Annotated in this window: 116 protein-coding genes, 3 tRNA genes, 1 other RNA gene and 1 pseudogene (1 of these 121 only partly in view); 36 read left to right on the forward strand and 85 right to left on the reverse strand. The window is 58.1% G+C overall.

What is annotated here, in order from left to right; genetic code table 11:
- Positions 1-97 precede the first annotated feature (97 nt).
- The 3 genes from QMX93_RS03620 to ptsP are packed head-to-tail and all read right to left on the reverse strand — an operon-like array spanning position 98 to position 5,645.
- Complete coding sequence (locus QMX93_RS03620; protein WP_282352765.1) at positions 98-1,831, reverse strand: PTS fructose-like transporter subunit IIB; 1,734 nt, start codon at positions 1,829-1,831, stop codon at positions 98-100.
- 11 nt (positions 1,832-1,842) lie between these two features.
- Positions 1,843-2,784, reverse strand: coding sequence for a 1-phosphofructokinase (gene pfkB, locus QMX93_RS03625; protein ID WP_282352766.1), 942 nt, complete (start codon positions 2,782-2,784; stop codon positions 1,843-1,845).
- Positions 2,784-5,645 carry a phosphoenolpyruvate--protein phosphotransferase gene (ptsP, locus tag QMX93_RS03630; protein WP_282352767.1) on the reverse strand — a complete coding sequence of 954 codons (2,862 nt, stop codon included), beginning with the start codon at positions 5,643-5,645 and terminating at the stop codon, positions 2,784-2,786. The genes pfkB and ptsP overlap by 1 nt, the downstream gene beginning before the upstream one ends.
- A 306-nt stretch (positions 5,646-5,951) precedes the next feature.
- Between ptsP and cra the strand changes: the two genes are divergently transcribed.
- Both cra and QMX93_RS03640 read left to right on the forward strand, forming a co-directional pair.
- Complete coding sequence (gene cra / locus QMX93_RS03635; protein ID WP_212544096.1) at positions 5,952-6,947, forward strand: catabolite repressor/activator; 996 nt, start codon at positions 5,952-5,954, stop codon at positions 6,945-6,947.
- Between the two features lie 3 nt (positions 6,948-6,950).
- A complete protein-coding gene (locus tag QMX93_RS03640) occupies positions 6,951-7,727 on the forward strand; it encodes a TatD family hydrolase (protein ID WP_212544097.1) in 777 nt (258 codons plus the stop codon).
- Between the two features lie 187 nt (positions 7,728-7,914).
- Here QMX93_RS03640 and QMX93_RS03645 read toward each other — a convergent pair whose 3' ends face one another.
- The 4 genes from QMX93_RS03645 to QMX93_RS03660 form a co-directional block, all read right to left on the reverse strand.
- Positions 7,915-9,945 (reverse strand): methyl-accepting chemotaxis protein, encoded by a 2,031-nt coding sequence (locus tag QMX93_RS03645; protein WP_282352768.1) that lies wholly within the window; start codon positions 9,943-9,945, stop codon positions 7,915-7,917.
- 214 nt (positions 9,946-10,159) lie between these two features.
- Positions 10,160-10,999 carry a regulatory signaling modulator protein AmpE gene (gene ampE, locus QMX93_RS03650; protein WP_282352769.1) on the reverse strand — a complete coding sequence of 280 codons (840 nt, stop codon included), beginning with the start codon at positions 10,997-10,999 and terminating at the stop codon, positions 10,160-10,162.
- Positions 10,996-11,556 carry a 1,6-anhydro-N-acetylmuramyl-L-alanine amidase AmpD gene (gene ampD, locus QMX93_RS03655; RefSeq protein WP_053117041.1) on the reverse strand — a complete coding sequence of 187 codons (561 nt, stop codon included), beginning with the start codon at positions 11,554-11,556 and terminating at the stop codon, positions 10,996-10,998. The genes ampE and ampD overlap by 4 nt, the downstream gene beginning before the upstream one ends.
- Before the next feature lie 64 nt (positions 11,557-11,620).
- Positions 11,621-13,792 carry a DUF1631 domain-containing protein gene (locus QMX93_RS03660; RefSeq protein ID WP_282352770.1) on the reverse strand — a complete coding sequence of 724 codons (2,172 nt, stop codon included), beginning with the start codon at positions 13,790-13,792 and terminating at the stop codon, positions 11,621-11,623.
- 385 nt (positions 13,793-14,177) lie between these two features.
- Between QMX93_RS03660 and nadC the strand changes: the two genes are divergently transcribed.
- Positions 14,178-15,026, forward strand: coding sequence for a carboxylating nicotinate-nucleotide diphosphorylase (gene nadC, locus QMX93_RS03665; RefSeq protein WP_159812898.1), 849 nt, complete (start codon positions 14,178-14,180; stop codon positions 15,024-15,026).
- A gap of 49 nt (positions 15,027-15,075) precedes the next feature.
- Here nadC and QMX93_RS03670 read toward each other — a convergent pair whose 3' ends face one another.
- The 17 genes from QMX93_RS03670 to rlmE all read right to left on the reverse strand — a co-directional run bounded on the left by QMX93_RS03670 (position 15,076) and on the right by rlmE (position 31,204).
- Complete coding sequence (locus tag QMX93_RS03670) at positions 15,076-15,375, reverse strand: DUF6388 family protein (protein WP_159812909.1); 300 nt, start codon at positions 15,373-15,375, stop codon at positions 15,076-15,078.
- A 229-nt stretch (positions 15,376-15,604) separates the two neighbouring features.
- Positions 15,605-15,680, reverse strand: a tRNA-Thr gene (locus tag QMX93_RS03675).
- A 194-nt stretch (positions 15,681-15,874) separates the two neighbouring features.
- Entirely contained in the window at positions 15,875-17,980 is a 2,106-nt protein-coding gene (pnp, locus tag QMX93_RS03680; RefSeq protein WP_282352773.1) for a polyribonucleotide nucleotidyltransferase, read from the reverse strand.
- Positions 17,981-18,173: 193 nt separating this feature from the next.
- Positions 18,174-18,443 (reverse strand): 30S ribosomal protein S15, encoded by a 270-nt coding sequence (gene rpsO / locus QMX93_RS03685; RefSeq protein WP_003177875.1) that lies wholly within the window; start codon positions 18,441-18,443, stop codon positions 18,174-18,176.
- A gap of 142 nt (positions 18,444-18,585) precedes the next feature.
- A complete protein-coding gene (gene truB / locus QMX93_RS03690; protein WP_053117035.1) occupies positions 18,586-19,503 on the reverse strand; it encodes a tRNA pseudouridine(55) synthase TruB in 918 nt (305 codons plus the stop codon).
- Positions 19,504-19,507: 4 nt separating this feature from the next.
- Positions 19,508-19,909 carry a 30S ribosome-binding factor RbfA gene (gene rbfA / locus QMX93_RS03695; protein ID WP_007915259.1) on the reverse strand — a complete coding sequence of 134 codons (402 nt, stop codon included), beginning with the start codon at positions 19,907-19,909 and terminating at the stop codon, positions 19,508-19,510.
- A gap of 160 nt (positions 19,910-20,069) precedes the next feature.
- Positions 20,070-22,601, reverse strand: a complete 2,532-nt coding sequence (gene infB / locus QMX93_RS03700; protein ID WP_159812897.1) for a translation initiation factor IF-2 — start codon at positions 22,599-22,601, stop codon at positions 20,070-20,072.
- Between the two features lie 27 nt (positions 22,602-22,628).
- Entirely contained in the window at positions 22,629-24,110 is a 1,482-nt protein-coding gene (nusA, locus tag QMX93_RS03705; protein ID WP_282352776.1) for a transcription termination factor NusA, read from the reverse strand.
- Between the two features lie 47 nt (positions 24,111-24,157).
- Positions 24,158-24,616 (reverse strand): ribosome maturation factor RimP, encoded by a 459-nt coding sequence (gene rimP / locus QMX93_RS03710; protein ID WP_008088338.1) that lies wholly within the window; start codon positions 24,614-24,616, stop codon positions 24,158-24,160.
- A 139-nt stretch (positions 24,617-24,755) separates the two neighbouring features.
- Positions 24,756-24,832 (reverse strand) — tRNA-Met (locus tag QMX93_RS03715).
- A 97-nt stretch (positions 24,833-24,929) separates the two neighbouring features.
- Positions 24,930-25,015 (reverse strand) — tRNA-Leu (locus tag QMX93_RS03720).
- Between the two features lie 22 nt (positions 25,016-25,037).
- On the reverse strand, positions 25,038-25,424 hold the full coding sequence (gene secG, locus QMX93_RS03725; RefSeq protein ID WP_016986497.1) for a preprotein translocase subunit SecG: 387 nt from the start codon (positions 25,422-25,424) through the stop codon (positions 25,038-25,040).
- A gap of 4 nt (positions 25,425-25,428) precedes the next feature.
- The gene (gene tpiA, locus QMX93_RS03730) at positions 25,429-26,184 is read right to left on the reverse strand and encodes a triose-phosphate isomerase (RefSeq protein ID WP_053117032.1); all 756 of its coding nucleotides are present in this window, start codon (positions 26,182-26,184) and stop codon (positions 25,429-25,431) included.
- Between the two features lie 65 nt (positions 26,185-26,249).
- Positions 26,250-27,587 carry a phosphoglucosamine mutase gene (gene glmM, locus QMX93_RS03735; RefSeq protein ID WP_282352780.1) on the reverse strand — a complete coding sequence of 446 codons (1,338 nt, stop codon included), beginning with the start codon at positions 27,585-27,587 and terminating at the stop codon, positions 26,250-26,252.
- A gap of 16 nt (positions 27,588-27,603) precedes the next feature.
- Entirely contained in the window at positions 27,604-28,455 is an 852-nt protein-coding gene (gene folP / locus QMX93_RS03740; RefSeq protein WP_282352782.1) for a dihydropteroate synthase, read from the reverse strand.
- Between the two features lie 8 nt (positions 28,456-28,463).
- Positions 28,464-30,371: an ATP-dependent zinc metalloprotease FtsH gene (gene ftsH / locus QMX93_RS03745; protein WP_127925787.1), complete on the reverse strand. Its 1,908-nt coding sequence runs from the start codon at positions 30,369-30,371 to the stop codon at positions 28,464-28,466.
- 203 nt (positions 30,372-30,574) lie between these two features.
- Positions 30,575-31,204, reverse strand: a complete 630-nt coding sequence (gene rlmE, locus QMX93_RS03750) for a 23S rRNA (uridine(2552)-2'-O)-methyltransferase RlmE (protein ID WP_053117028.1) — start codon at positions 31,202-31,204, stop codon at positions 30,575-30,577.
- Positions 31,205-31,305: 101 nt separating this feature from the next.
- On the opposite strand from rlmE, the gene QMX93_RS03755 reads away from it, so the two are divergent.
- Positions 31,306-31,614 carry a YhbY family RNA-binding protein gene (locus QMX93_RS03755; RefSeq protein WP_053117027.1) on the forward strand — a complete coding sequence of 103 codons (309 nt, stop codon included), beginning with the start codon at positions 31,306-31,308 and terminating at the stop codon, positions 31,612-31,614.
- Between the two features lie 9 nt (positions 31,615-31,623).
- On the opposite strand, the gene QMX93_RS03760 is transcribed toward QMX93_RS03755, so the two are convergent.
- The 4 genes from QMX93_RS03760 to carA all read right to left on the reverse strand — a co-directional run bounded on the left by QMX93_RS03760 (position 31,624) and on the right by carA (position 37,020).
- The gene (locus QMX93_RS03760) at positions 31,624-32,028 is read right to left on the reverse strand and encodes a hypothetical protein (RefSeq protein ID WP_053117026.1); all 405 of its coding nucleotides are present in this window, start codon (positions 32,026-32,028) and stop codon (positions 31,624-31,626) included.
- Between the two features lie 28 nt (positions 32,029-32,056).
- Complete coding sequence (greA, locus tag QMX93_RS03765; protein ID WP_053117947.1) at positions 32,057-32,533, reverse strand: transcription elongation factor GreA; 477 nt, start codon at positions 32,531-32,533, stop codon at positions 32,057-32,059.
- Positions 32,534-32,535: 2 nt separating this feature from the next.
- Complete coding sequence (carB, locus tag QMX93_RS03770) at positions 32,536-35,757, reverse strand: carbamoyl-phosphate synthase large subunit (RefSeq protein ID WP_053117025.1); 3,222 nt, start codon at positions 35,755-35,757, stop codon at positions 32,536-32,538.
- 126 nt (positions 35,758-35,883) lie between these two features.
- Complete coding sequence (gene carA, locus QMX93_RS03775) at positions 35,884-37,020, reverse strand: glutamine-hydrolyzing carbamoyl-phosphate synthase small subunit (protein ID WP_282352791.1); 1,137 nt, start codon at positions 37,018-37,020, stop codon at positions 35,884-35,886.
- Positions 37,021-37,308: 288 nt separating this feature from the next.
- Between carA and QMX93_RS03780 the strand changes: the two genes are divergently transcribed.
- Positions 37,309-38,724, forward strand: coding sequence for a DNA cytosine methyltransferase (locus tag QMX93_RS03780; protein WP_282352793.1), 1,416 nt, complete (start codon positions 37,309-37,311; stop codon positions 38,722-38,724).
- Positions 38,725-38,765: 41 nt separating this feature from the next.
- Here the strand turns inward: QMX93_RS03780 and QMX93_RS03785 are convergent, their stop codons facing one another.
- The 5 genes from QMX93_RS03785 to grpE form a co-directional block, all read right to left on the reverse strand.
- Complete coding sequence (locus tag QMX93_RS03785) at positions 38,766-39,503, reverse strand: PmeII family type II restriction endonuclease (protein WP_053117022.1); 738 nt, start codon at positions 39,501-39,503, stop codon at positions 38,766-38,768.
- Between the two features lie 79 nt (positions 39,504-39,582).
- Entirely contained in the window at positions 39,583-40,389 is an 807-nt protein-coding gene (gene dapB, locus QMX93_RS03790; RefSeq protein ID WP_053117021.1) for a 4-hydroxy-tetrahydrodipicolinate reductase, read from the reverse strand.
- A gap of 9 nt (positions 40,390-40,398) precedes the next feature.
- Positions 40,399-41,523: a molecular chaperone DnaJ gene (gene dnaJ / locus QMX93_RS03795; RefSeq protein ID WP_053117020.1), complete on the reverse strand. Its 1,125-nt coding sequence runs from the start codon at positions 41,521-41,523 to the stop codon at positions 40,399-40,401.
- 296 nt (positions 41,524-41,819) lie between these two features.
- Positions 41,820-43,736, reverse strand: a complete 1,917-nt coding sequence (gene dnaK, locus QMX93_RS03800; protein ID WP_158830202.1) for a molecular chaperone DnaK — start codon at positions 43,734-43,736, stop codon at positions 41,820-41,822.
- 102 nt (positions 43,737-43,838) lie between these two features.
- The gene (gene grpE / locus QMX93_RS03805; RefSeq protein ID WP_053117018.1) at positions 43,839-44,405 is read right to left on the reverse strand and encodes a nucleotide exchange factor GrpE; all 567 of its coding nucleotides are present in this window, start codon (positions 44,403-44,405) and stop codon (positions 43,839-43,841) included.
- A 240-nt stretch (positions 44,406-44,645) separates the two neighbouring features.
- Between grpE and recN the strand changes: the two genes are divergently transcribed.
- Positions 44,646-46,319, forward strand: a complete 1,674-nt coding sequence (recN, locus tag QMX93_RS03810; protein WP_282352806.1) for a DNA repair protein RecN — start codon at positions 44,646-44,648, stop codon at positions 46,317-46,319.
- Positions 46,320-46,400: 81 nt separating this feature from the next.
- Here recN and fur read toward each other — a convergent pair whose 3' ends face one another.
- The gene (fur, locus tag QMX93_RS03815) at positions 46,401-46,805 is read right to left on the reverse strand and encodes a ferric iron uptake transcriptional regulator (RefSeq protein WP_008088309.1); all 405 of its coding nucleotides are present in this window, start codon (positions 46,803-46,805) and stop codon (positions 46,401-46,403) included.
- 97 nt (positions 46,806-46,902) lie between these two features.
- Here fur and QMX93_RS03820 point away from each other — a divergent pair, with 97 nt between their 5' ends.
- Positions 46,903-47,430, forward strand: a complete 528-nt coding sequence (locus tag QMX93_RS03820; protein WP_053117016.1) for an outer membrane protein assembly factor BamE — start codon at positions 46,903-46,905, stop codon at positions 47,428-47,430.
- Positions 47,431-47,490: 60 nt separating this feature from the next.
- Here QMX93_RS03820 and QMX93_RS03825 read toward each other — a convergent pair whose 3' ends face one another.
- From QMX93_RS03825 to QMX93_RS03835, 3 genes are read right to left on the reverse strand one after another with little or no spacing between them, the layout of a single operon-like run.
- The gene (locus QMX93_RS03825; protein WP_282352811.1) at positions 47,491-47,805 is read right to left on the reverse strand and encodes an RnfH family protein; all 315 of its coding nucleotides are present in this window, start codon (positions 47,803-47,805) and stop codon (positions 47,491-47,493) included.
- Positions 47,798-48,232 carry a type II toxin-antitoxin system RatA family toxin gene (locus tag QMX93_RS03830; protein ID WP_282352813.1) on the reverse strand — a complete coding sequence of 145 codons (435 nt, stop codon included), beginning with the start codon at positions 48,230-48,232 and terminating at the stop codon, positions 47,798-47,800. Before QMX93_RS03830 ends, QMX93_RS03825 begins: the two co-directional genes overlap by 8 nt.
- A 7-nt stretch (positions 48,233-48,239) precedes the next feature.
- Positions 48,240-49,643 carry a sodium-dependent transporter gene (locus tag QMX93_RS03835; RefSeq protein ID WP_053117013.1) on the reverse strand — a complete coding sequence of 468 codons (1,404 nt, stop codon included), beginning with the start codon at positions 49,641-49,643 and terminating at the stop codon, positions 48,240-48,242.
- 119 nt (positions 49,644-49,762) lie between these two features.
- On the opposite strand from QMX93_RS03835, the gene smpB reads away from it, so the two are divergent.
- The gene (gene smpB / locus QMX93_RS03840; protein ID WP_008088297.1) at positions 49,763-50,245 is read left to right on the forward strand and encodes an SsrA-binding protein SmpB; all 483 of its coding nucleotides are present in this window, start codon (positions 49,763-49,765) and stop codon (positions 50,243-50,245) included.
- Positions 50,246-50,364: 119 nt separating this feature from the next.
- On the opposite strand, the gene QMX93_RS03845 is transcribed toward smpB, so the two are convergent.
- Complete coding sequence (locus QMX93_RS03845; protein WP_212544105.1) at positions 50,365-51,132, reverse strand: FCD domain-containing protein; 768 nt, start codon at positions 51,130-51,132, stop codon at positions 50,365-50,367.
- A 262-nt stretch (positions 51,133-51,394) separates the two neighbouring features.
- Here QMX93_RS03845 and QMX93_RS03850 point away from each other — a divergent pair, with 262 nt between their 5' ends.
- From QMX93_RS03850 to QMX93_RS03900, 11 genes are all read left to right on the forward strand, one after another.
- On the forward strand, positions 51,395-53,089 hold the full coding sequence (locus QMX93_RS03850; RefSeq protein ID WP_159812888.1) for a lactate permease LctP family transporter: 1,695 nt from the start codon (positions 51,395-51,397) through the stop codon (positions 53,087-53,089).
- A gap of 150 nt (positions 53,090-53,239) precedes the next feature.
- The gene (locus QMX93_RS03855; RefSeq protein ID WP_282352821.1) at positions 53,240-54,064 is read left to right on the forward strand and encodes a (Fe-S)-binding protein; all 825 of its coding nucleotides are present in this window, start codon (positions 53,240-53,242) and stop codon (positions 54,062-54,064) included.
- The gene (locus tag QMX93_RS03860) at positions 54,061-55,515 is read left to right on the forward strand and encodes a LutB/LldF family L-lactate oxidation iron-sulfur protein (RefSeq protein WP_282352823.1); all 1,455 of its coding nucleotides are present in this window, start codon (positions 54,061-54,063) and stop codon (positions 55,513-55,515) included. Before QMX93_RS03855 ends, QMX93_RS03860 begins: the two co-directional genes overlap by 4 nt.
- Positions 55,515-56,186, forward strand: coding sequence for a lactate utilization protein (locus QMX93_RS03865; RefSeq protein ID WP_282352825.1), 672 nt, complete (start codon positions 55,515-55,517; stop codon positions 56,184-56,186). Before QMX93_RS03860 ends, QMX93_RS03865 begins: the two co-directional genes overlap by 1 nt.
- A complete protein-coding gene (locus QMX93_RS03870) occupies positions 56,183-58,993 on the forward strand; it encodes an FAD-binding and (Fe-S)-binding domain-containing protein (RefSeq protein ID WP_282352827.1) in 2,811 nt (936 codons plus the stop codon). The genes QMX93_RS03865 and QMX93_RS03870 overlap by 4 nt, the downstream gene beginning before the upstream one ends.
- 130 nt (positions 58,994-59,123) lie before the next feature.
- Positions 59,124-59,402, forward strand: coding sequence for a hypothetical protein (locus QMX93_RS03875; RefSeq protein ID WP_053117007.1), 279 nt, complete (start codon positions 59,124-59,126; stop codon positions 59,400-59,402).
- 160 nt (positions 59,403-59,562) lie between these two features.
- Positions 59,563-59,838 carry a hypothetical protein gene (locus QMX93_RS03880; protein WP_159812883.1) on the forward strand — a complete coding sequence of 92 codons (276 nt, stop codon included), beginning with the start codon at positions 59,563-59,565 and terminating at the stop codon, positions 59,836-59,838.
- A 96-nt stretch (positions 59,839-59,934) separates the two neighbouring features.
- Positions 59,935-60,331, forward strand: a transfer-messenger RNA (tmRNA) gene (gene ssrA / locus QMX93_RS03885).
- Between the two features lie 125 nt (positions 60,332-60,456).
- Positions 60,457-60,807 carry a hypothetical protein gene (locus tag QMX93_RS03890; protein WP_282352830.1) on the forward strand — a complete coding sequence of 117 codons (351 nt, stop codon included), beginning with the start codon at positions 60,457-60,459 and terminating at the stop codon, positions 60,805-60,807.
- A gap of 86 nt (positions 60,808-60,893) precedes the next feature.
- Positions 60,894-62,045, forward strand: coding sequence for an ATP-binding protein (locus QMX93_RS03895; RefSeq protein ID WP_282352832.1), 1,152 nt, complete (start codon positions 60,894-60,896; stop codon positions 62,043-62,045).
- A 91-nt stretch (positions 62,046-62,136) separates the two neighbouring features.
- Positions 62,137-62,451 (forward strand): STAS-like domain-containing protein, encoded by a 315-nt coding sequence (locus tag QMX93_RS03900; protein ID WP_282352834.1) that lies wholly within the window; start codon positions 62,137-62,139, stop codon positions 62,449-62,451.
- Positions 62,452-62,538: 87 nt separating this feature from the next.
- Here QMX93_RS03900 and QMX93_RS03905 read toward each other — a convergent pair whose 3' ends face one another.
- The 44 genes from QMX93_RS03905 to QMX93_RS31035 all read right to left on the reverse strand — a co-directional run bounded on the left by QMX93_RS03905 (position 62,539) and on the right by QMX93_RS31035 (position 94,636).
- Positions 62,539-63,045, reverse strand: coding sequence for a lysis system i-spanin subunit Rz (locus QMX93_RS03905; protein ID WP_282352969.1), 507 nt, complete (start codon positions 63,043-63,045; stop codon positions 62,539-62,541).
- Complete coding sequence (locus tag QMX93_RS03910; RefSeq protein ID WP_282352836.1) at positions 63,045-63,467, reverse strand: cell wall hydrolase; 423 nt, start codon at positions 63,465-63,467, stop codon at positions 63,045-63,047. The genes QMX93_RS03905 and QMX93_RS03910 overlap by 1 nt, the downstream gene beginning before the upstream one ends.
- Positions 63,468-63,510: 43 nt before the next feature.
- Positions 63,511-64,836, reverse strand: a complete 1,326-nt coding sequence (locus tag QMX93_RS03915; protein WP_282352837.1) for a hypothetical protein — start codon at positions 64,834-64,836, stop codon at positions 63,511-63,513.
- Between the two features lie 21 nt (positions 64,837-64,857).
- Positions 64,858-65,538, reverse strand: coding sequence for a hypothetical protein (locus tag QMX93_RS03920; RefSeq protein ID WP_282352839.1), 681 nt, complete (start codon positions 65,536-65,538; stop codon positions 64,858-64,860).
- Positions 65,538-65,849, reverse strand: coding sequence for a hypothetical protein (locus QMX93_RS03925; RefSeq protein ID WP_282352971.1), 312 nt, complete (start codon positions 65,847-65,849; stop codon positions 65,538-65,540). The genes QMX93_RS03920 and QMX93_RS03925 overlap by 1 nt, the downstream gene beginning before the upstream one ends.
- Positions 65,850-65,864: 15 nt before the next feature.
- Positions 65,865-68,927 carry a DUF1983 domain-containing protein gene (locus tag QMX93_RS03930; protein ID WP_282352841.1) on the reverse strand — a complete coding sequence of 1,021 codons (3,063 nt, stop codon included), beginning with the start codon at positions 68,925-68,927 and terminating at the stop codon, positions 65,865-65,867.
- A complete protein-coding gene (locus tag QMX93_RS03935; protein WP_282352843.1) occupies positions 68,924-69,322 on the reverse strand; it encodes a hypothetical protein in 399 nt (132 codons plus the stop codon). Before QMX93_RS03935 ends, QMX93_RS03930 begins: the two co-directional genes overlap by 4 nt.
- A 2-nt stretch (positions 69,323-69,324) precedes the next feature.
- Positions 69,325-69,927 (reverse strand): hypothetical protein, encoded by a 603-nt coding sequence (locus QMX93_RS03940; RefSeq protein WP_282352845.1) that lies wholly within the window; start codon positions 69,925-69,927, stop codon positions 69,325-69,327.
- Positions 69,927-70,511, reverse strand: a complete 585-nt coding sequence (locus QMX93_RS03945; RefSeq protein ID WP_282352847.1) for a hypothetical protein — start codon at positions 70,509-70,511, stop codon at positions 69,927-69,929. Before QMX93_RS03945 ends, QMX93_RS03940 begins: the two co-directional genes overlap by 1 nt.
- 15 nt (positions 70,512-70,526) lie before the next feature.
- Positions 70,527-74,108 carry a phage tail tape measure protein gene (locus QMX93_RS03950; protein WP_282352849.1) on the reverse strand — a complete coding sequence of 1,194 codons (3,582 nt, stop codon included), beginning with the start codon at positions 74,106-74,108 and terminating at the stop codon, positions 70,527-70,529.
- Positions 74,109-74,168: 60 nt separating this feature from the next.
- Positions 74,169-74,609, reverse strand: a complete 441-nt coding sequence (locus QMX93_RS03955; RefSeq protein WP_282352851.1) for a hypothetical protein — start codon at positions 74,607-74,609, stop codon at positions 74,169-74,171.
- 54 nt (positions 74,610-74,663) lie between these two features.
- Positions 74,664-74,870 carry a hypothetical protein gene (locus QMX93_RS03960; protein ID WP_282352973.1) on the reverse strand — a complete coding sequence of 69 codons (207 nt, stop codon included), beginning with the start codon at positions 74,868-74,870 and terminating at the stop codon, positions 74,664-74,666.
- 77 nt (positions 74,871-74,947) lie between these two features.
- A complete protein-coding gene (locus QMX93_RS03965; RefSeq protein ID WP_282352854.1) occupies positions 74,948-75,280 on the reverse strand; it encodes a phage tail assembly chaperone family protein, TAC in 333 nt (110 codons plus the stop codon).
- A 9-nt stretch (positions 75,281-75,289) separates the two neighbouring features.
- The gene (locus tag QMX93_RS03970) at positions 75,290-75,781 is read right to left on the reverse strand and encodes a phage tail tube protein (protein WP_282352856.1); all 492 of its coding nucleotides are present in this window, start codon (positions 75,779-75,781) and stop codon (positions 75,290-75,292) included.
- A gap of 64 nt (positions 75,782-75,845) precedes the next feature.
- The gene (locus tag QMX93_RS03975; RefSeq protein ID WP_282352858.1) at positions 75,846-76,214 is read right to left on the reverse strand and encodes a DUF3168 domain-containing protein; all 369 of its coding nucleotides are present in this window, start codon (positions 76,212-76,214) and stop codon (positions 75,846-75,848) included.
- Positions 76,214-76,678 carry an HK97-gp10 family putative phage morphogenesis protein gene (locus tag QMX93_RS03980; RefSeq protein WP_282352860.1) on the reverse strand — a complete coding sequence of 155 codons (465 nt, stop codon included), beginning with the start codon at positions 76,676-76,678 and terminating at the stop codon, positions 76,214-76,216. Before QMX93_RS03980 ends, QMX93_RS03975 begins: the two co-directional genes overlap by 1 nt.
- The gene (locus tag QMX93_RS03985; protein ID WP_215502546.1) at positions 76,671-77,012 is read right to left on the reverse strand and encodes a phage head closure protein; all 342 of its coding nucleotides are present in this window, start codon (positions 77,010-77,012) and stop codon (positions 76,671-76,673) included. Before QMX93_RS03985 ends, QMX93_RS03980 begins: the two co-directional genes overlap by 8 nt.
- Positions 77,012-77,488: a head-tail connector protein gene (locus tag QMX93_RS03990; RefSeq protein WP_282352869.1), complete on the reverse strand. Its 477-nt coding sequence runs from the start codon at positions 77,486-77,488 to the stop codon at positions 77,012-77,014. The genes QMX93_RS03985 and QMX93_RS03990 overlap by 1 nt, the downstream gene beginning before the upstream one ends.
- A gap of 2 nt (positions 77,489-77,490) precedes the next feature.
- Positions 77,491-77,847 carry a hypothetical protein gene (locus QMX93_RS03995; RefSeq protein ID WP_282352871.1) on the reverse strand — a complete coding sequence of 119 codons (357 nt, stop codon included), beginning with the start codon at positions 77,845-77,847 and terminating at the stop codon, positions 77,491-77,493.
- A 43-nt stretch (positions 77,848-77,890) separates the two neighbouring features.
- A complete protein-coding gene (locus QMX93_RS04000; RefSeq protein WP_282352873.1) occupies positions 77,891-79,105 on the reverse strand; it encodes a phage major capsid protein in 1,215 nt (404 codons plus the stop codon).
- Entirely contained in the window at positions 79,102-79,989 is an 888-nt protein-coding gene (locus QMX93_RS04005) for a head maturation protease, ClpP-related (protein WP_282352875.1), read from the reverse strand. The genes QMX93_RS04000 and QMX93_RS04005 overlap by 4 nt, the downstream gene beginning before the upstream one ends.
- A 14-nt stretch (positions 79,990-80,003) precedes the next feature.
- Positions 80,004-81,401 carry a phage portal protein gene (locus tag QMX93_RS04010; RefSeq protein ID WP_282352877.1) on the reverse strand — a complete coding sequence of 466 codons (1,398 nt, stop codon included), beginning with the start codon at positions 81,399-81,401 and terminating at the stop codon, positions 80,004-80,006.
- Entirely contained in the window at positions 81,401-83,098 is a 1,698-nt protein-coding gene (locus tag QMX93_RS04015) for a terminase large subunit (RefSeq protein ID WP_282352879.1), read from the reverse strand. The genes QMX93_RS04010 and QMX93_RS04015 overlap by 1 nt, the downstream gene beginning before the upstream one ends.
- Positions 83,095-83,568: a terminase small subunit gene (locus QMX93_RS04020; RefSeq protein WP_282352880.1), complete on the reverse strand. Its 474-nt coding sequence runs from the start codon at positions 83,566-83,568 to the stop codon at positions 83,095-83,097. Before QMX93_RS04020 ends, QMX93_RS04015 begins: the two co-directional genes overlap by 4 nt.
- Positions 83,569-83,706: 138 nt before the next feature.
- Complete coding sequence (locus QMX93_RS04025) at positions 83,707-84,054, reverse strand: HNH endonuclease signature motif containing protein (protein WP_282352882.1); 348 nt, start codon at positions 84,052-84,054, stop codon at positions 83,707-83,709.
- On the reverse strand, positions 84,054-84,302 hold the full coding sequence (locus QMX93_RS04030; protein ID WP_282352884.1) for a hypothetical protein: 249 nt from the start codon (positions 84,300-84,302) through the stop codon (positions 84,054-84,056). Before QMX93_RS04030 ends, QMX93_RS04025 begins: the two co-directional genes overlap by 1 nt.
- Positions 84,303-84,359: 57 nt before the next feature.
- Positions 84,360-84,599 carry a hypothetical protein gene (locus QMX93_RS04035; RefSeq protein ID WP_282352886.1) on the reverse strand — a complete coding sequence of 80 codons (240 nt, stop codon included), beginning with the start codon at positions 84,597-84,599 and terminating at the stop codon, positions 84,360-84,362.
- Between the two features lie 184 nt (positions 84,600-84,783).
- Positions 84,784-85,014, reverse strand: coding sequence for a hypothetical protein (locus QMX93_RS04040; RefSeq protein ID WP_004573849.1), 231 nt, complete (start codon positions 85,012-85,014; stop codon positions 84,784-84,786).
- Positions 85,015-85,073: 59 nt separating this feature from the next.
- On the reverse strand, positions 85,074-85,358 hold the full coding sequence (locus QMX93_RS04045) for a phage holin family protein (protein ID WP_282352888.1): 285 nt from the start codon (positions 85,356-85,358) through the stop codon (positions 85,074-85,076).
- Positions 85,351-85,725, reverse strand: coding sequence for a putative holin (locus tag QMX93_RS04050; protein WP_115146270.1), 375 nt, complete (start codon positions 85,723-85,725; stop codon positions 85,351-85,353). The genes QMX93_RS04045 and QMX93_RS04050 overlap by 8 nt, the downstream gene beginning before the upstream one ends.
- Before the next feature lie 38 nt (positions 85,726-85,763).
- Entirely contained in the window at positions 85,764-86,741 is a 978-nt protein-coding gene (locus tag QMX93_RS04055; protein WP_282352896.1) for a DUF1983 domain-containing protein, read from the reverse strand.
- 329 nt (positions 86,742-87,070) lie between these two features.
- Entirely contained in the window at positions 87,071-87,616 is a 546-nt protein-coding gene (locus QMX93_RS04060; RefSeq protein WP_282352897.1) for a hypothetical protein, read from the reverse strand.
- Positions 87,616-87,915: a hypothetical protein gene (locus QMX93_RS04065; protein ID WP_282352899.1), complete on the reverse strand. Its 300-nt coding sequence runs from the start codon at positions 87,913-87,915 to the stop codon at positions 87,616-87,618. The genes QMX93_RS04060 and QMX93_RS04065 overlap by 1 nt, the downstream gene beginning before the upstream one ends.
- On the reverse strand, positions 87,912-88,547 hold the full coding sequence (locus tag QMX93_RS04070) for a hypothetical protein (RefSeq protein WP_282352901.1): 636 nt from the start codon (positions 88,545-88,547) through the stop codon (positions 87,912-87,914). The genes QMX93_RS04065 and QMX93_RS04070 overlap by 4 nt, the downstream gene beginning before the upstream one ends.
- Positions 88,544-89,917 carry a DnaB-like helicase C-terminal domain-containing protein gene (locus QMX93_RS04075; protein WP_282352903.1) on the reverse strand — a complete coding sequence of 458 codons (1,374 nt, stop codon included), beginning with the start codon at positions 89,915-89,917 and terminating at the stop codon, positions 88,544-88,546. The genes QMX93_RS04070 and QMX93_RS04075 overlap by 4 nt, the downstream gene beginning before the upstream one ends.
- On the reverse strand, positions 89,914-90,717 hold the full coding sequence (locus tag QMX93_RS04080) for an ATP-binding protein (RefSeq protein ID WP_282352905.1): 804 nt from the start codon (positions 90,715-90,717) through the stop codon (positions 89,914-89,916). The genes QMX93_RS04075 and QMX93_RS04080 overlap by 4 nt, the downstream gene beginning before the upstream one ends.
- The gene (locus QMX93_RS04085) at positions 90,698-91,432 is read right to left on the reverse strand and encodes a helix-turn-helix domain-containing protein (protein WP_282352907.1); all 735 of its coding nucleotides are present in this window, start codon (positions 91,430-91,432) and stop codon (positions 90,698-90,700) included. The genes QMX93_RS04080 and QMX93_RS04085 overlap by 20 nt, the downstream gene beginning before the upstream one ends.
- Before the next feature lie 2 nt (positions 91,433-91,434).
- Entirely contained in the window at positions 91,435-91,659 is a 225-nt protein-coding gene (locus tag QMX93_RS04090) for a hypothetical protein (RefSeq protein ID WP_282352909.1), read from the reverse strand.
- A complete protein-coding gene (locus QMX93_RS04095) occupies positions 91,656-91,988 on the reverse strand; it encodes a hypothetical protein (RefSeq protein WP_282352911.1) in 333 nt (110 codons plus the stop codon). Before QMX93_RS04095 ends, QMX93_RS04090 begins: the two co-directional genes overlap by 4 nt.
- Positions 91,985-92,719: a Rha family transcriptional regulator gene (locus QMX93_RS04100; RefSeq protein ID WP_282352913.1), complete on the reverse strand. Its 735-nt coding sequence runs from the start codon at positions 92,717-92,719 to the stop codon at positions 91,985-91,987. Before QMX93_RS04100 ends, QMX93_RS04095 begins: the two co-directional genes overlap by 4 nt.
- A complete protein-coding gene (locus tag QMX93_RS04105) occupies positions 92,716-93,006 on the reverse strand; it encodes a hypothetical protein (RefSeq protein WP_282352915.1) in 291 nt (96 codons plus the stop codon). Before QMX93_RS04105 ends, QMX93_RS04100 begins: the two co-directional genes overlap by 4 nt.
- Entirely contained in the window at positions 93,003-93,296 is a 294-nt protein-coding gene (locus QMX93_RS04110) for a hypothetical protein (protein ID WP_282352917.1), read from the reverse strand. The genes QMX93_RS04105 and QMX93_RS04110 overlap by 4 nt, the downstream gene beginning before the upstream one ends.
- On the reverse strand, positions 93,293-93,619 hold the full coding sequence (locus QMX93_RS04115) for a hypothetical protein (RefSeq protein WP_282352919.1): 327 nt from the start codon (positions 93,617-93,619) through the stop codon (positions 93,293-93,295). Before QMX93_RS04115 ends, QMX93_RS04110 begins: the two co-directional genes overlap by 4 nt.
- 714 nt (positions 93,620-94,333) lie before the next feature.
- Positions 94,334-94,636: a Cro/CI family transcriptional regulator gene (locus QMX93_RS31035; protein WP_349016308.1), complete on the reverse strand. Its 303-nt coding sequence runs from the start codon at positions 94,634-94,636 to the stop codon at positions 94,334-94,336.
- A gap of 107 nt (positions 94,637-94,743) precedes the next feature.
- Here QMX93_RS31035 and QMX93_RS04125 point away from each other — a divergent pair, with 107 nt between their 5' ends.
- The 12 genes and pseudogenes from QMX93_RS04125 (at position 94,744) to QMX93_RS04180 (ending at position 101,747) form a co-directional block, all read left to right on the forward strand.
- Entirely contained in the window at positions 94,744-95,514 is a 771-nt protein-coding gene (locus QMX93_RS04125) for a LexA family transcriptional regulator (protein WP_282352921.1), read from the forward strand.
- 132 nt (positions 95,515-95,646) lie between these two features.
- Positions 95,647-95,961 (forward strand): helix-turn-helix transcriptional regulator, encoded by a 315-nt coding sequence (locus QMX93_RS04130; protein WP_282352922.1) that lies wholly within the window; start codon positions 95,647-95,649, stop codon positions 95,959-95,961.
- Positions 95,962-96,109: 148 nt separating this feature from the next.
- Positions 96,110-96,544: a TerB family tellurite resistance protein gene (locus tag QMX93_RS04135; protein WP_282352924.1), complete on the forward strand. Its 435-nt coding sequence runs from the start codon at positions 96,110-96,112 to the stop codon at positions 96,542-96,544.
- Positions 96,545-96,546: 2 nt separating this feature from the next.
- On the forward strand, positions 96,547-96,711 hold the full coding sequence (locus tag QMX93_RS04140) for a hypothetical protein (protein ID WP_282352926.1): 165 nt from the start codon (positions 96,547-96,549) through the stop codon (positions 96,709-96,711).
- A gap of 46 nt (positions 96,712-96,757) precedes the next feature.
- Positions 96,758-96,922 (forward strand): annotated as a pseudogene (csrA, locus tag QMX93_RS04145) (carbon storage regulator CsrA); the annotation flags it as partial.
- A gap of 508 nt (positions 96,923-97,430) precedes the next feature.
- Entirely contained in the window at positions 97,431-97,643 is a 213-nt protein-coding gene (locus QMX93_RS04150; RefSeq protein ID WP_282352928.1) for a hypothetical protein, read from the forward strand.
- Positions 97,636-98,112: a hypothetical protein gene (locus QMX93_RS31040; protein WP_349016311.1), complete on the forward strand. Its 477-nt coding sequence runs from the start codon at positions 97,636-97,638 to the stop codon at positions 98,110-98,112. Before QMX93_RS04150 ends, QMX93_RS31040 begins: the two co-directional genes overlap by 8 nt.
- Positions 98,105-98,620 (forward strand): HNH endonuclease signature motif containing protein, encoded by a 516-nt coding sequence (locus tag QMX93_RS04160; protein ID WP_282352932.1) that lies wholly within the window; start codon positions 98,105-98,107, stop codon positions 98,618-98,620. The genes QMX93_RS31040 and QMX93_RS04160 overlap by 8 nt, the downstream gene beginning before the upstream one ends.
- Positions 98,617-98,868, forward strand: coding sequence for a hypothetical protein (locus QMX93_RS04165; protein WP_282352934.1), 252 nt, complete (start codon positions 98,617-98,619; stop codon positions 98,866-98,868). The genes QMX93_RS04160 and QMX93_RS04165 overlap by 4 nt, the downstream gene beginning before the upstream one ends.
- Positions 98,861-99,238: a hypothetical protein gene (locus tag QMX93_RS04170; RefSeq protein ID WP_282352935.1), complete on the forward strand. Its 378-nt coding sequence runs from the start codon at positions 98,861-98,863 to the stop codon at positions 99,236-99,238. Before QMX93_RS04165 ends, QMX93_RS04170 begins: the two co-directional genes overlap by 8 nt.
- Before the next feature lie 159 nt (positions 99,239-99,397).
- Positions 99,398-100,603 carry a DUF3596 domain-containing protein gene (locus QMX93_RS04175; RefSeq protein WP_282352937.1) on the forward strand — a complete coding sequence of 402 codons (1,206 nt, stop codon included), beginning with the start codon at positions 99,398-99,400 and terminating at the stop codon, positions 100,601-100,603.
- A 25-nt stretch (positions 100,604-100,628) separates the two neighbouring features.
- The gene (locus QMX93_RS04180) at positions 100,629-101,747 is read left to right on the forward strand and encodes a RelA/SpoT domain-containing protein (protein WP_282352939.1); all 1,119 of its coding nucleotides are present in this window, start codon (positions 100,629-100,631) and stop codon (positions 101,745-101,747) included.
- A gap of 151 nt (positions 101,748-101,898) precedes the next feature.
- Here the strand turns inward: QMX93_RS04180 and QMX93_RS04185 are convergent, their stop codons facing one another.
- Positions 101,899-102,939, reverse strand: a complete 1,041-nt coding sequence (locus QMX93_RS04185) for a DMT family transporter (RefSeq protein WP_282352941.1) — start codon at positions 102,937-102,939, stop codon at positions 101,899-101,901.
- Between the two features lie 371 nt (positions 102,940-103,310).
- On the opposite strand from QMX93_RS04185, the gene QMX93_RS04190 reads away from it, so the two are divergent.
- From QMX93_RS04190 to QMX93_RS04200, 3 genes are all read left to right on the forward strand, one after another.
- A complete protein-coding gene (locus QMX93_RS04190) occupies positions 103,311-104,717 on the forward strand; it encodes a DUF2252 domain-containing protein (RefSeq protein ID WP_282352942.1) in 1,407 nt (468 codons plus the stop codon).
- 310 nt (positions 104,718-105,027) lie between these two features.
- Entirely contained in the window at positions 105,028-105,615 is a 588-nt protein-coding gene (gene rimJ, locus QMX93_RS04195; RefSeq protein WP_282352944.1) for a ribosomal protein S5-alanine N-acetyltransferase, read from the forward strand.
- A gap of 69 nt (positions 105,616-105,684) precedes the next feature.
- A complete protein-coding gene (locus tag QMX93_RS04200; RefSeq protein ID WP_282352946.1) occupies positions 105,685-107,124 on the forward strand; it encodes a glycosyltransferase family 39 protein in 1,440 nt (479 codons plus the stop codon).
- A gap of 131 nt (positions 107,125-107,255) precedes the next feature.
- Here the strand turns inward: QMX93_RS04200 and QMX93_RS04205 are convergent, their stop codons facing one another.
- The gene (locus QMX93_RS04205; protein ID WP_282352948.1) at positions 107,256-108,089 is read right to left on the reverse strand and encodes a phosphatase PAP2 family protein; all 834 of its coding nucleotides are present in this window, start codon (positions 108,087-108,089) and stop codon (positions 107,256-107,258) included.
- A complete protein-coding gene (locus tag QMX93_RS04210) occupies positions 108,086-108,757 on the reverse strand; it encodes a histidine phosphatase family protein (RefSeq protein WP_053116997.1) in 672 nt (223 codons plus the stop codon). Before QMX93_RS04210 ends, QMX93_RS04205 begins: the two co-directional genes overlap by 4 nt.
- A 254-nt stretch (positions 108,758-109,011) precedes the next feature.
- On the opposite strand from QMX93_RS04210, the gene QMX93_RS04215 reads away from it, so the two are divergent.
- Together QMX93_RS04215 and QMX93_RS04220 are read left to right on the forward strand one after the other, a co-directional pair.
- Entirely contained in the window at positions 109,012-110,931 is a 1,920-nt protein-coding gene (locus QMX93_RS04215) for a methyl-accepting chemotaxis protein (RefSeq protein WP_282352951.1), read from the forward strand.
- 226 nt (positions 110,932-111,157) lie between these two features.
- Positions 111,158-113,547: the 5' portion of a Tc toxin subunit A gene (locus QMX93_RS04220; RefSeq protein WP_282352952.1), read on the forward strand. Its footprint extends 940 nt past the window's final position; 2,390 of the gene's 3,330 nt are visible here — the first part of the coding sequence; it begins with the start codon at positions 111,158-111,160; its stop codon lies off the right edge, out of view.

A 113,547-nucleotide genomic window follows, 5' to 3' on the forward strand; every position in this document is an offset into this window, starting at 1 on the left:
AGCCTGCTCGCTATATCGGTATATCTGCCAACATTCATGTCACTGACAGACCGCTATCGCGAGCAGGCTCACTCCTACAGGAGATTTGCGGTGTCGGTTAAGCCTTGGCAGGTTCGAGGGCCAGTTCGACGGCTTCGGGGCGTTTGACTGTGGCGTAGACGACGGCGGTCAACAAACTTCCGGCGACAATCGCCAGCAGATACAACAGCGCATGGTTGATCGCATTCGGAATCGCCAACACAAACAAGCCACCGTGCGGCGCCATCAGTTTGCAGCCGAAATACATCGACAACGCACCGGTCAACGCACCACCGGCAATGCTCGCCGGAATCACCCGCAACGGGTCTTTCGCGGCAAACGGAATCGCCCCTTCAGAGATAAAGCACAGCCCCAATACCAACGCGGCTTTACCCGCCTCGCGTTCGGTCTGCGCGAACTTGCGCCGCGCAATAAACGTGGCAATGCCCAGACCAATCGGCGGCACCATCCCCGCTGCCATCGTCGCCGCCATCGGTGCATAACTCTGCGACGCCAGCAGCCCCACCGAGAACGCGTACGCGGCTTTGTTGATCGGCCCGCCGAGGTCGACGCACATCATGCCGCCAAGCACCACGCCGAGCAGGATCGCGTTGGTGGTGCCCATGCTGTCGAGAAAACTCGTCAGCGCCAACAGCATCCCGGCGACCGGTTTGCCGACCACGTAAATCATCACCAGCCCGGTAAACAAACTAGCGAACAACGGGATGATCAGAATCGGTTTCAGCGCTTCAAGACTCTGCGGCAACGCGACATAACGGCTGATCGCCTTCGCCGCATAACCGGCGATAAAACCGGCGACGATGCCACCGATAAACCCGGCGCCCAACGTACTCGCCAGCAACCCACCGATCATCCCCGGCGCCAGGCCCGGACGGTCAGCAATCGAATAAGCGATGTAACCCGCCAGCAGCGGCACCATCAGTTTGAACGCAGTCTCGCCACCGATCTGCATCAGCGCAGCCGCCAGCGTGCCCTCTTCCTTGAACGCGGTGATGCCGAAGACGAACGACAACGCAATCATCAAACCGCCGGCCACGACCATCGGCAGCATGAACGACACGCCGGTCAGCAGGTGTTTATAGACGCCGGTTTTCTCCTGCCTGGCCGGTGCTTTGCCGTCACTCGCCGCGCTTTCCACAGCCCCTTCGGCCAAGGCTTTTTTCAGCGTCGCTTCGGACTGCTTCAATGCGATGCCAGTGCCGCAACGATAGATTTTCTTACCGGCGAAACGCTCGGTGGCGACTTCGATATCCGCCGCCAGCAACACCACGTCTGCCTCGGCAATCGCCGTTGCGCTCAACGGGGTTTTTGCGCCCACTGAGCCTTGGGTTTCGACTTGCAGCTCATAGCCCAAACGCTTGGCAGTTTGCTGCAACGCTTCGGCGGCCATGAAGGTGTGGGCGACACCAGTCGGGCACGCGGTGATGGCGACAATGCGCGGCACACGCGACGCATCAGCAACCGGTTCAGCCACGCTGGCAACGTAGACTGATGCCTCTTCAGCACCACGACGCAGCGCCGCTTCGACATCCTGTAGCGCCTGTGCCGGAGCAATCTGGAAAACCCGCTTGCCGACAAAACGCGTCATGTCGACCGCCCCCGTGGCGACCAACAAAACCCACTCCGCCGCTGCAATCGTCGCCGCCGACAATTCGCGTTCCGGGTGCGCAGCATCGACCACTTCAACGCTGGTGCTCCAGCCCTGACGCTGCGCCGCCGCATCAAGCAAACGCGCACACAGCACACTGGTGACCATGCCGTTCGGGCAAGCCGTAACAATGGCTAATTTCATGACAAACCCTCTTATTGTTCTGTCAGGGGGCGCACGCGCACGCCCTGTTCGAGCTGCGCCAGTTGCGCACGGTCGTGGATGCCGAAACCGATCTGGGTCACCGCCATCGCCGCAATCGCAGTGGCCGTGCGCAGGGTTTGTTCAGGCGTGTCGGCGCTGAGCAAACCGTGGAGCATGCCGGCCAGCAATGAATCACCGGCACCGACCGTGCTGGCAACGCTGACCTTGGGCGGCGTGGCGTGCAGCGCCGAACCGACGCTGAACCAGTTCACGCCATCAGCACCGTGGGAGATCACCACGTGCTCGATGCCTTGCGCGTGCAATTGCGCCGCTGCTTGCGCTTCGGCGGCGTGAGAAACCACCTCGCAACCGAGCGCGTCAGCGAGTTCTTCAGTGTTCGGTTTGATCAGCCATGGACTGGCTTTCAACGCTTCGCGCAACGCTTCGCCGCTGGAGTCGAGGGCGACTTTCAAGCCGAGCTGATTGAGCCGTTCGATCAGTTCACGCAACCACTGCGCGGTCACGCCACGCGGCAAACTGCCGGCGACAACAACCGCGTCATGACCCGGTGCGATCTGCACCAAACGATCGAGCAACGCCTGCTGCGCGACGGCATCGACCACCGGCCCCGGGCCGTTGATGTCGGTGATCCGTCCATCCTGTTCAGCGACTTTGATGTTGCTGCGCGTCTCACCCGGCACGCGGATAAATGCGTCGACAAAACCGCGCTTGGCGAACAGGGTTTCGAACGCTTGCAGATTGTCTTCGCCGAGAAAGCCACTGACCGTCAGTTGATGACCGAGGTCGGCGAGCACCTGCGCGACGTTCACGCCTTTGCCGGCAGCGTGGGTGTGCATCTCGTCGCTGCGGTTGACCTGACCGGCGTCCAGCCGGGGCAACTCAACGGTTAAGTCGAGCGCCGGGTTGAGGGTCAGGGTAAGAATCTTGGCCATTACAGAGCCTCCACTAATGCGCGCACTTCGTTGGCGCTGCCCACGGCCAGGGCGTGTTGCGCAAGGGTTTGCGCCTGGGTCAGGCTGAGTTCACGGATGCGTGCCTTCACTTCGGCAATGCTGCGCCCGGACACGCTGAGTTCATCGACACCGAGGCCAACCAGCACTGGCACTGCCAGCGGATCCGCCGCCAACTCACCGCAAACACCGACCCACTTGCCATGGGCATGGGCCGCGCGCACGGTGATGTCGATCAGTTGCAGTACCGCCGGGTGCAAGCCGTCCGCCTGCGCCGACAAGGTCGGGTGACCACGGTCGATGGCCAGGGTGTATTGCGTGAGGTCGTTGGTGCCGACGCTGAAGAAGTCGACTTCCTTGGCCAGCACCGGCGCGAGCAACGCGGCGGACGGCACTTCGATCATGATCCCCAGTTGCAGATCGGCGACCGGGATTTCCAGGCGCAGACGTTCGGTCATGTCGCGGGCCTGACGCCATTCTTCAACGCTGCCGACCATCGGGAACATGATGCGCAACGGACGGTTATCCGCCGACCGCAGCAGGGCGCGCAGTTGCGCTTCCATGATCTGCGGACGCTGCAAGGTCAGGCGAATGCCGCGCACGCCGAGGAACGGATTTTCTTCTTTGGCGATCGGCCAATACGGCAGCGGTTTGTCGCCGCCGACGTCCAGCGTGCGCACCACCAGCGGCCGCCCGGCGAGACCATCGAGAACACGGCGGTATTCAGCTTCTTGCGTGGCCTCGTCCGGTGCTTGCGGGTGGGCCATGAAAATCAGTTCGGTGCGCAGCAAACCGATGCCTTCGGCGCCCTGCTCCACCGCGCTGATCACGCCGGCGCTTTCGCCGATGTTGGCGAACACTTCGACGGCGTGGCCGTCGGTGGTGTGTGCCGGTTGGTGGCGTTGTTCGGCGGCAATCTTCAGGCGTTGCTCGCGGGTGTCGCGTTCTTCGGTGGCGCGTTGCAGGGTCGCCGCATCGGCGTCGACGTGCAGGCGACCGCGTTGACCGTCGAGCAGCAACGGTGTGCCCGGCGCCAGCAACAACACCGCTGCGCCAGCGCCGACCAGCGCCGGAATCCCGAGGGCTCGCGCTACGATGGCACTGTGCGCGGTGGCGCCGCCGCGTGCGGTGAGAATCCCCGCCACGCGCGCCGGGTCCAGCCGCGCGACGTCGGACGGGCCGACCTCATCCATCACCAGAATGTAAGGTTGCTCGGGTTCGCTCGCGGTCTGCACGCCACACAGTTGCGCCAGCACGCGGCGACCAATGTCACGCAAGTCCGCCGCACGCTCGGCGAGCAAAGCGTCCTGCAGCGATTCCTGTTGTTTCGCCGCCGCTTCGATCACTGCCATCCACGCCCCTTCGGCGCTCTCGCCTTGCTTGAGGCGGGTGTCGACTTCGTCGGTGAGTTCCGGGTCGTCGAGCATCTCCTGATGGGTGATGAAGATCTCGCGGATGGCTTTGGCCTTGCTGCGTTCGATCAGGCCTTGAATGTCGTTGCGCACGTCACTGAGCGCTTGTTTGAGGCGCTCGCGTTCGATCGCGGCGGACTCGCCACGCATCGGGTAATCGATGGTTTGCTGCACTTGAATGTGCGCCGGGCCGATGGCGATGCCGGGCGCGGCGGGGATGGCTTGCAACTGAGTGCCGGACGCCGGGGCAATCACCACTTCGGCGATGTCGGCAAAGACTTCGCGTTGTTCGCTGATGGCGGGCAGCGGCTCGACTTCTTCGCCAAGGCCTTCTTCGATAGCAGCGAGCAACGCCGGCAAGGCGTCGGCAGCGATGCTCGGCTCGGCGATCAGCTCCAGCACCTGACCGCGACGGGCGCCGAGGCTGAGCAGTTTGCTCAAACTCTTCACCGACACAGCACTGTCCTGACCGTCGACGATGCGCACGCGAATCTCACCATCAAAACTCTTCGCCAGCTGCGCGAGGATTTTCGCCGGGCGCGCATGCAAACCGTGGGCGTTGGCCAGCGCAATGCGTGCGCTCGGCCAGTCGGCAGGCAGTTCACCGCCGAGCACTTCGAGGACTTTACGGCTGCTGGTGGCGCGACCCAATTCATGACCGCGACCTTCGATCAGCAAAGCACACAGACGTTCGAGCAGCGCTTGGTGCGCTTCGCCAAGGCTGGCCAGACAGAACAAACCACTGAGCGGCTGGCCGAGGTAGCGCATCGGTTTGTCCGGGGTAACGAACGCCAGCCCCGGGCGCTTCACGGTTTGTTCGCTGTGCAGCCACCACAAGCCATCGCCCAGCGGCAGCGCTTCAACTTGTTGCAGCACCGCCGAGAAACCGTTGCTCACACAATCGGCTTGGCGCAGCAAACGCGCACCACGCCAGACCAGTTCTTCGAAATCGTCGGCCGACACGCCGAGGCCGATCATCTGTGCATCCAGCGCCAGCTCTTGCGGCGCGCCTTGCAGCAGCTTCAGCAGCGCTTCCGGAGAACTGGCGCGACGCAGAGCCTGGCCCAGATCGGTCTCGCCGAGGGCGCGGGTCAGCAGTTGCAGCAGGCGCAGGTGTTCGTCGGATTTGGCGGCGATGCCGATCGCCAGATAAACGATCTGGCCATCGCCCCAGTCCACGCCCTCGGGGAACTGCATCAGGCGCACGCCGGTGGCGAACACCTGATCGCGGGTTTCCGGGGTGCCGTGAGGGATGGCAATACCTTGACCGAGAAAGGTCGAGCCCTGGGCTTCCCGGGCCTGCAAGCCGGCGAGGTAGCCGTCAGCGACCAGACCATCGGCCACCAGGTGATTGGCCAGCAATTGCAGGGCGGCGGGTTTATCCACGGCCGATTGGCCCATGGATATCTGCTCTATAGTGAGCTCGAGCATGCGATCTCCTTTTTGGCATCGGATGACGCCAGGTATTGTTTTGAATGGTTGCAGCTTAGGCGCTCTGCCGCTTTGCTTTTCAGCGGCAGTTTTGGCGGTTTCACGGCAGCACCGGCCAAAGGCGTCTAAAACGTAGAAAATACGCTTGCTGAAACGTTTAATCTAGATTGATCGGCACGTTACTCGATAATGTCCCATCCTTGAAGTCCAACTTGTCGGATGCGTTGCGACAATAGTCGCCTGCCCTAATCGGGTAGGATTGGCGAAAATGTTGCGGCAAGCTCGCAAAAACAAGGAAATCCCGGGTTGAAACTCAGTGATATCGCGCGGTTGGCCGGAGTGTCCGTGACCACCGCCAGCTACGTCATCAACGGCAAGGCCGAACAGCAACGCATCAGCACTGCGACCGTCGAGCGGGTGCGGGCGGTGGTCGACCTGCACGGCTTCACGCCAAACCCTCAAGCGGCCGGGCTGCGCAGCCGCCACACGCGCACGCTGGGCTTTATTCTGCCGGATCTGGAAAACCCCAGTTACGCGCGGATCGCCAAACTGCTGGAGCAAGGTGCGCGGGCACGCGGCTATCAGTTGTTGATCGCCAGTTCCGACGATGCGCCGGACAGCGAGCGTCAGTTGCTGCAACTGTTCCGCGCGCGTCGTTGCGATGCGCTGATCGTCGCCAGTTGCCTGCCGGCCGGTGATGACAGTTATCGGCAGTTGCAGGCCAAGGGCACGCCGATCATCGCCATCGACCGGGTCATGGAGCCGGAGCATTTCTGCTCGGTGATCAGCGACGACCGTGAGGCCAGTCAGCACCTGACGCAAAGCCTGCTCGAACCACAGCTCAAGCAAATCGTGCTGCTCGGTGCGCGCCCTGAGCTGAGTATCAGCCAGGAACGTGCCGCCGGTTTCAAACAAGCCTTGGCCGATTTCAAAGGCGAAGTGCTGGTCGAGCACGCCGAAGCCTTCAGCCGCGAATGTGGCAAGCAATTGATGGAAGAACTCCTGCAACGTCTGGGGCATTTGCCCGATGCGTTGGTGACAACTTCCTACGTGCTGTTGCAGGGCGTGTTCGATGCGCTGCATGACTTCCCGTTGAAATCGCGGCCGCTGCGCCTCGGCACCTTTGGCGACACGCAGTTGCTCGATTTCCTGCCGTTGCCGGTCAACGCCATGGCCCAGCAGCACCAGTTGATCGCCGACAAGGCGCTGGAACTGGCGCTCGCTGCCGTCGAGCAGTCGGAATACAAGCCTGGCGTGCAGGCCATTGCGCGTACCTTTAAGCAGCGTATTCACCGGGACTGAGCCGTGGAGCTGATCGACAGCCACACCCACCTCGACTTCCCCGACTTCGACGCCGATCGCCCGGCCTTGCTCGCCGAAAGCCGCGCCCTCGGGGTGCGGCGGATGGTGGTGTTGGGCGTGTACGAGGGCAACTGGCAACGGGTGTGGGATCTGGTGCAGAGCGATGCTGATTTGCACGCGGCGTTCGGCTTGCACCCGGTGTATCTCGATCAACATCGTCCTGAAGATTTGACGGCACTCGGTGATTGGCTGACCCGATTAAAGGGTCATCGACAGTTGTGCGCGGTCGGCGAGATCGGTCTGGATTACTTCATCGAAACGCTGGATCGCGAGCGCCAACAGTCGCTGTTCGAAGCACAGCTGCAACTGGCGGCGGATTTTCAATTGCCGGCGCTGATCCATGTGCGCCGCAGCCACGCGGCGGTGATCGCTACGCTCAAGCGCTTCAAGCTCAAACGCGCGGGGATCATCCACGCCTTTGCCGGTAGCCGTGAAGAGGCGCGGGAGTACATCAAACTCGGTTTCAAACTGGGTCTGGGCGGCGCGCCGACGTGGCCGCAGGCGTTGCGTATGCATCGGGTATTGGCGGACTTGCCGCTGGACTCGATCGTGCTGGAAACCGATTCTCCGGACATGGCGCCGGCGATGTTCCCAGGTGTCCGCAATACACCGGCGCACTTGCCGGCGATTTGCGCGGCATTGGCTGAATTGATGAAGATCACCCCACAACAACTCGCCGCCGCGAGCACCGCCAACAGCTGCGAAGTGTTCGGCTGGTAACACACCTCCCTGTTGAAACAAAACCTTGTGGCGAGGGGATTTATCCCCGTTCGGCTGCGCAGCAGTCGCAAATCCTTTCACCCGGTGTATCAGATAGATACTCGATCACAGGTTTTTGGGCTGCTTCGCAGCCCATCGGGGATAAATCCCCTCGCCACAAAGGTTCGCACAAGTTTTAAGATACGGCTCAGACGCGGAAGGCGCTGATCAGTTGTTTTAGCTCGACGACCTGGGCAGACAGCGCGCGACTGGCGTCTTCGGTCTGGTGCGCGCCTTGCGCCGTGCGTTCGCCGGCGCGATTGATCTCGACGATGTTCTGGTCAATGTCATGGGCCACCGCCGTTTGCTGCTCCACCGCCGCCGCAATCTGCTGGTTCTGATCGACGATCATGCCCACAGCGCCGAGGATGTTTTCCAGCGCCTGCTGTACTTTTTCCGACTGCCCGACCGTGCCATTGGCCATCTGATGGCTGACGCCCATGGCCTTCACCGCCGCGCCGACACCGCCATGCAACTTGGCGATCATCTGCTCGATTTCTTCGGTCGATTGCTGTGTGCGTTTAGCCAAGGTGCGTACTTCGTCCGCCACTACCGCAAAACCGCGGCCCTGCTCGCCAGCCCGCGCGGCTTCGATTGCGGCGTTGAGCGCCAGCAAATTGGTCTGCTCGGCGATGCTTTTGATCACTTCCAACACGCGACTGATCGACTGGCTATCGCTCGCCAACTGATTGATCACCAGCACCGACTGATCGATCTCGCTGGCCAGCGCAGCAATGCTGCCCTGCTGCGACTCGACCAGACCGCGACCACTGAGAGTCTCGTTGTTGACGCTGTGGGCGCTGCTCACGGCCGCTGCGGCACTGCGCGCGACTTCCAGCGAGGTAGCCGACATCTGGTTCATCGCCGTCGCCACTTGCTCGATCTGCGTGCGTTGCCCGGCGACTGCCTGATTACTCTGCGCTGAAACGTTTTCAACCTGCCCCGCTTGGCGCTCGACCTCACCGACGGTCTGGCCAACGCGCTCAATCAAGTCGTGAATCTTCTTCACCGTACCGTTAAACACTTCGCCCAACTCACCCAACTCATCGCGGCTATTGGCTTTGAAGTTGACCGTCATGTCACCCGCCGCAACCTTGTCCATCATCGCGCCGAGACGTTTGAGCGTGGTGCGGGTCGAAGCGTAGAAACCGCCATAGAGATAAAAAATCAGCACAAACACCACCGACAGCGCCACAGCCTGCAAGATCATGTGCGTGCGGTTATGCGCCAGACGTTGCTGCAGTTGGCTGTCGAGAAATTTCAGCGAAGCTTCGTTGAGCGCGTAGGTTTTATCCATCAACGCGGTGACCTGGTCGTAAAACGCCTGCCACGGCGCATCGAGGGTGTCGGCCATCACCACCTGTTCTTCGAACAATTCGCTGGCTTGTTTCAGCGATGCCTTGCTGTTGTCGGCCTCGGCGCTGAGGTCGTCCCGCGCGGCTTTGCTGGAAGCGAGGGCGTCCTGCAGTTTCAAGCCGTATTCGCCCTGGAGTTTTTCGATCTTCACCAGCAGTTCGTCGAAACGCGTGCTGGAGGCACTGTTGAGAAAGCCCTGCGCCAGCGAGTACGAACCGATCGCCCGGCCTTCGCCGAGGGTCTGGGTGACGCCGGGGGTGATCAGGGTGACCAGCTCGCTGAGCTGACGAATATCGCCCTGATTGTCGCGGCTCAAACCGGCCTGACTGGTGATGATCTGACTGAAAATCTGCGCACTGGCGAGTAGTTTGCCGATCAGCGCACTTTTGCTTTGCAGGGAGCTTTCCACTTGCTGGGCTTTGAATGCGGCGATCATTTCATCGCGCTTGCCATCGAAAGCCTTGATCTGCTCGGGATCGTCGGTCATCGCCGTCAGCCCTTGCAGGCGCGTCAGCACGGCTTGTTCGAGGCTGGTGATTTTCGATTCGATGTTGCCCGCCTTGCCGGACTGGCCAAGGGTGACGTTGATCTGCACCAGATTGTTGAGGGTTTCCAGATCCCGGCGCAGGGTCAGGCTGCTGCCCAGCAGATCGAGGCTTTGCAACTCGACGCGGGTGCCCTGGAATTCGCGATAGGAATCGCGCACCAGATAGAAATTGGTCACCAGCATCGGCACCAGGAACAGCACGCTGATCAAGCTGAACTTCATGCCGAAGCTCAGACGGTTCATCAGCGAGACGGCGGGATAGAGCAAGCTCTTCACTGGAAGTCTCCCTTGGTTTTTCTTGTTTTTATTGGCAGGCGCGAGACGACAGCAGATAGCCACTATCCGGCGCCATCACTGTATAGCTCAAATCGGCGGGAGGTTTTGTAACTTAAGGTTAACGAAAAAAAAGATCGCAGCCTGCGGCAGCTCCTACAAAAACCAATCCCTGTAGGAGCTGCCGCAGGCTGCGATCTTTTGATCTTTCTTCAAATCAGTGGATCAAAACTGTCCACAGCGCAAACCCGGCATACCACAACACCGCCGCACGCAGCAGCAGTTCCCACAGACTATCGAGGGTAGTAATGCCTTCCGGCCCGACCGCAGCAGGCGGGATCTCCCCCGCTGCCAAGCCAACCTTGTTGATCAGTTGCGCAGCGCTGATGTTCCAGTTCAGCAACTCATGCAACATCACCCGGCCAACCGCAACGAAATTGCCGACCAAGGCAAAACTCGCCGCCAGCAGTCGCACCGGTACCCAATCAAAGGCATGGCGCAATTGCGCGGCGCGTTCGACCAGCGCCGGGTTCGTGCCGTGTTCTTCAGCCAGCGCCAGCAAGCGATACGCCAACGCCGCCACCGGGCCGAGCACGAAGTACCAGAAGATCACCGCGAAGAAGCTCTGATAGGCCTCCCACAGCAAATGCCCTTGCACGCGATCGAGCAGCTCTTCGCCACTGTCGGCGCAGATATTCAGATCGCGCTTGGCGACATGCGCCGCCGCTTGCAGATCTTCACGGCGCCAGGCATCGCGGAACGGCCCGAGCCCGCCGAGTAAATCGCCGCGCCCGAGGCTGTAAATCACCACCAGCAAATGCACCGGCAACGCCAGCAGACCGTAAGCCACCGGTTCCAGCACCACCAGCAACAGCGCCAGCAGCGCGACCGGAAACAGCACCAGAATGGTCAGCACCAGCCACGGTTTACCCGCCAGTCGCTCGCTGCTTTCGAGTTTGTTCAGTTCGCGGATCCATCCGCCATCGCATTGAACCCGATGGCGCAGGGCCGAGAACTTCTCGATCCAGACGGCCAGCAGTAACACCAGAAAACTCATTGTCCTTCCTCTTGTGCCAGGGCTGCGCGGTAACGCGCCCAGTCGAATGCCGGGCCAGGATCGGTCTTACGCCCGGGTGCGATGTCGCTGTGCCCGCAAATACGGGCGCCGGTGATGGCCGGAAATGCTCTTTGCAACTGACGGGTGAGCACGGTCAACGCTTGATACTGCGCATCGGTGAAGGGCAGATCATCGGTGCCTTCGAGCTCGATGCCCACGGAAAAATCGTTACAGGTTTCGCGACCGTCAAAAATCGACACACCCGCATGCCACGCCCGTTCAAGACAGGAGACAAACTGGGTGACCTTGCCGTCACGTTCAATCAGAAAATGCGCCGAGACGCGTAGGTCGGCGATCCCTGCAAAGTAGGGATGTTCGGTGACATCCAGACGGTTCTGGAAAAATTCCTGCACCTTGCCGGTGGCGAATTGCGCCGGTGGCAGGCTGATGTTGTGGATGACCAACAGGGAAACTTCGCCCGCCGGGCGTTCATTGAAATTGGGCGATGGGCACACCTGCACCCCGTGACACCACCCGCTTGCGGGATCCAGCTGCATAACGATTCCTTCAGCGCCGACTGTGTTGGCGCCCAGTATGCCGTGATCGGCACCCGGCGCGCGATCACTTGGAACGATTGAGTCGCCGCAGGTTGCCCAGCACCGACTCCAGTGCCCGGTCGAACAGCAAGGTGTCGTCCAGTGTTCGCGCGGCGCCACGCTGGAATTCCACCGCCAGTGCTGCGCGACTGCGCTCGAGGACTTTCATGCCGGTGCGGTCGACGAATACATATTTGTCGGTGGCGTCGATGATCGCCGCGAGTTTGCAGCGCAAGCTGTGTTCTTCGTCTTCCTGAAACGCCACCCAACTGCCCAGACGCAATTGATCGACCTGACGCAAACCAGCGGCATCGTCAGGCAGATGCGTAGAGTTTTTCGCCATTGCGCCCTCATCGGCGGAAGGCAAGACAATCTGCTGCGAGACTTCGATCATCGGATCGGCCTCGCTGGAGGGTTCGAGCACCCTCACGTGCAGGGTTTCGAGCTCGCTGAAAAATTCGCTGGTGGCAAATGGATCGAATGCCGCACGAGTCAGGCCATCTCGCAGCGATTTGAGCAGGCCGGGCACCAAAGCCAACAGACGCAGACCGGATTCCGCGTCGTTGTGACGCTGCACGCTCCAGACCAGTTGCTCCATGGTCTGCACGTCGTCACGCCACTGGGCGGAAGCCTCGCCATGCTTGAGACAGGTCAGCAGCAGCACTTTGCTCCAGGCATCCTCAACAAACGTCACCACTGCCGGCGGCAACACCTTGCCCAATAGCGCTTGATTCAACGCCCGTTCGACCCGACGCCGGGCCAGCTCGGTTTTCGCCCGGCCCTCTTCGGCATCGCGCAAACGCTGTTCAAGCAGTTCGCTGCGGCGGCGTTCGTCGCTGGTGAACGCGAGGAAGTCCGCCAACAGCTCGGAAAAAATTGCCGGATCGTCGACAAAATCCGTGAGCAGGCGCTGCACCACTTGTTCGATACGCACATAAAGGTTGTCGCGAGTTTCGCTGTCGCTATCGCCCCAGCCCATTGCGGCAGCGGCGATTTCATTGAGCAGGCGCCGTGCCGGGTGGCTGCTGCGGCTGAAGAAACTCTTGTCGAGCACCGCCACTTTGAGCATCGGAATCTGCAATCGCGCGATCAATGCCTTGAGCGAATCCGGCACATTACGGTCATCCAGAATGCACTCGAAGACCATGGCGATCAGGTTGATCACGTCTTCGTCCGCGCCCTCGACAATCCGCGATTTGCCACTTCTGAGGCTGACCCGCGTCAACAACTGTTCAAGCTGGTTGCGCAGATCGAAATCGTCCTGCGCCGCGAGTGCCGGCACGTATTGTTGCAAGTGCGAGAGCAGACGCAGCAGGTCGCGGGTGCTGATCGGCTGTGTAGCAGCGCTGGGCTCGAGTGTCGGCGCGACGCTGCCGCGCACTTGCAGTAACAGTTCCTGCAACGCGGCGAAGACTTCTTGCACACCCTCGTCGGCCGGTAGCGGTTCGTCGCTGTCTTCGCTGTGCACGTTGGCCATCGCGCGATCAAGCGCACGTCGCGCCGGCGCCGGTTTCAGCTCGGGCAGTACGCCGGTGACGCTGAGCAGTTGGTTGGCTTCGGCATACAACTGCTCGGTGTCGGCGAGGACATAGCGCTCGAACAGTTTGAGCAGGATCAGCTTGACCTTGATCTCTACGCCGAGGTTGCGCCCGGCCTGCAAGAAGTACTCACAGAGCATCGCCGGGGCGAGCGGGTTGTGCTGTGCGTCGAGAGGTTTGCCGAGCAAAACGCTCAGCCGCGCACTCAATTGATCCAGCGCAAAGCCATCGCGCTTGAGCACCCGGCCAACCATGGTCTCAATCGCCACGCTGCGCTCCATGTCATCGGTGCGTGGCGCCGACTCGTCGAACATCAGTGCGGGCGGCAAGGCGTTGGGTGAGGCGTCGTATTGAGTGAGGCCGACGAAAGCCTCGAAAAACAGTTCGAGAAAACCACGCTCGATGTTTTTGCGCTTCAGGCGCAGGTCGCGCATGGCTTCGAAAAAGATGTTCTGTTCGACGTCATTGCGTGCGCGATCCGCCATTTCGAACAGCGTGTCGTCGGCGTTATCGAACAGCTCCTGCAAGCCGTGGCGCAGTTGCTGCGCAGCCTTGTCGCGAACCTGAAGCAGAATCACAGGCAGGCGGGCGGGCGGCGAATGGTTCGCCTGATCCGTAGTCCCCTTGTGAAAAGGCACTACTTTCCCGTCGTTGTGCATCCAAGCCTCCTGAAACGGTGATTCAATCGGTCACTTGCTGCGCAAGCCCTTTGTAGGAGCGAGCCTGCTCGCGAAAGCGGTGGGTCAGAAAAAGAAATGTCGCTGACACGCCCTCTTCGCGAGCAAGCCCGCTCCCAGTTTTGATGCGGCGCGCTCAAAATCGTCAAAGCCATGACGTCAAATGCAAGGCGGATTATCTTGCAAAAGGTGTCACCGCCGCTATAGCCGTCAGGGTTTCCCCTATACCTCGCCCCTTGCATTGACCACGTCGGCCGGCCTTTGCTCAAAGAAATTCGACCGGATGCAGTCAACCACGCACGTTCACGCCTTGGGTTGGCTCGCGCCATGCCCCTATAATCGAATCACTTTGTTTGTGGAGCCCGTTATGCCGAATCTACGTCTCGCCGATTTGACCGCCGAAATCGAAGCCAACGTGCGCCGTGCGTTGCTCGAAGACGTCGGCAGCGGCGACATCACCGCGCAACTGATCCCGGCCGAACGTCTGGCCAAAGCCACCATCATCACCCGTGACGAAGCGGTCATCTGCGGCACAGCGTGGGTTGATACCGTGTTTCGTCAGCTCGACCCGCGCGTCGCGGTGCATTGGCAAGTGGTCGATGGCCAGCGGGTAAAGCCCAACCAGCCCCTGTTTCACCTGGAAGGCCCGGCCCGTTCGCTGCTGACCGGCGAGCGCAGTGCGCTGAACTTCCTGCAACTGCTGTCCGGCGTGGCGACGCGGGCGCAGTACCTGGCGGATTTTGTCGGCGAGACTCAGGTCAAACTGCTCGACACCCGCAAAACCCTGCCGGGTCTGCGTCTGGCGCAGAAATACGCAGTGACCTGCGGCGGCTGCCACAACCATCGCATCGGCCTCTACGACGCGTTCCTGATCAAGGAAAACCACATCGCTGCCAGCGGCGGCATTGCGCAGGCCATCGCCGCCGCGCACAAGATCGCGCCGGGCAAACCGGTGGAAATCGAAGTGGAAAGTCTGGAGGAGCTGAAAGAAGCGCTGGAAGCCGGCGCCGACATCATCATGCTCGATGAGCTGAGCCTGGACGACATGCGCGAAGCCGTGCGCCTGAACGGCGGCAAGGCGAAACTGGAAGCCAGCGGTGGCATCAACGAAAGCACGCTGCTGCCAATCGCCGAAACCGGAGTGGATTACATCTCGATCGGCGCGATGACCAAGGATGTCAAAGCGGTCGACCTGTCGATGCGCTTGAGTCTCTAAGACCCACGCAACAAAAAACGCCAGCCCGGTTGAGGCTGGCGTTTTTGTTTCAGACCACCAGATTATTCATCTCGCAGTACTCTTCCCAATCGACACCCAGCACTTCAGCCGCCTCTTTGTGCAGCACGAGGCGCTGCGCCTCGAACTCCTCCGGCGTGCTCGTGTACTTGAGCGTCAGCTCCCACGGCTGCAGGCCCTGGGCCTCGGCTTCGTCTTCGAATGCCCACTGAATCTGGTCTTTCTGATCATCAGGACTCAAGTCCTTGATCTCTTCCAACAGCTGGGGCGCGTCGAGTTTGTATTTCTCCAGCGCTTGTTCGTGACGTTGCTCTTGAGTTAATTCGGTCATGGCGTTCTCGCTGATCGTAAGAATGGAGGATGGATCTGGATCATCAAGGATCTCTCTGACGCGGTTTTTTCCGGCCTTCGGAACCATTCGGGATCATCTGAAAACTGCTAAGCGATGCTCATGCAGGCACCGAATATAGGACGTTTGCATGACGAATTACACGGGTCTTTACATCTCTCTCACAAAAACTTTGACCTGAGGGACATAAATCGAGGGGGCATGAGGGAAATGGTGCCCGAGACAGGAATCGAACCTGCGACCTTCGCGTTACGAGTGCGCTGCTCTACCGGCTGAGCTACACGGGCGGTGGGCTAAACCTAGCACCGGTTTTCACAAAAGCAAAGATCGCAGCCTGCGGCAGCTCCTACATGATCGGGTTATCACACCACTTGTGTAGGAGCTGCCGCAGGCTGCGATCTTTTGATCTTTATGCCAGACAAAAAAATGCCCCGCCGTTTTCACGGCGGGGCATTTTTATTGCGCTAACGCTTTGGGCTGATTAAACGCCCGAAGCCTTGGCTGCTGCCACGTCTTTGATGGACAGCTTGATACGGCCGCGGTTGTCCACGTCCAGTACCAGCACTTCCACTTCCTGGCCTTCTTTCAGGATGTCGGTCACTTTCTCTACGCGAGCGTCGCTCAGCATCGAGATGTGTACCAGACCATCCTTGCCCGGCAGGATGTTGACGAATGCGCCGAAGTCGACGATGCGCTCAACCTTGCCCACGTAGATCTTGCCGATCTCGGCTTCAGCGGTGATGCCCAGAACGCGCTGACGTGCAGCTTCAGCAGCTTCCTTGGTTTCGCCGAAGATCTTGATCGAACCGTCGTCTTCGATGTCGATCGAAGCCTTGGTTTCTTCGCAGATCGCACGGATGGTCGCGCCACCTTTACCGATAACGTCACGGATTTTGTCGGTGTCGATTTTCATCGCGATCATGGTCGGAGCGTTGGCCGACAGTTCGGTACGCGACTGGCCAATGATCTGGTTCATCTGACCGAGGATGTTCAGGCGCGCTTCCAGGGCTTGGCCCAGAGCGATTTCCATGATTTCTTCGGTGATGCCTTTGATCTTGATGTCCATCTGCAGCGCGGTAACACCTTTGGCGGTACCCGCTACTTTGAAGTCCATGTCGCCCAGGTGGTCTTCGTCGCCGAGGATGTCGGTCAGGACGGCGAATTTCTCGCCTTCTTTAACCAGACCCATGGCGATACCGGCAACCGGCGCCTTCATCGGCACACCAGCGTCCATCAAGGCCAGGGAAGCGCCGCAAACGGAAGCCATCGAGCTCGAACCGTTGGATTCGGTGATTTCCGAAACCACGCGGATGGTGTACGGGAACACGTCAGCGGCTGGCAGCATGGCCGAAACCGAGCGACGGGCCAGACGGCCGTGACCGATTTCACGACGACCAGCACCACCCATGCGACCACACTCGCCCACCGAGAACGGAGGGAAGTTGTAGTGCAGCATGAACGGGTCTTTTTTCTCGCCTTCCAGGGTGTCCAGCAGCTGTGCGTCACGGGCAGTACCCAGAGTCGCGACTACCAGAGCCTGGGTTTCACCACGGGTGAACAGCGCCGAACCGTGAGTCTTCGGCAGAACGCCGACTTCGATGTTCAGCGGACGTACGGTTTTGGTGTCGCGACCGTCGATACGTGGCTTGCCGTTTACGATGTTTTCGCGAACGGTGCGGTATTCGATTTCGCCGAAAGCGGCTTTGACTTCGCTGGACGAAGGCTGGCCTTCTACACCGGACAGCTTGGCAACCACCTGATCCTTCAGCTCACCCAGGCGAGCGTAGCGGTCGGCCTTGATGGTGATGGTGTAAGCCTGGGAGATCGCTTCGCCGAACTCGGCACGGATAGCGCCCAGCAGTTCGGTGGCTTCTGGCGCAGGAGCCCAGTTCCAGGTCGGCTTGGCAGCTTCAGCGGCCAGCTCTTTAACCGCGTTGATCACCACCTGGAATTCGTCGTGAGCAAACAGTACCGCGCCCAGCATCTGGTCTTCGGTCAGCTCTTTGGCTTCCGATTCAACCATCAGTACGGCGTCGGAAGTACCGGCAACGACCATGTCCAGGCTCGAAGCAGCTTGCTGCTCGTAAGTCGGGTTCAGCAGGTAGCCGGTGCTTTCGTGGAAAGCTACACGAGCGGCGCCGATCGGGCCGTCGAACGGGATGCCCGAGATGGCCAGGGCAGCCGAGGTACCGATCATCGCAGCGATGTCCGGATCGGTCTTCTTGCTGGTGGAAACGACGGTGCAGACAACCTGCACTTCGTTCATGAAGCCTTCTGGGAACAGCGGACGGATCGGACGGTCGATCAGTCGGGAAGTCAGGGTTTCTTTTTCGGAAGGACGGCCTTCACGCTTGAAGAAACCGCCAGGGATCTTACCGGCAGCGTAAGTCTTTTCCTGGTAGTGAACCGACAGAGGGAAGAAGCCCTTGCCTGGATCGGCTTGTTTTGCACCGACTACAGTCACCAATACGCTGACGTCGTCGTCAACGGTGACCAATACTGCGCCGGAGGCCTGACGGGCGATACGGCCAGTCTCGAGGGTAACGGTCGATTGACCGAACTGGAATTTTTTGATTACCGGGTTCACGGTGTCCTACCTTCTTTGTGGCTCTTGGGGGAACTGGTTTCTTGCGAATTCTTGGGCAATGTCGGGAATCGGCCCAACGCCTGTCCAGGGTAAAACGTGTATCCAGATAAAACTTGAGGCTGGGAGCCTGCAAGCCGCCGGCGGTAAACCGCAGACGTCCGACAGACAACCAACCTCATAGCGCAATCGCTGATTAGCGACGCAGACCCAGGCGACCGATCAGAGTCTGATAACGACCCAGATCCTTGCCTTTCAGGTAGTCCAGCAGCTTGCGACGCTGGTTTACCATGCGGATCAGACCACGACGGGAGTGGTGATCTTTACCGTTGGCCTTGAAGTGACCTTGCAGCTTGTTGATGTTGTGGGTCAGCAGTGCAACTTGCACTTCTGGCGAACCAGTGTCACCAACAGCTTGCTGGTAGTCAGCAACGATTTGAGCTTTTTCTTGAACGTCGAGAGCCATGAGGCAATCCTTTTATCAGGAAACTGTTTCAAAGAAACAGCTTCAACAGGCCAGGGACAAATCCCTGTATCTATAAATGAGTAGTGACCGTGCCTGTTAACAGCCACCCTCGCCAGCCTGCTTTGACACAGACCGGTTTCGGTCATTCCGACCGAATCAGTCGACGTGGCGCAATGCGCCCGTCTTCGCTCACTTCACCGATACCGATGAAGCGACCATTGTGATCCTGTACCCGCACCATGCCGAACTTCGGAGCATCCGGGGCACGTACCGGCTGGCCGTTGAGCCAGTAGAACGCGCTCGCTTCCGAGAAGTGCAGCAGCGGCCAATCCTGCAAGCCGCTGTCCGATGGCATCAGGAAGCGATCAACCGCTTCGTTGCCGCCTTCGGCATGTACCGCTTCCAGCTCTTCGAGGGTCACGGTCTGCGCCAGGGTGAAAGGCCCGGCCTGGGTACGGCGCAATTCAGCAACGTACGCACCACAACCGAGTTGCTCACCGATATCCTCCACCAGGGTGCGGATATAGGTGCCCTTGCTGCAATCCACCGCAAGACGCGCAGTATCGCCTTCGAAGGCCAGTAATTCCAAGCGCGCAATAGTAACAGAACGCGGTTCACGCTCCACTACTTCGCCTGCACGCGCCAGCTTGTACAGCGGCTGGCCATCACGCTTGAGTGCCGAGTACATCGGCGGTATCTGACTGATTTGCCCACGAAATTTCGGCAATGCCGCTTCGACATCGGTGCGACCAACGGTCACCGGACGCTCCTGCAAAACCTCACCCTCGGCATCGGCCGTGGTGGTGGTCTTGCCCAGCTGCGCCAGGGTTTCATAGGCCTTGTCGGAATCGAGCAGGTACTGCGAGAACTTGGTCGCCTCGCCAAAGCACAACGGCAAGACGCCGGTGGCCAGCGGATCGAGGCTGCCGGTGTGACCGGCCTTCTCGGCGTTGAGCAACCAGCGAACCTTCTGCAACGCGGCGTTGGAGGTGAACCCCAACGGCTTGTCGAGCAGGATAATGCCGCTGACGTTACGACGGATACGTTTGACCTGAGCCACCGAATTACTCCTTGGTGTCTTCAGGTTCAGCAGCGACCGGGTGCTGATTGTCTTCAGCAACGGCACGCTCGATCAGCGCTGACAAATGCGCGCCACGCACGACGGATTCGTCGTAGTGGAAGTGCAGTTGCGGCACGCTGCGCAGCTTCATTTCACGGGCCAGTTGCATGCGCAGGAAACCTGCGGCGGCATTCAGCACCTTGATGCTTTGCGCGATGTCTTCAGCGTTGTCCTGCCCCATTACGGTGATGAAAATCTTCGCGTGACCGACGTCACGGCTGACTTCAACAGCGGTAATGGTGACCAGACCCACACGTGGATCTTTGACTTCACGACGGATCAGCTGGGCCAGCTCGCGCTGCATCTGATCGCCGATACGTTGGGTACGGCTGTATTCTTTTGCCATGATTTTGTTACCTGTTACTGCCCTGCGGTGAAACCCGCAAGGTCTGAAAGCGGCAAACGCCCGGCCTGACAAATGCCAGACCGGGCGTTGCGTTTAGAGTCCTTGTGATGCGCCACACCCTTGAGTGCGGCCGGCCATCACGGCTCCTGAAGTGCGCGAGTTAGAGGCTGCGAGCAACCTGAACCTTCTCGAAGACTTCGATCTTGTCGCCGACTTTAACGTCGTTGTAGCTCTTAACGCCGATACCGCATTCCATGCCGGCACGTACTTCGGAAGCGTCATCCTTGAAGCGGCGCAGAGATTCCAGCTCGCCTTCGAAGATAACGATGTCTTCACGCAGTACGCGGATTGGACGGTTACGGTGCACAACACCTTCGATCACCATGCAACCAGCGATCGCGCCAAACTTCGGCGAACGGAACACGTCACGCACTTCGGCGATACCCAGGATGTTCTCGCGAACATCGCTGCCGAGCATACCGGTCAGGGCTTTCTTGACGTCTTCGATGATGTCGTAGATCACGTTGTAGTAACGCATATCCAGACCTTCCTGCTCGACGATCTTCCGTGCGCCAGCATCGGCACGCACGTTGAAGCCGAACAGTACAGCGTTCGAAGCCAGTGCCAGGTTAGCGTCGGATTCGGTGATACCACCCACGCCGCCGCCTACTACGCGCACTTGTACTTCGTCGTTGCCCAGGCCATTCAAGGCACCGTTCAACGCTTCCAGCGAACCACGGACGTCGGATTTGAGGACGATGTTGAGCGTCTTCTTCTCTGCCTGACCCATGTTTTCGAAGATGTTTTCCAGCTTGCCGGCGTGAGCGCGAGCCAGTTTGACCTCGCGGAACTTGCCTTGACGGAACAGAGCCACTTCACGGGCTTTCTTCTCGTCAGCAACAACACTCATCTCGTCGCCAGCGTCCGGGGTACCGTCCAGGCCGAGGATCTCGACAGGGATGGAAGGACCGGCTTCTTTGATTGGCTTGCCGTTCTCGTCGAGCATGGCGCGCACGCGGCCATAGTTCGAACCGACCAGCACCATGTCGCCTTGACGCAGGGTACCGTCTTGAACCAGAACGGTTGCAACCGGGCCACGACCTTTGTCGAGACGCGATTCAACCACAACGCCACGGCCAGGAGCCGATGGAGTTGCTTTCAGTTCGAGTACTTCAGCTTGCAGCAGAACGGCTTCCAGAAGCTCGTCCACGCCAGTACCGACTTTCGCCGAAACCGGAACGAACGGCGTATCACCGCCCCACTCCTCGGAGGTCACGCCGTGAACCGACAGTTCGCTACGGATGCGATCGAGATCGGCGCCCGGCTTGTCGATTTTGTTCACCGCTACAACCAGTGGAACGCCAGCCGCTACCGCGTGCTGAACAGCTTCAATGGTCTGCGGCATCACGCCGTCGTCCGCTGCAACCACCAGGATCACGATGTCAGTCGCCTTGGCACCACGAGCACGCATCGCGGTAAACGCAGCGTGACCCGGGGTGTCGAGGAAGGTGACCATGCCGCGTTCGGTTTCAACGTGGTATGCACCGATGTGCTGGGTGATACCACCGGCTTCGCCAGCAGCTACCTTGGCACGACGGATGTAGTCGAGCAGGGACGTTTTACCGTGGTCAACGTGGCCCATTACGGTCACGACTGGTGCACGGGAGAACGACTCACCTTCAAACTTCAGGGACTCGGCCAGGGAATCTTCCAGGGCGGTGTCGCTGACCAGGGTCACTTTGTGGCCCAGTTCTTCGGCTACCAGTTGAGCAGTTTCCTGATCAAGCACCTGGTTGATGGTCGCTGGAGTACCCAGTTTGAACATGAACTTGATGATTTCAGCAGCCTTGACCGACATCTGATTGGCGAGATCGCCAACAGTGATGGTCTCGCCGATCTGCACATCACGCACGACAGGGCCGGTTGGGCTCTGGAAACCGTGAGCGTTGCGCTTCTTCAGCTTGGCCTTGCCGCGACCACCACGACGGAAGCCATCGCTTTCTTCGTCGGTAGTGCGTGGCGCCACACGTGGAGCCGGCGCTTTTTCTTTAACCGAGGCGCGATGCGGAGCGTTTTTGCGCTCGCCATCACCGCCACCGCTGCGACGATTGTTATCGTCAGCACGTGGCTTGTCCGGACGGCGCTGTTCGTTCTGCTTGTTGCGAACTTCGGCAGACGGCGCTGGAGCAGCGGCAGCGACCGGTGCGCTTTCGCGTACAGGTTCGGCAGCGGCAACCGGCGCAGCAGCAGGGGCGCTATTAGCGTTCTGCGCAGCAGCAGGCTGGTTACGCGCTTCTACTTCGGCGCGTTGCTTGGCTTCTTCTTCAGCCTTCTGACGGGCAGCATTTTCTACTGCGCGACGCTCATCCAGTTCACGCTTGCGCTCGGCTTCGATTTCTTCCGGGCTGCGCTGTACGAAAACTTTCTTTTTGCGGACTTCAACGCTGATGCTTTTGCTGCCAGCAACACGCAGGGTGCTGGTGGTTTTACGCTGCAGCGTGATCTTGCGTGGTTCTTCCACTTTCGCCTTGTGGCTGCTTTTCAAGTGAGTCAGCAGGGACTGCTTCTCACTGTCAGTCACATTTTCTTCGGCGGCGGTGTGCGGCAGACCTGCCTCACGCATCTGCTGCAACAGGCGCTCTACCGGTGTTTTGACCTCATCGGCCAGTTGTTTCACCGTGACTTGCGTCATGCACTTCTCTCCTCAGGCCGCGCCTAATTACTCGAACCAGTGGGCTCGGGCGGCCATGATCAACTTGCCGGCACGATCATCGTCAATGCCGTCGATGTCGAGCAGGTCGTCAATAGACTGCTCGGCCAGGTCTTCGCGGGTAATTACGCCGCGCACCGCCAGTTCCATCGCCAAATCCTTGTCCATACCCTCAAGCGAGAGCAGGTCTTCGGCCGGATGGGCGTCTGCCAGCTTTTCCTCAGTAGCGATGGCTTTGGTCAACAAACGATCCTTGGCACGAGCGCGAAGCTCGTTGACGGTATCTTCGTCAAAGCCGTCGATGTTGAGCATTTCTTCCACCGGTACGTAGGCAATCTCTTCCAGGCTGGTGAAGCCTTCATCTACCAGCACCTGTGCCAGGTCTTCGTCGACTTCCAGCTCGTCGATAAAGTTGCGCAGGATGTCGCCGGTTTCTGCTTGCTGCTTAGCCTGGATGTCCGATTCGGTCATCACGTTCAGGGTCCAGCCAGTCAACTGGCTAGCCAGACGCACGTTCTGACCACCGCGACCGATGGCCTGAGCCAGATTGTCTGCGCCAACGGCGATGTCCATTGCGTGGGCATCTTCGTCAACGATAATTGCCGCAACCTCAGCCGGGGACATGGCGTTGATCACGAACTGAGCCGGGTTGTCGTCCCAAAGAACGATATCAACACGCTCACCGCCCAACTCACCCGACACTGCCTGGACGCGCGAACCGCGCATACCGATGCAAGCACCTTGTGGGTCAATGCGTTTGTCCTTGGAGCGGACGGCGATCTTGGCGCGCGAACCCGGATCACGGGACGCTGCCATCACTTCGATCAGGCCTTCAGCAATTTCCGGCACTTCGATGCGGAACAACTCGATCAGCATTTCCGGCGCGGTACGCGACAGGATCAGCTGCGGGCCGCGGTTCTCGGTGCGGATTTCCTTGAGCAGCGCACGCAGACGCACGCCGACACGGAAGGTTTCGCGAGAAATGATGTCATCACGGGCCAGCAACGCTTCAGCGTTGTTACCCAGATCGACGATCACGTTGTCGCGGGTGACTTTCTTCACGGTGCCGGAGATGATTTCTCCCAGGCGCTCGCGATAAGCGTCGACCACTTGAGCGCGCTCGGCTTCACGCACTTTCTGCACGATGACTTGCTTGGCAGTCTGTGCAGCAATGCGGCCGAACTCGATGGATTCGATCTTTTCTTCGACGACGTCGCCAACGTTGGCACCCGGATGCGTTTCAGCAACCTTGCTCGGCCAGGTTTCGATGGCCGGATCGTCGAGATCATTCTCTTCGACGACCGTCCAGCGACGGAAAGTTTCGTATGCCCCGGTGTGGCGGTTAATTTCCACACGCAGGTCAACTTCGTCTTCAAAACGCTTTTTGGTAGCAGTGGCCAAAGCCAGCTCCAGCGCTTCAAAAATTACGCTTGCCGGTACGCCCTTTTCATTGGATACCGACTCAACAACCAGCAGTACTTCTTTGCTCATCGTACGCCTCGCCTTTCGCAAGCCATTGGATCCGCGGGATCCGCGTCTCAGTCAAAACTGGGAATAATGTTGGCCTTGTCGATCATATCGATCGGCAACAGGAATTCATGGTCGTCTACCTGCACCACGACATCCTGTTCTTCTACACCGCGCAGAAGGCCCTGAAAGTTGCGTCGACCTTCAAAAGGCGAGCGCAGCTTGATCTTCACTTGTTCACCGACAAACTGGGCGAACTGCTCAATAGTGAACAGTGGGCGCTCCATGCCAGGCGAGGAAACTTCAAGGGTGTATTCAACGGTGATTGGATCTTCAACATCCAGCACACCACTGATCTGACGGCTGACAATGGCGCAATCGTCCACCAGCACGCCACCCTCTTTATCGATATAAACGCGCAACATCGAGTGACGACCCTGAGCCGAAAACTCGATACCCCAGCATTCATAGCCCAGGGCCACGACCACCGGGGCCAGCAAGGCCTGCAACTCTTCTAGCTTGCTCGACACCTGAACCCCCTAGTGCATGATATGTGCATGCTTTGCAAAATAAAAAAATGGGCGAAACGCCCATCCTTGAAACGCCGTCGAACAGCGGCGTTGAAAGTGTCCAGCTAACAAAAAGCCCCTGAAAAGGGGCTCCTTAAACTGGTTGCGGGGGCCGGATTTGAACCGACGACCTTCGGGTTATGAGCCCGACGAGCTACCAGACTGCTCCACCCCGCGACAAAGCTGGGGCGGAAGTATACGACCGATCCCTTATAGGGTCAATGTAACCTTCCACCTGCAAGAAAGCCCGCAACAGCGGGCTCTCCTGACTAATTGGTACCGAGAAGGGGACTCGAACCCCTACACCCTATGGGCACAACCACCTCAAGGTTGCGTGTCTACCAATTCCACCACCTCGGCAAAACTACGTTTGAAACCCTTCTTACTTCTGCTCTTGAGCTGGAGGTACGTCAGTCGCTGGAGTAGCCGACTTTTGCTCTTGAAGCACCGGGACATCATCAGAAGCCGGTTGTTGTTGCTTAGGTACTTCCAACACTGCCGGGTTTGGGAGACCTGCCTGAGTCAGCTGATGAGCCTTCTCTTTAGCAAAGTAACCTAACCCCAAGCTGGTTATGAAGAAACCGGCGGCAAGTATAGCAGTAAACTTACTAAGAAAGGTAGAGGAACCTTGGCTTCCGAACACAGTATTTGAAGCACCTGCTCCGAAAGACGCGCCAGCGTCCGCACCCTTACCCTGCTGCAGCAAAACCAGAGCAACTACGCCCAATGCACCCAGCAGATGAAAAACGACTACGACTGTTTCCAGCATTTTTTCAGTTTCCCGCGGCGCGACAGATCGCACCGAACTCATCTGCATTCAGGGAAGCTCCACCAATGAGCCCCCCATCGATATCCGGCATGCCGAACAGTTCGACCGCATTGGCCGCCTTCACGCTGCCGCCGTATAGAAGCCGCACACCTCGTGCGACTTCAGAATTCTCTGCCGCCAACTGCTCGCGAATGGCTTTATGCACATCCTGCGCCTGTTGCGGCGTTGCAGTCAGTCCGGTGCCAATGGCCCAGACAGGCTCGTAAGCAATGACTGCTTTTGCAAAAGCACCAACACCCAGCTCCTCGATGATGCTGCCCAGCTGACGCCCGACAACCTCAAGAGTTTTCCCGGCTTCGCGCTGCTCGAGGGTTTCCCCTACACACAACACCGGAATCAAGCCACATGCCTGTGCCGCTGCGAACTTGCGATTCAGCATCCCGTCTCGCTCACCCATGATCTGGCGGCGTTCGGAGTGCCCGACAAGCACAAGGGAACAACCTGCATCCACCAACTGACTCGGTGCAATTTCACCGGTCAATGCACCTTGCATGGATTCCACCGCAGAATTCTGCGCACCGACCGAAATCGATTTACCTTTCAAGCCATCAACCACTTGGTTGATATACAAGCAAGGCGGGAATACCGCGACATCAACACCGCTCGGCAAGGCCAGATGACGAAGGCCGTTGATCAGCTCAGCGACGCTGGCGCGGGTACCGTGCATCTTCCAGTTACCAGCTACCATAGGGCGACGCATGCTGTACCTCGTCGGTCAAAGTGGGCGCAGATGTTACCCAACACAATCATGCCTTGCAAGCCGAATCAGGCAGAAACTTCAGTTACCAGTTTTGCCAGTTCTTCGGCATAGCTGCGAACCTGCGTTTCGTCCTCACCTTCGACCATGACGCGCACCAGAGGCTCTGTCCCGGACTTGCGCAAAAGCACACGACCACGACCCGCCATTGCCTGGGTTACACGCGCACTGGCTTCCTTGACAGCAGGATGTTCCAGCGGATTGTCGCCGCCGCCAAAACGCACGTTGATCAGCACTTGAGGGCACTTGCGCAGCGCCTGACGGCTTTGCGCCAGACCTTCGTTACGGGTCTTGAGCGCCATCAGCACTTGCAACGCCGCGATGATCGCATCACCGGTCGTGGTGTGATTGAAGCAAACGATGTGCCCCGAATTTTCACCACCAACCAGCCAGTTGCGTTCGAGCAATTCAGCAATCACATAGCGGTCACCGACATTGGCACGGATAAACGGAATTGAAAGCTCCGCCAGCGCCAACTCAAGACCCAGGTTGCTCATCAGTGTACCGACTACGCCGCCCTGCAGCTTGCCGCGCTCATGCAGGTCACGGGCGATGATGAACAACAGCTCGTCACCATCAACGATGGCACCGGTGTGATCGACCATCAACACGCGATCACCATCGCCATCGAAGGCAATACCCAGATCAGCATGCTCAGCCAGCACCGCCGCCTGCAACTGGCCCATATGGGTCGAGCCGCAGTTGTCGTTGATGTTCAGGCCATTAGGTTGCGCCGACAGCACCACCACTTCCGCACCCAGCTCACGGAACACGCTAGGCGCTACCTTGTAGGTCGCACCGTGGGCGCAGTCGATAACAATTTTCAGCCCGGAGAAGCTGCTACCGGTCGGCACACTGCTTTTGCAGAATTCGATGTAACGACCGGATGCGTCGTTGATACGCGACACCTTGCCGATCTTGCTCGACTCAACCACCGTCATCGGTGTGTCGAGCAACTCTTCAATCATCAGCTCCAGCTCATCTGGCAGCTTGGTGCCTTTGCCGGAGAAAAACTTGATACCGTTATCGTCGTGCGGATTGTGCGAGGCACTGATCACAATGCCGGCTTCAGCCTGGAACGTACGCGACAGGTAAGCGATCGCGGGCGTCGGCATCGGGCCCAGCAGCATCACATCGGCACCCGCCGAAGTCAGACCAGCCTCAAGCGCCGATTCGAACATATAACCGGAAATCCGCGTGTCCTTGCCGACCAGCACCTTGCAGGCACCCATCTTGCGGAACGCCATGCCGGCAGCCCAACCGAGCTTGAGCATGAACTCAGGAGTGATCGGATAAACACCGACACGACCACGAATGCCGTCGGTACCAAAGTATTTTTTGCTCATATGCGCTCCATCATTCTTATTCAGCTGATTCCACGGCCGCGATCATCCGAACCACGTCTACCGTCTCCGCCACATCATGGACGCGCAATATACGCGCACCTTTGACAGAAGCCAGCGCTGCCAGCGCCAGGCCACCAAAAAGTCGTTCACCTACAGGACGATTCAAGGCATGACCAATCATGCTTTTACGAGAAACGCCCACCAGCAGCGGCCGGCCCAACGCATGCAGGGCTTCCATGTGCTTGAACAAGCTTAGATTGTGCTGCAGGGTTTTGGCGAAGCCAAACCCCGGGTCGAGGATGATTCGCTCGGCAGGAATACCGGCAGCCGCACATTGCGTCATGCGCTCAGCGAGAAACTCACCGACTTCCCGAGTGACATCCTGATAATGCGGATTGTCCTGCATATCGCCAGGCTCACCCAGCATATGCATCAGGCACACCGGCAAACCAGTTGCCGCTGCTGCATCCAGTGCACCATCACGCTGCAATGAACGGACATCGTTAATCAGACCAGCACCGAGCCGCGCCGTTTCGCGCATCACGGCAGGCGTCGAGGTATCAACCGAAATAACTACATCAAGTTCGCGATTGATCAGCTCGACGATTGGCGCGACGCGTTCAAGCTCTTCGAGAGGGGAAACCGCACGCGCGCCGGGGCGAGTCGACTCGCCACCAACATCGATCAACGTCGCACCAGCGGCGACCATAGCTTCGGCGTGGCGCAGGGCCGCGTCGAGCTGGCTGTATCGGCCGCCATCGGAAAAGGAATCGGGAGTGACATTGAGAATGCCCATGACATGCGTATGGGCCAAATCAAGAACCCGGTTGCCGCAAGGCAACCGGGTCAGGGACTGTGCAAAAGTCATTTCAAACCTTAAACGTCAGCAGCCGGACCGCCAATCGGTGTTTCCGGACGCTCATCCTGAACAACCGGAGGCGGCGGTGTACCCGTGCCACCCGACCAGTCGCGAGGTTCGCGAGGTGTGCGACCGGCCATGATGTCGTCGATCTGTTCAGCATCGATCGTTTCGTACTTCATCAAAGCGTCAGCCATGGCGTCGAGCTTGTCACGGTTGTCCGTGAGGATCTGCTTGGCCGTGCCGTAGCATTGATCAATGATGCTGCGCACTTCGGAGTCAATCAGCTTGGCAGTCTCACCGGAGAAGCTGGCAGCCTGACCACCACCGCCGCGACCGAGGAACACTTCGCCCTCTTCTTCGGCGTACATCAGCGGACCGAGTTTTTCCGACAGGCCCCATTTCGTCACCATGTTCCGTGCAATCTGGCTGGCACGCATGATGTCGTTGGAAGCACCGGTGGTAACACCGTCGAAGCCCAGGGTCATTTCTTCAGCAATACGGCCGCCGTACAGCGAGCAGATCTGACTGATCAGTGCGCGCTTGGACAGGCTGTAGCGATCTTCTTCCGGCAGGAACATGGTCACACCCAGCGCACGACCGCGCGGGATGATCGACACCTTGTAGACCGGATCATGCTCAGGCACGACGCGACCCACAATGGCGTGGCCAGCTTCGTGATAAGCAGTGTTCTGCTTTTCTTTCTCGGACATGACCATCGATTTGCGCTCGGCGCCCATCATGATCTTGTCTTTGGCCAGTTCGAATTCTTTCATCTCGACGATGCGCTTGCCGCTACGTGCAGCGAACAGCGACGCTTCGTTGACCAGGTTAGCCAGGTCAGCACCGGAGAAGCCCGGAGTACCACGTGCGATCACGGCCGGAGCGACGTCGTCACCCATTGGCACTTTGCGCATGTGTACTTTGAGGATTTGCTCGCGACCACGGATATCCGGCAGACCGACCACAACCTGACGGTCGAAACGGCCCGGACGCAGCAGCGCAGGGTCGAGTACGTCAGGACGGTTGGTTGCAGCGATAACAATAATGCCGTCGTTCATTTCGAAGCCGTCCATCTCAACCAGCAACTGGTTGAGAGTCTGCTCACGCTCATCGTGACCGCCACCCATGCCGGCGCCACGATGGCGGCCGACGGCGTCGATTTCGTCGATAAAGATGATGCAAGGCGCGTGTTTCTTCGCCTGCTCGAACATGTCACGCACACGGCTGGCACCGACACCGACGAACATCTCGACGAAGTCAGAACCGGAAATGGTGAAGAACGGCACTTTGGCTTCGCCGGCAATCGCCTTGGCCAGCAAGGTTTTACCGGTACCCGGAGGACCGACCATCAGCACACCGCGAGGAATACGACCGCCCAGGCGCTGGAACTTGCCCGGATCACGGAGGAATTCAACCAGCTCGCCCACTTCTTCCTTGGCTTCGTCGCAACCGGCAACGTCAGCCAACGTGGTTTTTACCTGATCTTCGGAGAGCAGGCGCGCCTTGCTCTTGCCGAAGCTCATCGGCCCGCCCTTGCCGCCGGCACCGCCCTGCATCTGGCGCATGAAGAACATGAACACCGCGATGATCACCAGGATCGGGAAGCTGGCCACCAGAAGCTGGGTCCAGATGCTTTGCTGTTCAGGCTGCTTGCCTTCAACCACAACGTGGTTGTCGACCAGATCGCCGATCAGGCCATTGTCCTGAATCGCCGGACGAATGGTCTTGAAGCTGTCGCCATCGTTGCGTTTGCCGGTAATCACATAGCCATCAACCGCTACGCGTTCGACCTTGCCATCCTTGACCTGCTGGATGAAGTCGGAATAGTTGAGGGTCTGCGGCTCGTTAGGGCTGGAGAAGTTGTTCATCACTGTCACCAGGACAGCCGCGATGATCAACCAAAGGATCAGATTCTTTGCCATATCGTTCAATTAACTACCCTCTGAAGCAAGCTCCGCTACTGGCGCGCGCTTCGCATGATATTCACCGGCCTAACTTACTACATTACCTACGGCTCTGGCAGGCGCCGTCTGTAACCCTTTGTGAAACACTTTCTACACAATATTCGCTAATGCGCTCGGGGCGAAATACGAAAAACCTATCACCCCGCCAAAAAAACTCCGTTTTACTCACTACGTCCGCGGTAGCCCCAAGCCAGCATGTATTGCTCGCGGGAGGTGCCTCGAGAAGAGTCCGGCTTGATCATCTGGATCTTGTCGAACTTCTTGCGAGCATCCTTCAGGTAGGTATCGAACCCCTCACCCTGAAAAATCTTGATTACAAAATTACCGCCCGGCTTGAGGATTCGCTCCGCCAAGTCTAGCGCCAGTTCACAAAGAAACATGGCTTTGGGCATGTCCACTTCGGGCGTACCACTCATATTGGGGGCCATATCGGAAATCACAAGGTCCACCTGCGAATTACCTACCGCCTCAAGGATCTGTGCGAGCACTGCATCCTCGGTGAAGTCACCTTGAATGAAAGTCACGTCCGGAATGCTGTCCATTTCCAGAATGTCCGAGGCGATCAGACGCCCCTGACCGCCGATCAACCGGCTGGTGACCTGCGACCAGCCGCCGGGCGCTGCGCCCAGGTCGACAACGCTCATGCCGGGACGGATCAGCTTGTACTTCTCCTGGACTTCCAGAAGCTTGTAACTCGCACGCGAGCGGTAGCCATCCTTCTGGGCCTGCTTCACATACGGGTCATTAACATGTCTTTTCAGCCAACCAAGGCTTGTCTTGGAACGCGCCATTGGGCACCTCGATAATTAGGGTCGTGATTAATTGGGCGGATCCACGAGCCCTCGGGTAAAATGGCCGCCATTTTACAGAATCCAGACGAAAGGGTCAGATTATGCCGCTCACTCAAGAGCAGAAGAAACAGTACAAATCCATTGGCCACCATCTGAAACCCGTTTTGACGGTAGCCGACAATGGTTTGACCGAAGGTGTGTTAGCCGAATTTGAACGTGCATTGGCGGATCACGAGCTGATCAAGATCAAGCTCACCATCCTTGATCGCGAAGCGCGCCTGGCGCAAATCGCAGAGCTGTGCAAGGTCGGCAAAGCGGATCTGGTACAGGTCATCGGCAAGATGGCACTGGTGTATCGCAAGAACTTCAGCGCCAACAAGCAGCTGTCGAACGTTCATCGCTTCAAGTGATGACAGGGGTCAAGGGTGTGCTTCGCGCACCCTGACACTCCACCCCGGCACCGGTTGCATTACCAGTATCAAACCGGAAAAGCCCAGAATCAGAAAACTGAATTCCTGCCAGCGCTGCGCCTCTGGCCAGCCGACACGCACCGCGACAAACATCGCGCACGCGTACAACGCCATCAGCAGCACCTGCCCGCGAAAATCCCGCCATAGACTGGCAAGGCCTTCGGCCTGAACCAGCACCAAAGCCTGAAATATCACGCAAGCGGCAGCGAATCCCACCACCAGCACTTCAAATGCAGCGGCTACTTCATCGATCAGCAGCGGCGCCAGGCCAATTTTGCCCAGTGCCGGCTGCAAACCGAGATGAATAAGCCATAGACCGCCGACCCATAACATCTGAGTCAGCTGCCAAAGCATGGCGCCCGCGTGCAGCGGGCGCCCTTTTTCAGATGTGACGGACTTCGACAATCTCGTACTCGATCACGCCACCAGGCGTTTTAACCGCCACCACATCACCCTCTTCCTTAGCAATCAAGGCTCGGGCCAGTGGCGAACCGACGGAAATCTTGCCGAGTTTGAAGTCAGCCTCGTCCTCACCCACGATGTGGTAAGTAACGCGCTCATCCGTCTCGACGTTGGCAATTTCCACGGTCGTGCCGAAAATCACTTTGCCAGTGTGCGGGATCGACGTGACATCAATGATGACCTGATTCTGAATCCGGCCTTCGATGTCACGAATCCGCGCCTCGACCATGCCTTGCTGTTCGCGCGCGGCATGGTATTCAGCGTTTTCCTTCAAGTCACCCAGCTCGCGAGCCGTGCCGATGTCCTGGCTGAGCTTCGGACGGACGACCTTGGTCAGGTGAGTGTGTTCTTCTTCCAGGGCTTTGGCGCCCTGAACAGTCATTGGGTATTTGGTTATGCTCATGCCTTCAATCCTGCGTGTAGATCTTGCAAGCGGCGCACGGTCTTTTCCGGACCGAACTTCAGCGCTTCACAGATAGCTTCGCCAGCAGCAATGGTAGTGGTGCAGTAGATCTTGTGCTGCAAGGCATTACGACGAATGGAGTACGAATCAGCGATCGACTGACGACCTTCGGTAGTGTTGATGATCAGCGTGACTTCGTCATTCTTGATCATGTCGACCACGTGCGGACGACCCTCGGTCACCTTGTTCACACGGCGCACTTTCAGACCTGCGGCTTCGATCAGCTTGGCAGTACCGGCAGTGGCAACCACTTCGAAGCCCAAGTTGATCAGATCACGGGCCACGCCTGCAACCAATGGCTTGTCGTCGTCACGTACGCTGATGAACGCAGTACCGCCGGTCGGCAGCACTTCGCTCGCGCCCATCTGGGCTTTGGCGAATGCTTCACCGAAGGTGTCACCAACGCCCATCACTTCACCGGTCGACTTCATTTCTGGGCCGAGGATCGGGTCAACGCCAGGGAATTTGGCGAACGGGAAGACCGCCTCTTTCACGCTGTAGAAGTTCGGGATGATTTCTTTGGTGAAGCCGATTTCTTTCAGGGTCTTACCAGCCATCACGCGGGCAGCGATCATCGCCAGGGAGACACCGATGCACTTCGATACGAACGGTACGGTACGGGAAGCACGCGGGTTGACTTCGATGACGTAGATGTCTTCGCCTTGCAGCGCCAACTGTACGTTCATCAGGCCGACAACGCCCAGCTCCAGGGCCATTTTCTTGACCTGTTCGCGCATCTCGTCCTGGATGTGCGCAGGCAACGAGTACGGCGGCAGCGAGCACGCGGAGTCACCGGAGTGAACGCCAGCCTGTTCGATGTGCTGCATGATTGCGCCGATGACAACGTCTTTGCCGTCGCAGACCGCGTCCACGTCCATTTCGATGGCGCAGTTGAGGAAGTGGTCGAGCAGCACCGGGCTGTCGTTGGACACTTTCACCGCATCACGCAGGTAGCGCTTGAGCTCTTCTTCTTCGTAAACGATTTCCATCGCGCGGCCACCCAGTACATAGGATGGGCGTACGACCAACGGATAACCGATCTTGCTGGCGGCACGAATTGCTTCGTCTTCGCTGCGCACAGTGGCGTTTGGCGGCTGACGCAGGTTCAGGCGCTCAACCATTTGCTGGAAACGCTCACGGTCTTCGGCACGGTCGATCGCGTCCGGGCTGGTGCCGATAATTGGCACGCCGGCGGCTTCCAGAGCGCGAGCCAGTTTCAGCGGAGTCTGGCCGCCGTACTGGACGATCACGCCTTTCGGCTTCTCGACGCGGCAGATTTCCAGCACGTCTTCGAGGGTTACCGATTCGAAGTACAGACGGTCGGAGGTGTCGTAGTCAGTGGAAACAGTTTCCGGGTTGCAGTTGACCATGATGGTTTCGTAGCCGTCTTCGCGCAGTGCGAGGGCAGCGTGAACGCAGCAGTAGTCGAACTCGATACCTTGGCCGATTCGGTTCGGGCCACCGCCCAGAATCATGATCTTGTCGCGACCCGACGGCGCGGCTTCGCACTCTTCTTCGTAAGTCGAATAGAGATAAGCGGTGTCGGTGGCGAACTCGGCGGCGCAGGTGTCAACGCGCTTGTAGACCGGGAACACTTCCAGCTTGTGACGGTGAGTCCGCAGGTTCTTCTCGGTCACACCCAGCAGCTTGGCCAGACGCTGATCGGAGAAGCCTTTGCGCTTGAGCTTGTACATCACGTCGCGGTCGATCGCGGACAGACCGAGAGTCTTGACCTTTTCTTCGTCCTTGATCAGATCTTCGATCTGTACCAGGAACCAAGGGTCGATCATGTTCATCGCGAAGATTTCTTCGACGGTCATGCCGGCGCGGAAAGCGTCTGCCACGTACCAGATGCGCTCGGCGCCCGGCACGGTCAGTTCACGCTTGAGCACGCTCATGCTTTCCGGGTTGCTCAGGTCGAGCTTCTCGTCCAGACCGCAAACGCCTACTTCCAGACCGCGCAGAGCTTTCTGCAGGGATTCCTGGAAGGTACGGCCGATGGCCATGACTTCGCCAACCGACTTCATTTGCGTGGTCAGACGCGCGTCAGCCTTGGCGAATTTTTCGAAGGCGAAGCGCGGCAGCTTGGTGACGACGTAGTCGATCGACGGCTCGAAGGACGCCGGGGTTTTGCCGCCGGTGATGTCGTTCGACAGTTCGTCGAGGGTGTAGCCCACAGCCAGTTTGGCCGCGACTTTGGCGATCGGGAAACCGGTGGCTTTCGAAGCCAGCGCCGAGGAACGCGATACGCGCGGGTTCATTTCGATCACGACCATACGGCCAGTGTCCGGGCAGATACCGAATTGCACGTTGGAACCGCCGGTCTCGACGCCGATCTCGCGCAGTACCGCCAGGGAGGCGTTACGCAGGATCTGGTATTCCTTGTCGGTCAGGGTTTGTGCTGGAGCCACGGTGATCGAGTCACCGGTGTGCACGCCCATCGGGTCAAAGTTTTCGATCGAGCAGACGATGATGCAGTTGTCCTTTTTGTCGCGGACAACTTCCATTTCATATTCTTTCCAGCCGATCAGCGATTCGTCGATCAGCAGCTCTTTGGTCGGCGACAGGTCGAGACCGCGGGCGCAGATTTCTTCGAACTCTTCACGGTTGTACGCGATGCCACCACCGGTGCCGCCCATGGTGAAGGACGGACGGATGATGCACGGGAAGCCGAGGGTTTCGAGAACCGCGTTGGCTTCTTCCATGCTGTGGGCGATACCGGAGCGCGGGCACGCCAGGCCGATGGATTTCATCGCCTTGTCGAAACGCGAACGGTCTTCAGCCTTGTCGATGGTGTCGGCGTTGGCGCCGATCATTTCTACGCCGAACTTCTCCAGAATGCCTTCGCGTTCCAGGTCCAGGGCGCAGTTCAGAGCAGTCTGGCCGCCCATGGTTGGCAACACGGCGTCCGGACGCTCTTTCTCGATGATCTTGGCAACGGTCTGCCACTTGATCGGCTCGATGTAAGTCGCGTCGGCCATGTCCGGGTCGGTCATGATGGTGGCCGGGTTGGAGTTCACCAGGATGACGCGGTAGCCCTCTTCGCGCAGGGCTTTACAGGCCTGGGCGCCGGAGTAGTCGAATTCGCAGGCCTGGCCGATAACGATCGGGCCAGCGCCGAGAATCAGGATGCTTTTAATGTCTGTACGTTTTGGCATGGGTTTGTCACTCAAATCCGCAGGTCAGTCGGCAAGCCGTCTTGATCGATTTCTGAAGTCCCGAGGGGGCCGCCGGTGCCGGGGCCGCCCTCGAGAGGCTTCTCTCTACAGTCTCAAGGCGAACGCTTAGCGTCGCTTGGCCATCTCGTTGATGAAGCGGTCGAACAGTGGCGCGACGTCGTTCGGGCCCGGGCTCGCTTCAGGGTGACCCTGGAAGCTGAACGCGCTCTTGTCGGTGCGCTCGATGCCTTGCAGGGTGCCGTCGAACAGCGATTTGTGGATCGCACGCACGTTGGCTGGCAGGGTTTCTTCGTCCACCGCAAAACCGTGGTTCTGGCTGGTGATCATTACAACGCCAGTGTCCAGATCCTGTACCGGGTGGTTGGCACCGTGGTGGCCATGGCCCATTTTCAGGGTCTTGGCGCCGGAGGCCAGAGCCAGCAGTTGGTGACCGAGGCAGATGCCGAATACCGGAATTTCGGTTTCCAGGACTTCCTTGATCGCCTTGATCGCGTAGTCGCATGGCTCCGGATCACCCGGGCCGTTGGACAGGAACACGCCGTCCGGCTTCAGCGCCAGCACATCGGCCGCTGGGGTCTGGGCAGGTACGACGGTGACGCGGCAGCCGCGTTCGACCAGCATGCGCAGGATGTTGACCTTGACGCCGTAGTCGTAGGCAACCACGTGGTAAGGCAGCTCGGAGGCTTCGATGGTCGCGTGGCTGTCGGTTTTCAGATCCCAGACAGTCGAGCGCCATTCGTATTGCTTCTTGGTGCTGACGACTTTCGCCAGATCCATGCCCTTCAGGCCCGGGAAGCCTTGCGCAGCAGCGATTGCCGCTTCTTCGGAGATGTTGTCGCCGGCCATGATGCAGCCGTTCTGTGCGCCTTTTTTACGCAGGATGCGGGTCAGGCGGCGGGTGTCGATACCGGCGATTGCCACAACGTTGTTGGCTTTCAGGTAATCGGACAGGGACATCGTGTTACGCCAGTTGCTCGCTACCAGCGGCAGGTCACGAATGACCAGGCCAGCGGACCAGACGCGGTCGGACTCGGCGTCTTCCGGCGTGGTGCCGGTGTTGCCGATGTGCGGGTAAGTCAGGGTAACGATTTGTTGGGCGTAGGAAGGATCGGTAAGGATTTCCTGATAGCCGGTCATTGCGGTGTTGAACACCACCTCACCAACGGTCTGACCGTCGGCTCCAATGGCTTCGCCGCGAAAAATGCTGCCATCAGCAAGGGCGAGTATGGCTGGCTTAGTCAAGAAGACCTCCCGTAAATAAAGCATGAAGGGGCAATCGCAGGTTGTAAAAAAGCGGAGTGACGTATGGACACGTCACCCCGCTTCTTCACTGAATTATTCTGCGCGCTTTTAGTGGACACACTAAAGCTGTAGCTTACAGGAAAGACCTCGATTTCGGAAGGGCGAAACACACACAAACTCGCCTTATAAAGGCATGGCGACGCGCGACCACGGTGATGGCACGGTTGACACCCCTTCACCCCTCTCTAGAATAGGTACCCATCTCAAGTTTCGAGCAAGAAACCCTGAATGAGTACCCACATCAGCATCGCTGACGCCGCCACGCTGCTGAATGTCAGTACGCAACGGGTCAGAACCCTTTGCCGCAACGGCGATCTCCAGTCCGAAAAGATCGGTAATACCTGGATCATCGACCACGCCAGCTTAAAAAATTACGGGCTCCGAACCGCACATATGATTGCACAAGATCACCCTGCTTACGCCGTGCAGACGTCGTCGAGCGAGCGCAAACCTATCGCTCTGAGTTTTTTCTCCGGCGCCATGGGCCTCGATCTCGGCCTGGAAAAGGCCGGTTTCGATATCCGCCTGGCCTGCGAATCGAACAAGCATTGCCGCCAGACCATCACCCTGAATCGCCCCAACACCGCGCTGCTCGGTGACATCAATGACTGCACCGCCGAGCAAGTGCTGGAAGCCGCACAGGTGCGCGCCGAAGACGTCGACCTGATCGTCGGCGGCCCGCCCTGCCAGGCCTTCAGCACTGCCGGCAAACGCAAGGCGTTCAATGATGATCGCGGCAACGCCTTTCTCAAGTACATCGATCTGGCACTGGAAATTCGCCCACGCTTCATCGTGATCGAGAACGTGCGCGGGCTGTTGTCGTGCCCGATGGATCATCGCCCGCACAATCAGCGCGGCAGCGAATTCCCCGATCTGTCCCTCGACGAAATGAAGGGCGGCGCGCTCAACTTCGTCATCAGCGTGCTGCGACGTGCCGGCTACACCTGCACGTTCAACCTGTACAACTCGGCAAACTTCGGCACGCCGCAAATTCGCGAGCGGGTCATCATTGTCTGCTCCCGCGATGGCAAAGAAGCGCCATTCCTGACGCCAACCCACTCCGAAGACGGCTCCCACGGTCTGCCGGTGTGGAACAAGCTGCGCAGCGCACTGGTCGGTCTGGATCAGCACACGCACCTGAACTTCCCGGAAAAACGCCTCAAGTACTACCGCATGCTCACCGCCGGACAGAACTGGCGCAGCCTGACTCCGGAATTGCAGCAAGAAGCCCTCGGCAAGTCGTATTTCTCCGGCGGCGGCAAAACCGGTTTCCTGCGCCGCCTGCACTGGGAAAAACCCTCGCCGACGCTGGTCACTCACCCGGCCATGCCGGCCACCGACCTCGCGCACCCGGAAGAGGATCGCCCGCTGTCGATTCAGGAATACAAGCGCATCCAGGAGTTCCCGGACGATTGGCAACTGGCCGGCCCGCTGATCGAGCAATACAAACAGGTCGGCAACGCCGTACCGGTCAGCCTCGGCCATGCGGTCGGCAAGTTGATTCGCGACCTGCTCAGCGGCACCGATCAGGCGCCGCCGCAGGATTTTCGCTTTTCGCGCTACCAGGCCACGTCGCACAACGACTGGCTGCAAGTGTTCGAGCAGCAGAAGAAGAAGCTCCAATTCGACCTGGAACTGGCCTGATTCACCGCCGAGGGAGCGTCTACCCCCTCAAGCCTCACGCCTCACTCATCGCTTGAAGAGTTGAGGCGTACCAGACGATCCCACTGGATCGCACCCTCAGCGTTGCAAAACTCACTGGTGAATTCTTCCGTGAACTGGTTGACCAGTTGCGTGTACGAGTCCTGGAATTGGGCATTACGCTCGTGCGCCTTAAAGCCCAGCGGCCCGATCAGCTCGACAAACAGATCCGGGTCGCCCGAGATGAACTCCCAGAAACGCTGCCCGCAGAGTTTGCTGTAGTCGCCCTTGTCCGGATTGTTATCACGCCCGTAGCAGCAACCGTTGACGGCAACGATGTTCAGGCCGGACTGGCTGGTACGCAAAGTACGCTGCGCCGTTTTGAAGTTGGTACGCATTTGGGTGATCTGCGAGCTGTTGCCCCAGTTCGGCCCGGACTTGATCGCGACCAGATGACGGCGCCCGTCCTTGTCGAACTCAAGATCGACACCAGCGACCGCTGACTTCCAGCCTCCGTACGTCTTGCCATTGATAAAGATCGCCAGCCCTTCCAGCCAATCGCCGAACAGGGTTTCCTCGTTAGAAGACACGTGCGCATCAACAATCCCGCGAACGATCTGCTCCGCCGTCTGCATGTCCTTGGCTTTGAACATGTAGGGATTCTTGCGCTTGAGCACACTCTTGAGCTTCAACCGCGACAGGCTGTCGAGACGCTTCTGATGAAACGTGCCGATATTGTCTTCGACGTACTTGGCCACATCAGCCAGATCCAATGGTTGCATCCGTTGCATTCCTTTCAAAAATTGAAACTTCAGACAAAACAAAGGCGCTTTACGCGCCTTGTTTTTTTTCACGATCGAATTACTTCAGATCGAGCACATCCTGCATGTCATACAGGCCCGGCTCACGACCGTCGAGCCACAGCGCAGCACGCACCGCGCCCTTGGCGAAGGTCATGCGGCTGGAAGCCTTGTGGGTAATTTCCAGACGCTCGCCCTCACAGGCAAACAGCACGGTGTGATCGCCGACCACATCACCGCCGCGAACCGTGGCAAAACCAATGGTTTCACGCTCACGAGCGCCGGTGTGACCTTCACGCCCATAGACAGCGACCTTCTGCAGATCACGATCCAGCGCATCGGCAATCACTTCGCCCATGCGCAGCGCGGTACCCGAAGGCGCGTCGATCTTGTGCCGGTGATGAGCTTCGATGATCTCGATGTCAGCCTCATCGCCCAGCACCCGCGCGGTCATCTCGAGCAATTTCAGCGACAGGTTGACCCCGACGCTGAAGTTGGCAGCAAACACGATCGGGATATCTTTCCCGGCATCGGCCAGCAATTGCTTCTGCGCCGCGTCCAGCCCGGTGGTACCGATAACCATGGCTTTGCCTGCCTTGCGGCAGAACGCCAGGTTTTTCAGCATCACTTCGGGCAGGGTAAAGTCGATCAGTACGTCGAACTCTTCAGCCACGGCTTCGATGTGAGCGGACAACGGCACGCCAATACGACCCAGCGAAGCCAGCTCACCGGCATCGACGCCGATCAACGTGCTGCCCGGACGCACCACGGCAGCGGTCAAACCGGTCAGCGGCGCGCGCTGCTGCACGGCTTCGACCAGAATCTTACCCATGCGCCCAGCAGCGCCCATCACAGCTATACGTCGCATGCCGACTCCTTACAGATCGCCGAAGAAGCGCTTCACACCGTCAAACCAACCGGTGGTTTTCGGTGAATGGCTGTTGTCGTCGGCCAGGGAGCTGCGGAATTCTTCCAGCAGTTCGCGCTGACGACGGTTCAGATTCACCGGCGTTTCGACCGCAACGCGGCACATCAGATCGCCTGCACCGCCGCCACGCACCGGCGCTACACCTTTGCCACGCACACGGAACTGCTTGCCGGTCTGGGTGCCTTCAGGGATTTTCAGTTTGACGCGACCGTCGAGGGTCGGGATTTCCAGCTCGCCGCCCAATGCTGCGTCGACGAAGCTGATCGGCACTTCGCAGAACAGATGCTTGCCGTCACGCTGGAAGATGTCGTGCTCGCGCACGTTGATGACCACGTACAGGTCGCCCGTCGGGCCGCCCTGCGTACCCGCTTCGCCTTCGCCGGACAGACGAATGCGGTCGCCGGTGTCGACGCCGGCCGGTACCTTGACCGAGAGGGTTTTGTACTCTTCAACGCGACCGTCACCGTGGCAGGAATCGCACGGATCGGAAATGATCTTGCCTTGGCCATGGCAGCGCGGGCAGGTTTGCTGCACCGAGAAGAAGCCTTGCTGCATGCGCACCTGACCGATGCCGCCGCAGGTCGGGCACGTCGATGGCGAGGAGCCTTTCTTGGCACCCGAACCGTCGCACGGCTTGCAGTTGACCAGTGTCGGAACGCGGATATTCACCGACGTGCCGCGCACCGCTTCTTCCAGATTCAGCTCCAGGGTGTAGCGCAGATCACTGCCACGCTGAGCGCCGCCACGACCACCGCCGCGACCGCCACCGAAGAAATCACTGAAGACATCGCCAAAGATGTCAGAGAAGTTCTGACCGCCAAAACCGGCCCCGCCGCCACCCATGCTTGGGTCGACGCCGGCATGACCGTACTGGTCGTAAGCCGCACGCTTGCTGGAATCGGACAGCACTTCGTAGGCCTCGTTGGCCTCTTTGAACAGTTCTTCCGACGCTTTGTCATCGGGATTACGGTCCGGGTGATGCTTCATCGCCAGACGACGATAGGCCTTCTTCAGGTCTGCATCGCTTGAGCCACGCTCAACACCCAACACTTCGTAATAGTCACGCTTTGCCATAAGTCTTCTGCACTCTTGAGGACGTCCGGCAAACCCCTCCTGAGGATCGCCAAACTCGTTGAGCCCCAATACAGGCCCGGACCCAACTCACGTCAATTCAACGATCCTGGTCTTTGATTCTGCGGTACTTGCGGCGCGAAAAGCAGGAGCATTCCCGGCCATACCGCCAGCATCCGAACGTTGTCGCATGCTGTAAAAATTCGCGTATTCCAGATACGCCAACGCGGGAGCTAGCTCCCGCGCGGCGACATCCTACCAGTCACTGCCCGAAGGCAGTCAACCGGCCGACCAACAACTTACTTGTGGTCTTTGACTTCTTCGAACTCTGCATCGACAACGTCGTCAGCCTTCTCAGCCGATTCGCCTTGCGGGGCTGCGCCATCAGCTGGCTGAGCCTGTTCGGCGTACATCTTCTGAGCAACCGGAGCGGAGACTTTCGACAACTCTTCAACCTTCGCTTCGATAGCAGCCTTGTCGTCGCCTTTGACAGCGGCTTCCAGAGCAACCACAGCCGCTTCGATCGCAGTCTTCTCTTCGGCGGTGACTTTGTCGCCCGCGTCAGCAACCATTTTGCGAGTCGAGTGAACCAGTGCATCACCCTGGTTACGGGCAGCGGCCAGTTCTTCGAACTTGCGGTCTTCTTCAGCGTTGACTTCAGCATCACGAATCATTTGCTGAATTTCGTCATCGGACAGACCGGAGTTGGCCTTGATCACGATCGACTGAGTCTTGCCGGTAGCCTTGTCTTTCGCGCCGACGTGCAGGATGCCGTTGGCGTCGATGTCGAAGGTTACTTCGATCTGTGGCACGCCACGTGGTGCAGGTGGAATGTCGGCCAGGTCGAACTTGCCCAAGGACTTGTTCTGAGTGGCTTGCTTGCGCTCACCCTGCAGCACGTGAATGGTCACAGCGCCCTGGTTGTCGTCGGCAGTCGAGAACACTTGCGATTTCTTGGTAGGAATCGTGGTGTTTTTCTCGATCAGCGCGGTCATCACGCCACCCATGGTTTCGATACCCAGGGTCAGCGGGCTGACGTCGAGCAGCAGAACGTCTTTCACGTCACCGGCCAGAACAGCGCCCTGAATCGCAGCACCCATGGCAACAGCTTCGTCCGGGTTCACGTCTTTACGTGCTTCTTTACCGAAGAAATCGGTTACCAGCTTCTGTACCAGCGGCATACGGGTCTGACCACCGACCAGAATCACGTCGTTGATCGCGCCAACGTCCAGACCAGCATCTTTCATGGCGATGCGGCAAGGTTCGATGGTGCGCTGAACCAGGTCTTCAACCAGTGCTTCAAGCTTGGCACGCGAGATTTTCACGTTCAGGTGCTTAGGACCGGTCGCATCTGCAGTGATGTACGGCAGGTTAACGTCGGTCGACTGGCTCGAGGACAGTTCGATCTTGGCTTTCTCAGCGGCTTCTTTCAGGCGCTGCATCGCCAGCGGGTCACCTTTGAGGTTCATGCCGCTTTCTTTCTTGAATTCGTCGACGAGGTAGTCGATCAGACGAATGTCAAAGTCTTCACCGCCCAGGAACGTGTCACCGTTGGTGGCCAACACTTCGAACTGGTGCTCGCCGTCAACTTCAGCGATTTCGATCACGGAGACGTCGAAAGTACCGCCACCCAGGTCATAAACGATCACGGTGTGATCGCCCTTGGCCTTGTCCATACCGTAGGCCAGAGCGGCTGCGGTTGGTTCGTTGATGATACGTTTTACGTCCAGACCCGCGATGCGGCCGGCGTCTTTGGTCGCCTGACGCTGGCTGTCGTTGAAGTAGGCCGGAACAGTGATGACCGCTTCGGTCACTGGCTCGCCGAGGTAGTCTTCGGCGGTCTTCTTCATCTTCTTCAGAATTTCAGCCGAGATTTGTGGCGGCGCCATTTTCTGGCCGTTCACTTCAACCCAAGCGTCGCCGTTGTCAGCCTTGGCGATCTTGTACGGCACCATCTGAATGTCTTTCTGCACAACTTCTTCGTCGAAACGACGACCGATCAGACGCTTTACTGCGTACAGAGTGTTGTGCGGGTTGGTCACAGCCTGACGCTTGGCCGACTGACCTACCAGGATTTCGCCATCGTTGGCGTAAGCGATGATCGACGGCGTGGTACGCGCGCCTTCAGCGTTTTCAATAACTTTTGCTTTGCCGTTTTCCAGCACGGAGACGCAGGAGTTGGTGGTCCCCAGGTCGATACCGATAATTTTGCCCATGTTAACTCTCCCGAAACTTTGGATTTGGATGCCGCAGCAGTGGTGGCTGACTGCGGTAGCACTTAAACGCTTGACTTCTAAATGGGGGCCTTGCGGCTAATTTCAAGCCTTCTCGTCAATCGAAGGCGAAATTGGCGCAGGCGCCTTGCTGACCACAACCATGGCCGGGCGCAACAGGCGACCGTTGAGCTGGTAGCCCTTCTGAAACACCTTCAGAACGCTGTTCGGTTCTACGTCGGCGCTTTCTTGTGCAGCCATCGCCTGATGGTAAACAGCGTTGAACGGTTCGCCATGCGGATCGATCGCTTCAAGCTGATAACGCTTGAGGGTGTCGTGGAACATTTTCAACGTCAGCTCGATGCCTTCACGCATCGGACGGATGCTTTCGTCGTCCGGGTTCGACAACTCGAGACCGCGCTCCAGACTGTCGACGATCGGCAGCAGGTCGCTGGCGAATTTCTCCAGGGCGAACTTGTGCGCCTTCTCGACGTCCAGTTCGGCACGGCGGCGGACGTTCTGCAGATCGGCAGCTACGCGCAGAGATTGATCTTGCGCTGCGGCCAATTGCTCTTCGAGCACTTGCACACGGGTCGCCAGGTCATCACTCGAACCTTCCGGCGCCTGAGGGGCATCTGGGTTTTGCGTATCTACTGTCTGTTCGTCAGCCATAGAATTCTCCTTTCAATTTCTTCCGCGAGCCTGACCCGCGCTTCTGTCCCGATATATGGGGCCGCAAAATCAGGCTTCAAGGGCCTTCAAGCATTAACCCTACAAAAAAGTGCCGCATTCTCATTCCCTGATGCGCTAAGAAGTTTTGCGGTTCAAGCAAATCGAGCTAAGCGAGGGCATTGTCAGGCCGAAACAAAACACTGTATAAATAACCAGACCTAAAGCCTGGGAGCGGCCTTTATGCTGGTGCACCTGTCCGTACATAACTACGCCATCGTTGAACATCTCGATCTCGAACTTGATCGCGGGATGAGCGTGATCACAGGGGAAACCGGCGCCGGCAAGTCGATCATGCTCGACGCCCTCGGCCTGACCCTGGGCGATCGTGCCGACAGCGGCGTGGTTCGCCCGGGCGCCGACAAGGCCGACATCCTCGCGACGTTCGATCTGGTCGACATCCCTGAGGCCAGCGCCTGGCTGGCCGAGCGCGATCTGGACATCGACGGCCCGTGCATCCTCCGTCGGGTCATCACCAGCGAAGGCCGTTCGCGTGGCTACATCAACGGCACGCCCTGCCCACTCGGCGACCTCAAGTCCCTTGGCGAATTGCTGATCGATATCCACAGCCAGCATGAACACCAGTCGCTGCTGAAAACCGATACCCATCGCCGCTTGCTCGACGAATATGCCGGCGCGACCGATCTGGCCCGCCAGGTTCATCTGGCCGCCCAGCGCTGGCGTCAGACCCGTCAGGAACTGGAGCGCCTTTCCAATTCCGGCGACGAACAACGCGCGCGCCATCAACTGCTCAGCTATCAGCTCGAAGAACTGGAAAACCTCGGTCTCGGCGATAACGAACTGGAGCAACTGGAGCAGGAACACAAAAACCTGACCAACGCTGAAACCTTGCTGGGCATTTGCCGGCAAGTGGTCGAGCAATGCAGCGAAAGTGACTCGGGTAATGTCCTGAACGCGCTGACCGCCAGTCTCAATCGTCTGTCGAGCGTGAATAATTCGGTCGGCGCACTGGGCGAAGCCAGCAGCTTGCTGACCAGCGCGCAGATTCAGGTTGAAGAGGCGGTGGGCGAACTCAATCGATTCCTCGACAACTTCGATGCCGATCCGGCACGCCTGCAATATCTGGAAGAACGCCTCGACGCTATTTATACGCTAGCGCGCAAACACCGAATCCAGCCGACTGAAGTCGCGGAAATGCAGCAGAAGCTGCTGGATGAAATCGAAACCCTGAATGCCAACGATGAATCCATCGAGCGTCTGGGTGATGAGCTGGCGTCCTACGCCCGTCATTATCAAGAGAAGGCCCGCGAGCTGAGCGATTTGCGCCATCAGGCCGCCGGCAGCCTTGCCAGTGCAGTGGAACAAGAGATTCAGCGTCTGGGCATGCCCGGCGGCCGATTCACCATCGAGCTGCGCGCCAACAGCAGTGACGAACTGCTGCCGAACGGCTTGGAACAGGTCGAATTGTTGGTCAGCGCCAACCCCGGGCAACCGCTCAAAGCGCTTGCTAAAGTGGCGTCCGGTGGTGAACTGTCGCGGATCAGCCTGGCGATTCAGGTGATCACTGCGCAGACATCCCGGGTGCCAACGCTGGTATTCGACGAAGTGGACGTGGGCATTGGTGGCCCGACGGCGGAAATTGTCGGCCAGTTGCTACGTCGCTTGGGTGAACGCGGACAGGTACTGACGGTGACGCATTTGCCGCAGGTGGCCGCGCAGGGTCATCAGCACCTGTTTGTGCACAAAGTGCGTGGCGATGAGGCAACCCACACAGCCGTGTCCAAGCTGAGCAAGACCGAACGAATAGAAGAAGTCGCGCGGATGCTCGGCGGCATCGATCTGACCAAGGAATCGTTGGCTCACGCAAAAAAAATGGTGGTTACCGCGAAAGTTTAAGATTTTGAAACAATAGAAAGCACGAAGGCGACCCTTGGGTCGCCTTCGCTCGTTTCGCGAACCTGAATTCGCGCGACATGCTTACTTTTTCTTGCGGACGTACAGCACCAGGTTGTGATCAACCATCTCAAAGCCATGCTTCTCGACGATCGACTTCTGAAGTTTTTCGATTTCTTCGTCGAAGAACTCGATCACTTCACCGGTTTCCACGTTGACCATATGGTCGTGGTGGCCACCGTCAGCCAGTTCGAATACCGCGTGGCCGCCGTCGAAGTTGTGACGGACCACCAGGCCAGCTGCTTCGAACTGGGTCAGAACACGGTAAACCGTGGCCAGACCGACGTCCTCGCCAGCTTCCATCAACGCCTTGTAGACGTCCTCGGCACTCATGTGACGCTGCTCGGTAGAGTCGAGCATTTGCAGGATCTTGACCCGTGGCAGGGTCACTTTGAGGCCGGCTTTGCGTAGTTCGCTATTTTCAACCATGGTCAGCTTTCTCGCGATGCTGCTTCGCAGCTTCTCTTAATGCGGGTATGATCGGCGTTTACGTTGTCCCAGCCAAGATAGTGGAAGTCGCCCACCGATGCAAAACACCAAGCTCTTGCTAACCAGTTTCACCTTTGTGGGACTGCTCGCACTCGCCGGTTGTTCATTCCCCGGGGTTTACAAAATCGACATCCAGCAGGGCAATGTCGTCACGCAGGATATGATAGACCAGTTACGCCCGGGAATGACCCGGCCGCAAGTACGGTTTATTATGGGTAACCCCCTGCTGACCGACACGTTCCATGCCGATCGCTGGGATTACCTGTATAGCCTGCAACCGGGTGGCGGTGAACGCCAACAGGAACGCGTCAGCGTTATCTTCAATTCCAACGACCAGCTTGTCAGCTTGTCCGGTGACTTTATGCCGGGCGTCAGCCGTGACGAAGCCATTCTCGGTAAGGACAGTGGCACTAACGTGACCGCTCCTGCTGAAAACACCGAGAAGCCAGCACCGGAAAAACCGGTCAAGCCAGGTTCCTTGCTGGATCAGATCCAGAAGGACGTCGATGGTGTGGAAACCGTTCCGGTTCCGACACCAGAGCCGCTGGACACCACGCCGCAATAATTTGCGACGCAATAAAAAACCCGGAAATTCCGGGTTTTTTATTGTCTGGCGTTTGGCATCTTAAAGATTTCGGGCTTTTGCCTCAGCCGCTTTGGCTGCACGCAAGCGTCGAACTTCCTTCGGATCAGCGAGCAAAGGGCGATAAATCTCGATGCGCTCGCCTGCCTGAATCACCCGCGAATCGGGATTCGGCACTACCTTGCCGAAAACCCCCAACGGACACTCCGCCAGATTCAGCTCAGGAAACGCGCCAGCAATACCCGAAGCGAGCACTGCAGCACGTACTGTCGTACCCTCTGCCACGCTGACCGTGCCCAGAACCTGGCGATCAACCGCGGCATACACCACTTCTATCTCGATCACCGGCTTAACCATGTATCTGCTTGGCGCGCTGGCAGAACGCATCCACCAACGTGTTGGCAGCCTGATTGAACAGCGGCCCCAACGTCGCACGCACCAGCGGCCCGGCGTAATCGAACGATAAATCCAGGCTGATCTTGCAGGCCTTCTCGTTCAACGCCTTGAATACCCAGACGCCGTGCAACTGGTTGAACGGGCCTTCCTCAAGATTCATCTCGATCGACTGCCCCGGCACCAGCGTATTGCGCGTGACGAAATGCTGACTCAGCCCGCCCTTCGACACGCCTACACTGGCGCGCATGTGCTCAGGCGAGCTTTCCAGCACCTCGGCCGCCGAGCACCACGGCAGAAATTCCGGGTAACGCGCCACGTCGTTGACCAGGTCGTAAAGGAATTGCGCCGGGTATGGCAACAGGGCTGAGCGTTGAATATGAGTCGTCATGTAAGCGTTACTTCCAGAGCTGAGCGGCAAACACTACAACAATGCCGATTGGCGCCACGTAGCGCATCAAGAACAGAGACAGGGCAAACAGTTTCGGGTTGCGGATCGACAACTCGTCACGCACCGCTTCACGCCCCATCACCCATCCGGCGAACAATACAAAACACAGGCCACCGAGCGGCAACATGATCCGCGAGGTGAAGAAATCGATCACACCGAAGAAGTCCAGACCGCTCTTCGCACCCCATTGGTAGAGGTGGAACAGACCGTCTTCGTTCACGAAAAATTTGGCTTCCTTCCAGATATTGAAGGAAAACACCGTGCCCAAACCGACGAACCAGCAGGTGAACGCCAACCAGAACGTCACCCAGGCGCGGCTGACTTTGGTGCGTTCAACCAGATACGCCACCATCGGTTCGAGCAGGGAAATCGCCGAGCTCCAGGCCGCGACGGCGACCAGCACGAAGAACACCACGCCCATCAATTGGCCGAAGGCTACGTTACCAAAGGCAAATGGCAGGCTGACGAACATCAGGCCCGGGCCTTCGCTCGGGTTCAGGCCGGCGGCGAAGACGATCGGGAACAACGCCAGACCGGCGACCAGCGAAACAAATGTATCAAGCAACGCCACGCCGACCACCGTGCCGGACAGCGACGCGTTCTTCGGCATGTACGCGCCGTAGATCATGATCGAGCCGACGCCAACGCTCAGCGAGAAGAACGCGTGGCCCATCGCAGGCAACAGACCGTCGAGAACTTTTTCCGGGTGGAAGTCGAACATGAAATGCACGCCTTCCATGAAATGCCCAGTGGTCATGCTGTAACCGAGCAACACCAGCACCATCACAAACAGCAACGGCATCATGATGCGCAGGCTGCGTTCCAGCCCGGCGACCACGCCTTTGGCGATGACGAAGGCGGACAGCAGCATAAAAATCGTGTGCCAAAGTGTCAGGCGCCATGGATCGGCGATGACATTGCCGAAATACGCACCGACTTGATCGGCCGTCGCGCCCTGGAAGTCGCCGCGCCCCATGTCGACGATGTAATCCAGCGACCAGCCGCCGACCACACTATAGAAAGACAGGATCAGCAGCGCCGTGATCATCCCGGCAAACGCGCCCCACGACCATTTGGCCGAGTGCCCGGCTTCCAGCGCCAATACCTTCAAGGCATTCGCCGGACTCTGCCGCGCGCGGCGGCCGATCAGGGTTTCAGCGAGCATGACCGGGATGCCGATCAGGGCGATACACGCCAGAAACATCAGTACAAACGCACCGCCGCCGTAGACCCCGACCATGTAGGGGAATTTCCAGATACTACCCAGTCCCACGGCCGAACCGGTCGCGGCGAGTATGAATACCCAGCGGCTAGCCCAACTGCCGTGGACAGAAACCTTGTCTGTCGACATCGTTTATCACGCCCAAGCGTTAGAAAAAGAGGCCGCATTGTCCGGGATTCACTCAACCTGCTCAAGCACGCAGCATCACCGTAGCCGACGGCCGTTTATCTCCATATAATGCCGCCCCTATGGCTAAACAGAAGAAACACCCAACAGGGACCATCGCGCAGAACAAAAAGGCGCGACACGATTACTTCATCGAGCATAAGTTCGAGGCTGGTCTGGTCCTGGCCGGCTGGGAAGTAAAAAGTCTGCGGGCAAGCAAGCTACAGCTGGTTGACAGCTATGTCCTGCTCAAGGATGGCGAAGCGTGGCTGCTCGGTAGCCACATCACGCCTCTGATGACCGCAAGTACCCATGTCATCGCTGACCCGGTGCGCACACGCAAATTGCTGCTCAACCGCCGCGAGCTGGAAAAACTCGCCGCGATGGTGCAGCAAAAGGGTTACGCCTGCGTCTGCCTGTCCTGGTACTGGAGCAAGCACATGGTCAAGTGCGAGATTGCTCTGGGCAAGGGCAAGAAGGAATACGACAAGCGTGACACCGAACGCGAGCGCGACGCCGGTCGTGAGCTGCAGCGTGCTGTGCGCAACAAGGGCAAGGAAGACTAGTCTTCGCCTTTGAAAGCAAAGATCGTCCGATCGCGGCCCGAGCCTTCGGCAGCTCCTACACAGGAATTCGCATTTCCCTGTAGGAGCTGCCGCAGGCTGCGATCTTTTGCTTTAAAAAATCACATGCCCTTGCGCCGCTCCGCCCGAGCCATGCGCTGAACCTCCTGCCGCACCTCTTCCAGCACTTCCTGCACATACAAAATGTGTCGGCTGGAGACTTCCCGCGCTTGCTCCGCGCGACCTTCAATAATCGCCAGATACAATTCCCGATGCTGGGTGATCAGCATGTCGCGGGTTTCCGTGCGCTGCTTGTACATGCCGCCAATGTTGGTCACCACGTTGCGCTTGAGCAGATCAAACAAGCCACGAATGGTGTGCAGCAACACCGCGTTATGACTGGCTTCAGCAATCGCCAGATGGAATTTCGCATCTGCCGCGCCCTCCTCCACGCGACTGACTTCGTCGTGGCGCGAGTAGCAATCCTGCAACTCATCGAACGCCGCCGTCAGCCGTTCACGATCGACGTCCGTCGCGCGCAATGCTGCGTAATAGGCACACGATGCCTCCAGGGTGTGGCGAAACTCGAGCAAGTCGCGCTGCGCTTCAGGATTGTTTTCGAGCAGATGCAGCAGCGGATCGCTGAACGTTGAGCCCAGGCTTTCCACCACATAGTTACCGCCGCCCTGACGGCTGACCAGCAAGCCTTTGGCCGCGAGCTTCTGAATCGCCTCACGCAATGACGGACGCGATACGCCGAATTGCTCGGCCAGCGTGCGCTCCGCCGGAAGCCGTTCACCGGACTTCAGCGTGCCCTCAAGGATCATCCCCTCGAGTCGCTCGACAATATCGTCAGACAAACGGCGCTGACGTATCTGATCAAACCCCATAACTCACTTCTCCACGATCCCGACCGCTCGCCGGGCTCTCTATTCTGGCCTATCGGCGCCTTGCCGACACCTACCAGACGCCACTTCGTCGAAGCGGATCAGACGCGATCTGCGCTGCACGTTCGACAAAAGTTTTAGGGCGACAAATTGACACACCGATACCAAGGCTTTTACCCTAGCCAACAGCGATTGTAAATTGGTCTTACCAATTAACCAAGAACGCTGACAGTGCCTGACCAACAACAATTAGGGGCCACCCCATATGCAAACCTGGCAACAACTCTACAGCCCGCTCGGCAGTCTCGGCGTGTCCGCACTCGCGGCCGTCATCCCCATCGTGTTCTTTTTCCTCGCGCTGGCGGTGTTCCGTCTCAAGGGCCACGTGGCCGGGAGCATCACCCTCGCCCTGTCGATTGCCGTGGCGATCTTCGCGTTTCAAATGCCGGTCGACATGGCTTTCGCCGCCGCCGGTTATGGTTTTGCCTACGGTTTGTGGCCGATTGCCTGGATCATTGTCGCGGCGGTGTTCCTCTACAAACTGACGGTGAAAAGTGGTCAGTTCGAGGTCATTCGCAGTTCGGTGTTATCGATTACTGACGACCAGCGTCTGCAAGTGCTGCTGATCGGTTTCTGCTTCGGTGCATTCCTGGAAGGTGCCGCCGGTTTCGGCGCGCCCGTGGCGATTACCGCCGCGCTACTTGTCGGGTTGGGCTTCAACCCGCTGTACGCCGCCGGCCTTTGCCTGATCGCCAACACCGCACCGGTTGCGTTCGGCGCCTTGGGGATTCCGATCATCGTTGCCGGCCAAGTGACCGGGATTGACGCGTTCAAGATCGGCGCCATGACCGGTCGCCAACTGCCGCTGCTGTCGCTGTTCGTGCCGTTCTGGCTGGTGTTCATGATGGACGGCCTGCGCGGCGTTCGTGAAACCTGGCCGGCTGCATTGGTCGCGGGCCTGAGCTTCGCCATCACCCAATACTTCACCTCCAACTTCATTGGCCCGGAACTGCCGGACATCACTTCGGCGCTGGCGAGCCTGATTTCCCTGACCCTGTTCCTCAAAGTCTGGCAACCGAAACGCACCGCCGGCGCACAAATCGCAGGCGCTACCTCCAGCGCAGCGATTACCGCCAGCGTCGGTGGTTTCGGCCAGAAGCGCACCACCGTGGCTTCGCCTTACAGTCTCGGGGAAATTTTCAAAGCGTGGTCGCCGTTCCTGATCCTCACCGTGCTGGTGACCATCTGGACGCTGAAGCCTTTCAAAGCGATGTTCGCCGCTGGCGGCTCGATGTACAGCTGGGTGTTCAACTTCGCAATTCCGCACCTTGATCAACTGGTGATCAAGACCGCACCGATCGTTGCTGCGCCAACCGCGATTCCAGCGGTGTTCAAGCTCGACCCGATTTCCGCGACCGGCACGGCGATTTTCTTCTCGGCGCTGATCTCGATGCTGGTGCTGAAGATCAATTTCAAAACTGGTCTGACCACTTTGAAAGAGACCTTCTACGAACTGCGCTGGCCTATTCTGTCGATCGGCATGGTGTTGGCGTTCGCCTTTGTCACCAACTACTCCGGCATGTCCTCAACCATGGCCCTGGTGTTGGCCGGTACTGGCGCGGCCTTCCCGTTCTTCTCGCCGTTCCTCGGCTGGCTCGGCGTGTTCCTCACCGGTTCGGATACTTCGTCCAACGCGCTGTTCAGTTCGCTGCAAGCGACCACCGCGCACCAGATCGGCGTCAACGACGTCCTGCTGGTAGCGGCCAATACCAGCGGCGGCGTGACCGGCAAAATGATCTCGCCACAATCGATCGCCGTGGCCTGCGCCGCGACCGGTTTGGTCGGCAAGGAATCGGATCTGTTCCGCTTCACCCTCAAGCACAGCCTATTCTTTGCAACGATTGTCGGTCTGATCACCCTGGCTCAGGCCTACTGGTTCACCGGCATGCTGGTGCACTAAACCTACAAGAACCATGGAAAAAACCGACGCCGGTTCGTGATGCCGGCGTCAGCAATTCACCACCCGGTCTGTAAGGCTGCTGAAAGCAACACTCTCTATATTCAGCAGCCTCAGCGGACGGATAACCGGGACCACCCGGAGACACGCCTGATGAGCGAGCTTTTTTACAACGCTGTGCCGAACGCGACCCGCGTGGCACCGCCACTGCCCGAACCTCGGCAATACCCCAGCGAGAAACCGTCGCAGGTTTATCTGTTCGGGACGTGCGTGGTTGATCTGTTCTACCCCGAAGCCGGGATGGACGCCATCCACTTGCTGGAGCGCGAAGGGATTCGGGTCGAGTACCCGCAAGGGCAGAGTTGCTGCGGTCAACCGGCCTACACCTCGGGTTACACCGAGCAGGCGCGGACGGTAGCGCGCTCGCAACTGGCGCTGTTTGCCGGCGATTATCCGGTGGTGGTGCCGTCGGGTTCCTGCGCGGGCATGCTGCGCGAGCATTACGCCGACTTGTTCAAGGACGAGCCGGACACGTTGAAACAGGTTCAGGCCCTCGCGGCCCGCACCTATGAACTGGCCGAGTTTCTACTGTTCGTCTGCAAGGTGCAGCTCAAGGACAGCGGCGACCCGGTCAAAGTCGCCCTGCACACTTCGTGTTCGGCACGCCGCGAAATGAACACCCACCTGCATGGCCGCGAGTTGTTGGCGCAGTTGAGCAACGTGGAACGGGTCAACCACGACCACGAAAGCGAATGCTGTGGCTTCGGCGGAACATTCAGCGTCCGTATGCCAGACATTTCCGGCGCGATGGTGGCTGACAAGACCCGATCGCTGAAGGATTCCGGCGCGCATCAGGTGTTGAGCGCCGACTGTGGCTGTTTGATGAACATCAACGGCGCATTGGAGAAACAAAAAGAAACGCTACGCGGGCAACATCTCGCCAGCTTTCTGTGGCAACGAACCGGAGGTGCGCAATGAGCACTTCCGCGATTATTCCTACGGTCGCCGTAGAAGAAGATTTCCGCACCCGGGCCCACAACGCCTTGGGTGATCAGCAACTGCGGAACAACTTCCGCACTGCGATGGATTCATTGATGACCAAACGGGCAGCCGCTTTCGGCGATGCCCACGAAAGAGAACACTTGCGTGCTCTGGGCAACTCGATCAGAGCCCGCGCGCTCTCCAAGTTGCCCGACCTGCTCGAGCAACTGGAAACAAACCTGACCCGCAACGGTGTGACAGTGCACTGGGCGGAAACGGTGGACGAGGCCAATGGCATCGTCTTATCGATCATCCGTGCTCACGAGGCGCGGCAAGTGATCAAGGGCAAATCGATGGTCAGCGAAGAGATGGAGATGAACCATTTCCTCGAGGCTCAAGGCATTGAATGCCTGGAGTCCGATATGGGGGAATACATCGTCCAGCTCGACCACGAGAAGCCTTCACACATCATTATGCCGGCGATCCACAAGAATGCCGGTCAGGTCGCGTCCTTGTTCCACGACAAACTTGGCGTGGAATACACCAAGGACGTTGACCAACTCATTCAGATCGGTCGCAGAGTCCTGCGGCAGAAATTCTTCGAAGCGGACATCGGCGTCTCCGGTGTCAACTTCGCCGTCGCCGAAACCGGCACCCTGCTGCTGGTGGAAAACGAAGGCAACGGCCGCATGACCACCACCGTGCCGCCCGTGCACATCGCCGTCACCGGCATCGAAAAAGTTGTTGAAAACTTGCGCGACGTGGTGCCGTTATTGTCGCTGCTGACACGCTCGGCGCTGGGCATTCCGATCACCACTTACGTCAACATGATCTCCGGCCCGCGCAAAGAACACGAACTCGACGGCCCGCAGGAAGTGCATCTTGTGCTGCTCGACAACGGTCGCAGCCAGGCTTTCGCCGACAGTGAATTGCGTCAGACCTTGAACTGCATCCGCTGTGGCGCCTGCATGAACCACTGCCCGGTTTATACCCGCGTCGGCGGTCATACCTATGGCGAGGTTTATCCGGGGCCGATCGGCAAAATCATCACCCCGCACATGGTTGGCCTGGCAAAAGTCCCGGATCACCCGAGCGCGTCATCGCTGTGCGGTGCCTGCGGTGAAGTCTGCCCGGTAAAAATTCCCATCCCGGCAATCCTGCGGCGCTTGCGCGAAGAAAACGTCAAAGCCCCGGACAGTCCCCATCAAGTGATGCGCGGTCAGGGCAGCAAGTATTCGCGCAAGGAACGTTTTATCTGGAACGCCTGGGCCAGGCTCAATAGCTCGCCAACCTTGTATCGATTGTTCGGATTCTTCGCCACGCGCCTGCGCGCGCTGACGCCAAGCAACGTCGGCCCGTGGACACAAAACCACAGCGCACCAAAACCCGCCGCCCGCTCACTGCACGACATGGCCCGCGAGCATCTGGCCAAACAGGGAGATCGCTGATGAGCGCCAAGCAAAATATCCTCGGCAAACTGCGGAAAAGTCTGACCGGCGCCACGCCGATTGCCGACGACTTCGATGTCGATCTGGTGACGCGGCCTTACACCTACAGCGCCGAACAACGCATCCCGCAACTGCGCAAACTGATGGAAGCGGTGCACACCGAAATTCACATGACTTCGGGCGAAGAATGGCCGGCGCTGCTCGCGCAATTGCTGCGCGATCGTCAGCTACCGAGCCTGTTGATTGCACCGACTACCGCCCACGGGCAGAAAATCACACAACACTGGGCGAATAATCCTGAGCTGCCGACGCTGAAATCCTACGACCGTCCAATGGAAGAATGGAAAGCCGAGCTGTTCAACGACACTCCGGCCAGCCTCACCGGCACCCTTGGCGCGATCGCCGCCACCGGCAGCCTGATTCTGTGGCCAACCCGCGAAGAACCACGGTTGATGAGTCTGGTACCGCCGGTGCATTTCGCCCTGCTCAAGGCCAGCGAAATCCGCGACAACTTTTATCAGGTTCAACAGGAATTCGAATGGGCGCAAGGCATGCCGACCAATGCGTTGCTGGTGTCCGGCCCGTCGAAAACCGCCGACATTGAACAAGTGCTTGCCTACGGCGCCCACGGCCCGAAAGACCTCGTGGTGCTGATCCTGGAGGACCAATGACGCTTCCAGTGAATTTCCTGCGTGATGCGCAGCAACTGATTCCGGCCGAGCGCCGTTTTGATGATCCGTTATCGACGCTGGCCTTCGGCACCGATGCGAGTTTTTATCGGCTGATTCCGCAGTTGGTGATCCGCGTTGAATCCGAAGATGAAGTGGTTGCGCTGCTGAAACTGGCCCAACGTGACCATGTCCCGGTGACCTTCCGCGCGGCGGGTACCAGTCTGTCCGGGCAAGCAATCAGCGATTCCGTGTTGATTGTGCTTGGGGATAACTGGAACGCGCGCGAGATCCGTGGCCAAGGCACACAGATTCGTCTGCAACCGGGGGTAATCGGTGCGCAAGCCAATGCGTGGCTGGCGCCGTTCGGACGCAAGATCGGCCCGGATCCGGCGTCGATCAACGCCTGCAAAATCGGCGGCATCGTCGCCAACAACGCCAGCGGCATGTGCTGCGGCACCGCGCAAAATACCTATCACACGCTGGCCGGGATTCGCTTGGTGTTGGCCGATGGCACACGGCTCGATACCGAAGACGCGGCGAGTGTCGCGGCATTCCACGCCAGCCACGGCGAACTGCTCGAACGCTTGGCGACGTTGGGCCGCGAGACCCGCGCCAACGCTGAACTGGCTGCACGAATCCGCCACAAATACCGTCTGAAAAATACCACCGGCCTGTCACTCAACGCCCTGGTGGATTTCGACGAGCCTGTGGATATCTTGAGCCACTTGCTGGTCGGCTCCGAAGGCACGCTCGGCTTCATCAGCGCGGTGACGTACGACACAGTGATCGATCACCCGAACAAGGCCTCGGCGCTGATCGTCTTCCCCGATGTGGAAACCTGCTGCAACGCGGTTACCGTGCTGAAAAGCCAACCGGTGTCCGCCGTAGAACTGCTGGATCGCCGCAGTCTGCGCTCGGTGCAAGACAAACCCGGCATGCCCGCTTTCGTACAACAACTGTCGAACAATGCCTGCGCGCTACTGATCGAATCCCGCGCGGCGACCTCTGCACTCCTACAGGAACAACTGGCGCAAATCATGGCGTCGCTCGGTGGTTTCCCGGTGGAGAAGCAGGTCGACTTCACCGAAGACCCCGCCGAGAACGCCAAGCTCTGGGCCATTCGCAAAGACACCTTCCCTGCCGTCGGCGCCGTACGTAAAACCGGCACCACGGTGATCATCGAAGACGTGACCTTCCCGGTCGAACAACTGGCCATCGGCGTGAACCGTTTGATCGAGCTGTTCGACAAACATTCCTACGACGAAGCGATCCTTTTCGGACATGCGCTGGAAGGTAATCTGCACTTTGTCTTCACTCAAGGCTTCAACAACCCGGAAGAAGTCGCACGCTATCAAGCGTTCATGGATGACGTCGCGCAACTGGTCGCCGTGGAGTTCGGCGGCTCGCTGAAAGCCGAGCACGGCACCGGGCGCAACATGGCGCCGTTCGTGGAACTGGAATGGGGCAGCGACGCCTATCAACTGATGTGGCAACTGAAACGTCTGCTCGACCCTAGCGGCATTCTCAACCCGGACGTCGTGCTCAGCGAAGATCCGCAGATCCATCTAAAGCACTTGAAGCCACTGCCGGCGGCCGATGAGATTGTGGATAAATGCATCGAGTGCGGCTTCTGCGAACCGGTCTGCCCGTCGAAAGGACTGACCCTGAGCCCGCGCCAACGCATCGTGATCTGGCGCGATATTCAGGCGAAAAAACGTGCCGGCGTCGACACCACCGAACTGGAAAAAGCCTACGAATACCAAGGCATCGAAACCTGCGCCGCCACCGGTCTGTGCGCACAACGTTGTCCTGTAGGCATCAATACCGGCGAGCTGGTGAAAAAGCTCCGTGGCCGACACGCAACGCATCAGAAAACGGCTGACTGGATTGAAGGAAATTTCGCCAAGACTCTGCAAGGCGCACGCCTCACTCTGCATGTGGCCAACGGTGCGCGGATGATGCTCGGCGCGCCGCGTCTGGCGAAACTGTCGGCAACGCTGACGCGTTTGTCCAAAGGCCAGGTGCCGTTGTGGACAAATGCGATGCCGCAACCGGAGAAAGCCATTCGCTTCAGCCCGAGCGTGTCGGACGAACGCCCGCGTGTGGTGTATCTGGCCGCGTGTGTCTCGCGGGTCATGGGCCCGGCGGCGGGAGATAAAGAGCAGATGTCGCTCTACGACAAAACCCGTGGACTGCTGGAAAAGGCCGGTTACCAAGTGGTGTTCCCGGACAATCAGGACAACCTCTGCTGCGGTCAGCCCTTCGCCTCAAAAGGCTACGCCGAGCAAGCCGAACACAAGCGTCAGGAGTTGATCAGCGCCTTGCTTCACGCCAGTCGCGGCGGTCTCGATCCGATTTATTGCGACACCAGCCCATGCACGTTGCGCCTGGTGCAGGACGTAGGAGAAACCCGTCTCGATCTGTACGACCCGGTGCGCTTCATCCGTACGCATCTTCTCGATCGACTGGATTTCACCCCGCAAGACGCACCGATTGCCGTGCATGTGACCTGCAGCACTCAGCACCTGGGTGAAAGCCAAGCGTTGATCGATCTGGCGCGCAAATGCAGCAAAACCGTGGTGATTCCGGAAGGCATTCATTGCTGCGGTTTTGCCGGCGACAAGGGCTTCACCACCCCGGAGCTGAACAGCCATTCGCTGCGCACCCTGAAGGACGCGGTGCAGCATTGCAGTGAAGGAATTTCCACCAGTCGCACGTGCGAAATCGGCCTGACGCAACACGGCGGCATCGACTATCACGGCCTGGTTTATCTGGTCGATCGGGTCACTCAGGCGAAGGCCTGCTGAAGAAAATCAGAACCCTTGCGCGAGACCGCAGTCCACAGAACAGGCCCCGAACACTCGGGGCCGTTCCTTCTTTCGGTGACCAGCACTCAGGGTCAGCGAAGTCTGGATCCCTCAGCGTAAGGAGATACCCATGAAACGTTCTGTTCTGCTCGGTCTGTTCGTTACTGCCTCCGTGATGGCGTCGACTTCGTTTGCCGCCGGACCAGACAGCCTGTGCGAAGCCAATCTGCAAACCATCAATAACGCGAAATCGGAGTATCAGACTTCATCGGAGCTGAACGCGCGCGTCTCCGCCAGTGTGGCGAAAGCCCAGGCCCTCAAGGCCCAAGGCAAGATTGACGACTGCGTCGCGGAAACCCAGCAAACAATTCTGGAAATCCAGAAAACCTCGGGTGACACCAAGAAGTGATCGTGAGCAGGCGTTTTGATACCAGATGTAAAAAAAACCGAATTCCTGCGTAGCGCGGCGGTCGATTGAACAGGCCCTACGCTAACGTAGCCTGTTATGACCTCGGCATCGCCGCCAGACCGTCCGGCAGCACCGAGACCTACCGTTCAAGGAGATACCCATGAAGCATTCTGCAATTGCTGGATTGTTCATCGCTGGTGCACTTCTGGCGTCGCCGGTGTTTGCGGCGGATAAAGACCTGTGTGCCGGGAATCTTCAAGTCATCAAGGACTTCATCACCAGCCAGCCTTCCATTCCGGAAACCTCGCTGGAGAACGTCAAGACTGCGCAGGAAGACGCCATGAAGGCGCAGGCTTCCGGGAACGACAAGGATTGCGTGGAAATCACCAACGGCATGATCACGAAAATGCAGATCCGCAATCCAACGCGTAACTGACACACCCGGAAGCCAACCTTCGGGTTGGCCTTCCCGGCCGATTGACGTACACTGCACAGGCTTGTTGCTCAAACAGATGTACTGAGCAATGAGTTCGGGGCCGTTTAGGATTCGACGCCGGTTGCGAAACTTTAGGTGCATGCCGACTTGGTAACAGAAGTCGTAAATCCACTGTTGCAACTACTTATAGTTGCCAATGACGAAAACTACGGCCAGGAATTCGCTCTCGCTGCGTAAGCAGCCTTAGCCCTGAGCTTCTGGTACCTTCGGGTCCAGCAATCACCAGGGGATGTCTGTAAACCCAAAGTGATTGTCATATAGAACAGAATCGCCGTGCAGTACGTTGTGGACGAAGCGGCTAAAACTTACACAACTCGCCCAAAGCACCCTGCCCTTCGGGTCGCTGAGGGTTAACTTAATAGAAACGGCTACGCATGTAGTACCGACAGCGGAGTACTGGCGGACGGGGGTTCAAATCCCCCCGGCTCCACCAAACAAGCGTTACAAATCAGGCACTTAGCGTTTATCGCAAGTGCCTTTTTTGTGCATGAATGGCTGGTTTAGGCTCGGTAATGCCAGCTTTATGACAGCCTTGGCACACACCTATGAGGAAACGACATGGTCTCGGCAAGCATCAGGGTTTCTTTCCAGTTCCCAGACGAGGAAGCCGTTCAGGTTGGCCTTCGCCCTTTTATTGAATTGGACACTTTGGATCTGGTTGACGCTGCTATCAACGCTGGTGTGCCTGATCACTCTCCTTTAATCAGCCTTATTCATAAAGCTGGTGAAAGCGTTGATGTCCAGCATCTTCTCGAAAGTCATGTCATGTCCTACGTGGCAGAGAGCCGTTCATCTGCCGCATTCGAGGTTGCTGAGTGGCTGGAGGCGCTGGCAAAGGTATTTCGTAAAGGTAGCGAGGATTTATCGCTAGATCTCAAGCCGCGTCCTGCACCTGGCCCTAGATTTTAAAGTTCCTGATCTGACACGGCCTCCCAACTATCAGATCCGTTTGTCGGGAGGTCGCCCTATCCTCATGGATCAGCATAACGTCGACGATGTCCTTATATCTGCTCGCCAGGCCGCTGGCAGAGCCTTTGCCAGCAAAATTCCAACCGCGCCGTTACTCCTATGATCATTCCTCGCGTGGTGAACTTTGTTGCTGCGGTGATGGCGTATCGATATATTCGCTGACCGGAAAACAAACCAGGGATGAACCCGTGCTCGAAGCCAGTCATTTGTCCGAGGAGGAAGCGATCTACTTCCCTTCCACCCTCAGCTCCTCAGATCCCGATGCGTTGATTTCATTTTGCAGCAGCATCATGAAGAGCGAAGGCAATGTTGTACTTGACGCTTCTGAGTTCAAGTTTATCGATCCTCTTGGCCTTGCTACGCTGAGAGCAACGCTGGAGGGTGTGCCCGAGGGCAGCGAGTTTAACGTGCGCTACATGACAGCCAGTATGATTTCGTACTTGGTGCGCATGGAGTTTTTCGCAGGGCTCAACGTTGAAGGAATCGATGTCGAAAGCGGCAGAAACCTCATGGGCGAGCCTGATAACTGCGTAGAGTTGTTAGGTGTTACCAACGCAGATCAGTCCGAGGAGGTTGCGTCCCGGCTAGTCCACGCAATGACTGGAATCAAAGCCGATCCTTCAAAGGCAGATGAGATGGAGCCTTACAGGCGCCCTCTCGAGTATGCTTTGAAAGAACTACTTGAAAACGCGTTGTCGCACGCGAAGAGAGACGGTAATTTTGGCTCATCAGTTTGGGTTGCCTGTCAGCACTTCGCCGCCAAAGGAACGGTTCGGCTTGCGATAGTGGACAATGGGTGCGGATTCCTCGCTACTCTGAAGGATCACGCTATGCTCACAGAGCGGACTCACAGCGCCGCCATCCAGATCGCTCTAGTCGAGCGCGTAAGCTGCAACCGTGGCCCGTTTGTTGCCTATGAGACCGATAGCCAGAATCAAGGCGTAGGCCTCACTACAACCGCTAAGATAGCTGGAGCCGCTGCTGGGTTTTTGGTCATCGCAAGCGGTGATTCCTGGCTCCGCACTGATTGTGGTGCGAAAGGGACGCTTGCAGATTGCGGGTGGAAAGGTGTTGCCATAGCCTTTGAATGCAGTCGAGAGCTGCTGCCGAAAATAGACATCGGTGCTCTGCTGCCAAAAGTGGAAGGCACCCTGGATAAAGAAATTAATTTTGAGTAATGCTGCCGATCGTGTTTAGCCGTTGTCAGAGCTAAACATACGTACTGGCAGACCGATACAAGCGTATAGCTAAATCACCGAGGAAAGCGTTATGCAAACCCTAATCAGTTTGTCGACAGGTTCTGAGACCATTCGCACACTGGGTATGAGGGCTTCCGCTACTCCGTTTAGAAAGCAAATCGAACGTCAGCTGGACGGCGGAAGCACAGTTGTCATTGATTTCTCAGGCAAAGATGCCACTCAATCCTTTATAGATGAGTTGGTGGGCGGCCTTGTCCTTCACCGAGGGCGGAATGTGGTATCCCAGTTGTCGTTTAAGAATTGTTCCGACGAAGTGAAGTCGATCATCAAGTTCGTCATTAACGATAGATTTCACCAATTAGAAAACGATCGTTCAATAGCTTGAACATTCGAAAAAATAAAAAGGCTGAATCATCAGCCTTTTTTTTGTCCAGCTTTTTCCATTTCTTATCCTCCAATTTCGCCCTTATGTTTATTGACTGACGGTCTTCGCGTAAGCCTGACAAGCCTGCAGAGCAATCAATCCCCGGTCACCTTCGTCGGTGATGGCGATAATTCGTTGAGCATGCGCCGGGTCAAGTCTGGCTCGTACGGCTGCATGATCCACGCCGCCGGCGCCGGCGGAGGATGGCAAGTTACAGCCCTTGGCAACGTCGGTCGCATCGAGGAGGACTGACAGGCGCAAATCAGCAGTGGCAAGGCGATCGCGCAGGCGATCTTGATCACGTTGGGCATCGCTCAGTTTCCTGAAGTGAGTTTGTTCGCTAGTCGCAAGCCTTTGCTCGAGCGCGAAACGCTTGTCCTGCTCGGCCTGTTGCGCAGCGGCGGCAGCCAGCGTCAGTTGGTTGAGGGTTTCGGCGTGCAGGCGGGCTTGCTCAGCCAGCTGATTTCCATAGCGCCAGTGTTGCAACTGCCAAGTGCTGCCGGCGCTGACCAACACCAGCGCCAGCGCACCGACTGCTCTCCACGGCACGGCGATCACGGCACATCCTTGAAGAAGACGTGGCCGCCCAACTTCAGGGTTTGCTTTGCCTTCAGCGACCAGCCCGGCGCCTTGATGCTGGAAGCGTAATAGTGCGTGGCGCCGCCGGTGGGATCCGCTACCTTGCCGTCGATCACTTGGTCTGCGGCAATCCGCGCCTGCGCCAGCTCGCGAAACGGGATCTGCTTCACACCGATCAAAAACTGGTAGTTCGGATCGGTCTTATTCCAGCAGCTGAACTGATAGGGCTTCTGGCACACGCCCGCATACCCCTCCCCCCACCACGACTTTTCTTTCCCATCGAGGACGCGGTTACGCACTGTCCACGCCACAGCGATCTGCCCGGCCAGACTCTCGCCGCGAGCCTCCCCCCACAAAGTGCGTGCAAGGACGTCGCGATCTTTCTCGGTAGCACTCATAACTTTTCTCCAGGCAAAAAAATGCCCGCTCAATGGCGGGCTGTTATTCGTTTACAGGATCGTTCGGCGGCGGCTGATAATCTGGCTGCGGCATTTCCAAGCGGACGTCGATCCAACTGTTGAGCGGCACATCCAGCGGCGCACCGCGACCGGGAAGCATCTCGCCGTCGTCGGACAGCGTCCAGCGCTGCTTAAATAGTCGGATGGTCACGGTACCGTCGGTGTCTTGTTCGCTCTCAGTAATGCCGAGCGTCCCGCCGCCGTCCGGCGAACATGGGTCTTGAGTGCGCCAACCTTCAATTGCCAAGCCGAGACTACCGGTGATTCGATACTCACCGACGCCGAGGCGTTCGACTTGCACCCCCTGCGCTTCGTTGTTCGCAACACCCCATGCCCCGGCAGATTCAAACGTCTGCTCCTGAAGATCACGACGGTGGCTATCAGCGACGTTCGCAATCCGTATGATCGGCGAGGCCGCCGATAAAACGCCGCCCGATCCTCGAGTCGTGTTCCCCGTGTGGTAGAGCTTTACCCAAGGGGAGAAGCCAACAGTTGTGGAGTTGTAGTAACGGTACGCCAGCTCCGTACCCAGAATGCTCATCGCAAACTGGCTAAAAGTTTGGGCGTTGTAGGAAATCGTGAAGCTTGTGCCGTAAGGAAATCCCGGCTGCGTTCCGGCAGGGTTCACAATCGACTTAAATTCGGTAGTCGTCAGCGCGTCGATATTGGCGAACGCGGGGGCTTGCCCACCAAGCCCAAAAGCACCAACAGGCATTGCATTGCCGGCGTTATTACCAAGCGTGGCAGTGGCGGCGGATCCCAAGCCTAAGCCTGCTCGAGCAGTGGCTTGTGAGTTTCCGCCGGTTCCTCCTTGAGCCACGCTTAAACCTGTAGTCAAGCCAGCCAACGATGTGATGTCGCTGTTGGCGCCAGACTTTGCAGCGCCCAGTGTCGATCGAGCCGCTGCTGCATCCGTGTCATTCAATAAGCCCTGAATGAAGGCAGATAGGTCGGTGATGCCAGTGCCACCTTTGCCTGGTGGAAGCACCTCATAGTTCCCGGTCGTGCCCAGCGCTGCCAGCTTTTCACCGTAGTTGGTGAGGATCGCGCGCACTTGATCAGACAGATCCTTCTGATATCCCTGAACCGGCGTTATCGAGTAGAAACCGCCAGCAGCTGTCGGGCCTTCGTAATTCGGCGAGATCGAGAGAGCGGTATTGCTGGCGATGTTGGTCACCTCGTACCAGCGACCGTCAGGCCCGCGAAAGCCATCCCCGACCCGGCTGTTGGCAATGAAGGCAGTGCCCGCACCGATCACCGCGTTGGAATTTTGGGTGACAGATACCGTTCCCGTTTTGTACCAGGGCATGGCTACATCCTATAAATGAGGTTAAACCGCTTGTTTGGCGAAAACCGCCGACAGGAAAAATGCGAGCGGATTGGAAGCTGCGACGGTGATGGCGTAGAGCTTTCCGTTGGGGAAATCCCACCAGCAGGCCAGGCTTCGGGGAATCGCACTACCGGCGGTCATAGACATGCCAAAGGTGTTTATCAGCATGAATTCGTTTTGCGGAAAATCGAAGGGTACAGAGTAGAAGATCCGCGTCAGGCCTTGTTCGCTGATGTCGCTGGTGGCATACGTCCAGTTCTGGAAAGCTCTGGTGAAGCTTGCGTTTGGAGTGCCGGAATCGAAGAGCAACCTGCCGCCTCCGTCCCACAAGCGCATCCCGTATTGCGCGACGGCTTGCGCCGCGAACGCGGCCACAAAATATCTCCCGTTCGGTTGCGCCGTATTCACGTTGTAGGCCCTGACGTAAAAGCCCGTCCAGTTACCTGCCGATCCTATGAGTCTCATCTGACAGAGGCCGGCCACTGCATTAACGGTGTCAGGGCGCACAAACACCAACGGCGGCTCCTGCGACGTCACCGGCCGTGCGAAATAGGTGGTTGAGCCCAACCCGCTCTCTTCTGTAGGGGAGAACCTTCCAGAGGAGATAACCATTAGACGGGCAAATTCAGTATCGAGCGTGACGACGTTGCTGTTGTTGGTGAACTGAAGTCCGTAAGCCATCAGCTCCACCTCATTACGATCAATCTCATTGTGCCTGAGGAGGTGTAGCTCGCCGCGTAAGTGCGGGTGTGGTTATAAACGCGCACAACACCGTCAAGCATTTCCGTCTCGAACTGCAGCTGGCTGCTGGCGTAGGCGCCGTTGGGGATAACAAAGGCTGTTCCGTTGCCGGGGCCAACGCCAGGCACTGAAAAATCCTGACTTCCCTTGTTCGCTCCCAACGCGAATGTCACCAGTGTCGAAAGTGCAACGCGGATTGTGAAGGCGTTTTCATCGATCTGAAGTGCACCATCGGCACCCCAGATCCGCATACCGTAAGCCATTTATCACCCCAAATAGCCGAGACGAACGCGTAAAACATTGTTCGCGTCGTAGACCGAAACGTTGAGAGAGTTGATCACCAACCGTCCCTGACCGGGAACAATGCCGTTGATCTCGAGGGTTCCGTCTTTATTGAGAATCCAGCCCTGCTGGCCGGCTATGTAATTGGTCGAGCTGATGTAGTTGCCGATCTTGGCGTTGGTAATTGCACCGTCCATGATGAACGCTGAGTTCATAAACACCTGGCCGCCTTGCACGGCAAACGGAACAGAGATAGCTCCGCCCGCGATGGTGTTCACGATGGCGAAACGATCCGCGCTGACTAGAAACTGGCTTTGCAAACCCGCCGGAGTGTTCTCAATTCCGAGCCCAATACCTGCTGCGATGTATTGTCCGGTGGAGGTGCTGTATTGCATCTTCACCGACCAGGTTGCAGCCAGCTTGCCGGTCAAATCGTTGATGATTGAGGCGTTGGTCTCGATCATCGTCTTCTGCTGGCCTATCTGCGTACCTTGATTGCCGACAGTCGTGCCGAGCTGGGTTAATTGCTGCGCCGTGGCCTGCTGGTTGGTAACGACCACCTGTTCAAGCTCGGTGATGTTGGCTGCGTTCTCTCCAATCTTTGCGTCGAACGTAGTTATGCGCCGCGCCATTGCCTCGTTCTCGGAGGCGCGCACCTTCGACTCTGAAGCAAGCGACGCCGTACTCTTGTAGCTTTTGACCGCATCCGCGAGATCGCCAGCCCCATCATCGTCTCGATAGGAGGCGCGGAGGGCTTCGAATGCGGTGGCCTGTGCGGTGATCACGCCGTCGAGCTCCGTGATTTCGACGGTATTGGTAGCGACTTGCTGAGCAAGTCCGTTCACCGTCTCCACGGTCTGGCCAACGTCCAGCCAGTAAATCGAGTTCGGCGGTGGCGTATTGGCCGGCACCGGGCCGGTTGCCTGATAGATGCGCTTACCCTGAACGACCAGGTCGTACTCAACGTAGGTCGCACCGGGGTCGTACCCCTTCAGTCCGTCGAGTGCATCGATCTGATCCTGTAGCCCAGGGATCAGATTGATTTTGTCGACTATGTCTTGGCCAAGCTCTGTTTCTCCGATCTTGCCCGCCATCGCGGCGAGATAAGCCGAAACATCGTTGGAGGTTTGCGCAGGCACATAAAGAAACGAGCTTTTCCCGTAAGCGTTCGATGAGCGGATGAAATAGTAATAATTCGTCCAGAAACCCAATCCGGTGTGGGTGAAGGACAGGCCTTGTCCTAAGTACTCCGCGTCCGCCGCAGCGGCGGTTGGCGCGGTGCTGAAGAAGTACTCGTAGGTGCCGCCGTTCAGACCGTTCTGGGAGTTACTCGGTATCAGCACGATATTGTCGATCGAGGACTGCACCACGCAGCTCTCCGGGATGGGCGGGCCGTTGATGCTGACGGTGATCGTCACTTCCCCAGATCGGGCCATGGGCCCGACCGCTGCCACGCTCATTGTGTAATTGCCGGAAGGCAGGCCGTTGATCGCGCACTCGGCGGACGTCGCGGGAACGTTATGCGACTGAATTGCGGTCGCACCCTGACGGACGATAACGATGTACTCCTTCACTATTCCGGAGGGCGGAATCCACGACAACACGCCCTGAGTAACTTCGGCAGTGGTGTGCTGCGTCCATGTCAGCGCACCCGGAGTGCCGAGTCCACCTGATGGCAGGTTGATAAAGCCGATAGGGTTATACGGTTGGCCAACGGCGTCACCGAAGATCGCGGCTTCGTATTGTTTGACCTGAACGGTGCAGCCTTCGCTGTCGCCCATCGACCAATCCGAAACGATGAACTCGCCATGGATGTTCAGCGACGGCAGGTTAACGCGCACCACACGACCAGGTCGGCAGTTGTAGCCAGCGAAGTTCATCGGAATGCTTATCGCACCGCCAGCCCGCCGCCGGCGCAGCTCCATGTTCGCCAGACGCTGAGCCTGGTAAGGATCCGTGACATACGAATAGGTGAGCGTTTCCGCTGCTTCCCCGCCGTCCTCAACAATCCACTCTGCGACGCTGACTTCCGGATAATCCGTCTCCGTCCATGACTGTTCCGGGTCGATGAACGTGCCTCGAACGGTGTTGATTGCCGAGTCGTTGGTTGGCTCGGTGTTGCCGGTGACGGTGCCGATTACCATGTCCTCGGTAATCTCAAAGTCGTACGGGCCGTAGTAAGCACCGGCCTGAAACATCCATCGACCACCGACGCGGAGCAGGTGTCCGCCAGACGCAGCTTCCAGCTTCTGCAGGACACCGGTGCGTTGTTCGTCGGCGCCGATCACGCAAGCAGTTCGATAGCGCTGACTGACAGATCCGTCGGCATTGGTGACCGCCTCATCGCAGACGTTGGCACCACTGACGAACGTTTCGAACACGATCTCGTCATCAGGCACACCGCAACGGGTGCGAAGGAACCACAGCAAGTGCAGCGCGGTATTGGCGCTGTAACCGGCGTTACCGCTGCGCGGGTCGTAGATATCGTTACGACCGCGAACCACGAAGCGGGTGTCGGGAATACCGGACGGAAACTTCTCAGCACTGTACTGAAGCGAAACGCGCACGTAGGACAGACCGCGCCCGATCTGGCTGTCCTTCCAGTCTGGGCAGTTGGCTTTCAGAAACGCGTTCACCTGAGTCGGGTTCACCACAAGTTCGTAGGTGGCCAACGGGCCAAACGAGCCGATGTCTTCCTCGCCGAGGTAGATGTTTTCCAGAGCATCGATCGCGCCTTCGCACAGCACGTATACGAGGTGAAGCCATTCCCCCTCACCTTGTGCGCCGGCCTGCTCTTGCGCCCACACCAGCACGCCACCGGTTGATACTCGCCCAAGAATAAAGCGCACAGGCGCTTTGGACGATCGCACGGTCTGCGCCGAAGGTTCGTTGTCACGCAGCGGCGATTTGGTGTTGAGCTTTTCCTGCTGCTCGGCCGCGTAGAAGGCCAGCGCCGCACCTGCGACCGCGCCCCATGGGCCACCTTGAAAGGCGCCAATGACTGCGCCAACGACAACCGAAGCGAGTTTTTTTACACCGCCGCTCATTCAACCCTCCAAGCGGCCAGTGGCGCGCATTCGACTCGGGCTGCGCCGTCATTGGTCGCTGCCCAAAAATCCCCAGCCCAGAACACAGCCATGCTTCGGCCTCCGGGCGCGTCGTACAGCACAACGTCGCCGCGCTGGATGAAGGTCAGCGGCACCCGGACAAAATGGACGTCCCATGCCGCCTCAAGGCTGCCGTGTTGCTTCTTCAACTGCCGCTTGGCACCAGTCTCGGTCGTGTATTTGCCGCGATAGCTCTCTGCCGGATCGACGCCGCAAATCGCCGCCGTGCAGTCAGCCGCAAACAGGCAGCAGTCAAATTCGCCCCATGAAAAAGGCCGCTCTTGGGCGGCCTTGATCACGTCGTTCAGACGGGTTGTCCAGTCTCGGTAGCGCATGGCTAGCTTCCATAAGTGAATGTCGGTGCGTCCTTTCGCGAGCCCCAATAAATGGGCCACTCGGACATCTGGGCGATCGCGTAGAAAAAGCGGTCGCCGTCGTGGCGCGCACGATGGTTTTCGTCGGTGAAGCGCTCGGTGCCGGTGCGGCTCCACTCCGCCATCCGGTCAATAACAGGGACGGTGATGCTGTTGCCGTCTTGACCGTTGCCAGCGAAGGAGAACTTGGCCGCGTCCATTCGACCGGAAAACAGAATGTCGGCCGCGTAGTTGCCGACCTCGTCGAACACGATGAACAAGACTTTGGCCATACGGCCACGGCAGCCGCGCACATTGGTCTCGGAAAGGATGTAGGCATCCAAGCCGCTAAGGGTCAGCTCGACCGACATCGGCGATCCAGAGTTGTCGCTTTCCTGCGACTGGCTGACCTGGCCGAAATTGCCCACACCCAGATAAGTGATCCCGTCGACCACCAAGTCACCGGTGCCGGTGTGCGCGAAGACCATGCCGTCAACGAAATCGAGCTGCACGGCATAAACCGGCATGAATCGGCCAGTGGCGATGATGTTCACCACGTTCTGGCTGAACGGGAATGCTGAGGGCATCAGAAGGCCTCCCTGAGTTGAAGTGTGCCATTGGCCACCAAGGGCTGAATGGTGAAGCTATGGTTGTCGTCCGTTCGCCGCATCTCGGCGAACGGATTGCGGTACTCCACGGCGGCGCCAGCAAGCAGAGCCTTTCGGATTCGCTTGTTCAGCGTCACCTGCACCCTGCCCTGAGCATTCGATGACGCGTCATCAACAATCTCGAACATCTCACCGTTGATGCTGATGTAGTCGCCGTAGCTGAAGACCTTCCGGCTTGCCGTAACGCCGCCGATTGTCATCACGGTTGCCTGCGCATTACCCGTGATCACCACCGGGACCCCAATCGAGTCGGTGCGCCGACGAGTGAACGCTGGAATATTCACGGTTCCGAGCATCCCTTGAAGTCGGCCAATGACAGCAGACAGCTGACGCTCTTTTGCACGGTTCATGGAGTTGAACGTAAGGGTGCATTGCCAATAAGCGCCAGGATAGCCAACGATTTGCTGAGCGTTTGAAAGCGACGACGTGAAACTCCGGTTGTTGTAAACCATGCCCCACGTCATTTCGTTCGGACACAGCGAAGCCGGCCATTCGATAGCCATGCGGTACTCCTACTTCTATCGATTTTTGGCAATAAGTTGCCGGGCGGGGCCATTCATTTTTAGGTCGCGCAGCACTAGGCTGTAGCCATCCTGAGCGCCTTGTCTGGCCGCTTGCTGGATTCGTGCCAGCGTTGCGTCGTCTGCGGAACCCTGAACGGTGATGTATTGCGTGATGCCGCCGATTGCGGAGGTTTCAGTGGTCGCCGTTTCTGCCGACGAGGTGTCGCCGTTGCCGATAGCACGAACACCGAGTGAACCATCAGCGGCACGGGTAAGTGGCATAATTGCTTCTGGCCCGGCTTCCGCAAAGATGCCGGCGCCCTTGGCAAATGCAAACATCTGCGGACTATCGTGGATCTGGTTGGAAAAGGACGAAAGACTTGGCGAGTCGTAAACGCCGCCCTTGGCATTAAGCACCATGCTACCTTCGCTGAAACCAGTCATGGTGCCGGTACCAAGGGTAGAAGCACCTCCCCCACCGCTAAACAGCCCGGCAAAACCTCCAAGAAATCCAACCGCGGCCTGCCGGATTTGAATCCGGATCAAGTCTTCTACGATAGAGTCAGTCAAGTCCCGGAATGACAGCTTCCCTGTTTTTACGAAGTTGACCAGCGCGTCCTCTGTGCCGTTGAGGGCATCAGAAAATAGGGTCTTCGTCTGCTCGGCTACGTTCGAAGCGCTGTTCATGTAATTGGCAAACGCCGATCGCGCACCATTCGACCAATCCGCCTGAGCCTCGTCGATCTGCCTGAAACCCTCCCGCATGGCATCAACCTGTTTCGGCAAATACTCATTGGTCAGATCGATCTGGGCTTGAAGGTCGTTGCGCTGTTTTTCTGTCGTGGCGTTGGCCAGCTCAGTGCGCAACGAAAGCAGACGCTCGTTGGTCTCGCGCTCAAGTTCCAAGCGCTGCTGGGCGCGTTCGGCTTCCTTATCACCCTGCCCTACTGCTGCGGCCTGGCTCGCGTATTGAGCGCGATCGTTGTTGAGCTTCTTCTCCAGCTCAAGGCGGTATTCCTCAGCCTGGGAAAGGCCGAGCGCTGCCTTGGTGGCAGTGTTGAATTGCTCCGCTAGCCAAGCGGTGCCCTTTCCGTAATCTTCCTGGGAGATCTTCCCATTCTTGAAAAGGAGGTTGAGCTGCCCGGTCGACTTTTGAAACTGCTCTGATGCTGCCCCGACCGGATCATACGATTTTTTTAAGTCGAGAAAACCGGCTGCAGCCTGCTTTAACTGCTCCTTGAGGGTGGTCTGGGCTCTGGCTGCATCCTTCGTCGATTGGGTCGCGGCTTTATTCGCCTCGGTTTGGGCCTTCGATGCATATGCCACGGACATAATCGCCGTCCGATCAGCCTCGCTCAGCTCCTTGTGCTGGGCCAGGTAACGGGTGGCTTCCTTCACCGCATCGTTGTTGTCCTGCAGCTTGCCCAACTGATCCTGCAAAGTTTTCAGGTACTTCTCACCGGCAGTTGTCATTCCACCGGTCGCCGCTGCGCCGTTCGCCGCCGACGTGGCGGTTTTATCCATCTCGCCCCTGAGAATGCGCTGACGATCTTCGGCCTCCTTGGCAACCTGGTTCTGGGTCGACCATGCTTCTGCGCCCTTCTTCAGGTCATCAACTAACTTCGGTGAAACACCGGGAACCTTGCCCGCCTCCTCCAAAATAGGAATGATCGACTGACCGCTTTTCGCGGTTTCGTCAATCCTGGTGCGCAAATCCTCGTATGCCTTTGCTCTCTTGATCGTTTCGTCATTGCTGGAACCTGCAATCCTCGACGGCAGGGAAAGCGAGTCAGACCCCAACACTCCTTTTTTCAGAGTCGCCTGGAGAGAATCCAGCTCCCCTTTTGCGGCCTTCACCGCATCAACCTGTGCCTCACTCCAGCGAACCAGGGCGCCGGCGCGTTGCTCCTCTGTCATTGCCTTGAATCGCGAGATCACCTGATCCAGCGGGCCTTGAAGTTGCTCGAGCCCTTCTTTTGCCTTGTCGGCACTGCTGCGAAAGTCGATGAAGGAAAGCGCGGCGGCGGCAGTGATGAACACCAGCCCTACCGGCCCGCCGAGCATCGCCAAGGCTCCGCTACCCGCAGCTGCGAGTGCTGAAAATGCCCGCCCGGTCACGCTCGCCGCGGCGGCAGCATTGTTCGATGCAACGCTCAGCGCGTTAACCGCGGCGGTCGTTTCAGCAAAGGCCAATGTTGCTGCGGTGCGCCCTGCATAGGCCTTTTCTACGAGCGCCGAGGACGCCACCGTGGTGCTGGCCAAGGAGCGTTCCGCGGCTTCAACCTGCTTGATCACCACAACCTGTGCGAGACGAATCTCGGAGATCCGAGCAACCGATGCTGCGCGCCCCTGCTCATTGATCTGCGCTTTCAAGCGCTCCTTCTCAAGCGTCAACTCGGCAGCAAGCGCGGCTTGTACGGATTGGATGTTGGTCAGCTCTGAGGCCTGACGTACCCTGTCTGAAGCGACCTTTCCCTGTGCGGCGCTCAGCTCAAGATTTGCCCGCTGAACCGATGCTTTGGCGTCCAGTTGTTTTGCCTGCGCCGCCAACAGATCCTGCTTAGCAAGCGCAGCCGAGGACGTGAGAGCCGCCTGGTTCGCGGCGGCGGCCGACAAAGCAGCTGCACCCTGTTGGGTGAATCCTCCGGCTACCCGTCCAAGCGCTACGTACAGGCCAGTGGTGAACAACTGAACTAGCGCACCCGAATGTTCACGAATGCCATCCAGGGCAGCGGGAAGGCTTCCGTCAATCACTTTGGCTGCCGCGAGAATTTCACCAGCGACCTTGCCGCTCGCCCCAGACATCTGATCAATCTCCCCGATATAGCGGGTGATTGAGTTACCAACGACGGTCAGACTGCCGCCAATGGTGGCGGTCATCTTCGAGAAGAGAGCGTCAACAGCACCAGCCTGGCTTTGCAGTGCCTTCACGACCGCATCGGCGGTGAGCAGTCCTTGCTCGCCGAGATTTCGCAAATCACCAACTGTCTTGCCCATTCCCTTCGCGATCGCCTGGGCCAACGCCGGGGCCTGTTCCAGCACCGAGTTGAGCTCTTCGCCGCGCAGCACGCCGGAGGCGAACGCTTGGCCAAGCTGAATCAGTGCAGCGTTTGCGCTCTCAGCAGATGAACCGGAGATTGCGAGCGTTTTGCTGATAGTGCCGACGATGCCGGCCACACCTTCGCCAGAAAGCTTCAGCTCCTTCTGGTTCGTCGCGATGCGCTGGTAGAGCTCGGCGGTCGCCGTAAGGGGCTGTCGGGCATCTTGCGCGATACCAAATACCGCAGATTGGGCACTAACGAGCTCGGCGGTACCGTTCGTTACCAACTTCAATCGGTTCGTCAGCGTGCTGTATGCCTCGCTCGCGGTGTAAATACCGTTCACGCTGAACGCAGCGGCGAGAGGTGCGGCGAGTCTCGATGCTACTCCAGCCAGCGATGAGAACTGACGCTCAAGCACTTGAACCTGAGCTGAAGCCTTGACCGCGGCGGAGCCTGATCCAGCAACGGACCTTGATGCCTGATCCATGTTCTGCTGAAAGCCGCCGATTTTGGCGACCAGATCCAGCGTCAAAGTGCCCAGCGAGCGCGATGACATAGCAATTCTCCAGGCATAAAAAAACCGCCTTTCGGCGGCTATAGAGCTGACTGATGCCAGCTATTTGGTGTATTTGAAGGGCGGTGGCGTGCCAAGCATTACTTCCGGCTTGTCCCAAGTGCCGCGATACCCTCGCAGTTGATACGAATACCCCGGTTTGAGATCCAAGATCATCCCGACAAGGTCGCCCCCAGCACACATTGCGTTGTTCTTGATGCTGAATTGCACAGGCCCAGGAGCATGATAAAGGGTCACCTTTTCTCCACTCGAAGTCTCGGCAGCAAGCCGATTGTCCATGAAGACTTGCATGCCAGCTCCAAAGCAACTCATTCCACCCTTGTCCTGCACAAAGGTTATTCTCGCGTCATCTCGAGTGGCTGGGCGACTGAACGCATAGACGTTTTCAGGCGAAACCTGAACAGCACGTGAGGAGTCAACCGCACGAGTATCGCAGCCGGCCAGAATCAGACAGCAGATCCCTATTACCTGTATTTTTCTCACGACTCGCTCCTTTTTGATCGTGAGAAACTAGCATCTTCTATCGCCAGCACCAACCTACGCCCAGTCTTCCATCGCCTGTTCCAGCGTAAGCGCTGGGCGCTCGGCATGCGGCATAAAGTCGATCAGGTCAGCCTTGCCATACCCGAGCCGGTGAACCTGCAGCGCGATGATGGCCGACATCTGCTCCTGACGATGCATCGGGTTGAAAGATCCGTATTTTTCCCGATACGCCGCCCACGACAGCATTTCCGCGTAGCTCATGTTCCGCTTGAGATCCGCGATCGTGCGCCCGCCGACTCCGTTGAGCACCAGTTCGTGGTGCAACTCATCGGCGGCTGTCAGTTTTTTACTGGAGCATTGACCTCGTTCACGGCTTGCAGCAGGGCAATGCCCAACCCCGGGTCGAGGTTGACCGCATCGTCGAACGGCAGCTCCTCGGCGCCTTCAGGGCCGAGAAATACACTGGCGGCCAGATAGCGCGCGTTCCGGTATTTCTGCGCCTCGCCACCGATGAACATTGCTTCCATGACACCAAACGCGTGCCGGCGGACGTGGATGTCGAACTTTTCGGTAACGTCCTTGCCCTTGACGTTGTGCGTCCATTCGACGGACTTCTTCACGAAGGCGTCGGTGATGACGCCTCCCTTCTTCTTCAGATCTGCCAGTTTCATGGGTTTGCCTTATGCAGTTTTTGGAATCCAGGCAGAGCCGCCGGAACGCTGGATGGAAACAGCGGTGCTGACGTTCGCGTTGCCGGCGAAGTCGAACGGGAAATCCGCGACATAACCTTCGAAGACGAACCAGGTGCGGGCTTCTGGCAGCTCGAAATCATCGCCAGCCGTATTTACCGTCGGAGCGTCGGTTCCGTCAGACCAACCCACAGCCCACTTGATCGTCGTTTCACCGTCAGCCTCGGAGAGATGATGCAGGCGAATATGACTGGCGTTGCGCGGGTCGGCCAGGATGGTCATCGAAGCCTGGCCGGGGGTGCGCAGGCCTTTTTTGGATTTGCGGACAGTGTCTTCCAGACAGGTGTCGTCGATCTGGTCGGCCGGTGCACCACCCGGGTTGAAAGCGGTAGCGCAATCGATGGGCAGCACGGTCAGCGGGCCGGTACCGGTCAGCGGTGGCACCAGAGCGTAAATCTTGGTTCCTTGGGTGAGGATCGACATGGGTTTCTCCGTATGTCGGGCATAAAAAAACCCGCACAAGGCGGGCATCGATTACATCGGGCGGTCAGCGGGATACCCACCAGTCCACGTCGAAGCTGTAGCGGTACGTTTTGGTCGGAGCGTCGCGCGATTCGCCGCCCCAACGGGTCACATAAGCCTTTTGCTCAATGGCGTCACGAATAGCCCGAGCAACATTCCTTGTCTGGGTCGCAGCCGTGCCATAAACATCGACCTGCAGCTCAAATCGGTCGCTATCTGGACGGTCGGCCAGATAGTTGTCCGGCGCGCCGCCGATCGTCTGCCAAACCGCGTAGGGTGTGATCACATCCGCCGGCGCCTCGCCAAACAGGTAGAGCCGGCACTCGGTACCGGCGCCGATCAGCGCACCAACGCCGGGATCAGCCGAGCAAACCTTGAAAATGGGTGCGAACATCACTGCCCTCTCAGCGCTGCGTCGATCTCAGCACTCAATTCATTGGCGAATTTTTCGGTGACTGGACCGACATTGTCGGACAGAGCTGGACGCATGAAGGGAGCCGCTGGGTTGTGCTCGGTACCGAATTCGATATAACGCCAGTGCCTGGTGTCCCCGCCCGGGTTTCCCGATGCGTCCTTGCTGTATTGGTTTGCACCAGCACCGCCTCGAACCCCCACGCGCATCACCACACCGCCAACCTGGGCGCCTTCCTTGGGGGAGTCCTGCGTGACGATGTTCTTCCAGATCTTTGCGGCGGTTTCTGGATCGTCGATGGTTTTGGCTTTGGATTTCGCCGAGTCACGGACAATGTTCATGGCTCGCCGAGCAGCCCTCTTCAATCCGGAGCGCCGTAACTTCGGCGCCAGCCCCCGCATCTTTCCGACAACGCCGTCCACTCCCTGGAGTCGAAAGTCACCCATCGTTAACCCCCGTGGCCACCAGAATGCTGAGGTAATCCTTGCCAGATACCGGGTCGGCCAATGGCGGGCCCACAATGGTGTAGATATCGCCGCGATAGAGGATTCGCATCGTCGGCAGAACACCCGGGCGATATCGGATCACAACGCGAGCTGTAGCCTCTGCCTGCTCAGCCTTGGCAGCGATGAATTCTCGACTGCTCAACGGCTCGAATGCCGCCGGGCATTTCTCCCACTCGGTCACCCAGGATTCTTCGAGCATTTCTCCAGTGTCAGGATCGCGGCCCGCCACCTTCCGCTGGATATCGATTCGGTGACGAAGTCGGCCGGCGCGCATCACACCCCCATCCTCACGCGATGAGGATTCAGTAGGTGCTTAGAAGCCATTGGCAACTCTGTTGCAGCGGCGCCCACCACTACATCTTCGCGGTTCGCGAACAGGTGTCCGAGCGTGAGCAGGCATGCCGCCGTGAATTCAGGCTTCAGCAGCATTGAGTAAGCGATCGCATCGATTTCTTCATATGCATCGGCAAGCGCTTGCCTGGCGTAATCGAGCAGAACGCATCGATCGCGAGCGTCATCAACAGCGTTCGCGGCTTCAACGGCTGCGGTGTTCGCGGCGCGAGCTGACTGCATCAGGTCGGGAATACCAGCTTTTGCCAAGTCCATCGCAGCCTGATCGAGAAACACGCGCCGATTGAGGTACCGCATGGCCGCGCCCTCGGCCGCATCCAGCTTGTCCTGAACCAGATCTTGATCTTCGGGTTCAGCAAGAACGTGTTTCATCGCACGCTCAATATCGATCAGGCTCATGTTTATACCTGCGGAGCTGATTCAGCGGTGAGTCGCTCTACTTCGGCAATTGCAGCGGCCTTGTTTCCGCTGAATTCGCCGACCTGCTGACCATCAGCGTTCACCACGATCCAATGACCATGGCCCAGTTGCTTCAGATCAAAGGCCTTGGGGGGCCCGCTGAGACCTTCCGTGGTCAGCGGTGCTGTGCCCGATTGCTGCTCTGTCAAGTCAACGACTGGATCATCCGTGCCGTCGTCATCCTCGGCATAACCCCGATCCTTCAATTGGCGCCCGTGCTGCTCGTCGGTGATGAAAGACTTCCCTTCCGGATAGGCAACACCCGCAAGCAGTAACGGCTTGATCAGTATCAGTCTCATGGCGGTCTCCAATCGGGGCCGCCGTGAGGCGACCCCGCTTTGATTAAGGGGTGGTTGGTGGGGTGAACGTGCCGTAGATGAACGCTTCCGGACGCTTGACCGCCAGAGCTGCTCGTTCTTCGCAACGAATCGAGATCATGTTCTTCTCGAAGTCATCGGCGTTCTCGGTGGAGATCACCACGTTGGCATCTTCGCGATCGAACAACTGCGCACCGGTCTGGAATGCACCTGTGAGGAACTTGCCTTGGAACGCGGCAATTTCAGTTGCAACGACAGGCAGCCCCCACAGCAGCGGGCCAGCAAGGCCGAGCGGGTTAGCCAGGATGTAGCGCCCCAAGGTGTCCTTGGTCAGTTCGATCTTTGCCCAGTCGATGAAGTGCAGGACGTGACCGGACGCAGGCAGTCGCGCCAGCTGGGCCTGCAACATTGCCAAGCGCAGGTCATCGATGCCCGACTGATGCTCAACGGTAAACGCCGGATCGAATGCAGTGGCCTGCGGCACGATGCCGTGCAGATGAACGCCTGTCCCATCACCGAACAGGATTTCCTGTTCTTCCGCGTATTTCAGGCCGTAACGCATTTCGATATCGATGGTGGACTGCAACTGCGAGAAATCATCGAGGATCTGCTTCGATGCTTTGAACATGTGCGCGATGGTGCTCACCGGGGTGATTTTGGTCGCGAACTGGATATCGCTGTACGGCTTCGCGGTGCCCTCGGCGACAACCCGAGCGGCGTTGGTGAAACCGGTTTGCTGCACCCAGAAAATGGCAGAAGAGTCGGTACGGCCTGGTGCGATCAAATCTCGGATGAACAGTCGCTGCTTCGGCGGCGAATCAATACCAGGCAGGCGAGTCGGCTCAATAATGCCCGTCGGCACATTGCCGCTCAAAAGAGCAGCATGAACAGGGATGCTGATACGACGATTACCTTCGACATGTGCAGAGAACTGCTTCAGCGCTTCGCTTTTGATGACTACGCCACCGACCGTATCGCGGGATGCCGCAGCGGTGTTCGCAGGAGTGCGCGCGAATTCCTGCTCCAGCTCACCGAGCTGCGCTTTCAACTGCTTTTCCGCTTCGGTGAGGCTGTTGAATTTGGTCGCCAGTTCGTCGACTGCATTTTTTGTTTCAGCGGACAGAGAGCCAGCTTTTTTGGCTTCCGCCAGCGCGTTTTCAGCCTGCTTACTGAATTCGTCGGTGGCCTTTTTGAGTTCGTTGGAAACGTTCTTCAAGAGGTCAGCGGTAGTGTCGCTCATGGTTTTTCTCCGGTTTGGGATGCTGCTGCCGAGAACCGCGAAAGTGCGGCTTGTAGTTCGGCGATTGGGTTGGCCAGGTCGGCCGGTGTTTCGGCAGCGTTCTGCTTGCCGGAGGGGGTAGCGCCAGGCATACCCGCCTTGAGGTCTTGAATCAGAGATCGCCGCTCGGTGCGTGGCATGCCCTGTTTCGCAAGAATCATGTCCAGGCGGCGCGCGGCCACCTGGTGGGGTGTCATTGCGCTGGCGTCTTCTTTCGTTGCGTCCGAAGCCAGCAGTGAGTCAGCAAAGCCAGCATCGATGGCGGCTGAGCCGCCCATCCAGGTTTCAACATCCATGAGCCGGCTCATTTCCTCGACCTTGTCACCGGTTCGCACGGCGTAGATGTCGGCAAGAGATCCATCGATCTGCTCGAGGAAGTCAGCAACTTCGCGAATTTCGTTTCGGTCACCAGCAACGCCGGTCCAGCTGTTGTGGATCATCAAGAAGCCGGCGCGAGCGATCTGCACCTCATCGCCCGCCATCGCAATGAACGATGCCGCTGAGGCTGCCAAGCCGAGAATCTGGACGGTCACCTTGCCCTTGTGCTCTCGCAGAAGGTTGTAGATCGCCAGCCCCTCAAATACATCACCGCCCGGGCTGTTGATTTTCACTGTCACGTCGTTATCGCCGATACTGCGCAGCGCAGCGCTGACGCGCTTGGCGGTTACACCGTCCCCAGTCCACCAGTCGTACCCGATCGGGTCGTATATCGTGATGGTGTTGTCATCGGTAGAGGTCGCTTTGATTGATGGATTCCAGCGCTCCAGCGCCTTCGGCGTGAGGTCGCACCCAACCCGCGCGCACGGGCGAGCCGCCGGAGCCACCGGAATGGTCTTCAGGGTCATGATTTACTCCAGGGTCAGGCTGCTTTAAGCAAAGGCAGCGAAATCAGCGCATGGGCCATCAGTGGCCCGTCCGGGTTTCCGGATTCCAGCGCCTTGTTGGCAAGCTCGAAAGCATCCGAGAGAGTCGCCTTGTCGCCCGCTTGGTTGGCGGCAGCAATTCGCAGCATGAAAGCTGTCGCAGCTGGAGACATACCGGCCGATTGCTTTCCAAGCTGATCGAGTGAAACCAGCGCGGACTGGACCGTGTAAATGTCACCACCAGGAATTGGCGGCAGGTTCTCCAGTCGACGCACTTCGTTTCGGCACATCCAGCCATTTTGCAGCGCAGTGTTGTACCAGGCGCCACGGCCGGCGCTATCAGCACGGAGCAGACCCTCAACGGCGAACTCAGCGAAATACTCGTCAGCATCTGCGTCGCCGATCAGGCAGCGAGTGATCTCCTGCTCGATATTCACCAGCAAAGGCCGGAGGCTGTTGGTCAGGAAGTGCAGGTTCTGCGCCTCAACCGAGCTTGCCCAACTGGACTGCTTGTCCATATGCCCAACCATGAACGGCGGAACACGGAACCAGCGGCACATCTCCTCGATATTGAACGATCGAGACTCCAGCATCTGCGCCGCTTCAGGGTTCATTGTGATGCCCTGATACTTGAAGCCCGCTTCCGCGACCATGATCTTGCCGGCGTTCTTCGAACCCATGAACGCATTGAGACTCGTCCGGAGCTGCTCTCGCTGCTGCGGAGTGATTTTGGCGTCACTGCTGAGGATGCCGGAAGCCTGCATGCCCTGGGCAAACACCTTCGCGGCTGCCTCCTCAACTGCCATCGCCGATCCGAAAATCTCGCGGCCGGTTGTAACTGGCAACATCCCACAGACACCATCCAGACCGAAGCCGCGGATGTGCATGAGGTTCTTCTCAGGAATATCCCGTTCGTTACCGTTCTCGGTGTAGGTATATTTCAGCCGACCGGTATCCAGGCGCTTCACACTCATGCACTGCGGTAGCAGCGGCACCAGCGCGATGATCCGGCTGCCGATCATTTTCTTTTCGACGAAGGCATTGCCGCGAAGGCAGATGCTCGCCACGACCAGCAGCATGAAACGCTGAGGCGTCATCTCCGAATTCGGCACCCGACACAAAACCCGATACAACTGGTGATCCTTCGCCGGCGTGCGAGAGCCGTCAGGCATACGCTGGTAAAGCTTGAGCGGTAGCGTGGATACAGATTCGGATAGCAACCGCACGCAGGCCCAAACGGTGGACAGCTGCATGGCTTTATCTACCGACACATGCTTGCCCGCCGCCGATGTCCCGAACCACTCCTCCCAGAACGAGCCATCCTTCAGCCCAACCGAGACGCCGAGCCAGTTCTGCAGCGCAGCCTTCACCCGGCCTGGTTTTTTGTTGGCCATCAGATTCCTACCATGATCGGGTTATCGAAAAAGCCCTGCAGGTCGCCAGCGCCTTCGGGGTTCAGGGCCATCAGAGAGACGGCATCAAATGTGGACATGAGCGGGTCGATTTTTGCCGAGCCGCTGGCCTGCTTAGTGATCGTGATGGCGTTGCCCTGGGGGACAATCCGCGCATTGCTTACGCACCAACTCATCAGCGCACTTCCGCAATGAACCAGCTCACCGCCAGCAACCTTGCGTTCTGTAGTTTTGATTGCGCCGTTCAGCCTCCAGCCCTGGGAGATAGCGACGATTTGCTCCATCACGATGCCGCGCTCTTCCGTGGTGAGTTCGTCGACAATGTCTCCGATACCCGCAGCGTCCACACCAATCGCGAGCTTTTCTGGTAGCAGCCCTCGATCGCGGATGTCGCAAATGATGTCCGCTACGGCTTGGACGTCGTCGCCTGGGCGATCGACGATTGTGAGATCTCCGTCACGCTCAAAGTCGTAAAGGACGCTCGCAATATCCTTGCGGCGCTCGAAAACAATCTTGTGAGCCCAGGCGTGAGACCAGTGAAGCCAGCGCCGCGTAACGGGCTCGCGCCCGAGCACTGTCAAGCCAAGCAGGTCATCCAGCCCGCCGCCATCAATGCCCACCGTCACGACCTCTGCCCCTGCAAGCAGTGCCTCCAGTGTCATTCCTTGCTCTGCGGCGTTTTCCCAGTGGTCAGCGCCGGCCCAGCGATCAGATCTTAGGTCGAGACCGATTTCGACGTTCAAATGTTTGGCAAGAAAGCCGCGAACCGCTCCTTCGCCCTCCTCCCTGGCCTCTTGATACTTCTGTTCGATTACCTGCTGATCAACCGACAACCCCCAGTTCGGATTGGTGACATGGGCATTTGCCAGGTCTCGGTGTTCGTTGCGCTTGATCATCCCTTGAGGGAATTCGTAAATGACCGGCAGAAACCGTTGATCCTTGACCTTGCCATCACGGACTTTCCGGGCGTAATCAAGCTTTGCTTTGAACACGCCGGCAGGCGGCTCGTCGGACTGCGTAGTGCAATAGAAGACGAAGCCTTCAGGCCGTGAAGCCAGACCACCAGTGGCCTCTACAAGCATCTTGGCCGACTTAGCCTGCTTGCCGAACTCCCAAAGTTCGTCGATAAACACCCCGGTGGCCTTCTTGCCGGTTACCGTCGCAGAGTCAGCGGCGACAACTTTCAAATTCGCTTTGTTCAGGCGATCGGTAACGATCCGGCTGTATTCCTGAACGTGGAACCTAGCCTGTAGCTCTTCGTCGGCGTCGATCATGTCCCGGATAGGCTTGAAGGCGTTGTCGGCAGCCTCTTTAGTGGGGGCCAGAATCAGAAACTCGCCAGATGGCCGGGTGTTCAAGATCAGCGCCGTCAGCATGATCCCTGCGGCAATGGTGCTTTTCCCGTTCTTCTTGCTCACCATCAGAAAATAATTGGTGATCAGCCGGCGACCGGTCTCGGCATCGTATGCACCGAACAGTGCAGCCACCAAGTCGAGAACCCAGTCTCTGCAGGTATCGGCCATCAGCGGGCTGCCGTCGGCATCGACCATCCGAAGGTTACCGAACACATCAAGCGCGTCCTCCGCCTGATCGGGAAAGATCGGCGCCAGTGGAACCAACGATTGACCTTGCGCGATTCGCTCTTCCCAGTCAGGGCAGGCGGTAGTCCAAGCGTTCATTTCACGGCCTTCAGGTGGCGCTCGCGCAGACCGAATCGGGTGCTAGCCCCTACCTTTTCCGCATCCTCGAGCTTCTGCTCTTTTTTGCCCATGCCGGACTTCTTGCCGTGAAAATACGGGAGCGCCGACTGAGCCGCGTTGCGCCGGTCGAACATTTTGGCGTTGGGTTCATTCATCAATGCCAGCAGCCAAACAAGTGGATCGTCTGTGTGCGGCATCTCGGTCAATTCATCGGATTCATCATCAAGCGATGGAGAAGAATCCGAGGGCGTGGTTTTCTCGGCAGCTTTAACATCTTTTCGGGCTTTTAACTTCTTAAGCGCGGCGACCACATCAGGATCTTTGGCAAGTCTTGAACCGGCGGCTGATGCGCTGGCGGCCGCGTAACCTGCGGCCTCCGCCGCTTCTCGGTTCGAGGCGCCAGCGGCCTTTGACTCGACAAAACGGCGCTTTTTGTCTGTTAACGCCATTAACAAATCCCTTTAAAAGAGGAAAAAAATTCACGCGTGCGATGGAGGGTGGTCTTAGAGCAAAAAGGTGTGGACTCTTGCCCCACCCCTCCCCCGTCGCGCTCAGGGGACTGACGTGCCACAACCCTCCGAAGCACGTCAATCGCGTGCCTCATTTCTCCGGGCGACCTCCTCGGCCTTCTTCACGATGTCGTGGCAGGGTTGGCACAGCGTCTGCCAGTTGCTACGTGCCCAAAACAATGCCTGGTCACCGCGATGCTCGACGATGTGGTCAACGATGGTGCCTGCCGTCACTAGCCCGTTGCGTTCGCAGTAGACGCAGAGGGGGTGCTGCTCCAGCCAGCCAACCCGAGCCTTCTGCCACTTGTAGCCGTAGCCACGTTGAGCCGCTGTTTGCTTGCCTGCCCGCCATGAGTCGGGGTTGATGTTGGCGAGGCGTGAAGGTTGAGTCTGCAGCCCAGATTTGAGCGAGGTCAGCTTGGCCATCATCCACCACCGTTGATTGGCGTGCCGTCCATGTAGGTCAGCGGCTCGGCGTCATCGTCATCGTCATCGTCATCAACCTGCTCGTCACTCATTGACTGAATCAGGGCTGTCAGCAGTTCGTTGGTCTTCATCTGCTCTTGGAGCTGTTGCTTGAAGATCGACAGGAACTCCTGCTCCCAACCGGCTATCACTTTCATCTGCTCGGGACTGATCAGCACTTGGGCCGAGAATTCGTTGCGCTCGCTCATAGGCCACCTTGCTCCACTTCTTGATCCATTCGCGGCGATCTGCACATCCTGAGCAACTCATACTGGATCACCCTGTACGACAAGGTCGCGCCCGTTGACGGTGAACATCACGGTCACTTGCACTGGGCCGCCGCGCTCGCTGTTCATGCTGGTGCTAACCTGGCACGGCAGGATAGTGCCGTCCTCTGTGTGCAGGCCGAACGGGCGATGGTCTTCAATCTGTTCAGCAGGACGATGATCGCCGAGCTGTCGGATCAGGCGCGGATCATCTCCAACCCGCTTGAGTATCAACTTCATCACCAACCTCCTGCCATCTTGACGCCTACCGCTACACCGGTGATGAACACCAGCACCACCAACAGCGAACCAATACCTGGAACCAGTGAATCGCTGTGGATGCGCATCGGCGGTGGTGACGGTGGCGCCGTTCTTCCGCGCCACTCCGTCTTTGGCGGTGGAGGGATGTCGCCGCAGCTACCCATCAGCTGAATGGATCTGCAGGCTTGGCGATCGAGCGTACGAACCACATGAAGCCCTGCTGGAGATTGGTCTTAGCCAAGGCCAGCAGGCGCGGGTCAACGCCTTCAATCTGACCGATCTGCTTGAACAGTTCGCCAGCGTCGGCTTCCAGAGCCTTGATCGAATTCATGCCATCGATTTCGGACTGGGTTAGGTCGCGGTAGCCGGTGATCTTCTTGTGCTGATTGTCCATGCCGCTCTCCTCGTCGCGTGTCGCGACACAATTTGAGTTATGTGAAAACGTGTCGCGGCTCAATCCATTCGAAGAATGCGAGCCACGTTGCCCCTAGCGCGGTAGACCAGCACCAGCAGGACAACCAACACCATCAGCAGGAACGGCGACACCGCCGACGCTGGCTTGGCTGTCAGCGTTGCCAGGGTGATCTGGAGCGACTCGCACCCCGTGCCAACTGCCAGCAGATACGCCAACCATGAGACGCCAGCGCGGTACCGGGCACCCTCGCGGCGGTAGACGGCAATGCGCAGGCAGATCGCGCCACACAGCGCGCCTGCAATCAAAGTCCATGGATCAACCATTGGGACGTCCTCCGATACGATCGGCGAACCATTGCAGCCAACCGGGCATTTTGCCGCCGCTCACCCATTCCAGCAGGCTGATGCAGACGGCCACGCAGAACAGGGCGCCGAAGAAGGCGACAAGCCCTGATGTCTTGGCCCACTCTCGGCCGATGATCTCGCTGGCCACGTAGTAGCCGGCAACCCATGAGGCGATGAAATAGCCAAGCCTCGACAGCGGGGTAAGGTCTCGGGCGAACACCACGAAGAACATGGCACCGGCAAAGCCACCTACCACCGCATTCACATCCACTCCGGGAATCAGGCTTGCAGTGGTGACTCCCACAACAGCCGTCGCCGCCAGTACGCCGGCACTCGGTTCGGCCATTGGTTTGCTCCTGATTTGATTGTTATCCCGTCCTGGGATCAGTTGGCGCATGGCCGGCGAAAGCGGTTCGATTCGAGGATGTCCAGGCGGAGATCAATCGATGCGAGGCGGCGGTCGAGGAGCATGCTTGCACCGTCCGAGTTGCCTTTCTCGCCGATCCGCTCAAGGTTGAGCTGGTCGAGATCCTTGCGAAGCGCGTCCACCCTGTCTTTGAGCTCGCCGAATTTGCCGCGAGGGTGAATCTTGCCGATCTTTTCAGCCAGCTCCTTGCCCAGCTCGGCGTCATTGAGAGTCTGCGAAAACGCCGACAGAACAGCCTCGGAGGATCGACGCTTGATCTCCAGCGCAAACCGATCAGCACTGACCAGGAACTGCGATGGAAAACCGAGGCCGATACCGGCCGCGACATATTTTCCGTCGGCGGTGACCTGCATCTTCACCGACCAATTACTGGCGATCTTGGCGCGGGCGATCGCGCCGTCCTTGATGAACGCCTCGTTCAGGTAGGTCGTACCATCGACCACGACGAAAGGCTTCGCTGGCTGATCAGCAGTGCCATGCTTAGGCTCTGGTGCGTTGAGGTTGCCAATCCGGCAACGGATAACGCCATCTTGGGTGATGGTGGTGACCCCGCCTTCGAACTTGATTTGGGTGCCAGCGCTCTTCGCTTTCTCAAGGCGATCGGCCAACTCCTCTGCAGTTTCGAGGCGCGAGTAGCTGAGGAACAGACGCGGGCTGAACGAGTCATCGCCGTAGCTGGCATCGAACTCTTCAAACTCCGCAGCGTGCCGGTATTCCTCCGGCACCTTTTGCAGTTCGGCCTCCATGAACTGGACCAGGTTGGCGGCATTCTTGGGCAGGTCGTACTTGCTGTAGCTGGCGACCTCGACCGACACAATCTGGCGCTCTGGCAATCCGCCAACCGAACCCAGCGTGCAAGTGTTGATTTCGAAGTCGCCGGTCTTCGGGTCGAGCTTCCAGCCGGAGACACCCGGCACGTAGTTTTGGCTCTGCATTACCGTGCTCCAGAAACGGAAAAGGCCCGCCGATATGGCGAGCCCGAAAATAGGTTCGATGTCTTTCCATCAGTCCAGCAGCGCCACCCCGCAAGCACAATCGAGGACTAGGGTGCGTTGGCAGCCGGTGTTCTTCTGTAACGCGTGACAAACCGGCGATACCGCGTCCAGGCCCCGCCCGAAGGCCCACCCTGGCTATGGCTTAACGCCCACATCAAATTTTTGGCATAAAAAAACCCGACGCAATGGCCGGGCTTTTCTTTGTTTGGTTGTCATCCTGTGATGCACCAAACCGCAGGTTCGAAATCTACGCGGTCACTTGGCCACAGTCAAGCAACAAGTTGATGCAGTAGGCCGAGTTCTTCCAACAGCACTTCAACGGACATATGGGCTGCGCTCACCTGGTCATCAAGCCAGCGCTTGGTGATTGACCTCCATCGCCGCAGTGTCCGATCGGGCGTTCCGTCAGAGTCCCAGCTGTGCAAGACATAGAACGATGCGGGAAGCCCATTGCGGCGCTCAGGAACCATCCATGCCATGACGCACTTGGTCTTGAACAACTGATGGGCGGGACTGACCACCCGCGGCGTGAGGTACGCCGCAGCAGCCCTCACCTCGTTCTGGTTGATCGAGTACTTCCCAACCAATGCCTGCCACTGGACTTCCGGCAAGGCGCGCTTGAGGCTTGCCCGAGTCATTGAGTCTTGAGTCAACCGCTCCTCGGGCGACAGGTCATCGCTCACTGATTGCCCGGGTAACTCATCGTCGAAGCTCGCCTTGTAGTGACGCTGCCAGGACGCCTTCTTCGTGCCGTCGTGTATCTCGATCGACATGACTCGGCTGATGCAATGCGCTGCATCGCGGTATACGGTCATCAGGCAGCCCTCCGGATTCGACGTGGCGGTGGATTGTCATCCAAGCCGAGGATATTGCGCAGTAGCTTGTCGGCCGATTTGCTTTTAACGTTCCCCTCCGCAACCCAGCGCTTGCAGTAGTCACCGAACTCGATGTTTACCCGGGTGGCGTGCCAACTGGCGACCATATCGAGAAGGCAGGCCAAAGCCGCAGCGCCCCCAACCCTCTCCTGTGCCAAGCCGTCCCCGGCGATTTTCAAAAACTTCCGCTCATGTTCGAGCAGACTCTTGCGCGGCAGCGCCGCCGTTACGTTGGTCATAGCGAGGCGCTCCGAACTTTCAAGTATTCGCTGGGATTGATGTTGTTGCGCGCTTGGGCGGAGACAGCGAAGCTCCACGTCCGATACGCGTCCGCCGGAGAACTGCCGATACCCACCCAAGGCTTGTCCTTGACAAAGCACCAGTAGGTGGACTGACGGCCGATGATCGTTACCTTCGGAAGGCGTCCGGTGAACCCGATCCTGTGCTGATCCAGCCAACCCTCGACGGCCGGCCAAATGATCGCTTGCTCGGCTTTGGCGAACACCCCCTTTCCACCGGTGCTGTAAACCTCAGCGAGCCCATAGTCTTGGTTCGCCACCCACAGAATGAAACCGGTAGGTACGTGCCCGATTTCGTACCCCTTCATCTTCCAAACCCAGTCTTCCGGAAAGTCCCGGATCGAGGCGGCAATACGCTCGGCTTCCGGATATTTCGGCGCCCGGACAAGCACCGCACCTTTCGGGAGCACGCATGCCTTTCCCGGTTGCAGCAATTGCGTTTTTGAAACCTCGCAGTTGGTTGCTTCGTCAATGGCCGTGCGCGCTGTCTCCCGCCGGCGTTGCAGCGAACTGGTGAGATTTTCAAATCTAAAGCCGGTCAATCGCCGGAACATCTGTTTCAGCTCGATCATGCCTTTTTTCCCCTGTACTGACTGGCGAACGAGCGGCCCATTTCGACCTCCTCATTGCTCGGCTCACGGTTGCCGGCGAAGTTGACGAATCGGGCGTACTGGCCCTGCTGCTGAACGAGACATGAACCGACCGGCGCGTGCCTGCACTTGGGCATGATCAGCTCCGTGACGCCGTTCTGGCCCTCCTCCGAGTCGTTGTCGCGGTGGACGAGGATGATGCAGTGAGCGTCCGCCTCGATCTGTCCAGAGTCGCGCAGGTCGGAGGCGATCGGCTTTTTGCCCGGGCGGTTCGTTGAGTTGCGGTTCAATTGCGCCAGCAGGATCACCGGTACCTCCAACTCCTTGGCGATGTTCACGATGCCGGTCGAGATCTTTCCGAGCTCCGAGGTGCGGTTGAACGACTTACCATCGGAGCCGATCAGGCCGATGTAATCGATCACCACCACGTCGAGCCCATGTGCGCGCTGCACCTGGCGGGCAATGCTGCGGATTCTTGCCACGGTCAAACCGGACTTGTCGCAAACGAACAGCGGCACGTCGACAATCCTGCTCACCGCCGAAGTCAGCCGCGGCCAGTCATCGTCCTGCAACTGTCCATCATCGAGTTTTCGCAGATCGATACTGCCGATTGAAGCCAGCGTACGATTGCCCAGTTCCTCCTCCGGCATTTCCAACGAGAACACCATGCCGACTCCGGCACCGCTGCACGCGACGTGCTGGGCTATCTGCAGCCCAAGAGTAGTTTTGCCGCTCCCCGGCAGACCGGCCACGATGGTGACGGTCTTTTTCCGCAGACCACGGATCAATTTGTCCAGATCCACCAGCCCGGTCGACAAGCCAGATTGCAGCGTGCCGTTGAACTTGGAGTCGATGATGTCGATGTTGCGCGTCACCACCTCGTCCATGCGCTTGTAGTCCGGCTCTCCGGTTTGCAGGTCGCGCAAATCCGCCATTGCCTGTTGGGCGCTGGCAATGATCTCCGCGGCTGGACGGTTCTCAGTGGCAAGTTCGCGCACCGCATCCGCTGCATCCACCAGACGGCGCAGCACGGCGCGCTCTGTGACAACCTTGGCATAGGCCTTCCAATTGGCGGTGCTGGGCGTGTTGCGCGCCAGCTCACCGGCGTAGGCCAATGTGCGGGTACCGCTCGGTAGGTACTCGGCGAAGTCGTGCAGTGTTACCGGGTCAACCGGGCTTCCAGCTGCATGACAGCCAATCATCGTCTGGAAGAGCGCGGCATTCTCCGGATCGTGAAAGTCTGCCGCCGAAACGTGACTGGTGATGGCGTCGAACAGCTCGCCATCCAGCAGCATCGCCCCCAGCAATGCGTGTTCAGCCTCATCGCTGAACAGTTCGCGATATTCACTCATGCTGTGGCCCTCATCGAAGACCAACTGAAGCCGACTGCTTGACCACCGTTCTGGCGCAGGCGATCGAGCGCGCGGTCGCCGATGAATTGGCCGAGAGCGTTGGCAGGCAGGTTGGACACCACCACAGTGGGGAGCACCAACTGATACCGTCGATCAATGACTTCATGCAGCAAGCCGAGTTCGTATTCACTCCCCTTCTGCGCGCCGATCTCGTCGATCACCAGCAGATCCAGGCTCGCCAATTCGGTGATCACGTCGCGCTCGGTGTACTCCGCACCCCGCACCATCGCGCCCTTGGCTATACGAATGATCTCTGCGGCCGAGACGATCAACGCCGCTGCGCTGAACTTGCGAATGACCTGCTGAACCATCCCACTGGCCAGATGCGTTTTCCCGGTACCGACGTTGCCGGAGAGGATCAACGAGCGGCCGGCGCGATAGTTCTCTTCGAACTGATCAACGTACGACTGACAGGTCGACAAGGCGCGAACCTTTTCCAGCTCCGCGCCAGTGGTGAAGTTACCCAGCGTGCACTCCGCAAACCGCGGCGTGATGCCCGACCCGATTAGCAGCTCGTTTAGCGTCGTCGCTTTACGGTGGGCCAGAGCCTCGGTGTGAGCTTCGCTGCGTTTGTCGGCAGTGTTCATCGCCTCCCACTGGCACCGGCGGCAAGTGCGCACCAGATACGAACCGTCGAACTGCTCAACCTCAGCGCCGTCGACCGTGCCATGCACCAGGCACTGCGCCTCGAAGAACCGAACATCCGGCACGCGGCTGAAGTTAGAAATTGGTTTGGCCATGTGGCATCTCCGGATAAGCGTTTGGTTCGTGTTGCGGCAAGTTAGTGAACGTCGAAGTCCTCCCAGTCGCCGGCGCGAGCTCGTCATGCCAGCGCTCGCCGTTGAGCCAGGTCGAGGCCATCGGCACGTATTGCCCGTCGTCCTTCGTCCAATCTCGGGAAATACGGTGACTGCCCAATGCGGTCATAAGGGTTTGCCGTAGCTCGGCGCTTGGCTTGAGCTTGTCCCAGGCCTTACGAGCGCTCGCCTTGGCTTTTTTGTTCGGGTACAGCTTCCAAAACACTTCAAAGGCCTCAGCCATTTTCACTTCCGATGTGCACAAGGTTTTAGGCTCTTTGACTGGTTCAGAAGAGTGACTGGTTCTGGTGCTTTCTGGGCCTACACCCCCTGTAGGCTGTGTGCCTACACCTGTGCTTTTTGGGCCTACAGGGGTGCTTTTTTGGCCTACAGCCCAAAGGTTCAGGAAATACAGATTGGTTGAGTTGCCTTTCGGGCCTTCCCGGTTCTCGATACGCAGCAGCCCTTGAGCCTCAAGCTGCTTGATGTGCTTGCGCACCGTGCTCCGGTCGATCTCGCACTGGTCGGCGATGTGCTGGTAGGACGGCCAGCACTCCCCGATATCGCTGGCGTTGTCGGCCAGTTTGACCAGCACCAGCTTGCGTAACGGATTGCCAACCTTCGTCTTCATAGCCTTGACCATCAGATCCATGCTCATCGTCAGATCTCCAACTCGGCGCAGACGCGGCGGATAAAGGCGTCGTAGGTCTCGGCCATCACCAAACCTTGATCCTCCAAAGCTTGGCGGTAGGCCTTGGCAGATCCGTACAAAACCCAGCGATCACGGTCTGGCAGGCCCTTAAACGCCGCGTAGCTCGGCCACGGGCCGGCAATTACCGACACCGAATCTTGCTCGGCCGTCGTGGTTTGCTGGTGGCGATTCATTGCAATGTCTCCCAGACGGGGAGCTGAGGCTTTTCCGGCTCGAGCACCAACACCTCCAGCTGACGCTGCTGCACAGCATTACGAAGCGCGTCGGGTTCCATCCCCGTTAATCGACGGACAAGTACACGAAGCGCCATCGCGGCATGAGCAACTTCGAACTTGGCGTCCTGCATGCAGAACTCGATGCCCTCATCATCGAAAAGAATTTCCTGCACCAGGTCAGCGCCAATCCATGCCTTGTACGCCAGTTGATCATTGGTGAACCGCTCCATGTATGACTCATCGATTACAGTTGGCTCTGTAGTCGACGCGGCTGTCTTTTCGCTCATGCGGATTTCCTCGGGCGCAGCTTGAACCGGCCTTGCTGAATGTCGGGATGGGTTGCTCGCTCGGCCGTCTCGAACGTGCATTCGGTAGCGAACCGGTCGAAACGGCGAGTGATGTCGGCCGTTGGCCAGATCGGGTACGGCTGGGCTCCGTCGTCAGAGTGCGAGCTCCGTACCATGGCGAACGGAAGCGGCGCGCCAGGGATGTCACGCATTACGGCATTAATCACCCACTGAGGAATGCCGTGGCGCAGGTTGATGCGCTCGCGGATCGTCGTCATCGACTCGAACCCAGCCGGCCGCGAGTCGAGATAGCGAACCTGCTCGACATTGGCTACCCGTGTTTCGATCCGATCCAGCTCCATCCGTTGCTCCCGCTGCTGTCGCTCTACTGCCACCAAGTGGTTCGCGTTCGCGGCGGTAATCTCAGCTTGGGTCATAGGTTCGGAGGCTTGCTGCTCCAATGCCTGCCAACGATCAACTAGTGCAGCGGTAAACTCAGGGCTTAGCTGGGCAACGACCACGAAGCTGTCACGTTTCCCGACCTGGTACTGCTCTACGGCTTGGCCGAGGTGGTTTCTAACTTCCTCAATTTGAGGACGTTGAATAGTCTCGCGCTCGATCAGTGTTTCAATGGTTCGCTTAACGTTGTCGTGCCGCTTGCCGACTAGGTCTGCGATCTCTTGTGAGGACATAGTGACGGCATCGCCGCCATGGAATTTGGCAATGGTCATTTGGCAGCCCTCGCATAGATAGCGCCGTGGGAAGCGCCGGCGAAACGATGCGGCCATAGAAAATTTTGAGTGTCGAAGGTGATCGACTCCAGCCGGCTCTCGATCTCAGTAGCGATCGGGTTGCTCCAACCACCTTCGAGCGACGGTACAAGTTGCGAGAGCAGGATCGATTGCAGCTCGCGGAAGGTTGCGCGGGCCGCGTTCAGCTTGGCCATTTGTTCAGCCGTGAGTGTCACGTCAGCCAGCAACTCGCCCTTAACAACGAGAACAGAAGGAAGATTGTTCATTGGCCACCCTCTACTTTCGCTTCGGGATCTTGCCGAGTTGCGTTTTGCAGAGCCGACTGGTGCAGTCGCTTGAACTCTTCAATTGCGCTTTCGACACCGCTAAAGCCGGTGTCGCTGAGGAAAGATGCCACTTCGGCCAGATACTTCGCCGCATTCCCGCGGCCATGGGTATGATCGAGTTGGATGGCGCTTGCGAGTGCCGTAAGCCAGTTCAACTGATCTGCCGCGGCTAGAAGTTGAAACTCAGCCTCCGCGGCCAGTTCCGGAATGGTTGGAATAGAGTTGTTCATTGGCCGGCCTCCGTTACTGGTTCCGCGCCTTTCTGGACAGACCAGACCAACGCGCTGACCGTCTCGGCGAGGAACCCGATCGCGGCCATTCCGTCGCAGTAGGCCAGTTCGCCCATGTTCAGACTGTCGTGCATATGGCGGCATATCTGACCCAAGCCAGACGACAGGGCCTTTGCGGTTTGGAGAGCATCCTCAGCGTTCGTACCAGGTGCGACCTGCATCAGCTGAATGCCCCGATTATCGATCGGTGTGTTGTAAAAACCGACAAGGGCTGTTACCAGCTCTTGCGATGCGAGGGGGTTGGTGCTATTTTTTGGGTGCATTGATTCGCCTCCTAAAGACGAAGTAGTACGAAGACCCCTGCGAAGGGTCTGGTTAAGAAGCCCGCCTGCGAAGCGGGCTTTTTTGTGTCTGGTGTTTAGGTTTACCCATCATCCACGACACAAAATTAATGCAACCCCCCTCCCCTGAGAGGGTCGTTGCCTACCCGGGACGGGTTGGGGGAATAGTTGTTCGAGCGCGCATATCACATCTCCAAAAATTGCAACTCACACCTATCAGTGCGAAGGCCGAGGGGCGCTATAACGATTAAAATTTTCAGAAAACGCCAAGATGTCGCGTTCCTGTATTAAGTCGTCGCATCTTCAGAAATTCCGCGCATGCGCGGAATTTCAAAGCCTCTCTCGCTAATATTGGGTGGTGAGTAATCCTTTTTTCATTGGGCAAAAAAATGCCAGCCAATGGAAGTCGCTGATCAGGCCCTGCGGAGGGCCTTCCATTTTTCGTGTCGATGTGTAATAGGGGGCGACACTCGCAACGCAACGCACTCATGAAGGTCATACAATCCTTTCTTGTAGAAGAAGGGAGCGGGCTGTACGTTTCGGATCCTTCGGAGTGGCGCTGATCCGATAATGAGCCTGCTTTGGCGAGAAGGGCCTTCACCGCGATTAAAGAATGGCAATCCAGAAAACACAGCATGCGGACTCTGTGGGTTAGTAAAAGACCCCGCTGAATACGGCACTCAAGCGTTTGGAAAGTCATTGGCCTTGGCCGATACTGGATGAATTAACAGCACCAACAGTGGACTGACCCAATGGTGAGATAGGGCATACAGTTTCACTTAAGGTTGGCGACGTTTCTGAGCGGGTGACTGAGTCAGTGCGAGATGGGAAAGGGCGAGTCTCTTCAGCTGTAAAGGTGCCATCCGGCTTCGGGATAACTGAAATGTTGCGGCCGACGCGGATAGCCTTGCTCAGCGCACCCTGCGTAACCCCAAGAAGCATCGCTGCTTCTGGCTGCCCTCGTTCACGGGCGAAATCTTTCAATTGGATACTGCTCACGGCGCCTCTCCGGTCGGTTTTTCTTTGGAGATAGTACCTATGGCATTTTTTAAAGTAAATACTTTTGGCATTTGTCAAGATAATACCAAAGGGAATAAATTAGGCTCATGACTAAGAAGCCACTGCCCGACGACCGCAAAGAGGAATGCCAGAAGCTCAAGGCAATCTTCAATGAAAAGAAGCGTGAACTAGGCCTCACCCAGGAAAAACTGGCGGAGGCCCTGAGCATGAATCAAAGCTCTGTAAGCCATTACCTAAATGGCATAAACCCGCTTAACACAAGCGTAGCTGCCGCATTCGCCAAAATTCTGGGTGTCCCGGTTTCAGAGTTCAGCGCTCGACTTGCTTCCGAAATCGATAGGATTTCTGAAGCTGGTCAGGCTTTGCACCGATCAATGCAGGTAAGCAACGCGATTGGCGAAAGGTTGTTAGGAACTCCGCCAATAGAACATTACGTTCTTATCCCTCAGTTTGAGGCCAAGAAGCGCTATGTGAGAGGGCTAAACGATGATCATGTCGGCTTAACGGAGGGGTTGGTCTTTAGACGTGGATGGATTCGACAAATGAATATCGGTATCTCCGGCCTATTCATAATTTATGCCGATGACGATGCTATGTCGCCTTACATATGTCCGCGAGACGTTGTTCTATTCGACTCAAATCAGAAGGAGCCACGGGATAAGCAGGTCTACCTCTTTCGGCGACGAGATGGAGGAATAAGCATTAAGCGGATGATTCAGCAATTGGCTGGATCGTGGGTAATACGAAACGACAATGCCGATAAGAGCCTTCATCCCGATGAGATTGTTTCTGACTCATCCTTGGCCGATCTCCCGATCATCGGGAAAGTAATCTGGCGTGGAGGCGATGTAGGTTAACCCTTTCAAAATGAAGACCGCATCAGCGCGGTCTTTTTTTCGCCAAAAGAAAATAATATTGCCATAGGTATTTACACACAAAAATACCATTGGTAATCTGTACTCCATCGTAACTTGCATGGAGCTTCCTACATGAACACCTCAATCATCACTGCACACGGCTTCACCGGCTTCTTGGGTCGAGGCGCCGCACGGCGAGAGCTGGAATGCTTGATGGCGGTTGCTGGTGGCGCTACCGGCAAGGAAGCAGCCCGATCCCTAGGCGTGACTGAGGACACAATCAAAAAGCGCCTCCTCGCACTGACCACAAAGCTTGGCGTGAATCGCCGCGCTGCCTTGGTTGCCAGGGCTTTCGCACTCGGCTTGATCCAGCCGGTCAGCGCACCTGCTCCAAACCCAAATCAACAACACGACCACGACCAGTATCAGGGTGTCTTCATCGCGTGATCAGCGGCGTGCGCCTGTGCGCGGGCGCAGTCCGGTGATCAGCGAAGCCTGACCCATTCCAAAACGATTTTTGCGAAAGCCAACAGCGCGGCCGGGATTCGCTCGGCCTTGAAAAAGCTTCACCCAACCCACGAAAGAGGATTCACCCATGTTAGGCAAATTGTTCGGCAAGAAATCTGGCCAAGCCCGCGCAGCGGTAGCGAAGCTGGCGAATCGCGACCTGATGGAAGCAGTCGTCTACGGCAGCATCTACGTCGCAGCGGCTGATGGCGACCTCGAAGACAGCGAGCTGTCCAAAGTCGAAACCATCCTCAGCAACAACCCGGCCCTTCAAGGCTTCGGCGCGGAGCTGTCCAACACCATCGACCGGGCGAAGACCGACTTCAAGTCTGGCGCCCGTATCCTTCGGCAGAACGCTGAAAAGGAACTGGGCGACCTGGTGCACTCCCCTTCCGAAGCGCTGACAGTGCTCAACGTGATGCTGACCATTGCCGAGGCTGACGGCGAGATCGAGCCGGCCGAACTGACGGCGCTGGAGCGCAGCGCGAAGCTCCTCGGGCTCAACCTGAAAGACCACCTGTAACCATGCCGGCCGTGTTCGGCAGGGCGCGATCACTTGCGGCTTACGGGCTCGCCGGTGGGGTTGTCTTCGTCGACTCTGCCAGCCGCATCATTTCAATGGTGGGCGATCTGGTGCTGGTCGCATTACTGATGGTGGTGCTGATGGCAGGAAAGTCGAAGACCAAATAATCGGTCGGGCGGTTTAGCCGCCCCGCCGCTCTCAAGGAGCAGGACAATGTTGATTCTTTCCCGCCGATCTGGCGAGACGATCCGTATCGGCAATGACGTCAGCGTCACTGTTTTGGGTATCACTGGCCAGCAGGCGCGCATTGGGATCTCCGCGCCGGAGTCGGTCGCAGTTCACCGTGAGGAGATTCACCAGCGCATTCAGGCTGAGAAGAAACTAGAAGAAGCTGGTAGACCAACTACCGAGAAATCCTCGGTAGTTCGCGAATCGATGCACATCGATGATCGCGTGCGGATGATCAGTGCCGAGCCAGCTTTCCTCACGGTGGTATTCAAGCTGCCGAGCCTAAGTGAAGCGCAGACACTGCTCGATCATCTGCCCTTCCGCGAGAAAGCATTGGGTACCGAGGCAGAAGTATTCGGTTACTCGGCCGGCAATCTGATGGAGAGCGCCCCATGCGAGCAATGATGATCGCCGCCCTTCTGTTGCTCGCCGGCCAAGTCAGCGCCAGCGAGCAAGTAATCAGCGTCCAACATGACAGCGCACGCGGCGTGACCTGCTGGATCTTAAACAACACTGGTATCAGTTGCTTGCCGGATAGTTCGCTCCCACAGAGCAGCACTAACGAGCGTGAGGCAGGCCGGCCGTCTCAGGCCAGTTCAGTGACTGAGAAAGGGCCGTCGGTGGCCATTCCGCTCCCACAGGACGAGAGGTTCAATCTATGAACAGTCCAAACGGTTTTCTGGAACGCGACCGTGAGAGCGTCACCGGGGGAAACGAGTTTGCACGCCTAGGCGCCCGCCTCGTTCGTTTCGGCCAGGAACTCCAAGAGCCCAGCACCACCGTCAGTGAGTTATCCAGGCTGGCCGGCGCCTGCGGGATCTCGTTCAAACTCCGCGCCGTGGCCAACTCCGAGGAGCGGAATCATGAATGAGAGGATTTTTGGAGGAGCCCGCGGATTCAGCTGCAATGCTGCGCGCCTTGTCCACTCCCCACGAAAGCGCGGCAGTCATCGTCTCGTCGGTTCGCTCGGTGTACGCCTCTTCATGAATGATGCGGAGACTTTCGGAGTAAACGCCCAGAAACAATTGGGTTACACCCTGTCGAGAAAGTCTTGCTTGAACATCAATAATGATTTCGTTGCCAACAACTTCACTATGAGTTCTGTGGTGAAGCTCGCAATCGGCCCACAACCAAAACGTCGATCCTCGATGTGGCATGTTCTTCCTGCTCCTATTCCTAGAGACCATCTTGGAAACAAAACCAAACCGGTTAAATACGTGCAGTTATGCATGGAGTCAATAGCGTCTCATAAACGATACAGATGTAACGTTTTAGCAGCGGAATCGGTCAACTCCGGGTTGCTGGCAGACCACTTCCAGCATGGCGCTTTTCATGCGTGAAGACGGTATTGGGCGTAAGTGGACAGCGCAGGAAGTAGCCCTGTTGACCGAGCTTTACCCGCTGACCCCAATGCCTGAGTTGGTTTTGAAGGTAGGTAAGACGGCAGGCCAGATCAAGAACAAGGCCGCCAACCTCGGACTGAGGCGTGACCAACCAATTCTGGACGCAACTCGTTTCAGGCCTTATCCGCGCGGCAAGAAAAGTTACAACTGGATTGAGCCTGGCGAGCGGCGGGATACCGGCAAGTACATCTCGCTGAAGTTGCCCGGTGGCGAGTGGGTACTAGAACACCGATGGGTTTGGGAGCAAGCAAACGGACCTATCCCCGACGACTGCGTCATTGTCGCGAGGGATGGAAATATCAGGAATACAGCCTTGGCCAACCTAAAGCTCGTAACAAAGGACAAGCATTGCCGGCGCAACCAGGTACGCAAATACCCCGCTGAATTGCAGGACGTAATCCTGGCACAGCAGGACCTAAAAAGAGCCATACGGGAAAAATCATGAAGAACAAACTCAGCGACCTGCGCGACCACCTTTTTGCACAGCTTGAGGCCGTGCGCGAAGCCACTGATGAAGACTTGGCCAAGGAAGTTCAGCGCGCATCTTCCGTCTCCGACATCAGCCGCGTACTGATCGAAAGCGCCAAAGTAGAGATTGATTACTTCCGCCACATTGGCGGCGAGAACAGCGCCAGCAGCTTCATTGAGTCGAAGCCAGAGTTACCTCCAGTCAAAGGGGTTGGCCGTGGCTAAGACAATTCTGCGGGTTCGCCAAGGAGCGATCGCCTACTACCTGAACGAGTCGTCTACCGGCGCCAAGAACAGCGGTCGTCGTTTCATCCTGAGTCGCACCAGCGATCACGGGAAAACGAAGGACGGCTGGATCAAGGTCAACACCACCGAACATCAGGTGCTGCTGAATATCGCTGGTGACATTGAGCGGTTCTCCGCCTGCGACAGCCTTTACGCAAGCAAGCCGCATCGCCCGCACGTCGACCGTCACCACATCCGTGGAATGGCCGGCAAGTGGGAGGGCGTGGCATTTCCAGCTCGCGTGACGCATGGCCGTGACGCGACACAAAACGCGAACTTTGAAAAAGTGTCGCGACACGAAGCACGGTGAAGTCATGCGCTATGTGACTGTCAGGAAATTTGCCAGCGAGTCTGGCTACACAGAAGACGCGATCCGCTCAAAGATCCGTGACGGGATCTGGCGGCTCGGTGAGATATGGATCAAAGCGCCGGATGGCCGGACGCTTCTCGACATAGAAGGATATGAGTCATGGGTAGAGGCGGGCGGGGAGTTCGGGCGGTCTCCGATACGAGTATCGAAATCACGTTCATGTATCGGGGCGTCCGGTGCCGCGAGCGGATCACGCTCAAGCCCTCCGCCACTAATCTGAAGAAGGCCGAGCAGCACAAGGCGGCGATCGAGCATGCGATATCGATCGGCAACTTCGACTACTCGGTTACGTTTCCGGGATCTGCCCGCGCAGCGAAGTTCGCGCCCGAGGCATCCCGCGAAACCATGAACGGCTTTTTGACCAGGTGGCTCGAAGCAAAGCGGAAGCACATCGCGAGCAGCACGTTTGATGGTTACCGGAAGCTGGTCACGCTGCGCCTGATTCCCGCCCTCGGCGACACGATGCTGGTGGAGCTCAAACGTAAGGCAGTGCGCGACTGGTTGGATACGCTGGAGGTGAGCAACAAAACGCTCAGCAACATCCAGAGCTGCCTTCGATCCGCCCTCAATGATGCGACCGAGGAGGAGTTGATCGAGCTGAATCCCCTCGCCGGCTGGACCTATTCACGCAAGTCCGCACCGCCGAAAGAGGACGACGTCGACCCCTTCAGTCCTGAAGAGCAACACGCCGTGTTGGGCGCCCTCTCCGGACAGGCTCGCAACATGATGCAGTTCGCCCTATGGACTGGCCTACGCACGAGTGAGTTGGTGGCACTGGACTGGGGCGACATCGACTGGCTGCGTGAAGAAGTGATGATCAGCCGAGCGATGACCCAGGCCAGCAAAGGAACGGCAGAGACGACGAAGACTGCAGCAGGGCGCCGTAGCGTGAAGTTGCTCAAGCCGGCGTTGGAAGCTTTGAAATCTCAGAAGGCTCATACGTTCCTGGCTGACGCAGAGGTCTTTCAGAACCCGCGCACCCTTGAACGCTGGGCAGGTGACGGCCCCATTCGGAAAACGATGTGGGTGCCTGCGATGAAGAAGGCTGGTGTCCGGTATCGGAGGCCTTACCAGACCCGTCACACCTACGCTTCCATGATGCTGTCAGCCGGTGAGCATCCTATGTGGGTGGCTAAACAAATGGGCCACACTGACTGGACAATGATCGCAAGAGTCTATGGCAGATGGATGTCTAACGACGACAGCCTCATGGGGTTGAAAGCTGTAGCTCAGTGGAGCGTGGAGGCTACGGCTTCGACAAAGCATTTACGTGAGGGCGCGCAAAATGCCATCATCAAAATCTAACCGAAAAAAACCAAGGAGGGATGCAATGGCTTGGGTGACTCCGCTTTACAGTAAAGAACGAGTGAAGCGAGCAGGAGCGACTCTCTTTGATGACGACGCCACTGACGACCAATTTGAAGAGGCATTGCAGGTTCTAAACAACTGGCGATCTAGCCACAGCTACCCTGTAAATACATTTCAAGCTGGCCTACGCAATAAAATGAGCGCGCTCGGAATCGATGGTTTAGTGGCCCAGCGCCTGAAACGTATACCATCGATAGTCGCCAAACTTGAACGTTTCAGTTCCATGAGTCTATCGAGGATGCAAGACATCGGTGGGCTTCGGGCGGTTGTATCCACCGCCCGACAGATTTACCAACTACGTGACTCGTATGTCTTGCACAGTAAATTTGATCACGTGCTCGTATCGGAAAACGATTATATTCAGAATCCCAAAGACTCTGGATATAGGGGAATACATCTAGTCTACAAATACAACAACAGAAAAGGTGGAGCAACTGCGTACGAAGGCCTACTGCTGGAGTTACAACTCCGAAATGACATACAGCACGCATGGGCTACGGCGGTGGAGACCGCTGGGGTTTTTCTTAACCAGGCGCTTAAATCTAGTGTTGGAAATGAGCGTTGGCTTGAGTTTTTCTGCTACGCGTCCTCAAGCTTTGCCATTTTAGAAGGCTCCCCGGTATTAGACGCGCACAAAGAGTTATCAAACTTACAAACCTTTGTGAAAATGCTTGAGCTTGAAACTGAGCTAGAAGTGATCAAATCGCTCGGCATGTACAATACACTAGTTGAAAATCTAAAAGACACCAACAGACAAGGTACTCACTACTACCTGCTGCAGCTTGATGCGACTGCAATGAATGTAAGCGTGAATGGTTTTTCTAGAGAATCACTACCGCAAGCTACAACCGAATACTTGGAACAAGAGAAGCTTGCAAAAAACAAACCGGGAGTCCAAGTCGTATTGGTAGCAGCACAATCGTTAGCGGCACTCAGGAAAGCATATCCCAACTACTTCCTAGATACGGGGAAATTCGTAAGCCGCATAAGACGAATTCGGGCGATGGTAGAACGCGGTGACGAGTTGAAAACTCTGAAAGTCCCCAGGCTGGGCCGAGCGCCTGTTAAGCGGTCGAGATAGAAATGACAGCAAAATGACAGCCTTCTGGCTCAAAGCCACGCATTACGGGGGTTGGATGCGGGTTCAAATCCCCCCGGCTCCACCAACTCTCAACGACAAAGCCCGCCCAGTGCGGGCTTTGTCGCATCTGGGCTTCGCCCAACGTAACCAATCAATGCCCATGCCGATGATGCACATCAGGAAAATGCGCATGACTATGCCGTAACGCCACATGCTGATGCGCATGGCTGTGCGGTTCCTTACCATCCCAGTCAAAACCATGCTCATGCTGATGATGCTCGTCATGCGTATGCCGATGCTCGTGTTCCAGCGGTTCATGCAGATGCTCATGTGCATGATGTTCCATCAGATGAATCCACACCCCCACCGCCATCAACATCGCCGCGACACCGAACAGCAGCGAAACCGACTCGCCCAACACCACAATCGAGATCACCGCGCCCAGAAACGGCGCCGTTGAAAAATACGCTCCCGTACGCGCACTCCCCAACCCCCGAAGGGCAAGCACAAACAGCACAAGACTGATGCCGTAGCCCAGAAACCCGACAAGCAGCGTTAAAACCAACGACCCCGCAGCAGGCCATTGCGTGCCGATAAACAGTGCCAAAGCGCAATTCACTACGCCCGCCGCCAGGCCTTTGCTGCCTGCGATAAACAGCGCGTCCGAAGCAGAGACCTTGCGGGTCAGGTTGTTGTCGATCGCCCAGCACAGACAGGCGAATGCCACGGCGAGCGGCCCTGTCCAGTCATTCGCCGTCGAGGTGTCTTGTGGCCATGAAAGCACGATGCCGCCCAAGACGATGGCGAGCATGCCGATGACGATTCGCCGATCGGCGTTTTCCTTGAACACTAGCCAGGCGAGAACGGCCGTCAGTACCGACTCAAGGTTCAGCATCAACGAGGCCGTTGCGCCTGCCGTCCGCGTCAGACCGAACATCAGCGCCACTGGCGCCAGCACGCCGCCGAACAAGATGGCACCGGCCAGCCATGGCCACTCTCCTGCCTCCAGTTTTGGTCGTTGCCAGCCTCGATCACGAACAAAACGAACAATGCTTAGGCCAACACCGCTGCCCAGATAAAGCAGCCCGGCCAACAGAATCGGTGGAGTGTTCAGCCCCAGATACTTGGCCAACGGTGTGCTGGCGCCAAACAGTGCAGCGGCTGCCAAAGCGTAGAAAATACTCAGGTTCATAGCGGCGTCGCTCCGTGCGGGGGCATTCGCAGAATAGCTCTGCTCCAGTCAGGATTATGTGAAGACGCAATCACCTCAGCACTATGTCCTTCTACGCCCCCCACCAATACCCCCAACGCCACCGCCCCCAACTACGTCATCGTCGGAAACACCCACAAGATCTGCGAGTCATTCCCGCCAAGTACCAGTGGCCAACAACCCCTTAAGGAATAAACAGCGGCTGACTGAACCCGGGCGCTCCCCGTTTTCCAAACGTGAGGTCGGTTGGACGTTATCGCAGATCGCGCGCGGTGCAAACCTTGCGGGTGAAGTGCGAAAGCGCTTCTACACTCACAGCGCACATGCCTTTCAACGTCGACACCCGAGTGATCATGACTTCCTTAAAAGACCGAATGCAAACCGGCAAAGACGCACGCAAGCAGTGCTCGCGCGGCTCTCAGGCTTCGACGGGCAAGATGAGTCGTGATCCGATTCCGCTGATCAAGGCGTCGAGTCAGGGGCGTGTCGAGTCGTTGGTGGAGTTGCGTTACGGACGGATGCTGGTGTCGCCGTTTACGTTTTTTCGCGGCAATGCGTTGTTGCAGGCGCATGACTTGTCGAGCACGGCGACCATGGGTTTGATTTCGCCGATCTGCGGTGATTGTCATCTGATGAATTTCGGTGGTTTCGCCACGCCGGAGCGCAATCTGCTATTCAGCGTTAATGATTTTGACGAGGCGCATCCCGGGCCGTGGGAGTGGGATTTGAAACGTCTGGCCGCCAGTTTGGTGGTTGCCGCGCGCGACTTGCGCCACGGCGATTCGGTCGAAGAGTCGGTGTGTCGCGACATGATCGGCGCGTATCAAGCGACCCTGCTGGAGTGCGCCGAACAGAGTTCGCTGGAGAACTGGTACGAGTCGATCAGTTACACCGACTTGCTCGCGCAGGCGCGCAAAACCACGCTTGAACACGTGCAGCGCGCTATCGAAAAAGCTGAGCAGCGCACTCACGCAGGACTGCTGCCGAAGATCAGCGAGCGCGATAAACACGGGCGTCTGGTTATTCGCGATGACTTGCCGGAAATTTTCCATCTGCACAACAACTCTACGTTGCTCAATGCCGAGGATGACTGGCTGCGACTGTCGGACTGGCGTCCGCTTTACGAGATGTTCATGCGCGATTATCGCGGCACGCTGCAACCTGATCGTCGCGAATTGTTGTCGCGGTTTCATGTGCAAGACATGGCGTTCAAAGTGGTCGGCGTCGGCAGTGTCGGCACCCGTTGTCTGGTGGCGCTAATGACCGACGATCAGGAATTTCCGCTGTTTCTGCAATTCAAGGAGGCGCGGCGCTCGGTGCTTGCCGATTACGTCAAAGGCAAATCGCCGGTGCGCCACGAAGGTCAGCGCGTGGTCGAGTGTCAGCGTTTAATGCAGGCGGCCAGCGATCTGTTTCTCGGCTGGACGACGGGGCCCAACGGTCGGCATTTCTATGTGCGGCAACTGCGTGACATGAAAATCTCCGCCGAACTGGAAACCTTCGACGCTGAAACCTTCGCCGCCTATGGACGGGTTTGCGGTCGCGCCCTGGCCCGCGCGCATGCGAAAGCGTCCGGGCAAGCCGCGCATATCAGCGGCTACATCGGCAAAAGCGATGCGCTCGCCGATGCGTTGTTGACGTACGCGCAAAGCTACACCGCGCAAAATGAACGCGACTTCGAACGCTTTCAATTGGCCTGTCGCAAAGGTCGATTGCGCGCACGTTCGGAAGCCGACTTTACCGCTGATTACCTGCCTTGAACCGGGTTAGAGCGGCCGCAAACGAGATGAATTTTTCTTCACTGCCCCTGCCCGACCGAACCTGTAAAGTTCGCTCGCTCATTCAAGAAACTACGGTTCGCCCGCGCTCCTGCGGGCTTTTTTTTGCCTGAAATTCCTCATTGTTGAAAGTTTCCCGTGTAGGCGCTGCCGAAGGCTGCGATCTTTTGATCTTGAAACGCAGGAGCGAAAAATCGCAGCCTTCGGCAGCTCCTACAGAACATCAAACCGGTTTGTATTTTCTGCGGTGTCGGGCAATGCTGTCTGACAACCCCGCCGACCGGAACGTCCGATGCCGCTGTTGACCCTGCCCTGCCAACGCCTGACGCTGGCGATTCTTGCCCCGGATCAGGCGGAACTCGAAAGTGAGTTCTATCGCCGCAACCTGCGCCATCTCGCGCCGTGGTCGCCGATTCGTACCACTGAATATTTCTCCACCGCGCAAATCCGCCGCCGCCTCGAGATTCAGTCCAGTGCGTTTGAGGCCGGACTGGCGATGCATTTCGCGCTGTTGTCGCCGGACGGCCAGCAGATGATCGGGGCGTGCAATTTCAGCGGGGTTATTCGCGGGGCTTTTCAGGCGTGTTATCTGGGTTATCACATCGATGAAGCCCATCAGGGCCAGGGTTTGATGCAGGAGGCGCTGGAGGCTGGCATCGCGTACATGTTCGAGGGGCAGAATCTGCACCGGATCATGGCCAACTACATTCCCGGCAACGAGCGCAGTGCGCGGTTGCTGGAGCACTTGGGTTTCGAGCGTGAGGGCTACGCCAAGGCGTATCTGAACATTGCCGGACGCTGGCAGGATCATGTGCTAACGGCGCTGGTCAATCCGCGGTTCGAAACGCCGGACAAACGTTGGTCGCGACCACTCGCCTAAGCTTCACGATTTGTTCAGCATTGCCGACGTATGCTCGGAGTTCCCGCCCCTTTCGGTAGCCTGAACGTCATGTCGCGTGCCGTCACTTCGCTGTTTCTGCTTGCCGCCCTGCTGTTTTTCTTTGCGCTGGGCAACCATCAGTTGCAAGGCTCCACCGAGGCCCGCGTCGCCGGCATCGCCATGGAAATGCATCTGGACAATGACTGGGTGACGCCGCGTCTGTTCGGTGAAGCGTTTCTGGAAAAACCCCCGCTGAGTTTGTGGCTGGACGCCGGTGCAATGCGCGTGTTCGGCGTTTCGCCGTGGGCGGTGCGGTTGGCCTCGGCGGTGGCCGGGTTGTTTAGCGTGATGTTGTTGTACGGCATGTTGCGTCGCTTCGAGCGGCCGAAAAGGGTCGCGTGGACGGCGGGGATTCTGCTGGCGACCATGGCCAGTTACTGGAGCAACGTACGTGGCGTCGGTGAAGACGCGCTGCTGGCGCTCGGCGTGACGGCGGCATTGCTGGCATTTTTCCAGGCGCAGCGACTGCCGACGCTGGGCAATTCGCTGCTGTTTGTCGTCGGCATTGCCATCGCGACGTTGAGTAAAGGTGTGCTCGGTTTGGCGATGCCTGGCGTGGTGATTTTTGCTTATCTGCTGGCGGACAACCTGATCGACAGGCGTTTGAAGATCGCTGATTGGTTGCGGCCGGGATTGCTCACCGTGGTCGGTTTGATTCCGCTGCTGATCTGGCTGGTGGTGCTTTATCAGCATGGCGGTGCGCAAGCGGTCAGAGAAGTGTTGCTGACCAACAGTGTCGGACGTTTCAGCGGGTCGTTCGTTGAGGCCGGCCATTACGAGCCGTTTTATTACTACCTCGCCAAGCTGCCGCAAGCGTTTTTGCCGTGGAATATTCTGGTGTATCTGGGGCTGTGGCACTTCCGTAAAGAGTTGAAGGCGAATCGGTATCTGCTGTTTTTCAGCCTGTGGATCGTGGCGCAGTTTGTGATGCTGACGTTGGCGTCGAGCAAGCGCACGGTCTACCTGATGTCGATGACGCCGGCGGCTGCGGTGATCGCGGCTGAGTATGCATTTGTATTGTTCGAGCGGTTGAAAGCGTACGAATCGGCGAATCGATTTGTAGGCTGGATCGCTCGTCGGCGTCAGGCATTGGCGTTCGGCGTGTTGGCGGTGGTGATCGCCGGTTATCTCGGCGCGGCGCAGTGGGCGCTGCCGAATGCGGATAAACACCTGTCGTTTCTGCCGCTGACGGAACACATTCAATCGTTGCAGGCCAGCGGTCATCAGGTGGCGTTGTTTCAGGCGAATGAACGGGTGGGCGGTGCGAGCGTGTTTTATACACAGAGTGTGCTGAAGGGCCTGGATACGGAGGCGCAGTTGCGGGAGTTTCTGGGAGCGGCAGCGACAAATGTGGCGGTGATCTCGGCGGATGCTGAGCCTGTTGCGCCGCTGAAAGTGCTAAAGACCATGATGGTTGGGCGACAGGCTTATTACTTTGTCACCGACTAGATCGGGCTAAACACAAAGCCCTGTGGTGAGGGGATTTATCCCCGATGGGCTGCGCAGCAGCCCTTTCTTTTGAATCAAGAGAGGGGCCGCTTCGCGCCCCATCGGGGATAAATCCCCTCGCCACAGGTTATTCACTGGATGGGCATTCCAACTGTTGCCGACGTTGCGACTGACACTGTCCGCTCATGCTTCTCCAACACCGGCATCTCCAGCCGCGCCCGTCCATAAAACGCCAACGCTGTCAGCAAACACGCCAGCCAGACAAAGATCCCGGCCCAAAACGTGTGGGACATGTAGTGCCAACCTTGCAGGACGCGTGTCGTGCCGTAGATAAAACCGAGCAACAACGAGCCCCACAAAATCGCCTTGGAAAACCGCCACTGGTAGCGTCGCGCAACAAAGTACAGCGCCAGCATGGTGAACCCACCCGACGCGTGCCCGCCCGGCCAGCAACGGCCCTCGCCCGCTTCATGGAACAACTGGAAATTCTCGTACCACTCGACATGAGCCATTTTGCCGCCGTACAGCGTGGTCTCGATCGGGCAGTAAACGCTGGTGTGCGCCTTGAGGAAGTGAATCACTCCGGTGCAAACGGCGAACGCCACCACGACGAAGAAAAAATCCCTACGGTGATCGGCGGCAAAGCGCAGCACCGGCGCGACTCGGCTGCGCTGCAGAAAGGCACCCAGTCGTGGCCGCTTCTGCGGGCTGACCAATGGCCAGATGACCGAGAGCATCGCACCGATCACGGCGATTTCCCCTGTCCAGTTCGGAATGATCCGCGCCCATTTGTGCGTGAGTTTTTCGAAGAAGTGGATTTTGTCGAGCGGGAAGGTCTGGGTCAGCGGGTCGAACAACAGGTTGCTGAAGGCGATGTCGATTTTGGTCATGTCGAACAGCAGAAACACCACCGCTGCACAGAGCAGCGGTATGCCAAAGTTGTAAGCGTAGAAACGCGATTTCATCGGGTGGTCACCGTGCGCCAGTCGGAGGCTTCAATGAAGCCGAGCATTTGTGGGGCCGCCGGATTGGCAGCGGCGACAAACAGCGAAGAGCCGTAGCCGGGATCGGAGGCCGGTACGTTCAGGTCTTTCTCCAGTTGCCCCATGCACTCGCTGTGGGTCACCAGGATCAGATTGCGCCCCGGCACTTTGTGCGCCAGCGCCTCCTGCAACATTCGCCCCTTGCAACTGATCAACCAATCGGCGGCGGTGGAGGTCTTGGTGAACATGTAACCAGCGGTCTGCACGGTGCGCTCGATCGGGCTGTTGTAGAGGTCGGCGTTGCTCAGGCCCAGTTGTTCAAACTGCGAGCCCACCGCATCCGCGACACTGCGCGAACGTTGAGTGATGCCGTCATTGCCGCTCAGGCACGGTGCCTTGGAGTGATCGCAGCGTTCGACGTGGCGCACCAGCACGATCATGTCGCCTTGCGCCCAGCCCTGCGCCAACGCCTGCGCGCCGGCGACATTGCCGTGGGCCAGGTCAGGCACGGCAGCGGGTGCCAGCAACCACAAGGTCAGCGGAATCACCAGCACGGAGGCGGCCAACACCACCCACGTGTTGCGAAAACGCGCCAAACCGCTCAGATCGATCGAGCGTTTGACGCCGAACAGATTCAGTCTCAATTCCACAAAAAGCCGCCTCACCGGCATGCATCACTTGTCATTCGATGCGGCGAAGGTACAGAGGCGGGCGTGGGCAGCCAGTGAAACCCATGTGAAAAAAGTCTTGGGATCCTTTGTTACAAATTCCGTAGGACAAAATCCTTTCAGCTCTCGGCATTGCGGCCGATACAGACCTGCTAACACCATTGCTGGCTCAAAAAAACAACAATCTTCCAGCCTAACCGACGACCAAGAAACCCAACGTTTCTGGAGGATTTTTGATGAATAGCTGGTTCGGCAACATCAGCGTGAACATGAAATTGGGCCTGGGCTTCGGCCTGGTGCTGGCCCTGACCTGCGTCCTGGCCCTGACCGGTTGGACCAGCCTCGGCGGCCTGATCGACCGCAGCAACTGGATGAGCGACATCACCCAGCTCAACTCCGGCCTGACCAAACTGCGCGTGGTGCGCCTGCAATACATGCTGACCAACGGCGATGAAACCGCCGCGCAAAACGTGCAGACCACCCTTGAAGCCTTCGCCGCGCAACAGCAGAAGTTGATCAGCAGCTTCAAGAGCCCGGAAAACGTCAAGTTGCTCAAGGCGCAGGCGGCGACCATTGCTGAATACCAGACCTCGCTGAACAAAATGCGCAACGCCTACCGCACCGCCAACAGTGCACGCGACGCCATGAGCGTGAATGCCGACGTCGCGTACCGTCAGATCGAATCGATCAGCAAACATGTCCAGCAAATGGACATGAGCGAGCAGCGTTTCGAACAGTTCCAGGCCATTACCACGGCCAAGGAAGCGTTCATCCTCACCCGCTACGAAGTGCGCAGCTACATGGCCGCCACCAACGCCGACACCGAGCAGAAAGCCGTCGCCCAACTCGACGTCGCGATCGCCAGCCTCAAGCAATTGAACGTGCATTTCGCTGACACTCAGGCAGATGCCCTACGTCAGCTGGAAACCGCGCTGGTCAATTACCGCAGCGCCTTGCAGGCGTTTAAAAACGCCAACAGCGAAGCCGTGCAGGCGCGCAAGGAAATGACCGATCAGGGCGCGACCATCGTGACCCAGAGCGAGCAGCTGTATCAGATCCAACTCGACCGTCGTGACGCCGAAAGCGCTCAGGCCCGTACTCTGCAACTGATCAGCACCCTGCTGGCGTTGCTGGTTGGCGTGATTGCCGCGGTGTTGATCACCCGTCAGATCACCCGTCCTCTGCGCGAAACCATGGCCGTGGTCGACCGCATCGCCAGCGGCGACCTGACCCACAATGTCATCGTTACCCGTCGCGACGAACTCGGTGTGCTGCAACAAGGCATCGCGCGCATGGGCGTGACCCTGCGCGATTTGATCAGCGGCATCCGCGACGGCGTCACCCAAATCGCCAGCGCCGCCGAAGAGTTGTCCGCCGTCACCGAACAGACCAGCGCCGGGGTGAACAGCCAGAAAGTCGAGACCGATCAGGTCGCCACCGCAATGCACGAAATGACTGCCACCGTGCAGGAAGTTGCGCGCAACGCCGAGGAAGCCTCGCAAGCCGCTGCCGCCGCTGACGGCGAAGCCCGTGAAGGCGACAAAGTGGTCAACGAAGCCATCGCGCAGATCGAACGTCTGGCCAGCGAAGTGGTGCGTTCGACCGAAGCCATGAGCGTGCTGCAACAGGAAAGCGACAAGATCGGCAGCGTCATGGACGTGATCAAGGCCGTTGCCGAACAGACCAACCTGCTCGCCCTTAACGCTGCGATCGAAGCCGCACGCGCCGGTGAAGCCGGTCGTGGTTTTGCCGTGGTCGCCGACGAAGTTCGTGGCCTGGCGCAGCGCACTCAGAAGTCCACCGAAGAAATCGAAGGCCTGGTCGCCGGTCTGCAGAACGGCACCCAGCAGGTTTCGGCGGTGATGAACAACAGCCGCGCACTGACCGACAGCAGCGTCGCGCTGACGCGCAAGGCCGGCCTGTCACTGGAAAGCATCACCCGCACGGTGTCGAATATTCAGTCGATGAACCAGCAGATCGCGGCGGCGGCTGAACAGCAGAGCGCAGTGGCGGAAGAGATCAGCCGCAGCATCATCAACGTGCGCGACGTCTCGGAGCAGACCGCAGCGGCGAGTGATGAAACCGCGGCATCGAGTGTTGAGCTGGCGCGCCTGGGTGGTCAGCTGCAGCAGATGGTCAGCCACTTCCGGGTCTGATTCGACCGCTAAACTGCCCGTTGCACGTCTCCGGCGCTGGAGCCGTGCAACGACATCTACAGCGCCCGATGCATGTCCCGCCCCCGCCCTTCAAATTCCTACATCCTCGTGATCCCTTTCCGATGTGCAGCGGCGAATATCCTCTGTCCAACGGCCGCAATGGCTGACAGCGCTGTTGAAGCGTCCCGCGTAGTGTCGATTCTCCACAGAGAAGGAGACAACCGGGATGACCGACCGAACACTGCTCAAGACGTTGATCCAGACGCACAGTCCGAAAGATCAGGAGAGCGAGTTCAAAGAGCTTTTCGACAAGGATCTGAAGTTCGGCTCGATCTTCGACATCACCCGACTGACCGAGGCCGAATTCGCCGCCAGGGTCCGCGCCGGCGTTGAAGCCAGACAATCACTGCGCCAACTGTCGTCCTCAATCGATACAAAAATGCTTTTCGACAATGTCAGATGTCTCGCGGCGCAGCTCACGCATCTCTACCGGGAACAGCGCACTTCAGATGGAAAAGCACAACACCACTGGCATCCGTCGAGCATTCGCAAAGCCGAGGAACAAGCCCCCACTTATACCCATCTGTTCATGGAAAACTGGGACGATGCCTGCAAGGTCGATTCGATTGCCGCCATCGATTCGCAGGTCGCCTATCTCCGCGCGCTGTACCTGTTTGCCCTGCAACTGGAGTCAAGTCCCTCAGTAAACAGCGAAGAGAAAAACGATCGAATTCTTTTGGCTACACGACGCCCGGATCTGTCGCTACTGTCGATCAGTCATCAAAGCACCTTCACTGCTCAACCGATGCTCAGGATCGTCAACGAAACGCTGGATAACAATATTCGCGCAGGGCTGTTATCGGCCCCCGACAAAGCTCAATCGACCTATCAACTGCTGGCTCAACGGCAGTTCCCTTTCGTCCTTCCCTACGAATTCTTTCATCACCAATGCCTGTTGGGGCTGAACGAAAAAAACACTGCGCTGGGCGAGTTGAACTATCGCATCAGCCAGCATCTCCCCTTAAGCCAGCATGAAAGCCATCTTTATGGCAGCGTGCCGCAATCTTCACCGCGTGTGGCACAGGCCCTGATGTCAGGGTTGGGACCCAAGCGTCAGGCACTTCTGACTGACTGGCCTGATGCCAGAACACTGTCGAGCGTCGCAAGTGATTCGTTTACAGCCGAGCAACAGTCGCAATACTGGAAACCTGTTTACGGCCCGGCAACGACCGACGATCTCAGTCACATCAGCACCTTCCTCGAGCGAACCGGGCTCAATGCCGACCAGTTGGAGGCATTACTCGCGCAAGGCCGATACGCCCTGCACAACTCCCCTCAGAATCGTCTGGGGGCGAGCTCATTCGGGGCCGGTACAGCCCGTTACGTCAACGGTGCGACTAGCGCCCGCTACCCGGCGATGACGATCGACCGAAACGCGAAACCTGCGCGCATCACACATGCAACCGCGCAACGTTTAGAGCGCCTGCATCGAATGATTCGCCTGCAACGCTGGCTGGAGATGCCCTTCGCCGATCTGGATGTCCTCATCTGCAGTGCCATGGGCTCGCCGCGCGCACCGGAACCCAGGCTGCAAATTGATCGTTATGTGATTCGGGCACTCGGTGTGTATCGATATTTTCAGCGCAACTATTCACTCAAGGCTGAGGAATTCGCCGCATTACTGCACCTTGTATCAACGTCCGCGACCAGTAATGAGCCGGCACTCTTTGACCGGATCTTCAATCAGGCGCGCTTGTTCGATGCGCCGCTGATACTTGATGGCCGAGCGTTTTCGTCAAACCCGACAGATCCACTCTCGCATTCGGTTCTGCAGCATTTGAGCGCCAGCCTGGGTATTTCCCTGTCGGAAAACGCGCTGTTGCACATTGTGAAAAATACCGAGAAACAACTGGGCTCGCTGAAGTGCGACGCGCACACGTTGTCCTCCATTTACCGACAGGCTCGCATTGCGCAGCTGTTCGGCTTCACCGTCAGTGAAAGTGCGACGCTGGCGAATCTTTTGGGCGGAGAAAGGATTGCCGCGTATCTGGTGTCAGGTCAGACCAAAGAGCATGAAATCAAGGTCGATTGCTCCGATCTTGAAGGGCTCAAGATAAACCTGTCCATCGGCGCCCCGTTGTCGGCGGACATGAAGCACTGGCACTTGCTTCCAGGCTCCAGCATCGAGATAGGAACGGCTTTTTTTTCCGACTCGATCGACAACGTGATCACTGTCCGCTATCCCCGCAATTTATCCGGGGAGATGCCTGAACTCTATTTCAAGATGCCTCATGGGGTCGCGGCGAATACCGTCACGTCCTTAGCGGGGACTGTGTCCACCTACGGTGGCACTCTCGATGAACTGCTGCAGTTGCAAAGCCCTTTCGTAACGCTAACCAGGCAGGGCGCAAACCGGGCACTGTTTGAAACCTACGTAAAGGTCACACTGACCAGCGCCGAGAGCCCGCCACGGGATCTCGACATGCTTGATGTCCTGATGCAAATGGACTGGAGCAGCCGCTGGATCAAGCAGTCCGTCTTTGACATCCCGGGACTTCAGCAGCTCCTGACGCCGGCAGGCAGCAGCGAGCAAATGCTGGGTAAGTTGCTGCAACA

Origin of the sequence: Pseudomonas sp. PS01303 (assembly GCF_029959385.1) — a bacterium.
Taxonomy (GTDB): Bacteria; Pseudomonadota; Gammaproteobacteria; order Pseudomonadales; family Pseudomonadaceae; genus Aquipseudomonas; species Aquipseudomonas rustica.

Coding starts and splice junctions, on each gene's coding strand:
- QMX93_RS03925 (WP_282352971.1), bottom strand. CDS start 65,849: ATGCGGATCTGGGGTGCCGATGGTGCACTTCAGATCGATGAAAACGCC.
- ptsP (WP_282352767.1), bottom strand. CDS start 5,645: ATGCTCGAGCTCACTATAGAGCAGATATCCATGGGCCAATCGGCCGTG.
- QMX93_RS04020 (WP_282352880.1), bottom strand. CDS start 83,568: ATGGCGTTAACAGACAAAAAGCGCCGTTTTGTCGAGTCAAAGGCCGCT.
- QMX93_RS04205 (WP_282352948.1), bottom strand. CDS start 108,089: ATGAAATCGCGTTTCTACGCTTACAACTTTGGCATACCGCTGCTCTGT.
- QMX93_RS03900 (WP_282352834.1), top strand. CDS start 62,137: ATGCAAACCCTAATCAGTTTGTCGACAGGTTCTGAGACCATTCGCACA.
- QMX93_RS03915 (WP_282352837.1), bottom strand. CDS start 64,836: ATGCCCTGGTACAAAACGGGAACGGTATCTGTCACCCAAAATTCCAAC.
- QMX93_RS03660 (WP_282352770.1), bottom strand. CDS start 13,792: ATGCACAACGACGGGAAAGTAGTGCCTTTTCACAAGGGGACTACGGAT.
- QMX93_RS03940 (WP_282352845.1), bottom strand. CDS start 69,927: ATGCCCTCAGCATTCCCGTTCAGCCAGAACGTGGTGAACATCATCGCC.
- QMX93_RS04060 (WP_282352897.1), bottom strand. CDS start 87,616: ATGACCGTATACCGCGATGCAGCGCATTGCATCAGCCGAGTCATGTCG.
- QMX93_RS03960 (WP_282352973.1), bottom strand. CDS start 74,870: ATGAGCTACGCGGAAATGCTGTCGTGGGCGGCGTATCGGGAAAAATAC.
- QMX93_RS04095 (WP_282352911.1), bottom strand. CDS start 91,988: ATGAGCGAAAAGACAGCCGCGTCGACTACAGAGCCAACTGTAATCGAT.
- QMX93_RS04010 (WP_282352877.1), bottom strand. CDS start 81,401: ATGGCCAACAAAAAACCAGGCCGGGTGAAGGCTGCGCTGCAGAACTGG.
- QMX93_RS03855 (WP_282352821.1), top strand. CDS start 53,240: ATGAGCGAGCTTTTTTACAACGCTGTGCCGAACGCGACCCGCGTGGCA.
- QMX93_RS03990 (WP_282352869.1), bottom strand. CDS start 77,488: ATGAGCCTGATCGATATTGAGCGTGCGATGAAACACGTTCTTGCTGAA.
- QMX93_RS03975 (WP_282352858.1), bottom strand. CDS start 76,214: ATGTTCGCACCCATTTTCAAGGTTTGCTCGGCTGATCCCGGCGTTGGT.
- ampE (WP_282352769.1), bottom strand. CDS start 10,999: ATGAGTTTTCTGGTGTTACTGCTGGCCGTCTGGATCGAGAAGTTCTCG.
- QMX93_RS04135 (WP_282352924.1), top strand. CDS start 96,110: ATGTTAGGCAAATTGTTCGGCAAGAAATCTGGCCAAGCCCGCGCAGCG.
- QMX93_RS04025 (WP_282352882.1), bottom strand. CDS start 84,054: ATGGCCAAGCTGACCTCGCTCAAATCTGGGCTGCAGACTCAACCTTCA.
- QMX93_RS03970 (WP_282352856.1), bottom strand. CDS start 75,781: ATGTCGATCCTCACCCAAGGAACCAAGATTTACGCTCTGGTGCCACCG.
- QMX93_RS04180 (WP_282352939.1), top strand. CDS start 100,629: ATGGCTTGGGTGACTCCGCTTTACAGTAAAGAACGAGTGAAGCGAGCA.
- nadC (WP_159812898.1), top strand. CDS start 14,178: ATGCCGAATCTACGTCTCGCCGATTTGACCGCCGAAATCGAAGCCAAC.
- QMX93_RS03850 (WP_159812888.1), top strand. CDS start 51,395: ATGCAAACCTGGCAACAACTCTACAGCCCGCTCGGCAGTCTCGGCGTG.
- QMX93_RS04110 (WP_282352917.1), bottom strand. CDS start 93,296: ATGAACAACTCTATTCCAACCATTCCGGAACTGGCCGCGGAGGCTGAG.
- QMX93_RS04000 (WP_282352873.1), bottom strand. CDS start 79,105: ATGAGCGACACTACCGCTGACCTCTTGAAGAACGTTTCCAACGAACTC.
- QMX93_RS04090 (WP_282352909.1), bottom strand. CDS start 91,659: ATGAATCGCCACCAGCAAACCACGACGGCCGAGCAAGATTCGGTGTCG.
- rbfA (WP_007915259.1), bottom strand. CDS start 19,909: ATGGCAAAAGAATACAGCCGTACCCAACGTATCGGCGATCAGATGCAG.
- rimJ (WP_282352944.1), top strand. CDS start 105,028: ATGCCGCTGTTGACCCTGCCCTGCCAACGCCTGACGCTGGCGATTCTT.
- QMX93_RS04075 (WP_282352903.1), bottom strand. CDS start 89,917: ATGAGTGAATATCGCGAACTGTTCAGCGATGAGGCTGAACACGCATTG.
- QMX93_RS04105 (WP_282352915.1), bottom strand. CDS start 93,006: ATGAACAATCTTCCTTCTGTTCTCGTTGTTAAGGGCGAGTTGCTGGCT.
- QMX93_RS04070 (WP_282352901.1), bottom strand. CDS start 88,547: ATGATCGAGCTGAAACAGATGTTCCGGCGATTGACCGGCTTTAGATTT.
- QMX93_RS04140 (WP_282352926.1), top strand. CDS start 96,547: ATGCCGGCCGTGTTCGGCAGGGCGCGATCACTTGCGGCTTACGGGCTC.
- carB (WP_053117025.1), bottom strand. CDS start 35,757: ATGCCAAAACGTACAGACATTAAAAGCATCCTGATTCTCGGCGCTGGC.
- QMX93_RS04100 (WP_282352913.1), bottom strand. CDS start 92,719: ATGACCATTGCCAAATTCCATGGCGGCGATGCCGTCACTATGTCCTCA.
- QMX93_RS04115 (WP_282352919.1), bottom strand. CDS start 93,619: ATGCACCCAAAAAATAGCACCAACCCCCTCGCATCGCAAGAGCTGGTA.
- QMX93_RS03935 (WP_282352843.1), bottom strand. CDS start 69,322: ATGCGCTACCGAGACTGGACAACCCGTCTGAACGACGTGATCAAGGCC.
- glmM (WP_282352780.1), bottom strand. CDS start 27,587: ATGAGCAAAAAATACTTTGGTACCGACGGCATTCGTGGTCGTGTCGGT.
- ftsH (WP_127925787.1), bottom strand. CDS start 30,371: ATGGCAAAGAATCTGATCCTTTGGTTGATCATCGCGGCTGTCCTGGTG.
- QMX93_RS03890 (WP_282352830.1), top strand. CDS start 60,457: ATGGTCTCGGCAAGCATCAGGGTTTCTTTCCAGTTCCCAGACGAGGAA.
- pfkB (WP_282352766.1), bottom strand. CDS start 2,784: ATGGCCAAGATTCTTACCCTGACCCTCAACCCGGCGCTCGACTTAACC.
- infB (WP_159812897.1), bottom strand. CDS start 22,601: ATGACGCAAGTCACGGTGAAACAACTGGCCGATGAGGTCAAAACACCG.
- QMX93_RS04005 (WP_282352875.1), bottom strand. CDS start 79,989: ATGACCCTGAAGACCATTCCGGTGGCTCCGGCGGCTCGCCCGTGCGCG.
- QMX93_RS04055 (WP_282352896.1), bottom strand. CDS start 86,741: ATGCAGAGCCAAAACTACGTGCCGGGTGTCTCCGGCTGGAAGCTCGAC.
- QMX93_RS04150 (WP_282352928.1), top strand. CDS start 97,431: ATGAACAGTCCAAACGGTTTTCTGGAACGCGACCGTGAGAGCGTCACC.
- QMX93_RS03870 (WP_282352827.1), top strand. CDS start 56,183: ATGACGCTTCCAGTGAATTTCCTGCGTGATGCGCAGCAACTGATTCCG.
- dnaK (WP_158830202.1), bottom strand. CDS start 43,736: ATGGGCAAAATTATCGGTATCGACCTGGGGACCACCAACTCCTGCGTC.
- QMX93_RS03620 (WP_282352765.1), bottom strand. CDS start 1,831: ATGAAATTAGCCATTGTTACGGCTTGCCCGAACGGCATGGTCACCAGT.
- QMX93_RS03920 (WP_282352839.1), bottom strand. CDS start 65,538: ATGGCTTACGGACTTCAGTTCACCAACAACAGCAACGTCGTCACGCTC.
- QMX93_RS03875 (WP_053117007.1), top strand. CDS start 59,124: ATGAAACGTTCTGTTCTGCTCGGTCTGTTCGTTACTGCCTCCGTGATG.
- folP (WP_282352782.1), bottom strand. CDS start 28,455: ATGACTTTTGCACAGTCCCTGACCCGGTTGCCTTGCGGCAACCGGGTT.
- QMX93_RS04065 (WP_282352899.1), bottom strand. CDS start 87,915: ATGACCAACGTAACGGCGGCGCTGCCGCGCAAGAGTCTGCTCGAACAT.
- QMX93_RS04125 (WP_282352921.1), top strand. CDS start 94,744: ATGACTAAGAAGCCACTGCCCGACGACCGCAAAGAGGAATGCCAGAAG.
- QMX93_RS03910 (WP_282352836.1), bottom strand. CDS start 63,467: ATGAGTGCTACCGAGAAAGATCGCGACGTCCTTGCACGCACTTTGTGG.
- QMX93_RS03780 (WP_282352793.1), top strand. CDS start 37,309: ATGAGTACCCACATCAGCATCGCTGACGCCGCCACGCTGCTGAATGTC.
- QMX93_RS04185 (WP_282352941.1), bottom strand. CDS start 102,939: ATGAACCTGAGTATTTTCTACGCTTTGGCAGCCGCTGCACTGTTTGGC.
- QMX93_RS04130 (WP_282352922.1), top strand. CDS start 95,647: ATGAACACCTCAATCATCACTGCACACGGCTTCACCGGCTTCTTGGGT.
- QMX93_RS04175 (WP_282352937.1), top strand. CDS start 99,398: ATGGGTAGAGGCGGGCGGGGAGTTCGGGCGGTCTCCGATACGAGTATC.
- QMX93_RS04080 (WP_282352905.1), bottom strand. CDS start 90,717: ATGGCCAAACCAATTTCTAACTTCAGCCGCGTGCCGGATGTTCGGTTC.
- ampD (WP_053117041.1), bottom strand. CDS start 11,556: ATGCAGCTGGATCCCGCAAGCGGGTGGTGTCACGGGGTGCAGGTGTGC.
- QMX93_RS03945 (WP_282352847.1), bottom strand. CDS start 70,511: ATGGCTATCGAATGGCCGGCTTCGCTGTGTCCGAACGAAATGACGTGG.
- recN (WP_282352806.1), top strand. CDS start 44,646: ATGCTGGTGCACCTGTCCGTACATAACTACGCCATCGTTGAACATCTC.
- QMX93_RS04035 (WP_282352886.1), bottom strand. CDS start 84,599: ATGAAGTTGATACTCAAGCGGGTTGGAGATGATCCGCGCCTGATCCGA.
- grpE (WP_053117018.1), bottom strand. CDS start 44,405: ATGGCTGACGAACAGACAGTAGATACGCAAAACCCAGATGCCCCTCAG.
- QMX93_RS03835 (WP_053117013.1), bottom strand. CDS start 49,643: ATGTCGACAGACAAGGTTTCTGTCCACGGCAGTTGGGCTAGCCGCTGG.
- QMX93_RS04165 (WP_282352934.1), top strand. CDS start 98,617: ATGAAGAACAAACTCAGCGACCTGCGCGACCACCTTTTTGCACAGCTT.
- QMX93_RS03670 (WP_159812909.1), bottom strand. CDS start 15,375: ATGACCGAATTAACTCAAGAGCAACGTCACGAACAAGCGCTGGAGAAA.
- QMX93_RS03895 (WP_282352832.1), top strand. CDS start 60,894: ATGTCCTTATATCTGCTCGCCAGGCCGCTGGCAGAGCCTTTGCCAGCA.
- tpiA (WP_053117032.1), bottom strand. CDS start 26,184: ATGCGTCGCCCTATGGTAGCTGGTAACTGGAAGATGCACGGTACCCGC.
- QMX93_RS04215 (WP_282352951.1), top strand. CDS start 109,012: ATGAATAGCTGGTTCGGCAACATCAGCGTGAACATGAAATTGGGCCTG.
- QMX93_RS03950 (WP_282352849.1), bottom strand. CDS start 74,108: ATGTCATCGCGCTCGCTGGGCACTTTGACGCTGGATCTGGTCGCCAAA.
- QMX93_RS03880 (WP_159812883.1), top strand. CDS start 59,563: ATGAAGCATTCTGCAATTGCTGGATTGTTCATCGCTGGTGCACTTCTG.
- QMX93_RS03755 (WP_053117027.1), top strand. CDS start 31,306: ATGCCGCTCACTCAAGAGCAGAAGAAACAGTACAAATCCATTGGCCAC.
- QMX93_RS03845 (WP_212544105.1), bottom strand. CDS start 51,132: ATGGGGTTTGATCAGATACGTCAGCGCCGTTTGTCTGACGATATTGTC.
- QMX93_RS03985 (WP_215502546.1), bottom strand. CDS start 77,012: ATGCGCGCCGGCCGACTTCGTCACCGAATCGATATCCAGCGGAAGGTG.
- rpsO (WP_003177875.1), bottom strand. CDS start 18,443: ATGGCTCTCGACGTTCAAGAAAAAGCTCAAATCGTTGCTGACTACCAG.
- QMX93_RS03825 (WP_282352811.1), bottom strand. CDS start 47,805: ATGGTTAAGCCGGTGATCGAGATAGAAGTGGTGTATGCCGCGGTTGAT.
- nusA (WP_282352776.1), bottom strand. CDS start 24,110: ATGAGCAAAGAAGTACTGCTGGTTGTTGAGTCGGTATCCAATGAAAAG.
- secG (WP_016986497.1), bottom strand. CDS start 25,424: ATGCTGGAAACAGTCGTAGTCGTTTTTCATCTGCTGGGTGCATTGGGC.
- rlmE (WP_053117028.1), bottom strand. CDS start 31,204: ATGGCGCGTTCCAAGACAAGCCTTGGTTGGCTGAAAAGACATGTTAAT.
- QMX93_RS03785 (WP_053117022.1), bottom strand. CDS start 39,503: ATGCAACCATTGGATCTGGCTGATGTGGCCAAGTACGTCGAAGACAAT.
- QMX93_RS04160 (WP_282352932.1), top strand. CDS start 98,105: ATGCGTGAAGACGGTATTGGGCGTAAGTGGACAGCGCAGGAAGTAGCC.
- QMX93_RS03965 (WP_282352854.1), bottom strand. CDS start 75,280: ATGAAACTGGCAGATCTGAAGAAGAAGGGAGGCGTCATCACCGACGCC.
- QMX93_RS03830 (WP_282352813.1), bottom strand. CDS start 48,232: ATGACGACTCATATTCAACGCTCAGCCCTGTTGCCATACCCGGCGCAA.
- QMX93_RS04030 (WP_282352884.1), bottom strand. CDS start 84,302: ATGAGCGAGCGCAACGAATTCTCGGCCCAAGTGCTGATCAGTCCCGAG.
- dnaJ (WP_053117020.1), bottom strand. CDS start 41,523: ATGGCAAAGCGTGACTATTACGAAGTGTTGGGTGTTGAGCGTGGCTCA.
- QMX93_RS04015 (WP_282352879.1), bottom strand. CDS start 83,098: ATGAACGCTTGGACTACCGCCTGCCCTGACTGGGAAGAGCGAATCGCG.
- QMX93_RS31040 (WP_349016311.1), top strand. CDS start 97,636: ATGAATGAGAGGATTTTTGGAGGAGCCCGCGGATTCAGCTGCAATGCT.
- QMX93_RS04050 (WP_115146270.1), bottom strand. CDS start 85,725: ATGGCCGAACCGAGTGCCGGCGTACTGGCGGCGACGGCTGTTGTGGGA.
- QMX93_RS04040 (WP_004573849.1), bottom strand. CDS start 85,014: ATGGACAATCAGCACAAGAAGATCACCGGCTACCGCGACCTAACCCAG.
- QMX93_RS04045 (WP_282352888.1), bottom strand. CDS start 85,358: ATGGTTGATCCATGGACTTTGATTGCAGGCGCGCTGTGTGGCGCGATC.
- QMX93_RS03980 (WP_282352860.1), bottom strand. CDS start 76,678: ATGGGTGACTTTCGACTCCAGGGAGTGGACGGCGTTGTCGGAAAGATG.
- dapB (WP_053117021.1), bottom strand. CDS start 40,389: ATGCGACGTATAGCTGTGATGGGCGCTGCTGGGCGCATGGGTAAGATT.
- QMX93_RS03820 (WP_053117016.1), top strand. CDS start 46,903: ATGCAAAACACCAAGCTCTTGCTAACCAGTTTCACCTTTGTGGGACTG.
- QMX93_RS03995 (WP_282352871.1), bottom strand. CDS start 77,847: ATGAGACTGATACTGATCAAGCCGTTACTGCTTGCGGGTGTTGCCTAT.
- QMX93_RS03860 (WP_282352823.1), top strand. CDS start 54,061: ATGAGCACTTCCGCGATTATTCCTACGGTCGCCGTAGAAGAAGATTTC.
- QMX93_RS03760 (WP_053117026.1), bottom strand. CDS start 32,028: ATGCTTTGGCAGCTGACTCAGATGTTATGGGTCGGCGGTCTATGGCTT.
- QMX93_RS03865 (WP_282352825.1), top strand. CDS start 55,515: ATGAGCGCCAAGCAAAATATCCTCGGCAAACTGCGGAAAAGTCTGACC.
- QMX93_RS04085 (WP_282352907.1), bottom strand. CDS start 91,432: ATGAGCATGGATCTGATGGTCAAGGCTATGAAGACGAAGGTTGGCAAT.
- QMX93_RS03930 (WP_282352841.1), bottom strand. CDS start 68,927: ATGAGCGGCGGTGTAAAAAAACTCGCTTCGGTTGTCGTTGGCGCAGTC.
- smpB (WP_008088297.1), top strand. CDS start 49,763: ATGGCTAAACAGAAGAAACACCCAACAGGGACCATCGCGCAGAACAAA.
- QMX93_RS04200 (WP_282352946.1), top strand. CDS start 105,685: ATGTCGCGTGCCGTCACTTCGCTGTTTCTGCTTGCCGCCCTGCTGTTT.
- fur (WP_008088309.1), bottom strand. CDS start 46,805: ATGGTTGAAAATAGCGAACTACGCAAAGCCGGCCTCAAAGTGACCCTG.
- QMX93_RS04190 (WP_282352942.1), top strand. CDS start 103,311: ATGACTTCCTTAAAAGACCGAATGCAAACCGGCAAAGACGCACGCAAG.